Source organism: Paenibacillus dendrobii (genome assembly GCF_009807035.1).
GTDB classification, from domain to species: Bacteria; Bacillota; Bacilli; order Paenibacillales; family Paenibacillaceae; genus Paenibacillus_AQ; species Paenibacillus_AQ dendrobii.
The window spans coordinates 402,878-495,563 of the sequence record NZ_WUBI01000003.1 but is presented as its reverse complement, the minus strand read 5'-3'; the positions used below and the strand labels follow the sequence as shown (position 1 = coordinate 495,563).

The 92,686-nt window shown below is 51.5% G+C and carries 68 protein-coding genes and 1 riboswitch (1 of these 69 only partly in view); of the genes, 44 read left to right on the top strand and 24 right to left on the bottom strand.

Annotated features, from left to right (window positions below; all coding sequences use genetic code 11):
* From GRF59_RS20345 to GRF59_RS20310, 8 genes are all read left to right on the top strand, one after another.
* On the top strand, positions 1–1,170 hold a 1,170-nt coding region (locus GRF59_RS20345; protein ID WP_272915011.1), incomplete at its 5' end, for an exosporium glycoprotein BclB-related protein.
* Positions 1,171–1,338: 168 nt separating this feature from the next.
* On the top strand, positions 1,339–2,043 hold the full coding sequence (locus GRF59_RS20340) for a class I SAM-dependent methyltransferase (protein ID WP_237391932.1): 705 nt from the start codon (positions 1,339–1,341) through the stop codon (positions 2,041–2,043).
* Positions 2,044–2,083: 40 nt separating this feature from the next.
* Positions 2,084–2,935, top strand: coding sequence for a glycosyltransferase family 2 protein (locus tag GRF59_RS20335; protein WP_160499541.1), 852 nt, complete (start codon positions 2,084–2,086; stop codon positions 2,933–2,935).
* Positions 2,936–3,104: 169 nt separating this feature from the next.
* Positions 3,105–6,551, top strand: coding sequence for a copper amine oxidase N-terminal domain-containing protein (locus tag GRF59_RS20330; RefSeq protein ID WP_341480116.1), 3,447 nt, complete (start codon positions 3,105–3,107; stop codon positions 6,549–6,551).
* Positions 6,552–6,689: 138 nt separating this feature from the next.
* A complete protein-coding gene (locus tag GRF59_RS20325) occupies positions 6,690–7,103 on the top strand; it encodes a YugN family protein (protein WP_160499540.1) in 414 nt (137 codons plus the stop codon).
* Positions 7,104–7,276: 173 nt separating this feature from the next.
* On the top strand, positions 7,277–7,738 hold the full coding sequence (locus tag GRF59_RS20320; RefSeq protein ID WP_160499738.1) for a PNPOx family protein: 462 nt from the start codon (positions 7,277–7,279) through the stop codon (positions 7,736–7,738).
* A gap of 30 nt (positions 7,739–7,768) precedes the next feature.
* A complete protein-coding gene (locus GRF59_RS20315) occupies positions 7,769–9,046 on the top strand; it encodes a multidrug effflux MFS transporter (RefSeq protein ID WP_160499539.1) in 1,278 nt (425 codons plus the stop codon).
* A 132-nt stretch (positions 9,047–9,178) separates the two neighbouring features.
* Positions 9,179–10,555, top strand: a complete 1,377-nt coding sequence (locus tag GRF59_RS20310; RefSeq protein WP_160499538.1) for an FAD-dependent oxidoreductase — start codon at positions 9,179–9,181, stop codon at positions 10,553–10,555.
* 107 nt (positions 10,556–10,662) lie between these two features.
* On the opposite strand, the gene GRF59_RS20305 is transcribed toward GRF59_RS20310, so the two are convergent.
* The 6 genes from GRF59_RS20305 to GRF59_RS20280 all read right to left on the bottom strand — a co-directional run bounded on the left by GRF59_RS20305 (position 10,663) and on the right by GRF59_RS20280 (position 17,496).
* Positions 10,663–11,985 carry a 6-phospho-beta-glucosidase gene (locus GRF59_RS20305; protein ID WP_160499537.1) on the bottom strand — a complete coding sequence of 441 codons (1,323 nt, stop codon included), beginning with the start codon at positions 11,983–11,985 and terminating at the stop codon, positions 10,663–10,665.
* Positions 11,986–12,031: 46 nt separating this feature from the next.
* Positions 12,032–13,024, bottom strand: a complete 993-nt coding sequence (locus GRF59_RS20300) for an N-acetylglucosamine kinase (RefSeq protein ID WP_160499536.1) — start codon at positions 13,022–13,024, stop codon at positions 12,032–12,034.
* Between the two features lie 142 nt (positions 13,025–13,166).
* The gene (locus tag GRF59_RS20295; RefSeq protein ID WP_160499535.1) at positions 13,167–14,177 is read right to left on the bottom strand and encodes a LacI family DNA-binding transcriptional regulator; all 1,011 of its coding nucleotides are present in this window, start codon (positions 14,175–14,177) and stop codon (positions 13,167–13,169) included.
* Between the two features lie 133 nt (positions 14,178–14,310).
* Positions 14,311–15,702: an ABC transporter substrate-binding protein gene (locus tag GRF59_RS20290; RefSeq protein WP_160499534.1), complete on the bottom strand. Its 1,392-nt coding sequence runs from the start codon at positions 15,700–15,702 to the stop codon at positions 14,311–14,313.
* Between the two features lie 53 nt (positions 15,703–15,755).
* Positions 15,756–16,640 carry a carbohydrate ABC transporter permease gene (locus GRF59_RS20285; RefSeq protein WP_160499533.1) on the bottom strand — a complete coding sequence of 295 codons (885 nt, stop codon included), beginning with the start codon at positions 16,638–16,640 and terminating at the stop codon, positions 15,756–15,758.
* Between the two features lies 1 nt (position 16,641).
* Positions 16,642–17,496: a carbohydrate ABC transporter permease gene (locus GRF59_RS20280; protein ID WP_202128773.1), complete on the bottom strand. Its 855-nt coding sequence runs from the start codon at positions 17,494–17,496 to the stop codon at positions 16,642–16,644.
* 441 nt (positions 17,497–17,937) lie between these two features.
* Here GRF59_RS20280 and GRF59_RS20275 point away from each other — a divergent pair, with 441 nt between their 5' ends.
* Complete coding sequence (locus tag GRF59_RS20275) at positions 17,938–19,347, top strand: MATE family efflux transporter (RefSeq protein WP_160499531.1); 1,410 nt, start codon at positions 17,938–17,940, stop codon at positions 19,345–19,347.
* Positions 19,348–19,550: 203 nt separating this feature from the next.
* Positions 19,551–20,261 (top strand): DsbA family oxidoreductase, encoded by a 711-nt coding sequence (locus GRF59_RS20270; RefSeq protein WP_160499530.1) that lies wholly within the window; start codon positions 19,551–19,553, stop codon positions 20,259–20,261.
* 171 nt (positions 20,262–20,432) lie between these two features.
* On the opposite strand, the gene GRF59_RS20265 is transcribed toward GRF59_RS20270, so the two are convergent.
* Positions 20,433–21,158: a hypothetical protein gene (locus GRF59_RS20265; RefSeq protein WP_160499529.1), complete on the bottom strand. Its 726-nt coding sequence runs from the start codon at positions 21,156–21,158 to the stop codon at positions 20,433–20,435.
* A 108-nt stretch (positions 21,159–21,266) separates the two neighbouring features.
* A complete protein-coding gene (locus tag GRF59_RS20260; protein ID WP_160499528.1) occupies positions 21,267–22,322 on the bottom strand; it encodes a serine hydrolase domain-containing protein in 1,056 nt (351 codons plus the stop codon).
* 234 nt (positions 22,323–22,556) lie between these two features.
* On the opposite strand from GRF59_RS20260, the gene GRF59_RS20255 reads away from it, so the two are divergent.
* On the top strand, positions 22,557–24,941 hold the full coding sequence (locus GRF59_RS20255) for an Ig-like domain-containing protein (RefSeq protein ID WP_237391931.1): 2,385 nt from the start codon (positions 22,557–22,559) through the stop codon (positions 24,939–24,941).
* A 72-nt stretch (positions 24,942–25,013) separates the two neighbouring features.
* Here the strand turns inward: GRF59_RS20255 and GRF59_RS20250 are convergent, their stop codons facing one another.
* Positions 25,014–26,786 (bottom strand): hypothetical protein, encoded by a 1,773-nt coding sequence (locus tag GRF59_RS20250; protein ID WP_160499527.1) that lies wholly within the window; start codon positions 26,784–26,786, stop codon positions 25,014–25,016.
* 195 nt (positions 26,787–26,981) lie between these two features.
* On the opposite strand from GRF59_RS20250, the gene GRF59_RS20245 reads away from it, so the two are divergent.
* Together GRF59_RS20245 and GRF59_RS20240 are read left to right on the top strand one after the other, a co-directional pair.
* The gene (locus tag GRF59_RS20245) at positions 26,982–27,677 is read left to right on the top strand and encodes a hypothetical protein (RefSeq protein ID WP_160499526.1); all 696 of its coding nucleotides are present in this window, start codon (positions 26,982–26,984) and stop codon (positions 27,675–27,677) included.
* A 37-nt stretch (positions 27,678–27,714) separates the two neighbouring features.
* Positions 27,715–29,004: a polysaccharide deacetylase family protein gene (locus tag GRF59_RS20240; protein ID WP_160499525.1), complete on the top strand. Its 1,290-nt coding sequence runs from the start codon at positions 27,715–27,717 to the stop codon at positions 29,002–29,004.
* A 28-nt stretch (positions 29,005–29,032) separates the two neighbouring features.
* Here the strand turns inward: GRF59_RS20240 and GRF59_RS20235 are convergent, their stop codons facing one another.
* Both GRF59_RS20235 and GRF59_RS20230 read right to left on the bottom strand, forming a co-directional pair.
* Entirely contained in the window at positions 29,033–29,173 is a 141-nt protein-coding gene (locus tag GRF59_RS20235) for a hypothetical protein (protein WP_160499524.1), read from the bottom strand.
* Between the two features lie 37 nt (positions 29,174–29,210).
* A complete protein-coding gene (locus GRF59_RS20230) occupies positions 29,211–30,146 on the bottom strand; it encodes a hypothetical protein (RefSeq protein WP_160499523.1) in 936 nt (311 codons plus the stop codon).
* 470 nt (positions 30,147–30,616) lie between these two features.
* Between GRF59_RS20230 and GRF59_RS20225 the strand changes: the two genes are divergently transcribed.
* From GRF59_RS20225 to GRF59_RS20195, 7 genes are all read left to right on the top strand, one after another.
* Positions 30,617–32,389 (top strand): vWA domain-containing protein, encoded by a 1,773-nt coding sequence (locus GRF59_RS20225; protein ID WP_160499522.1) that lies wholly within the window; start codon positions 30,617–30,619, stop codon positions 32,387–32,389.
* 125 nt (positions 32,390–32,514) lie between these two features.
* On the top strand, positions 32,515–35,904 hold the full coding sequence (locus tag GRF59_RS20220; protein ID WP_160499521.1) for a tubulin-like doman-containing protein: 3,390 nt from the start codon (positions 32,515–32,517) through the stop codon (positions 35,902–35,904).
* Between the two features lie 2 nt (positions 35,905–35,906).
* Positions 35,907–38,348 carry a transcription initiation factor TFIID gene (locus tag GRF59_RS20215; RefSeq protein ID WP_160499520.1) on the top strand — a complete coding sequence of 814 codons (2,442 nt, stop codon included), beginning with the start codon at positions 35,907–35,909 and terminating at the stop codon, positions 38,346–38,348.
* Between the two features lie 43 nt (positions 38,349–38,391).
* Entirely contained in the window at positions 38,392–39,672 is a 1,281-nt protein-coding gene (locus tag GRF59_RS20210) for a vWA domain-containing protein (RefSeq protein WP_160499519.1), read from the top strand.
* Between the two features lie 20 nt (positions 39,673–39,692).
* On the top strand, positions 39,693–40,337 hold the full coding sequence (locus GRF59_RS20205) for a beta-mannanase (RefSeq protein WP_160499518.1): 645 nt from the start codon (positions 39,693–39,695) through the stop codon (positions 40,335–40,337).
* A gap of 649 nt (positions 40,338–40,986) precedes the next feature.
* The gene (locus GRF59_RS20200) at positions 40,987–42,249 is read left to right on the top strand and encodes a hypothetical protein (RefSeq protein WP_160499517.1); all 1,263 of its coding nucleotides are present in this window, start codon (positions 40,987–40,989) and stop codon (positions 42,247–42,249) included.
* Positions 42,249–45,395, top strand: a complete 3,147-nt coding sequence (locus GRF59_RS20195) for a GAP1-N2 domain-containing protein (RefSeq protein ID WP_237391957.1) — start codon at positions 42,249–42,251, stop codon at positions 45,393–45,395. The genes GRF59_RS20200 and GRF59_RS20195 overlap by 1 nt, the downstream gene beginning before the upstream one ends.
* Before the next feature lie 73 nt (positions 45,396–45,468).
* Here the strand turns inward: GRF59_RS20195 and GRF59_RS20190 are convergent, their stop codons facing one another.
* Positions 45,469–45,876 carry a VOC family protein gene (locus GRF59_RS20190; RefSeq protein WP_160499515.1) on the bottom strand — a complete coding sequence of 136 codons (408 nt, stop codon included), beginning with the start codon at positions 45,874–45,876 and terminating at the stop codon, positions 45,469–45,471.
* Positions 45,877–46,154: 278 nt separating this feature from the next.
* Positions 46,155–46,254: riboswitch (purine riboswitch) on the top strand.
* 62 nt (positions 46,255–46,316) lie between these two features.
* On the opposite strand from GRF59_RS20190, the gene GRF59_RS20185 reads away from it, so the two are divergent.
* The 6 genes from GRF59_RS20185 to GRF59_RS20160 all read left to right on the top strand — a co-directional run bounded on the left by GRF59_RS20185 (position 46,317) and on the right by GRF59_RS20160 (position 55,223).
* On the top strand, positions 46,317–47,747 hold the full coding sequence (locus tag GRF59_RS20185) for an NAD(P)/FAD-dependent oxidoreductase (protein ID WP_160499514.1): 1,431 nt from the start codon (positions 46,317–46,319) through the stop codon (positions 47,745–47,747).
* Between the two features lie 273 nt (positions 47,748–48,020).
* On the top strand, positions 48,021–49,550 hold the full coding sequence (locus GRF59_RS20180) for a stalk domain-containing protein (protein ID WP_160499513.1): 1,530 nt from the start codon (positions 48,021–48,023) through the stop codon (positions 49,548–49,550).
* Between the two features lie 19 nt (positions 49,551–49,569).
* Positions 49,570–51,735 carry a FecR domain-containing protein gene (locus tag GRF59_RS20175; RefSeq protein ID WP_160499512.1) on the top strand — a complete coding sequence of 722 codons (2,166 nt, stop codon included), beginning with the start codon at positions 49,570–49,572 and terminating at the stop codon, positions 51,733–51,735.
* A gap of 326 nt (positions 51,736–52,061) precedes the next feature.
* The gene (locus tag GRF59_RS20170; RefSeq protein WP_202128796.1) at positions 52,062–53,426 is read left to right on the top strand and encodes an MATE family efflux transporter; all 1,365 of its coding nucleotides are present in this window, start codon (positions 52,062–52,064) and stop codon (positions 53,424–53,426) included.
* Positions 53,427–53,599: 173 nt separating this feature from the next.
* The gene (locus GRF59_RS20165) at positions 53,600–54,190 is read left to right on the top strand and encodes a TetR/AcrR family transcriptional regulator (RefSeq protein WP_160499511.1); all 591 of its coding nucleotides are present in this window, start codon (positions 53,600–53,602) and stop codon (positions 54,188–54,190) included.
* Positions 54,191–54,311: 121 nt separating this feature from the next.
* Entirely contained in the window at positions 54,312–55,223 is a 912-nt protein-coding gene (locus tag GRF59_RS20160) for an SDR family NAD(P)-dependent oxidoreductase (protein ID WP_160499510.1), read from the top strand.
* A gap of 96 nt (positions 55,224–55,319) precedes the next feature.
* On the opposite strand, the gene GRF59_RS20155 is transcribed toward GRF59_RS20160, so the two are convergent.
* A complete protein-coding gene (locus GRF59_RS20155; protein ID WP_160499509.1) occupies positions 55,320–56,705 on the bottom strand; it encodes an ATP-binding protein in 1,386 nt (461 codons plus the stop codon).
* Positions 56,702–57,379 (bottom strand): response regulator transcription factor, encoded by a 678-nt coding sequence (locus GRF59_RS20150; RefSeq protein WP_160499508.1) that lies wholly within the window; start codon positions 57,377–57,379, stop codon positions 56,702–56,704. Before GRF59_RS20150 ends, GRF59_RS20155 begins: the two co-directional genes overlap by 4 nt.
* A gap of 214 nt (positions 57,380–57,593) precedes the next feature.
* On the opposite strand from GRF59_RS20150, the gene GRF59_RS20145 reads away from it, so the two are divergent.
* The 7 genes from GRF59_RS20145 to GRF59_RS20115 all read left to right on the top strand — a co-directional run bounded on the left by GRF59_RS20145 (position 57,594) and on the right by GRF59_RS20115 (position 70,350).
* Positions 57,594–58,331 carry a phytanoyl-CoA dioxygenase family protein gene (locus tag GRF59_RS20145; RefSeq protein WP_160499507.1) on the top strand — a complete coding sequence of 246 codons (738 nt, stop codon included), beginning with the start codon at positions 57,594–57,596 and terminating at the stop codon, positions 58,329–58,331.
* A 33-nt stretch (positions 58,332–58,364) separates the two neighbouring features.
* Positions 58,365–59,237, top strand: a complete 873-nt coding sequence (locus GRF59_RS20140; RefSeq protein WP_160499506.1) for a helix-turn-helix transcriptional regulator — start codon at positions 58,365–58,367, stop codon at positions 59,235–59,237.
* 94 nt (positions 59,238–59,331) lie between these two features.
* On the top strand, positions 59,332–60,465 hold the full coding sequence (locus tag GRF59_RS20135; RefSeq protein ID WP_160499505.1) for a GntR family transcriptional regulator: 1,134 nt from the start codon (positions 59,332–59,334) through the stop codon (positions 60,463–60,465).
* A gap of 114 nt (positions 60,466–60,579) precedes the next feature.
* Positions 60,580–61,251, top strand: a complete 672-nt coding sequence (locus GRF59_RS20130; protein ID WP_160499504.1) for a Crp/Fnr family transcriptional regulator — start codon at positions 60,580–60,582, stop codon at positions 61,249–61,251.
* Between the two features lie 84 nt (positions 61,252–61,335).
* Positions 61,336–61,893, top strand: coding sequence for a peroxiredoxin family protein (locus tag GRF59_RS20125; RefSeq protein WP_160499503.1), 558 nt, complete (start codon positions 61,336–61,338; stop codon positions 61,891–61,893).
* A gap of 258 nt (positions 61,894–62,151) precedes the next feature.
* Complete coding sequence (locus GRF59_RS20120) at positions 62,152–65,373, top strand: alpha-mannosidase (RefSeq protein WP_160499502.1); 3,222 nt, start codon at positions 62,152–62,154, stop codon at positions 65,371–65,373.
* Positions 65,374–65,697: 324 nt separating this feature from the next.
* Positions 65,698–70,350 carry an immunoglobulin-like domain-containing protein gene (locus tag GRF59_RS20115; RefSeq protein ID WP_160499501.1) on the top strand — a complete coding sequence of 1,551 codons (4,653 nt, stop codon included), beginning with the start codon at positions 65,698–65,700 and terminating at the stop codon, positions 70,348–70,350.
* 190 nt (positions 70,351–70,540) lie between these two features.
* Here the strand turns inward: GRF59_RS20115 and GRF59_RS20110 are convergent, their stop codons facing one another.
* Positions 70,541–71,713, bottom strand: a complete 1,173-nt coding sequence (locus tag GRF59_RS20110; RefSeq protein ID WP_341480115.1) for an MFS transporter — start codon at positions 71,711–71,713, stop codon at positions 70,541–70,543.
* A 132-nt stretch (positions 71,714–71,845) separates the two neighbouring features.
* Between GRF59_RS20110 and GRF59_RS20105 the strand changes: the two genes are divergently transcribed.
* The 6 genes from GRF59_RS20105 (at position 71,846) to GRF59_RS20080 (ending at position 77,447) form a co-directional block, all read left to right on the top strand.
* Positions 71,846–72,208 (top strand): winged helix-turn-helix transcriptional regulator, encoded by a 363-nt coding sequence (locus GRF59_RS20105; RefSeq protein ID WP_160499499.1) that lies wholly within the window; start codon positions 71,846–71,848, stop codon positions 72,206–72,208.
* Positions 72,209–72,435: 227 nt separating this feature from the next.
* Positions 72,436–73,485: a Gfo/Idh/MocA family protein gene (locus GRF59_RS20100; protein ID WP_160499498.1), complete on the top strand. Its 1,050-nt coding sequence runs from the start codon at positions 72,436–72,438 to the stop codon at positions 73,483–73,485.
* Positions 73,482–74,417 carry a Gfo/Idh/MocA family protein gene (locus tag GRF59_RS20095; protein WP_160499497.1) on the top strand — a complete coding sequence of 312 codons (936 nt, stop codon included), beginning with the start codon at positions 73,482–73,484 and terminating at the stop codon, positions 74,415–74,417. The genes GRF59_RS20100 and GRF59_RS20095 overlap by 4 nt, the downstream gene beginning before the upstream one ends.
* Before the next feature lie 63 nt (positions 74,418–74,480).
* A complete protein-coding gene (locus tag GRF59_RS20090) occupies positions 74,481–75,362 on the top strand; it encodes a sugar phosphate isomerase/epimerase family protein (RefSeq protein ID WP_160499496.1) in 882 nt (293 codons plus the stop codon).
* A gap of 54 nt (positions 75,363–75,416) precedes the next feature.
* A complete protein-coding gene (locus tag GRF59_RS20085; RefSeq protein WP_160499495.1) occupies positions 75,417–76,199 on the top strand; it encodes a glucosamine-6-phosphate deaminase in 783 nt (260 codons plus the stop codon).
* Between the two features lie 24 nt (positions 76,200–76,223).
* Positions 76,224–77,447: an N-acetylglucosamine-6-phosphate deacetylase gene (locus tag GRF59_RS20080; RefSeq protein ID WP_160499494.1), complete on the top strand. Its 1,224-nt coding sequence runs from the start codon at positions 76,224–76,226 to the stop codon at positions 77,445–77,447.
* 149 nt (positions 77,448–77,596) lie between these two features.
* Here GRF59_RS20080 and GRF59_RS20075 read toward each other — a convergent pair whose 3' ends face one another.
* The gene (locus tag GRF59_RS20075; protein ID WP_160499493.1) at positions 77,597–79,867 is read right to left on the bottom strand and encodes a helix-turn-helix domain-containing protein; all 2,271 of its coding nucleotides are present in this window, start codon (positions 79,865–79,867) and stop codon (positions 77,597–77,599) included.
* A gap of 338 nt (positions 79,868–80,205) precedes the next feature.
* On the opposite strand from GRF59_RS20075, the gene GRF59_RS20070 reads away from it, so the two are divergent.
* The 4 genes from GRF59_RS20070 to GRF59_RS30045 all read left to right on the top strand — a co-directional run bounded on the left by GRF59_RS20070 (position 80,206) and on the right by GRF59_RS30045 (position 84,030).
* Positions 80,206–81,102, top strand: a complete 897-nt coding sequence (locus GRF59_RS20070; protein ID WP_160499735.1) for an ABC transporter permease — start codon at positions 80,206–80,208, stop codon at positions 81,100–81,102.
* On the top strand, positions 81,096–81,980 hold the full coding sequence (locus tag GRF59_RS20065; protein ID WP_160499492.1) for a carbohydrate ABC transporter permease: 885 nt from the start codon (positions 81,096–81,098) through the stop codon (positions 81,978–81,980). The genes GRF59_RS20070 and GRF59_RS20065 overlap by 7 nt, the downstream gene beginning before the upstream one ends.
* Positions 81,981–82,213: 233 nt before the next feature.
* A complete protein-coding gene (locus GRF59_RS20060; protein ID WP_160499491.1) occupies positions 82,214–83,779 on the top strand; it encodes an extracellular solute-binding protein in 1,566 nt (521 codons plus the stop codon).
* 125 nt (positions 83,780–83,904) lie between these two features.
* A complete protein-coding gene (locus GRF59_RS30045) occupies positions 83,905–84,030 on the top strand; it encodes a hypothetical protein (protein WP_272915010.1) in 126 nt (41 codons plus the stop codon).
* Between the two features lie 53 nt (positions 84,031–84,083).
* Here the strand turns inward: GRF59_RS30045 and GRF59_RS20055 are convergent, their stop codons facing one another.
* The gene (locus tag GRF59_RS20055) at positions 84,084–85,337 is read right to left on the bottom strand and encodes a peptidase (protein ID WP_160499490.1); all 1,254 of its coding nucleotides are present in this window, start codon (positions 85,335–85,337) and stop codon (positions 84,084–84,086) included.
* A gap of 268 nt (positions 85,338–85,605) precedes the next feature.
* Here GRF59_RS20055 and GRF59_RS20050 point away from each other — a divergent pair, with 268 nt between their 5' ends.
* On the top strand, positions 85,606–86,067 hold the full coding sequence (locus GRF59_RS20050; RefSeq protein WP_160499489.1) for a heme-binding protein: 462 nt from the start codon (positions 85,606–85,608) through the stop codon (positions 86,065–86,067).
* A gap of 71 nt (positions 86,068–86,138) precedes the next feature.
* Here GRF59_RS20050 and GRF59_RS20045 read toward each other — a convergent pair whose 3' ends face one another.
* The 7 genes from GRF59_RS20045 to GRF59_RS20015 form a co-directional block, all read right to left on the bottom strand.
* Positions 86,139–87,368, bottom strand: coding sequence for an aminopeptidase (locus GRF59_RS20045; RefSeq protein ID WP_160499488.1), 1,230 nt, complete (start codon positions 87,366–87,368; stop codon positions 86,139–86,141).
* A gap of 186 nt (positions 87,369–87,554) precedes the next feature.
* On the bottom strand, positions 87,555–88,205 hold the full coding sequence (locus GRF59_RS20040) for an amino acid ABC transporter permease (protein ID WP_160499487.1): 651 nt from the start codon (positions 88,203–88,205) through the stop codon (positions 87,555–87,557).
* A 32-nt stretch (positions 88,206–88,237) separates the two neighbouring features.
* On the bottom strand, positions 88,238–88,903 hold the full coding sequence (locus GRF59_RS20035) for an amino acid ABC transporter permease (RefSeq protein WP_160499486.1): 666 nt from the start codon (positions 88,901–88,903) through the stop codon (positions 88,238–88,240).
* A gap of 85 nt (positions 88,904–88,988) precedes the next feature.
* Complete coding sequence (locus GRF59_RS20030) at positions 88,989–89,795, bottom strand: ABC transporter substrate-binding protein (RefSeq protein ID WP_160499485.1); 807 nt, start codon at positions 89,793–89,795, stop codon at positions 88,989–88,991.
* Between the two features lie 37 nt (positions 89,796–89,832).
* Positions 89,833–90,561 (bottom strand): amino acid ABC transporter ATP-binding protein, encoded by a 729-nt coding sequence (locus GRF59_RS20025; RefSeq protein ID WP_160499484.1) that lies wholly within the window; start codon positions 90,559–90,561, stop codon positions 89,833–89,835.
* A gap of 205 nt (positions 90,562–90,766) precedes the next feature.
* On the bottom strand, positions 90,767–91,450 hold the full coding sequence (locus GRF59_RS20020) for a YcnI family copper-binding membrane protein (RefSeq protein WP_160499483.1): 684 nt from the start codon (positions 91,448–91,450) through the stop codon (positions 90,767–90,769).
* Positions 91,451–91,541: 91 nt separating this feature from the next.
* On the bottom strand, positions 91,542–92,686 hold the 3' portion of the coding sequence (locus GRF59_RS20015) for a copper resistance protein CopC (RefSeq protein ID WP_160499482.1). Its footprint extends 532 nt past the window's final position; the window shows 1,145 of its 1,677 coding nt (coding positions 533–1,677); its start codon lies beyond the right edge, outside the window — the gene reads right to left on this strand; its stop codon occupies positions 91,542–91,544.

Sequence of the window (92,686 nt, the reverse complement as noted above, 5' to 3'; positions counted from 1 at the left end):
GGAGCGACGGGCGCAACGGGAGACACCGGAGCCACAGGAGCCACGGGAGCGACGGGAGCGACGGGCGATACAGGAGCAACCGGAGCAACGGGAGTCACAGGTGCGACAGGAGCTACAGGAGCTACAGGAGCCACGGGCGATACCGGAGCAACGGGAGCCACAGGTGCGACAGGTGCGACAGGAGATACAGGAGCAACCGGCGCAACAGGTGCAACAGGTGCAACAGGAGCGACGGGCGCAACGGGAGACACCGGAGCCACAGGAGCCACGGGAGCGACGGGAGCGACGGGCGATACAGGAGCAACCGGAGCAACGGGAGTCACAGGTGCGACAGGAGCTACAGGAGCTACAGGAGCAACAGGAGCCACGGGCGATACCGGAGCAACGGGAGCAACCGGAGCAACGGGAGCCACAGGTGCGACAGGAGATACAGGAGCAACCGGCGCGACAGGAGCTACCGGAGCAACGGGAGTCACAGGAGCGACAGGAGATACAGGAGCCACAGGAGCAACCGGAGATACGGGAGCAACGGGAGCCACAGGAGTCACGGGAGCCACGGGAGTCACGGGAGCCACAGGAGCAACGGGAGTCACGGGAGCCACAGGAGCAACGGGAGCCACAGGGGCAACAGGCGATACGGGAGCGACGGGGTCGGGAGCGGTTATTCCGTTTGCTTCCGGACTACCGGTAGCTTTAACGACAATCGCAGGCGGACTGGTAGGTACCATAGGGCTTGTAGGCTTTGGCAACTCCGGAACTACAGCGCTGGCGGTCGGTAATACCATTGATTTGACGGGTGCTGCCGGAACGCTTCTGAACTTTTCCTTCTCCATGCCGCGTTCAGGAACGATTACTTCCATCTCGGCCTTCTTCAGCATAACGGCTGCACTCAGTCTTGTAGGTACAACAGTCACGCTTACCGCCCAGCTGTACAGTTCGCCGACGCCTAACAATACGTTCACGCCGGTCGCAGGAGCGACGGTAACGCTGTCACCTGCCTTGACTGGAGTCATTTCGCTGGGAGCCATTTCTTCAGGTTCGACGACCGGTCTGAGTATTCCGGTTACAACATCCACTAGACTTCTGTTGGTGTTCGAGGCGACCGCGACCGGACTATCACTGCTTAATACGGTAGCCGGATATGCAAGCGCGGGCTTGACGATTACCTGATAGCAGACTTTCAAAACTTAAAAACACCTCTCCGAGACAGCGCAATCAGTCGCGGTAGAGGTGTTTTCTATTCATGCATAAAAACCTGCTCTAGAATGGCCGGACAGCGTATGAAAGGAGTGTAACCGACATAAATTGGGGGATGAAGCATGTTTTAAGGATAGGAGGATGAGTATGCATCGCTTTTGGGATAAAGTCATTAAACCAATGATCATCGCCGTACAGCCGGTAAACATCGTTGAAATTGGCTCATTGACGGGCCTAAATACCTTTAAACTACTGGATTATTGCCAGCATGCGGATGCACGATGCACGGTAATCGATCCTGCCCCGCAGTTTGACGTGGAATTGCTGAAGGACTATTACGGAGAGGCTTTTTGCATGCTGCGGGAGCTGAGTCTGCAGGCGATGCCCAAGCTTGAGCCCTATGACATGATCCTCATTGACGGAGACCACAACTGGTATACCGTTTATCATGAATTGAAGCAGGTGGAGGAAATGGCCCAATCGGCTGGAGCTTTTCCGGTTGTTCTGCTACATGACATCGACTGGCCATACGGAAGGCGGGATATGTACTATTTCCCTGAAAGCATACCCGCGGATTATCGTCAACCTAACGCCAAGCAGGGGCTGGAACCGGGGAATCCAAATCTTGTACCTAACGGCGGCTTCAACCATGTCGTCAGCAACGCGGTACTTGAACATGGAGAACGCAATGGCGTCCTGGCGGCCATTGAGGATTTTTTGCGGGAGACGGAATTCGATCTAACCTGGCATCAACTGCATTCGAATAACGGTCTCGGGATTATTATGCCTACTGCGGCTCCGGTTTCCAGGGTGCTGCCATATATTTTGAACACGTCGGGGCTGTAACTCCCATACGCGTAATACTCTATTAAAGGAGGATGTACATATGCCATTGACTTCAGTGGTCATGCTGACCCGTAACGGCCTGGATATGACGCGGCGGTGCGTGGAAAGCGTGCTGCGCCATACCGCGGAACCTCTGGAATGGGTAGTGGTGGATAACGGGTCTTCGGACGGTACGCTCGAATTCTGGAGGTCCATGCCGGGTGTGAAGCTGATTGCGAACGAGGACAATAAGGGATTCGCTGCCGGAACCAATCAGGGGATGTTGGTGGCGTCGGGAGAGTATATCTTGCTTCTGAATAATGATACGGTGGTAACGCCAAGATGGCTCACTGTCTTGCATGCGGCGCTAAGCCGGGATCCGAACATTGGTATTGCAGGGCCGGTTTCCAATCATGTGGCTCCTATTCAAAGAATACCCGTGAGTGAATGGCCCGCAATCGAAAATCTGGATGCTTTTGCGATTCAGCGTCAGAAGGAACTGGCCGGCGCAGGATTCTACGCGCATAAGCTTGTCGGGTTCTGCATGCTTTTCCACCGCAGCTTATTGGATCGGATTGGGGGGTTAGATGAGAGGTTTTTTCCGGGGAACTATGAGGACGATGATTTCTCCATACGCGCCCGGATTGGTGGCAAACGGCTGTGGGCAGCTCAGGATGTTTTTATACACCATGAAGGCCAGGGCACATTTTCATCCAACCGCATCGACTACAAACGTTCGTCACTGGCCAACGCAGAGCGGTTCAGGGCGAAATGGAGTACCGGCCTTTCCGCATGCGAGATGGATTGCCGGGGGTATAATCCGTCAGATATCGTAAATCGGGAGCCCTTTTTCATTCCGGAAAAGCATTTTGTACCGTTTAAAGCGAGCCCAGTCCCAACAGGCAGTTACTAGATAAAAATTTAAATTTAATAAAAAAGAGCACTGCCTATGGGCTGTGCTTTTTTTTGAATTGCAAATGGGAGAAATCCCATTTATTTTTTTTGAAATGGAAAACATTTCCCCATCTTCTCTCGTCAAATAGATAAGGCCATTTATTAACGAAAAATCGAGGAGGAGAACCGTGAAAAAGCTTTGGGTTATGCTTGTGGCGGTGCTGATGGTAGTTTCATTTTCTCTGCAGCCTGTAGAGGGGGCCGCAGCCGCCAAAAAGATCAGCGTGTATGTAGATGGAGTCAAACTGAATCCGCTGCAGGCGCCCACGATGGTAAAAGGCAGGACCATGCTGCCGATGAGAGCCATTTTTGAGGCGTTCGACGCTGAGGTTCTGTGGAACCAAAAAACCAGTACAGTGACGGCAATCCGTGATGACATTACCATTGTACTCAAGATCGGTGCCCAGACAGCTACTGTCAATAATCAAAAGGTAGCGCTGGATGTGCCTGCGCAAAACTTGTATGGAACCACGATGGTACCGGTCCGCTTTGTGAGCGAAACGCTCGGTGCGGAGGTACTATGGAATCAATCGACACAAACGGTTAGCATCTTGACTTCCAATCCCAATACCAACGTCAATGCCGTTTCGTACGTGTCTGCACGCCTTGTAGGCAAAAACGGCGACGGTCGCGACTTGGAAGTGAGCTTTCCTAAGGTACAACGCGAATCGGAAGTCAGTGAATACCGCGTCTTGGTCGTCAAGTCTTCCAATGCCTATGGATTTACATTGTCTCAGGCGCTTTCCACCGGGAATTATACCACGGTAAGGCCATCCGGGGATGATCAGGTCATCACGTTGTCAACGCAGTCCAAAGACGTGAACGGCGATATATTGAAGGCTAACCAGTCTTATAGCGCATACGTATTGACGGTCGGCAAAAAAGGCTCAAATGCCCTTTCCGGCGTGTCCCCATCCGTTACGCTCAGCACCGCATCGCCGGTGAGTTCCGTTTCCAGCGTAAAAGCGAGCGATGTCAACGATTACGGCGATGGCCGCGATATTTCGGTCAGTTTCAATCAGCCGCAAAATACAAGCAATATCCAGAATTACCGCGTCATGGTCGTTAAGACCAAGGATGCCGGCAATTTTAATCTCAATACAGCCAATGCATTGGCAAGTTCCAACTACTCGACAGTAAGCAAAACCAACAGCACAACAGTTACGACGACGTTAAGTTCTGCAGCAAGGGACACATCTGGCGAATATATTAAAAACGGCGTCTCCTATACCGTCTTTGTGCTTTCCGTTGCCAGCGGCAGCAATGCGACAAACCAACTTTCTGCTGCGTCCTCTTCCTTCACGCTGACCGCCAGCGCGATTGGAGCACCTGTCATTACCAAAGTAGAGGATGTAAGCAACTATGGCGACGGCCGCGATTTGATGGTGCGCTTCAATAAATCGTCCGATGAGTCGCGTGTGGGTTCCTACCGCATCTTTGTCGTGAAGGATAGTAAAGCGGGGAGCTTCAATTTATCTACAGCAAATGGCGTTTCCAGTGCTTATTATTCTGTTGTTAGCAAAACCGGATACAACATCAATCAGACGTTGTCTTCGGGAGCGAGAGATGTGGATGGATCGCTAATCAGCCCTGGAGTGGTCTACCGCGTGTTTGTCATGGCTGTCGGCACAGGCAGCTACTCCGGCAGCTATGCGCTCTCGTCATCTTCGTCATCCATTGTCCTGTACGGAAATACGGACGTGAATGCAGCTACAAACGTTAGCGTCAGTGATGTCTCCGATTATGGCGACGGCCGCGATCTGCGCGTATCCTTCACGCGGGCAGCGGACGAAAGCAGCCTGTACAACTACCGGATCATGGTCGTGAAGGCCTCGGACGCCAACTATTTCAGCTTGTCATCGGCTAATGCCGTATCCAGCTCGAACTATACGAACGTCAGCAAAACCGGATATAACATCACCCAGACGCTCTCTTCGGGCGCAAGGGACGTGGATGGGCAATCGATCCGCAACGGCGTCAGCTACCGGGTATTTGTACTTTCGGTGGGAGCATACAATACCACTGCGTTGTCTTCTTATTCTCCGGCGATTACGCTTTCGGCGAATTCCAAGGTATATCCGGCAACGAATGTAGCTGCTGCCGATGTCGCTGATTATGGGGATGGCCGCGATTTGCGCGTTACCTTTACCCGAGCGAATGAAGAATACAACATCAGTGAATATCGAATCATGGTCGTGCGGGATTCCGATGCCTACTACTTTGATCTGTCCGCTGCCAATGCGGTATCCAGCAGCTATTATACCCGGGTAAGTAAGACGGGAAATAATACGCTCACCCAGACGCTCTCAGCAACTTCAAGGGACGTGGACGGCAGATTGATTCAAAGCGGTACCAAATATCGCGTATTTGTCCTCTCCGTAGGTGCAGGCGGTTATTATACCAGCAATGCGTTGTCTTCTTATTCTTCGGCGATTACATTATCTGAAAGCTATGCCGTAGGGGCGGCGAAAAATGTGAGTGCCAAAGATGTCGGGGACAGCAATAATGGCAGCGACCTGCAGGTCACATTTACCCGTGCAGACAATGACACAGATATCAGCCAATACCGCGTCATGGTCGTCAAAGCTTCGAAAGCGGGCAATTTTAACGACGCGGCAGCGATCAATTTGAATAGTTACTATTATACGGCTGTCCGGAATAACGGAAACGGCAGCTACAATGTGATCCTGAACACGGATGCCAGGGATACCGACGGTGAATTTATCGTAAACGGCGTTTCATACAAAGTATTCGTCCTGTCCGTAGGCAATCATGGGACAAACGCTCTTTCGGGAGCTTCGGGGGCGATTACGCTCGATACGGTTGTTTCAACCCAGCCGGTAGGCGATCTGAGAGCAAGCGATGACGGCGATCAACATAATGGCCGTGACTTGAAGGTGTCTTTTATCAAGGCAAGCGATGAGAAAAATATCTTGGAGTACCGGATATTCGTTGTGAACGCGAACCGGAATTTTAATATTCAGGATGCATTGGCATCAGGACGCTATACGCCGACGTCCGTCGGCAGCAATTTCAATCAAGTCATGACCCAGAGCACGACTGATACGGACAATAAGCCTCTGGTTGAGAATGTTCCGTATAATGTCTATGTACTTTCCTACGCCAAAACGGGTAGTGCTCTCGCGGGTCCGGCATCGGTCACGTTGACCGATACCACTCCGCAGAACCCCGTGACTGCACCTTCGGATGTCGCGGCCGCATGGAGTAATGGAGCAATTGATGTAACTTTCTCCAAGTTAGCGGACGAATCCCAAGTACAGGATTACTTTGTTGTGATCTCCCAAGTAGATCTTACAAGCGAGGAAGTCATGAGCAAAAAGAATACAGGTAAAAACATCAAAAAAGGAGCACCGCCAACATCAAAGGTTTCTTTTAATACAAATGAAATCGATGCGAACGGCAATCCGATCGACAACAAGAAAGCTTACTTGATTTACGTACTAACCGTTGGAAGTAAAAACAACGCTTTGTCAAAACCAATCCCAGTCGCACCCGTCCAGCCCGATGCAGGAGCTGCTGCGGGAGCTGATCCGGCAAACGGCGGCTCGCAATAATGATCCAAAATGTTAAAAGCAAAGCAAGCACGGGACCGGAGGGTCCCGTGCTTTTTTCTGCCTCCCCAGCATTCTCCGTATAAAGTTACGAGTTCAGGCCCATCCTTAACTTAAAAACAGCGAGGTGGGCGAATTCGAATGATTAACCTGGAATCGAGACTTGAGAATATCGAAGATCGTTTTGTGAACATTGACAGTTATTTGTGCAAACATGATTTTACGCTCGCCGGCAACTGGGATTACAAGCATGGCTACTTGGACAAACGCTTGGATCAGGAGCGCATGGTCTGGCTGAGGATTCCCTTCCGTGTCACCAAGGGCAGTCTGGATGGGGAGTGCGGCGGATGTCATGCTACCGTCAAGCTTGGCCGCCCGTTCGTGTTCAAATACATTTACAATACGGGCACTGACAAGCATGCTGCCCCTCACCTGCTGGGTGCGGTATTTGATCAATTTCAACCGCCGATTGACGATGATGCTCCACTGGATGATATGTGGGTGGATCATGCCCGAAGAGTGCTAAATGAAGTGGAAACGGGTTATTTGCATTAGAGGTAAACGGGATGATGCAGCCTGGCCGGAATTTCCGGTTGGGCTTTTTTCTCGTTTCCCGCTATCCAGCAAAGCCCGCCATATGAAAATATTAAGGGTTCTTTTTCAAAGGTGAAATAGGCTACAATAGAGTGAAACAAACGGAGGAGGAGGGATTCCATCCTATGGAGCGGATGCAAAGACATGAGCTTTCCGATGCATTGTACGAGCTGTTGAACGGAAAGGAGCTTGTGACTAAGCAGCATGAAGCCATGATGCTGATGACCGTCACTGAAGAAGGTTGGCCTCATACGGCCATGATCAGTGTAGGTGAAGTGATCGCGTTGGGCTCCAAGCGGGTGAGATTGGCCATGTGGTCCGGTACGACGACGACGCGCAATCTCATTCGAACCGAAAAAGCCACCTTGGCATTCATCTACGCGGGGGCTGCGCATTATATCAAGCTGTCGTTGAAGCGGCTGCCGGTCCTGCCTGCCGCCAAGCATCCACGTGAACGGTTCGAGGCTGATATTGTGGCGGTCAGATCAGATGTTGCAGCTTACGCCGATATTACCACGGGGATACAGATCGATCTGAAGGAAGAGGAGTCCGTCCTCCGGCGATGGCATGAAACGCTCGCAGAGCTCGTGCTGTAAAGGATATAAGGGGGAACTAAGACAATCGTTATGAATAAACAATCACAGACCGTCCGAAGAAGCCAAGAGGAACTGCCCGCGCGTCCCAGCACAAGCCGGCTTTGGATGATTATCGTGCTGGGGGCGTTATCTGCCTTCGGACCCTTTTCGCTGGATATGTATTTACCTGCGCTGCCAAGCCTGGCGAATACGATGCATACAACAACATCGCTTACGCAACTCAGCCTGACTTCATGCCTGATCGGGCTTTCGGTGGGTCAACTGCTTGCCGGGCCTTTGAGTGATGTGCGTGGACGGCGCATTCCGCTGCTGATCGGTATGGTCGTATACGGGATTTCATCTTTATTATGCGCATTCAGCACTTCAATTGAGATGCTGATCGTTCTCCGCTTCATTCAAGGAATTGCCGGTTCCGCCGGCATCGTCATTTCGCGTGCGATCGTCAGGGATATGTATTCCGGATCAGAGCTGACTAAGTTCTTTTCCATGCTGATGCTGGTTAACGGCGCGGCACCGATTCTATCCCCCATTGTCGGAGGTCAGCTGCTGCAGGTGACTTCATGGAGGGGAGTTTTTATCGTATTGGCGGCTATTGGCATTGTGATGCTGCTAGCGGTGCTTTTTGGCTTGCCGGAGACGCTCGCAGCTGGAAAACGCTCGAGCGGCGGCACGAAAAATACGTTGAAAACCTTTGGCGTACTGTTCAAAGACCGTAAATTCATGGGACTTGCCTTAAGCTCGGGATTTATTTCGGCAGCCATGTTCGCATATATTTCGGGATCGCCGTTTGTGCTTCAGAACATTTACGGGGTAAGCCCGCAAATGTTCAGTCTAATTTTCGCTATGAACGGACTTGGCATCATTATCGCAGGACAAATTACAGGGCGCCTTGCCGGGCGGGTTAGCGAGAAGAAGCTGCTTGTAACGGGCATTACACTGGCAACCATCGGGGGGATGTCGCTTTTGGTTCTGTTGGCTGCGAAAGCTCCGCTCGCCGCGATTTTGCCGCCGCTCTTCATTGTGGTTTCCTGTGTCGGGATTGTAGGTACCGCAGGCTCCTCGCTTGCATTGCAGGATTACGGACATGCGGCAGGAAGCGCATCGGCCCTGCTCGGACTTTTATCTTATATTTTCGGCGGGATTGTCAGTCCTTTGGTGGGCATTGGCGGCAGTACCTCGGCGGTTCCCATGGGGATCGTGATCGCTTTCGCAGATGTCTGTTCCGTGCTTTGTTATTTGCTTCTGGTTCGCGGAGCGGGAAGACGGATGCTTCCAACAGAAGTATCCGGGATAAATAAGAACATATAAATATAGACTAAGTTTCGGGATGGAGTGTAACTTTCATAGTTACACTTCTTTTTTATTGGGGTAATCGTAGGGATGGGCATCTTAATGGAATAGTGTAAATTTGGCAAAGCTACGAAGAAAGGAGAGAATTCGATGAATAAGTATGACGCTATTATTATCGGTTTTGGCAAAGGCGGAAAAACGCTCGCAGGTGCGATGGAGGGGCAAGGATGGAAGGTTGCGATGATCGAACAGTCGGCTAACATGTATGGTGGGACCTGCATTAATATCGCTTGTATTCCATCCAAATCGCTGGCGTACCAATCCGAGCATGCCGAGAGCTTCCATCGTGAGTCTTTTCAGAATCAGAAGGCGTATTACCACAAAGCCATTTCAAGCAAGGACGAGCTGGTGTCCTCTTTACGCTCTAAAAATTATCACAAACTTAGCGATAAAGGGGGAATGACCGTTTTTACGGGCAAAGCAAGCTTTGAGTCCTCCCGTGAAGTGAAAGTGGAAATGCAGGATGAAACCATTATTCTCACGGCCGAGCGGATTTTTATTAATACAGGCGCTGTTCCAATCGTTCCGAATATCGAGGGAATAGGCGAATGCCATCGCGTATACGATAGCACCACGCTCATGGAACAAACGGAGCTTCCAAAACGTCTGGTGATCGTTGGCGGCGGGTATATCGGCCTGGAATTCGCATCGATGTATGCCAATTTCGGATCAGAAGTGACGGTTCTTGATGGTGCCAAGGAATTTTTGGGACGTGAGGATCGCGATATTGCCGAAGAGATATTAAAAACGCTTGAAGATAAAGGGATTCAGTATCAGTCAAACGCGAAAGTCCAGTCCGTCAAGGACATGGAAGGAGGGGCGCAGGTCATCTATTTGCTTGATGGAGAGCACCCTGAAACCGTTCAAACGGATGCAATTCTCTTGGCTACCGGCAGAAAGCCTAATACAGAGGGTTTGCATTTGGATAAAGCAGGCGTGACGCTGGATGAGAAGGGCGCCATTCAGGTGGATAAGCATCTTCAAACCAGCGTTCCGCGGATTTGGGCGATGGGAGACGTGAAGGGTGGACCGCAGTTTACCTATATTTCGCTGGATGATTACCGGATCGTTAAAGACCAGCTGTTTGGTGATGGAACGAGGAATACGGAGGACCGGGTGAATATTCCATATTCCGTGTTCATTGATCCTCCCTTATCGCGGGTTGGGTTGACGGAGGAGGAAGCCCGGAAGCAGGGTTTCCAGATCAAAATTGCCAAGATGCCTGTCGCTGCCAGCCCGCGTGCTCAATTGATGAAAGAAACGGAAGGGATCTTAAAGGCAGTCGTGGACGCGGAGACGGAACAAATTCTAGGATGTGCGCTTTTTTGCACGGAATCCAGCGAAATCATTAATATCGCTCAAATCGCCATGCAGACAGGGCAGAAGTACACATTCCTCAGAGATCATATTTTTACGCATCCGACAATGAGCGAGATTTTTAACGATTTGTTTGAGCAAGTGAAATAAATTGAAGCATGCCCGCAAACGAAAACCGCCCTGCTCCAGGAATTCTTGGGCAGGGCGGTTTTGTTTCATGTAAGAGCACGGTATGAATAATGACCGTATCAGGCGTTCTATAAAGCAGCCGATTCTTTATAGAATTGAGGCAGATATTCCTTATTGGCTTCGAGCATCTCATCCAGCATTTGAATGGCCACTTCAACGGACGGCACCAAAGGGTGATGGGCAAGTGCCTGGATGGCAAGGCCGCGATCGCCAGTTATGGCAGCATCAATAGCGAGGCGCTCATAGGTTTTGACCGCATGGATAAGTCCAACAGCCATTGGAGGAACTTTGGTCAGCGGCAGCGGCAGCGGGCCGTTCTTGGTGACCACACAGTTCACTTCAATGCTGGCATCGTCCGGAAGGAAATCAATGATGCCCTGATTAGCCACGTTCAACGTCTGAATATCATTTGTTCCGTTATAGAGCGAACGCATCAGGTTAACGGCTGCCTCGGAATAGAAGGCACCGCCGCGTTGTTCCAGCTGCTTCGGTTTATCCTTCAGCTCCGGATCATTGTACAACTCGAACAGTTCCTCTTCTACACGTTTAACGACTTCTGCACGGTTGCCGCCTTTTTTGAAGGATTCCAGCTGCTCTTCGAGCATGGCATCGGTCATATAGAAGTATTTCAAATAGTACGAAGGCAGGGCATGCAGAGATTGCAGGAATTCCGGATTCCACTCCCGTGCGGGCACGTTCTTCGCGCTGTAGCCTGCCGTATCGGCCAGCATTTCATCCAGTTTGTCTTCCCCGTTCACGTCGATACGAGTAATCCAGTGAAGATGGTTCAGGCCGACAAACTCGGCATATATGCGATCAGCCTCTACGCCGTATTTGGCAGAGGTTTGCTTGATCAAGCCAATCGGAGCATTACAGAGGCCGATGCTCTTGACGTTGGAATACTTCAGAATGGCTTCCGTGACCATGCCCGCAGGATTCGTAAAGTTCAACAGCCAGGCATTGGGAGCCAGTTCTTCGATATCGCGGCAGATGTCGAGCAGGACCGGGATCGTCCGAAGCGCCTTCATCATGCCTCCGGGGCCGGTGGTTTCCTGGCCGATGACGCCGTATTTCAAAGGGATAGACTCATCGCGGCCGCGGGCGTCGAGCATGCCGACGCGCATTTGAGTGCTGACGAAGTCTGCACCTTTAATCGCTTCGCGGCGGTCCAGAGTAAGATGAACCTCGATCGGAAGACCGGATTTCTCAACCATGCGTTTGGCCAAGTTGCCGACAATATTCAGCTTGCGCTGTCCGGGCTCGATGTCCACCAGCCATAGTTCCCGTACCGGGAGCTCCGCATGGTGGAGGATGAATCCCTCAACGAGCTCCGGAGTATAGGAAGATCCACCGCCGATTACCGCTATTTTCAGTCCTTGTTCATTTGCCATTTTTGCACACTCCAGTCTTGTCAGAATTGGATTTATATTTGGGGGTCTATTTTATCGTTTGTTTAATATGTTCAAAATCGCGGAAGGTCCGCATTTTGTCATACACTTCCTGGGTTACCGCATGTCCGTCCGCCTCCATGGCAGACCACAATGCTCCGACAACAGGTTCCGTGGACAGCGTCACAACGGAAGCTTTCGGTGCTGCAGCCGCTACGGCCAGCTCAACCTTTTCGCGGATCCAGCCGCGGTCTCCGCGTGTTAGCAGACTTCCCGCCAGAACAACGTCAAACGTATCCTTTTCCATGCCTAATTTATGGATGACGGCAGCCGCTGATTTACCGAGCTCGACGCCTTGGCGGTGCAGAATTTCCAGAGCTACATCGTCATTCTCCGCAGCAGCTTCAAAGAGCAGCTTCGCCGTATGCACAGGTACATGTTTGCCATGATCCTGGAAATCATCAAACATATCGCCGACGCTGTCATATCCAAGGAAATTCAGCAGCAGCGGCGTCAATAGCGTCTCTTGTTCACGGCCATCCCAAGAACGGATAACGGAACGGAAAACCTCAATATTGAGGGAACCGCCGCCGCCGAAATCACCGTACATATAATCGAAGCCACCGACTTGAATATGTTCTCCTTTCGGGTTCCGGCCTGCTGAGTTGGTGCCTGTGCCGCAGATCAGAGCGACTCCGTAAGGACGATTCGTACCAGCGCGCAGGCCAATCATTGTGTCGCAATTGATCGTGTAATTCCGGTTGAACCCGATTTCCTGAACCAAAGGATGCAGGATCCGATAATCCACTTCCCGATCTGCGCCAGCGAGTCCGAAATAGGCATGCGAGATTTCATGAATCCGCAGTCCAGCCTCGCTCAGGGCGCCTTCCGCGGCTTCTTGTATGCTTTGCGCGGCCAGGGCACGGTCAATCTGGTGATTGCCGTTGCCGCTTACGCCTTTACCAAGCACATTGCCGCGGTCATCGGTCAGCAGAGCGTATGTTTTTGTTCCTCCCCCATCGATTCCCAAGTAGTAAGTCAATGGTCGTCACTCCTATATATAAGGATGTATTCTAAGATATCAGAAAGTATAAAGTTCGAAGCAAGACCATCCTGATATCGCAAGAAAAACAACATCTTGATGCGGTCTGTCTCCTTTGAGAGTACGTCGATAGACGTTTTCCTTATGATCCGGACGTACCTTCTGCAGGGGTACCTGTAGATTCTCTCACGATAAGTTCAGGGTCGATCCGCACATTGGCCCCGCGTTTCATCGTTCCGTCCATGCGTTTAAGCAGCATATCCGCTGCGGCAACCCCAATCCGGTCAGCGGGCTGACGAACCGTTGTCAGATGAGGATGCAGCTTGGATGAGATATGCTGATCGTCATAACCTACGATAGCTACCTGTTCAGGCACCTTGATGCCTTCTTCCAGAAGGGCGTTCACAACCCCGAGTGCGATATTGTCATCGCCTGCGAATACGGCGGAAGGAAGTCGTCCTTCCCGCAGCCATTTACGGCAGATATCGTAACCAAAGTCAATTTCGAACTCGCCTGTGATCATGTCGAACGGAGCCAAGTTCTTTTCCTCAAGAGCCTGCAGGAAGCCGCTGCGGCGTTCCCTCGTACTGCGGAACATATTATGCCCGCTTAAATGCGCAATGGAAGTATGGCCCTGGTCGAGCAGGTGCTTCGTTGCGGCGTAGCCGCCTTTGTAGTTGTCTATCGTCACGGAAAAGGCGTCATTCTCCGGCTTTTGGTTGTCAATCAGGACATAAGGAATATTGCGCCGTTTTAATTCCACGATATAGTTGTCCTCTTCCATAGGAGAGAGGAGGATGAGACCGTCTACCCGGTCTTCCTGGATCAGGTAATGGGCTTCATCGGAACCGATGCCGGTGGAGACCGAAACGGCGAGGAAATAGCCGTGAAGCGCAAGAACCTCATTCAGCTCCTTTACGACAGCGTCGAAGAAGGAATCCTGGAGTGTCGTCACGATCAAACCAACGATTCCTGTTTTGCCGCGGGCCAGACTCCGGGCTGCGGCGTTAGGGCGGTAATCGAGCTCCTTAATGGCTTCCAGAACCCTTTGCCTGTTTTTCTCACGGACGGATTCGGCTCCGTTTAAGACCCGCGAGACCGTCACAACGGACAGTCCTGATTTTTTGGCAACATCAAATATACTAACCTTCATTGTTTATTCTCCTTGCGGCAGATTTTCCGTACGTTAACATTGACTTAACACTAGTATACATGTACGGGGGCCTGGCCGCGAAGCTAATTTAACAGATGCACCGCCCCTTTCGGGACGGTACAAAAGTCTAGCTTTAACGTTTGATAATTTCCATGACCTTCTTCTGAATGGTCGGCATCACTTCTTCAACGGTTTTGTGACCTGTATCGATCGGCTGCATTTCGTTGATGAACATGTCGTTGATTTGCGAATAGTTGGTGATCAGGTGGTTATAGGATTCGAAGCCGTATTTCACAGCCCCTTCATAAACCTTTTTCACATCTTCCGGATCGATGCCGTCAAAATGTTTGTAGTAAGCTTCGGCTGCCTTCGTATTTACAGGAGGGTTACCGCCGCTCAGGTCAATGGACTTCTCCTGAACTTCCTCGCTGACCAAATATTTGATCCATTCAAAAGCTTCCTTCGGATGCTTGGAGCCCTTCAGAATCAAGAGTGGATCCACGAAAAGCACGCTGCGGATCTTGTCGTTGCCGCCTGCAGGAACTGCAGCCACGCCAACCTTGAATGGGAAGTCGTTGGAGCCGGCAAGGCTCCAAGAGCCGCTGACGGTCATGCCAAGCTTGCCGGTTACGAATGCATCGCCATTTTGTCCTGCCACGCTCTTGCTCCATTCCGTTGTTGGGGAAACCTTATCTTTTAAAATCAGGTTAAACAGTTTGTTATAAGTTGCGATGACTTCGGGAGAATCAAAATGTGTCTCTGAAGGCACACCGCCGTTGGTCCAGGTATCCTGGGAGTAAGGCTCAACGCCGAAATACAGCGGACGCATATCGCGTTCGGACCATGTGAAGTCGACGCCATACTGCGTTTTGGCAATATCATCGGACACATGGGTTAATTTTTTGGCGTCTTCAACCATTTTGTCAAACGTCCAGCTCTTATCTTCATAATCGCTTGGAGGATAAGGAACATTGGCAGCATCGAACATGTCTTTGTTGTAGAGCATCAGGGTCACGTACATATTGACCGGAATACCGTATACATGGTCTTTGACGGTATAAATTTTCATCAGGTCTTCCGGAATGTTGTAATCGGCTGCTTTAAATCCGTCTTCCTTGATAATGTCGTTCATGTCGAGCAGCATGTCTTTGTTGAAATATTCCGCAAAACCGCCGTAGCCGTAGTGGCTGGTTACGTCAGGCGATTTACCCCCGGCGATCAGCGTTTGCAGCTTGCTGTCAAACTGCTCGTATGGAGCCTTTTCTATTCTGACCTTGATGTTCGGATGTTTCGCTTCAAAGTCCGGAACCAGCTTTTCAATAAAAGTGCGGTCTTCCGAGTCCATGGTGTAATGCGTAATCGTTACTTGCTCGCCCGAAGAGCCGGATTTGGTGCTATCGCTGTCGTTACCGGGTGCCACATCTCCCGCTGATTTGCCGCCGCTGCAGCCTGACAGTGCCAATACGACGAGCATGCTGGACGCAAGCAGAAGTGCAAAGGTCTTTTTGATCCTTCTCTTTTTCATGAATGACAGTCCCCCATATATTCAAGTTTATTGCCGCCGCTGCGGCGGGGTCTTTACTTGATGCCTGTAAGTACAATTCCTTCAACGAACCGTTTCTGGGCTATCGCAAACAAGGTGACGATTGGCAGCATGGCCAGCACGGAGGCAACCATGAGCAGATGCCACGGCGGAATGCGGAACCGCGACGAGGTGAAGGAAGACATACCGACCGGAAGCGTGAATTTATCCGATGAGCTTAGGTAGAGCACGGGTGTCAGAAGGTCGTTCCAGCTGTAAATGAAAGCAAAGATGGCAACGGTCGCAAGCGCCGGGCCTGACAGAGGCAGTGCAATCTGCCGCCACATCCTCAGCTCGCTGCAGCCATCGATGCGCCCGGCGTCAAACAGTTCATCCGGCAGCGTGGAAAAGAACTGGCGCAGCAAAAAGATGTTATATGCCGAGCCGAAAAATGCAGGCACGATCAGCGGCAGGAACGTATCGATCCAGTTCAGCTTGGAAAAGAGAATGAACTGCGGGATCATAATTGCCGGATAAGGAAGCATCATGGTGCTGAGCATCAGCATGAACCACAGGTTGCTGCCCTTGCCCCGGTATCTGGCGAAGCCGTAGCCCGCGAGCGCCGACGACAGCAGAGTGCCGACAACGGTCAAAATGCCGATAATGAGACTGTTCATATACATTTGGCCGAAGTTCAGCGTGTCGAAAATTTCTTTGTAGTTGCTCCATTGCCAAGACTCCGGCAAAAAGGTCGGCGGAAACTTCAAAAGTTCCTTTTTCGATTTTAACGAGGTCGAGACCATGAAAAACAATGGCAGGAGCATGAGAAAGGTGGTGACCACCAGAGCAATGAAGCTGGCAATGCTTACGGCATCGATTTTGCGCCGGCGTTTATTCGAAGAAGGTGATGCCGCTGGGCCGGCAGCCGGGATCGTACTCATTCTAGCGTCGCCCTCCTTCATAGTGAACGTAACGGTTCGAGAATTTCATGATGAGCGCCGTAAACAGCATGACGACGATCAGCAGCACCCACGCGAGAGCGGAGGAGTAGCCTGCCCGGTATTCCTTGAAAGCGCTGGTGTAGAGGTTGTAAACATAGAACCAGGTCGAGTAGTTTGGACCGCCTTGGGTCATGACATACGCTTGAGTAAATACCTGGAAGGAGTCGATAACACCCATAATCAGCTGGAATAACAGCACTGGCGAAATCATCGGAAGCGTCACATTCAGGAAAATCCGGAATCGACCGGCACCATCTAGCTTGGCGGCCTCTACGAGACTTGCAGGCACGCCCTGGAGCCCGGCAAGGAACAGGATCATGCCTGAGCCTGCTGTCCAGAAGGACATAATCATCAAAGCGTAAAGAGCGTAATCAGGACTCATGAGCCAAGATGGTCCTGGGACGCCGAACCAGGAAAGCACGTAGTTGAACAGACCGATCGATGGATTGAAAATCCAGTACCACAACAGTGACATCGCCACGCCGGAGACCATGCTCGGAAAATACATCGCTGTCCGGAAAAATCCGCGGAACGGTATTTTCGTATTGAGCAGGAGTGCGAATCCGAGTGCCAGCAGCAGCTGAATCGGTACACTGATAAACGTATACCGCACCGTTACGACGACGGATTTCCAAAACAGATCATTGTGAAACATTTCGCTGTAATTCGCGAGTCCGACATATTTTGGCGGGTGGATAATGTCATAGTCCGTGAAGCTGTAATACAGGGATGACAGAATCGGATACAAGGCAAACACCAGGAAACCGATAAGCCATGGAGAAATGAAGAGGTACATATAAAATGTCTGCCGCCGGCTTTCGCGATGGGTCACGGAAACACCAACCTTTCTATTTGTTCTAAAAATTATAACGCTTTAACTTTTAGAATAGAGTGTGCCCTTCATAAAAGGTTTCATAGGATGTAATATGTACAAAAGTTAAAGTGCTTTAATTTTCATATCCGGCCTGATGAGATTATCATAGAGGATGATTTCTCAATTATCAACTGTTTTTTTGGAAAAATGAAAGCGCTGCCTTGAATGCCATCTCTGAAGCAAATGCGGGACGTCTGTCAAAGGCTTGCGCAGAAAGGGTTGCGGCGGATGTCCAAGCCCTCTGAAATTCACGAAAATTCTTTCAAGGAATTTACGCGAAAGGACTGTATTTTCGAGCAAAGTGTGCTACCATACCTTTGTTTTAAAGATAATTTTATAAGGAAGAAGGGTGATTTCTGACTCATGACCGCACATGTTAATGATTCGTCCGAACGGTCAGAAGCGGGTCGTCTTAGCCTGGTGCGTTTGACCTGGCCGATTTTTCTGGAGCTGTTCCTGTTCATGCTGATGGGCAGCGTGGATACGTTCATGATTAGCTCGGTGTCAGATAACGCCGTATCCGGCGTGGGCGCCGCGAACCAGATTATATCGATCGCCATTCTTTTGCTTGAAGTCATCGGAAGCGGGGCTGCCATCGTCGTTGCCCAGTATCTGGGCTCCAAGAAAAAGCTTGAGGCAGCGAAGGTAACGGGAAATGCGCTGACGCTGAATTTGGCCGTCGGCCTGATCCTGAGCATTATTTTCCTCGGACTGGGCGGGTATATGCTGCAGTTGCTGAATGTGCATGGAGAGATTTTCGACTATGCGCAGTCGTATATGCGGATTGTCGGGGGCGGAATCTTCCTGCAGGCGCTCATCAATGCGCTGGCTGCAACAATCCGTACGCACGGGTTTACCAAAGAAACGATGGTTGTTTCCCTTTTTATGAATATATTGCATGTGGCCGGCAATTATTTGCTGATCTTCGGGCACTGGGGCTTTCCTGCCATGGGTGTGGAAGGTGCGGCCATCTCAACGGTATTCAGCCGTCTGGCATGCTTGCTCATCTTCTTCTGGTTGATGTACCGAGTCATGGACGTGCGGGTGGAATGGAAATACTACATCCGACTCTCGAAAGAGTATGTCCGTAAAATACTCAGTATCGGCATTCCATCGGCGTTTGAAAATATCGTATATCAGATCTGCCAGCTGACCTTCACCCTCTATGTAACCTATCTGGGCGCAGAGGCAATGGCTACACGGCAGTATGCCAGCAATATTTCCATGTACATTTATTTGTTCAGCATGGCCATCGGCATGGGCACGGCGATCATTGTCGGCCATTATGTCGGCTCGCGCCGCAACCAGGATGCTTACACGCGGGTATTTCAAAGCGTCAAATGGGCTCTGGCCGCAACGGTTGTCATCGACTTGATCATTATTGCATTCCGTGTTCCCCTGATGAGCCTGTTCACGGATAATATGGCCATCATCCGCATGGGTGCACAGGTAATCTTGCTCAGCATTCTTCTCGAAACGGGACGGACAGTGAACATTGTCATTATTAATTCGCTTCGCGCTTCCGGCGATGCCAAGTTCCCGGTATATATGGGGCTGATTTCGATGGTATGCATGTCGCTGCCGCTCGGATATTTTCTTATATTCCGCCTTCATTTGGGTCTGGCCGGGGTCTGGCTTGCGATTGCGGCAGATGAATGGACGCGCGCCGTCATCATGTATTTCCGCTGGAAGAGCAGGAAATGGGAAAGACATGCGCTCGTTGAACCAGTGGAGCCTGAGCCGATCCCTGCAGCGGCGCCTACCGTAGGATAATAAGCAGGTAGGGTAAATCTTGGGGGCTTCACTTGCGTTGCAGCGGCTTTTCAAGTTGCAGAACGCAGGCACTCATTATATAATGTATATATAGAAGTTACAGTTAGTTGGCGGGATACCCTGCCTTTCTTTTTGCTCTATTCTGTGCATAAAAAAGTATCAGTTAGCACATCATACATTCTAAACCTTTAGGAGGATTTCAAATGAAAATTGAAGTATGGTCCGACTTTGCCTGCCCATTCTGCTACATCGGCAAGCGGCGGTTTGAGGCGGCTTTGGAACGATTCGAGCATAAAAATGAAGTCGAGGTCGTGTTCCGCAGCTTCGAGCTGGATCCGAATGCACCCCGCGAGAACGAGCATGATATGCATACCCTCTTGGCTTCCAAGTACGGCATGAGTGTTGAAAAGGCAAAATCGATGAATGAAAATATGACCGAGCAGGCGAAGGCGGTAGGATTGACCTATCGATTTGATACGATGAAGGTTACGAACACCTTTGATGCCCATCGTTTGACGCATTGGGCAGGGGAATCAGGCAAGCGTTATGAAATGACTGAGCGTCTGTTTAAAGCATACTTTACCGATTCGGAGCACCTGGGCGACCGCGCCACGCTGGCGCGTCTTGCCGGAGAAATCGGACTCGATACCAAGGCTGCCGCAGACATGCTCGAAAGCGATGCTTATGAGGCGGATGTGCGCGAGGATGAAAGCCAGGCGACCAAGCTTGGCATTTCGGGCGTACCGTTCTTCGTGGTGAACCAGAAATACGGTATTTCCGGTGCTCAGCCAGAGGACGTCTTCGCGGAAGCGCTGGAGAAGATCTGGAAGGAAGACCATCCGCTGACCATGGTAGGCGGCTCGGATGATCTGGCTTGCCAGGACGGATCATGTGCTCTGCCTGATAAGGAATAATCATTTACTTGCGAGATAAGGATGTTAAGCCTCTGACGTATATATTTCTTGTCTCTAAAAAAAGAGACTGTTACCAAAAGGTTTGAAGTTAAACCTGGCGGTTGACAGTCTCTTTTTTTTTCTATAGTAGGAAATCGGTATTCTCATATTGGCAAATCAAACAGTTCGATGTTATTCGAGCGGCTGGATTGGCGTGTTGAAATAGGGCTTGGCCTCTTTCAAGGGAACATGAACCTGCGTGTATTCCAAGGCTGCATCATTTTTCAGAAAATAAAAGACGACATCGTTGTCCGTAAAATAAACACCCATACCATCACCGAATGCCTCTGCATTGTTGCCAGCGTAAGCCGAGAACAATTTGCCGAAGGCGGACATCGATTCTTTGTCGTGCTTCACGAGGTTTTCAACGGTGACCTTGATTTTTGTCCCGGCATCGTAATTCAATGCTTCAAGCAGAGGGAAAGATTCACCTCCCGTCCCGTTTTGCATGCCTTGAGTCAATGTACCATGGAAGACAAACGAATAAAACTCTCCGCTGCTTCGGGTGACTTCATAAGTCACTTTTAGCGTATCGTCTGCAGTCATGTCCTCGCTGTATTTTCGGATGATATTCTCCAGATCCTGATTGATCATTTCTTCGGGAAATCCGCTTGTCAATCCTTTGAGCTGCGGGTAGGCAGCGGAAAAGTGCGTTCGGTGCACTGTTTTGCTTCCCACTTCAAAGTCGGTTTCGGCTGTTTTCCTGGAATTCGGCAATTCTCCGTCCGCACAGGATGATTGGAGAACATGTTCGGCAGGAGCATGAAGGGGCTGCGTTTGCTGCATCTTAGCACACACGGCGCCTGCACCTCCAAGTAACAAAATTCCGAATATTCCGATTGCGATCCATTTCTGCATGATGGTCCTCCTTATTTCCAGAGAATGAGTACCTTATCGTTAACCATACATGCAAAATAGAAGTGGAAGAAAGCGTGTTTCGGTAACAGAAAAGTGAAAATTTACTCACTAATCTATCGTTTTGGTCATGGACCGGAGCAGTTCCAGGCCGATTTCGTCGACATGTCTCTTCTGTGCGCGAAGCAGTGAAAAGGGGCCTACCGTGAAACTGCCATTATTCGAAAGAACAATGACGGCCATATTTTTCTCCCTATGAAAGCCGATGAAGCTGCTGGAGCCATAGGTTCCGCCATTATGCCAGTGCATCCGGTCATGATATACGCCGGACCGGATCATCCAGCCCATGCCGACTTCGGCGTTTCGGCGAATACGGTGCACCGGCCTCTGAGTCTCCTTCATGGCCGTCGTCACGGCAGAAGCTCCCATGCCGATATTGGCCTTGGCAAACTGCAGCAAATCTCTGGCTGTGGTGCGAAGGCCCCCGGCTCCTGCCAGTACGCCTAAGTCCCAATGGGGGACTTCTTTTCCATTCGCCGTGTACACCGGAAGCAGTCTGTCCTGCTGAGCCGGGTTTAGCCCGAACACGGTATCCTCCATGAAAAGAGGTCCGCAAATCTCGTCTTTCACGAGCTCCCCCAGGCTACGGCCAGTGCAGCGCGTTAGAATATACCCGAGCAGTCCTGCGCCCAGATTCGAGTACTCGAATCTCCCGGCAGAAGCCGGCCTGCATTTCTGCAAATCCTTCAGCAGATGTTCTTCCGAATAATGCTCATAGGGGTTAAGTTTGTTCGTCATGACAGATTTCAATCCCGCGGGAAGGCGGGGAAGCCCGGATGTATGGGCAGAGAGCTGTTCGAGGGTGATTGCGCTGATTTTGCGATGACCAGCACATTCAGGTATGTATTTGCCGATGGTGTCGGTCCGCTTCAGCTTGCCCTGCCGCTCCAGTATGCACAGCAGTGTTGCCATAAAAACCTTGGTTATCGATGCCGCTTCATAAATGGCCGACGAATAATCGAAGTCCTGCGGCTGACCATGGCCCCAGTAATACTGGTTGCCATTTTCCAGAATGCCGATCGTGACGGTGAGCGGGGACTGACTGCCGAAATGCTCCCGTGTTAATGCTTCGGCTCTGCCCATTAAAGGATGGTCGGATATGATCATGGGTAGGCACCTCCATATGTATAATAGACGTGCAATCGGAAGGATAGTTGTTCTAGGTTGGAACTTTTCAACTAATGTATTACCCCGTAGAACGATTGTTGAAGCATTCGACAAAATCCCTCGTTTTCGCGAAAAAACCCGAAAAACACACAAAAAAGCTAACATTCGGCCCCCGCATGACCGATATGTGAGGTATGATGTGTTTATAAAAACAGGAATTGGAGGGAATTAACATTGCATAAGAAGCTTCAAAAGATGCTTGTCATATCGCTGGTGATGGTGCTGTGCATGGCATATTCCGGAGTCACTTGGGCGGCTACCTCGGCCGATTTGTCCAAGCTGGTTCTCTCAAAATCCCAGGTCACCATGGAGATTGGCGATACGGCATCTGTGACGGCGACGGGCGTTTATAAAGACAACTCAACTGAAAACGTGACGATAAAAGCAACCTGGACCAGCGAAAACAACGCGGTAGCCACGGTATATAACGGTACGATCACTGCAGTCGGGGAAGGCAACTCGACCATTTTGGTCAAGTATGGCAGTGAAACCGAATCGGTATCTGTGAACGTGACGAAGAAGGTCAAAGCTCTTACCAAGGATGTGCAGAAGCTGGATCTGAAAATGAGCGACAGCCCGACCATCCATCTGACCGCAACCTATACCGACAACACGACGGATACAGATGCATCGAATAAAGCCGAGTGGACCGTGGATGACAGCAGTATCGTCTCCGTTGTCAACGGCAAGGTGAAGCCGAATGGTCCCGGTACGGCAACCATTACGGCAACCTATGGCAAGCAAACGGTATCCATTCCGGTGAGCGTGGAGCTGGTGAAACGCCTGGATCCAAGCGTGACGCAGGTGTCCATGCTTGCCAGCGAGAACAAACCGGTGCAAATTTCCCTGAAAGCAACTTATCCTGACGGGGATGTCAAAAATGATGTCGCTGCGCAAGCTGAATGGTCCACAAGCAGTGCGGATGTGGCCGATGTTATCAAAGGCGAGATCACCGCATACGGCCCGGGTTCGGCAACAATTACGGCCAAATACGGTACCAAGACAGCAACGATTCAGGTTGATGTAGACAAGACAATTCGGTTGCAGGCAAGCGAACAGGATATTTTCCTGCATGCCAATGAGACACTGAAGAACCCGATCAAGCTGGAAGCTGTTTATCCGGATAAAGATCCGGTAGATATTACGAAGGACGCTGTCTGGACATCCAGCAATGAGAAGGTAGCCTTCGTTAAGCAAGGATCTGTGACGGCCAACGCACCCGGTGCGGCAGTCATTACAGCCAAATACGGCGAAAAAACCGTAACCATCAATGTGGACGTAGATGTTCCGCGCCATCTTGATATGCTGGAGAAGGTAGCCCTCAGTCTGACCGGTACGAAAACGAAACAGCTCGAACTGACTGCAACCTATGCGAACGGCGAAGTCGAGAAGGTGCAAAGCAAGGCTGAGTGGAAATCCAGCAAAGAAGATATTGTTTATGTATCAAACGGAATGCTGACAGCCTATAAAAAAGGTGAAGCGGACATTAGCGCAACCTACGGCGGCGTAACGGTAACAACTCATGTTGCGGTCGACATGCCGTTGAAAGTGGAGATCTCCTCCAAGAAGGTTTCCTTGAAAGTAGGAGGAACGTATGAGGCAAGCATCATCCTTGACTACGGCACGGACAAGCCTGCGGAGAAGGTGACGGATAAAGTCGAATGGAGCTCCAGCAAGGATGAAGTAGCCAAGGTAGATGACAAAGGCATCGTTACCGGCGTCAGCGCAGGTACAGCCACGATTACAGGCAAGTACGACGGCAAATCCTACACGATGACAGTCGAGGTGGGATTGGTCAGTGAGCTGACTTCTCCTCAAAGCCTGATCATCATGTCGACGGGGGATAAAAAGACAATCGATTTGTCCGCCGTGAACGATCCTGAAGCCGCAGAAGGCCTGAACAAAAGAGCAACCTGGAAGTCAAGCAACCCTTCGGTGGCCAGCGTGGACGGCGAGGGTGTCGTTACCGGCATGAAGAGCGGTAAAGCCAACATCACTGCGGAATACGGCGGCAAGAAGGTTACCGTTGCGATTGAAGTCGATGTGATCTCGAAGATTGACGCAGATGTGGATTTCATCTCGTTGAAAACCGCAGGCACAGCCAAAGAGAAAGCGAAGAACGTAACGGTGACCGTAACGTTCAGCGACGGTTCCACCAAGGATGTCAGTGACAAAGCGGACTGGAGTTCTTCCAACTACAAGATCGCAACCGTAACGGGCGGTAAGGTTACGGCGCAATCCAGCGGAAAAACAACCATTCTGGCCAAGTATGGAAGTAAAACCCTTCGCATTCCGGTGGAAGTGGACAACCTGAAGTACCTGCAAACCAACGAAGTCAGCGTGAATATGAGCGTAGGCCAGACATTTAACCTGATCGCAACCGCCACCTACAGTGATGGAAGCGAAACGGATGTATCGAAGCCGGCGCTATGGAAGTCTTCCCGTATTCTGAGCGCGACGGTAAAAGACGGCGTGGTCAAGGCGACAGGCAAAGGTAAAGCAACGATTACGGTTACTTTCGGCGGCAAATCCACCAAGGTAGTTGTAACGGTGAAATAGAGCTTCAAAAGCAGCATGTTGGAACAAGCAGAAAGGGCAATCCGAGAGTGATTCTCGGATTGCCCTTTTGTATTACTCCATATTCTCCACATCGAACACCGGAACGGTGAGCATTTCGCCCGTCTGATCGCCGCCAGGGTATACATCCTCGAATTGGCTGAAGAGGCCGGTTACGGTCACTTTCATGCCGTCATAGAAGGTATAGCTGCCATGCAGCTTGAGGTAAGAATCGCCCATTTGAGCAAGAGCATCGCCTTCGCCTCCATAAACGACATAGCAGGTGAAGCGGACTTTTTCGTTGGAGTAGCTCAGCAGGTTATTGACATCAATATCCGTATAATCCTTTTGGAAGCCCATGAATTGATAGCTGTTGTCCTGGCGCGCATAGATGGCAGCCTGGGATGCTCCCGCGGTCTCCGATCCTTCAACGCCGTCCGGGCGGGTAACGAGCAGCGACTTGTCTGGCTGCACCTCGTAACCGTCCGCGTTGAACATGAAGAGCTGGGTTATATTGCTGTCATGCACTTCAAAAGCAGCATAAAGTGCCTGTCTTGAAGAGGATTCCCCTTCAACGAGGATAACCGGTACGCTCTTGGTGCTGAGCGACTTCTCAATAGAAATTTGGCGGATATTCACGTTGGAAGGGAAGTCATGGGTACTCAGCAATTGGACTGACTCATCCTCATTCATTTTTGCGAAATATACCGTATTGCTGTCATCCGAGCCGATCGCATAAGCATTGCCTCCGAAGCGGTCGCCGCCGCCGCTGACATGGCTGTAGTTCTTCGTCTGATCGGTCTGCTGCAAGAGCCGCAGCGGATCGTGCACCGTCCAGGCGAGCATTGCCTTCTTCACGTCTGCGGTCGTGTCCTGATAGGAGGAGAGCGCCTGATAGATGGTAATGGCTCCTTCGTAGTCGTTATTTTTTATTTTCCGCTGCGCAGCGGTTAGCCATTTCCGGATTTGCCGGTCGATTTCGCTCAGCAAACTCGATTTGATTCCCGTATTTTTGGCATAGGTCTCATAGGTTTTGGCATGGAGGGCATAATTCGCCATCTGGTCGCCGTCGACATCCTTTTTCAGAATGATCCGTGCGAGCTCTTCCGCTTTGGTCTTAACCCATGGTGCCTTCAGCTCGCGTCCTTGGTACTGGCTCATGAGCGACTGCGAGACATCCAGGAGATCTTGGAACTTGCCGTCTCCGGCCAGTTTGGACATCAGCCTTTCATCAAAATCCTTGAATTTGGCGGTCAACTGTTTGTTTTTCTCGGTTGTCCCACCAAAAAAAGCGTCCGGAATGGCCTGCAAATTCCACTTCGGTGAGGCTTCGTCCGTTTCGCCCTGGTTCAGACGGTCATCGAGCTGGCTGTAGAACAATGCCTTAAACTGTTGGAAGTAGCGTGTGATATCATCCGAGATCCCAAAACTTGCAGAAATCTCCGGATAGTAGGCAGAGAATGAATCCCCTGTATTCATGTATTTGTTCTGCGTGCTCTGCAGATCATGATACACCTGCAGGAAGCCGGTAAAATCCTGCCCGGAGCCCGTGCGTTCCGCACGCTGGTCCAGCTGGGAGAGTGTCTGCTTCATCAGAGTGATCGGCTCAAGCTCTCGCAAACGCTTCGCAATCAAAGTCTCTTTATAATGAATGGATGTATTGCCGTCCGCCTTTTGATACCATTCCTCCGCGCGTATGAGGTCTTTTTGCTGATAATATCGTTCTGCCTCGGCGACCCAGGCCATCTTGCGGTTGATATCGATTCCCTTCAGGCCGATCAGGACCAGCATGGCGATACAGAACAAAATGAGAAGATTACGCAAAGTCAGCGCATGTTTCATCGTCATATATTTATGGCCTCTTTAATAGGATTTGGACGCTGGGTCCAGACATAGATCTTGCTCTTGATCATGGTTTACCTCATTAATTCACTAAATTTCGCTCCGTTTATTCCGATAATAATAGAATGCAGTATTTTTCGCCGAGGCGTCAAATGCTAAACGATTCGACTTGATAAATTGATCAATGAGGAGACATGCATCATGAATGGCAAATCGATCCCCACGTATAAAACTAGAGGATGGCTTAAAAATATATTAAATACTCGCACGGGAACTGTACCTGAACCGCTCGAAGTCCAAGAAGATACGGATTCGGATGCCGTCAGCCTCGAAGCCTCTGCGGAAACGGACTATTCGTTGCTAGAGCAAGACAAAGCGGCGATGGACCTCATTGCCGCTGTCGAGAATATGCTCAATGACCGTCAGCTTGCTTCCTTGAAAAACAAGGATAACGAACAGCAGCTTCAAGGCGCCTTCGAATCGATGAACCGTCTTAAAAACGAGCTGAGTAAAAAGGAGCACTTTATCCTTGAGAAGGAAAAAGAATTCAGAAGCCTTGAAGACAAGCTGACGCATAAGCAGATGAGTTATGACCAGCTTCTCGAAGACTATAAAGAATATCAGAACTCTTCCAATTCCGGCATCGAGAACCTGAAGTATCAGTTAGAGAAAGAGCGGAATAAATACGTCAAGATTAACGAAGAGTTCTCGAACTATCAATATGAAAGCATGAAAAAGACCAAGGAACTGGAAGAAAAGATTCGAGATTTGGAAAGCGAGAACCAGCAGGTCGAGAGCCAACATCAAAAGGTTTTGGAAGAAAAGAACCATCTGCTGCAAACGATTGCGGATTTCACTGCGCGCATGAATTTCTCATTCACTCCTCCTTCGGAATAAAAGGCACACTTTTAAACGGAAAGGAGAGGTTGGTATCATGCTGCAATCCTATCTGACAAAATGGATCGAAATCCGGTCTATCGAAAAAAACGAATCCGGTGCTTGCTTGATGAACGTGGATTTCGTCAATGGACAATCGGCTGCTTTGATATGGAAAGTCGATTCCTTCACGGCGGATCATATCGATCATATATTGACAGAAGCAATAAGCCCGGATGTGAAATTCAGGCTCTCTTTTCTAAGCGAATGCAATCCCGTGGATAAGCAGTATTATGCTCAAATCACCGAGTATAGCAGACGCTCGAGCAGGGCGGTCAAGTTTGGTTGTTCCGAATCGTTCGCGAAGCAGCTTGGAGCCCTTAAGAAAATTAGCGATTTCAGTGAATTGAGAAATGTATCTTCTTTTATACATGAAGCGTCTGGCCCGAAGAAGAGCCAAGAGTTACAGGAGCCGGCTCAGGCGGCGGAACCCGCCGGGACGAGACGCAAACCCGGGACTTGGATTCAACTTGCTGCCGCTCTTCTTGCGGTTCCTCTATTGTTTTATCTTGCTTTTACAGGTTTCTCCCATATGAATGAGAAGGTGCTGGCTAATAAGGAACCAGCAAGTTCCTCTCCCTCATTGGAAGATCGGCAAGTCACTTTGATGGAGCAAGCGGAAAAGCGAATTCAGCCGATTGCCGCGGTAGTGCCGGCAGTGCCGCAGCCTACTCCTCTCAAGGAGGAAACACCCTTACCTGCGGCCGTCAATATGGATAAGAAGGTCAATTACAGTGTCCCGAAAAACTCGGTCGCGATCACCTTTGATGACGGACCGTCCAAATATACCAAAGGTATCGTTGATGTGTTAAGGGATTATCATGTTGGGGGAACGTTTTTTTTCGTCGGAACACAGGTGAGGAAATTCCCCGAATCGGTAAAATATGTGGACGACAACGGGTTTTCCATCGGCAATCATTCCATGACGCATCCCAATCTCCAGAAGCTGTCAGTGGACAAGCAAAAAGCGGAAATCGTCAACACCAGCACACTTATCGAGAAGATCACTTCAAAGCCTGTGGTTCTGCTTAGGCCGCCCTATGGTTCGATGAATGCTCATACCAAAGAAATTGCCGAATCCGCTCACATGAAAATCATGCTCTGGAACCGTGACCCGGAGGACTGGAAGTCCAAGAATGATGCGCAAAAGGTGCTCGGCTATCTCGAGCAAGCCCAAGCCGGCGGATCGGTGATCCTCTTACATGAATCCAAGGAAACGCTGGGGTTGCTGCCGACCCTTATCGAATATCTGCTGCAGCAGCAGGTGCAGATCGTCAATCTGATGTAGATCAAGCAGGCATGTTCATGTCTTGCGCTCAAACCGGATGCAATTCCTTATTTGTAAAAGAGACCTGGCCGCTGGCCAGGTCTCTTGCCATTCCCCGCCGCTTCCTTCCATCCATTTCAACAGACTTCATAAGAAAATTACGCAGGGTTTGCGCATGAATAATCGTCATATATTTATGGCCTCTTTAATAGAATTTGGACACATGCCTAATCCCAGTTTTGAAATTCGGGATCCCAGCGGTACTTTTCATTATAAATGGCCGAGACTTCGTCGCGCAGACCGTTCCAGGATTGATTCGGACTACGCCGTACCAGCTGGTACAACCGGAGATAGCGGTCTTTCGGAAGCTGACGGACATAACGGAGAATGAAATCGGGATAGGAATCCACGTATTTCTTCATCCGCACCGCAGCTCCCGCTACAGCCGCCAGAATACCGGCGCCGCCCTTCATTTGGAGTATTTGCCTTTCATGTAAGAGCACGTACCTGAGGGCAGTGCTCTTGATCAGCTCGCGTTTGACCTTGGCGAGTTCGCCGATATATTCCGCGAGGGCAGGCTCAAAGCCGTCCAGCATCAGTGATTCAAGCTCCAGCTCCATATCTTTGCGGAGCACGAACGTCTGAAGCAGCATGATCTGCTGCAGGCGAATCCGGTCATTGTGCACGATCGTGGCAATTTCCCGTAAAATTTCGTACCCAAGCTGCTCATCTTCCTTGATGGCGGCAGAAGCGGTGGTGAGATTCATATAGATTCCTTCGATGATCCGGCGGTCGCTGCTTCGCAGCAGCTTATCGAGCTGACGTCGTGTTTCGGATTCGATGACCCGCCGCTGAAACCACCATAGCAGCGCCGTCAGCGCAAAACCGCCAACGAGACAGAGGACGATCTGTAGAAAGGTTTGGCTGAACAACACGGCAGCAAGCGTGATCAGAAGGGCGATGAGCCGTTCGTTTTGCATGGACCGTTTGGCATTGAAGCGGGCCTGATCCATGACAGGAATCAGCGTATGCCTGCCGCAATTCGCGCATTTATCTTCCCAAAGCACGGTAAAAGAGCGGCAATGTTTGCAAACTCTTAACTTTTCATAGGCATGTTTCGTCTTATAATAGGGGCGCAGGCGCACCGGTTTCTTCTTATTCATGATGAATGTTCACCCCGCGGATTGGAAATGGCCAGAAGGGTCTCATCAAGATCCTCGGGTGTAGGAGCTTTCTTCTGCCTATTAAAGTAGATGGCGATTTTTATAACAACAAAGAGAAACAAAATGCCGAGGCATCCGTATGCAATGATCATCCGCAAGTTCCTTTCTGGTGGCAAAATGGCGGGTAAAAAGGGGCCGTAGGCCTTATTGACTAGAAGCGGTGCTTAAAGCGTGTCCGGGCCATCCTCATTGAACTTTGCCAGCTTTAATTATATCATAATATAAAAGTATTGGGAGTTTTTAGTCGGCTATGAGGAAGCGCGGCTAATCCATCTGGAAAAAGTTAAACATGCCTCTTACATGTAAATTTATCGTTTCTTAAGAATTTCTTAAGACCTTTTTCCTAGAATATAATGAAAGCTTATGAAAAAAATCAGTTCAATTCAATAGAGAAGGAGTTTCGAAAGCTTATGCTTCATAAAAATAAAATAGCACTCTGTCTTCTGATGGTTGTTTTGTTGCTTCTGCCCCTAGGCGGTCGGGGAGCCGCGGCCGCGCAGCAGTCTTCCCATATCGATGCCGTGTTGGTCATGGACGCAAGTAACTCCATGAAGGCCAGTGATCCGAACCAAATCAGCGGCGAAGCGATGAAAATGTTCATTGATATGCTGTCGACGCAAGGAGATAAGGTTGGTATCGTCTCCTACACCGATAAGATTCAACGGGAGAAGGCGTTGCTGGAAATCCAGTCCGATGCGGACAAAACCGATCTGAAACAATTTATCGACCAACTTGACCGCGGAGCGTACACGGATATATCCGTAGGCGTGAAGGAAGCAGTCAAGGTGCTGAAGCAGGGCGCCGAACAAGGGCATGAGCCGATGATCGTCGTTCTCGCGGACGGCAACAACGCGCTTGATCCGAAATCCGGCAGAACCCAGGCGCAGTCCGATCAGGAGCTAAGCCAATCGGTGCAGGAGGCGAAGGCCGCAGGCATTCCGATTTACACGATCGGTCTGAATTACGACGGCAAGCTGAACAAGAACGCATTGGCTCAACTGTCAGATAAGACCTCGGGCAAGTCTTTTTCGACCAGCTCGGCTGATGAGCTGCCGCAAATTCTGAGTGAAATTTTCGCAAGCCACCAGAAGCTGAAGATCGTGCCTGTGAGCGCGATCACGGCGAACGGAAGCTACCAGGAAGTCACGATTAATGTGCCAAATGCGAACGTGCTGGAAGCCAATATCTCGCTGATGTCCAGCAAGCCGGTGGATGTGAAGTTAATAGACCCGTCGGGCAAAAGCCAGCAAATCCCATCAGCGGACGTGCTGCTCTCCAAGTCAAAAACCTATTCTCTGATCAAGCTCCTGAAGCCGGATCAGGGCGACTGGAAGCTCCAGGTCAAGGGCGTTCCGAAGGATAAAATCGACATTAATCTGATCTTTAACTACGATCTTGAACTGGACATGGCTCCGCTGAAGTCGACCACCGTCAAGAAGGGCGACACGATCGACATCAATGCCTATCTCGTCAGCAATGGGCAGAAGCTGCAGAGTAATGGGCTTTACAATAACATGAACGCAAAGCTGATCGTCAAGGATCTGGATTCCGGCGACACGAAAGAAGTGAATCTCACCAACAAAGGAGATCATTTCGAAGGCTCCTACACCGTAGAAGCGAAGCATCAGTACGAGCTGAAGGCGCGCGCCGAGGACAAGAGCTTCTACCGGGAAACGAAGCCGGTGACCATCAATGCGAAAGCTGGGGCAGCAGGAAGCGCGCAAACCCCTGCGGCTGGAAAGGATGAAAAGAAACCTTTTCCAGTATGGCCCGTAGTGATTGGTGTCATTGCCTTGGCCGCAATAGCTGCCGCAGCCTACTTTATTCTGGGGGCGGTACGAAAAGCGAATAAAGGATTCGTTGGACAGATGGTCGTGGAAATCCGCGATGAGAATACCGGTGAGAAAACGTATCCGCAGTACAAGAAGTTGACGGCCTTCAAAGGCAAGTTCAACCTGCATCAGCTGCTCCAGCTGGCACCAGAGCTGAAGGAAACGGATAAAGTGATCTTTATGCCGGGCAAAAACGACCGGCTGCTGCTGAAGAACGGATCGGCCTGCATGATCGAAAAATCGGGCCGTGCGGTGGATGCATCCCGCGGAGCCGAGATCAAAAGCGGCGATCGTCTCAGCGTTTCGCTGCCGCAGGTGGATAAGACGATTTTGATTGAGTATTTGGTATAAATGTATGACAAAAAGCGAGAGTAGCGAAGAGGGCGGAATCGACCTGAAGTAGCGTCAGCGGCCACCCCGCTCACTGTCGAGACATTGGATATAAGAACCTAAAGATACTTTCAGGAGGGGAAACTATGAAACCGGTAGTAAGAGAACATATACAGCAGTTGGATGTATCGCTGGGCGGAGGCATCGTCAGCGAGAAGATCCGCGTCGACACGATCGACAATCCGATTCTGATCATTGGCCTTGGAGGTACGGGGATTGACGCGCTGCTGCGCCTGAAATATCAGATCAACCGCCGTTTCAAGCTGCCGGAGGACCCACTTTCCAAGAAGAAAATGGAGAAGCCGGCCAACGTGGAGTTTCTGGCCTTCGAAACGAACGAGCAGGACAAAAACAAACGTTATAAAGGTGTTGGACTGGACTCCATCAACGAGTTTGTGCTTCTCTCGAACGCCGAAATCGGCGGCTTGCTGCAGAATCGCAGCATTCTGGAGCCTTACATTACAGACTGGCTGTCACCGGAACTGAGCATCACCGACGGGATGAACGGCGCGGCTGGCGTGCGTCAGGCGGGACGCCTGCTGCTGTTCACGAAGATCAATCAGGTCGTGCAGGCCATCGATAAAAAGATCAAAACATTGTCCGTAGGCACCAACAAAAAGCTGATGGTGTTCCTGCTGACCGGCCTCTCCGGAGGTACGGGCAGCGGCTGTTTCTTGGACATCGCCTATATCGTGCGCGGCATTATCGAACGCGACCACGGCTCGGCAGGGATTGACCGCGTCAATACGCTCGGCTACTTGTTTACGCCGGACGTGAACTTGTCGAACAAGAGTCTGAGCGAGCATACGCGCGAATACATTAAGAAAAACGGCTATGCCGCGCTCAAAGAACTTGACTATTGGATGAACGTCGACGCCCGTAGTGAGCGCTTCAAGCAGCAGTACGGCAACATCCTGTCGGTGAACTCACCGCTTCCACCGTTTAATCTGTGCCATTTGATTTCGGCAACGAACACAGAAGGCAAGCTGCTGGAAAATGCGTACGACTACTGCATGAACGTGACCGCAGAGAATATTACGAACTTTATGGCCAGCGAGGAAAAACAGTCGGGCGAAGAATTCGCCATCCACGATTATATCAGCAACATCCGGACGAATATCGCGCAGATGAATAAGGCGTATCCGGCCAACTATGATTACAACATTATCGGTGCATCCTCCGCGGTGCTGCCGATTGAGGAAATGACGACCTTTCTGGCGTTCCGCCTGTTCGGCAAAATGGAAACCATGTTCGAGAAGGCGCCAAACCAGGAGGACGTCGAGAAATTTGCCCGCAAGCTGGGCATCGATCTGGACACGATGATGAAAACCTTCGAGTCCCGCGTGCCTGAACCACTGCCGGGGTATCAGAACAGCGAGCGTTTGAGCTATACCAACGTGGTGAAAAACCAGGTCATCAACATGGACACGGAGCTGGAACAGAACTTCCTTGCGCGTGCTCGTGAAGAATACATCAAGGCGAAGAAGCAGCTGCCGGGCGAAATCGTGGAGCAGTTCAGCGACCAGATTCGCCGGATCTTCCTGCATCCGGAGCAAGGCCCGTTTTACGTATCGCGCCTCTTGTATACGGAGAAGGGCTTCTGCCTCCTGAAAATGCTGCTGTCCTACATCGAGACGCTGCGCGAGAATTTGACCCGCATCCCGCGTGATATCGAAGCGGCCAGGGAGCAGGCGAACGACCGTCTTGGCGACGCGAAAAGCGCTTTTGTATCAAAGGACAAAAAGAAGAATGTCTACATTGAGGCTAAAATCAATGAATACTGGCTGATGGCGGACGTGGAACGCACTGAGCAAATGATCGAGTTTTACGAGGATCTGTACGATCTGTTGAATCAGGAAAACAACCGCATTTATAACGTATATACCGAAATACTGAATGCACTGAACGCGATCTTCGCCAAAAACGGGGACATCCTCCTTAGCGGTGAAGAGCAGCAGGATCATAAGGGCAACAAAACGTATTACTGGAATATCGTCAGCGTACCGGACATCTCCAAGGTTATTAACAAAATGATGGAGCAAAAGGACGTAGAGGATCTGATCCGTGATTTTGCCCAGGAACTGCTCCGGCATTCCAATCAGTGGATTAAGGAACAGGAAATTGACATCGTCAGCTCGATTTCCGACTTCCTGACCGAGAAATTCGGCGATTTGATCACCAAGTCGATGGAGGATTTCTTGATCATGAAATTTGGACAGGAGGAATCCATCGAGAAGTTCGTGGAACGGAATATCGCGAGCAAGCTGGATGAGGAAGCGGTGCCGGTATTCCATTTAAGCAACAGCGCGGGTAATCTGTACTTTCCTTCATGGGGCTTTGTATCTGTACCGGTTCAAGCTCCAAGCATCCTGAAGGGGATCCGGAACTACCAGAACAATTCGGTGGGTAAGTCGCATTTTACGGTGAAGGAAAGCGAAGTGAAGAACCGCATATTCTGGCTCAATACGAAAAACGGGGTACCGCTCTTCGTGTATACGCCGCTAAAGGTTTTTGAAGAAAGCTATGAACGCACGATTCTGGACAAGGAAGGCATCGGACGCCACTTGGTGCAAACCGACCGTGCCAACTGGACCTATCTGCCTTCGCCGATTCCGGAAAAATCCTGGGGTGAAACCTACCTCAACCCGCGGGTTCAAAGCTACAATGCCCGTGTTCGTGCGGAATTCGAACAGGCACTGGCGTACAAGGTCATCGTACAGAAGGATATCGACCAAAATACGAGCAACCGCTACGCGGTCATCCATACCAAACCGTTTGACTTGAACGATGTTTTGCGTGCTTACGATATGCAGCTTACCGCAGCCAAACCGAATCTGGGAGAGGTGAAGCGTGCAGCAACCGAGCTGAAGCGTCTGCTGGAAGGCGGTCTGGAAAAAGAGAGTACGAAAGATATTTTTGGAAGTATCAACGAAGATCTGGCGAAGGAGAATCTGATTCGTTCACCGGAACAAATTACGCGCGTGCGCGCCGAGCTGGCGAAATATCAGGTCATTGCTTCCAAGCTGCAGGAGCTTGAGCAGATTATCAGCCAAAATCAGGACGAAGAGAAGTGGCTGGACCATTTCATCGAAGCGATGTACACAGGCACGATTACGAAGAAAGGTGCGTTGTATGTCTACGACCGCGATCCGGAAGAAGATTCATGGGAGCCGTTCGCCAATCTCATGAAGAGCGTCAACTACGTCGAGTACGAAGTCTACAAGCACTTCCGCGTACTGGATGAGAAGAGCCGGAGCACGCTGCTGCGCAAGGCTTCCCGCCGCGATAACGAGCTGACGGCGACCGAGGATATTTCTTCGCTGCTAGCCAAGCTGGAGGAGCTGGCTGAGACGTTCCTTGATGCGCGTGACCGCTTGGAGTACGAGAAGGTGGAGCTGGCAGATGGGGAAGAACGCCATCAGTTCTACAAGCAGGTGTCTTCCAAGTTAAATGACATTCGCAGAAGGTTGAAATAATCATGGATCAATTATTGGAACGGTTCGCCGCAAACTATGCCGCCGATCAGGATCAGCTGTCGGGTAAGGGAGATGACCAGAGCAGCATCCATTACCCGGCCGTGTTTCTCTTCATCGGCGACAAGTCGGCGGGTGCGATCGAACCCATGATGAGCATTAACCATAAAAAATGGGATAACAGCGCCGGCGTCATGTATTTTCATGTCGGGACCGGTGCGCCAGACCGGAATGTTTCTGGAATAGGAGCATCCGAGCAGCCGCGCTCGAAGGTCGGGGCAGCGCAGTCCGGTCCGGGAACTCCTGATACGGAGCAGCGGCTCAGCCGTTTCGTGATGAGATCAGCACCGGCTGAGAGTGATGTCAAAACGCTGCGTAAGGAGCTGTATCAATCCTTCTATCGGGATGAGGAACAGCTCTATGGCCTTAACCGGGCGCTGCGGCAGCTTAGTTACGATATAGCGGATTACGGTAGACTGTATTCATCGTTTGATCGTATTCATCTTTCTGTCATTACGCGGGTCGACGACCCGCTTAATGTGTTCATACCGGAAGTTTCGCTCTTGGCGCAGTCCATTTTCAGCCAGTCCTTCAAATCCGTGCAGATGGATTTGTATGTGCTGATCAGCGAACGGGACCAAATGGAGGCTTTCGGCTATGGAAGCTCGGCAGGGGTTGCCTTTTTAAGAGAGGTGGAGCTGATGCAAAGCCCCGACTACAGCTTTTCTGCAAAGCTGCATGTCACAGAGGACGGATTATCCATTCCCGTGACGCATCAGCCAGCCCCTTTGTTTGATTTGGCATACGTGCTTTCCGACAAAAATGAGCGTGGTATTTCCGCGCAAGGCGGCATGCAAGGCAATTACGAGATTATCTGTCATCTTAGCCTGCTCAAGAACCGCAAGCAGAAGGACAGCCATTACGACATGAACACCGGAGGCTATAACAACACCTCCTTCAAAAATAACATCATGACCGAATCCGGTCGGCAGGGTTATGTTTCCGCCGGATTCTCGCGCGTGAAGCGGCCGAATGAATCGATTGCCCTTGCGGTGCTGTATCACTTTTACAGCGGACTGCTGCAGCGTATGAAAAGACTGCCGGACTGGGGCATGAAGGAGAAGGTGTCTTTCTTCGGCCTTGATCCGGCTTCCGTGTCGGAGCGGGCAGCGAAGCTTGTTCCGGATAGCGGCAAAATCGCCGAAATGACCGGAATGATGACGCATCCGGTAAGTTATGGCTCATTGAAACGCATGACGCTGCATGAGGCGGAAGAAGCGCTGTTCGCTGGAGGCTGCGAGGCATATTTTCAGAGCAATTACGTACAGGAATCGATGCATAAACTGCAGCGGCTGGAAGCCGGTGATGAACTGCGGGCATGGATCCGGGGCCGTATCGGTGAGCCGTCCGGCGTAGGCATTTTTGCAGTTGCGGATTGGACGGATGAGAAAAGCGGCACAGGCAGTATCATTGAAGCCGTTCAAAGTCGTATACGGGATCTCGCGGGACATCTGGATTCTGAAAGATCGCAGCTTGCGGTTTATTATGAGGAACGAGTAGAAGAGCAGCCCTTTACGAAACGCCCACTGATGGAAAAACATAACGTCCGCAGCTTTATCCGCTATTTCTTCGAAACGGTGTATCAGCGCAAGCTCGAGATCCTTCTGATCGAAACGGAGCTTAAGCTGTATCGCCGTTACGAGGCGGAGCTTGTGCGTATTCACGAGGAGTATAAACATCAGGCATCGGAGCTTATCAATCTGCAGGACACGCTGCTCGGCGCAGCTCGTGCGAGCATTTGTACCGCTGATGATTACATCGGCCAGAACATCATGGAGTACTACGGAGTGGTCACGGAGGAATGGATGCGTGAGCTCGAATCCCGGCGCGGTGAGGGTGTCTTTTTCGAAGAACGGTTTATGGGCAACTTCACAGAGCTTCTGGATCATGGCCGGACACGCATATTGGAGCGGCTCGTCGAGGTGTGCCGGAAAGAACTGCTGGAAGCGGAAGCTTTGGATCAGACCTTTGAAGAAGAACTGTTAAACCGTGCCAATGTCACAACGGATTACAACAACAGGCAGGTCTTGTCGAAGGAAGAACTGTTCAAGAAGCTGTACCGGACCCTTGAAGACCATGCGGTCATCAATGTACGCCTTCTGGAATATACGCAGGAGCACCGCTATGAAGAGAAGTATTTCTTCGGCGACGCGGAAAGTGAATTTATCCGGTATGCATCGTCTGCAGACGAAACCTCCCGCATATACAAGCTGGGTGTCGTCCATGAGAAACGCAGCAGCGGGGTCGAGAAGCTGAACATCATGGGCGGGTTTCATCTGGAGGATTTGATGTATTACCGAAATGGCAGAGTCTACTACGAGACGTACGTCCAGAACGGCTATGAATTTCACGGCATTGAGGCAGGACGGCTGCCGGAGCTAAGGTAGAAAAAAATAGCTCCAATCCCATTTTGGAAAGGAAGCATGTTATATGCAGCGAAAATTGAATTTGCTCCTGCTGCTCTTCAGTCTGATCGGGGGTGCCGTCGGCTTTGCCATCGGGGAGGTCATTCTGGACAAGTGGGGCGGCGATTGGCCCTGGATCATCGTGATCGGTTTGTATTTTGGCCTGCTGGCCTTGTTTATCGGGCTAGGTTGCCTGGTGGCGGAGATTGTGTCACCGCGTCTGAATGGTCCATCCTGGAGACAACGTTATACGGGGACCTCGTGGAAGCTGCTGGTTCCTGCCACGCTGGTGATGGTGTTTGTTGCTGGTCTGGCGCTGGAGTTTGTGTACGAAATCAATGCCGGCGGATCGAAGCCGATTAAGGATATTGCGCTTGTCATTGATAACTCCGGCAGCATGCAGGAGACCGATCCGGACGACGGACGCTACGCTGCTGCCAAGGATATGATCAATCGGATGGATAACGATAATCGGGTGGCTGTTATGGTCTTCAATGATCAAACGAATCTGTTGCAGCCTTTTATGAAGGTTCAAAACCAGGCGGCAAAGGATAAAGTAACGGGCGAGATTGACGCGCTCGAAGCCACAGATGGCGGTACCGATATCAGCCTAGCATTGTCGGATACGATGAAGCATATTCAGGACGAAGGCGATGCGGGACGCGGAACCATGGTCGTACTGCTATCGGACGGCTTCAGTGATGTTGACCTGAATTCGGCGCTTGCGCTGTATAAGCAAAAGAATGTTCAGGTGAACACGATCGGACTCAGCCTTGTGCAGTCGGACGGTTCGACCTTGCTGAAGTCCATCGCGCAGGAAACGGGCGGTCAGTATTACGATGTGCAGAATGCCGGCGATTTGTCGGTGATATTTCAGAAAATCTACAAGGATGCAGGCGAGCGTACGCTTGTGACTGAGCGGACGGGGCCACAGCAAAACAGCATCGTCTATCTGATCCTTCGTGTGGCGTCTTTGGCTTTGATCGGCGCAGCCATCGGCCTGGCACTGGGGCTTATCTTTGATAACCGCTATCTGGCCCGCAGTTTTGGGGTAGGCGGCGCTGTTTCCGGTTTGCTTGCGGGATTGTTGCTGGAGTTCGGATTATCCGGCGGTAGCACGCGCGATGCGGTCATCCGCCTTTTGTCCTGCCTGGTGCTTGCCGGTGTGCTGGCGCTGTTCACGGCTGTCATACCGGTTAAAGAGAACGGCAAGCTTGAGAGCGGACTGCAGCGCCCCGGTTCAGCCGGCCGCTCGCAGACTGGAATATCAGGACGCTCCAAGGATAACAGCAGCAGAGGATTTTAACATGGGAGGCGAATGAAGGAATGCGGTTTATTGATGCGGATATCAGCTCACTGCTCATTCGCGGTTTGACCCATCAGCTGGATGGTGACCGCTGTACGCTCCGCTGGCGTTGGCCGGAGGATATTACGGCGGTTTACATTGAGCGAAGCATGGCTGGGGAAGAGCCGATGCCGGATACGAAAAGGCCCGACATGAGCCGGTTGAAGCTGTACACCCGTAATGAATATAAAGCTGCCAATGGCTATCATGACCGTATCGACGGTGTCGGCAGGGTTATCTATACCATATATGCGTCCACCGAAACGGAGGACGGCCCGGCGCTGATCCGCCAGCATGACGGGCAGAACCGGAAGGAATTCAGCACTGGCAAAGCCAAGGTGTGGTTCTCCATTCGGCAGAAGAGCGGCTTGTTCCAGAAGTACAAATCGGTACAGATCAAAGTCACGACGGAAATTCCCATTCCGAAAGAAGCATTGTGCTACGTGAAGAAGGAAGGCAGCTATCCGGCGAATAAGGATGACGGTACGATGTATCCTTTTGTGACGGATTTTGAAGCGGGACGGAACGTACTGCCTGTCATTGAGGTGGGCAAAAACGATTATGTGCGGCTGTTCTTTACCGACGGGAAAAGGTATGGGCAGGTGTATGAGCTGGTGCCGGAGTGAGCGTTGCTTCTGTTGAAATCGTGTTATCGGAATGAATTGGAAGGTAATAACACGATTTCAAAGGAAGCGCGTAAACTCTTCGGGAATTTACATTCCACTTGGTATGATGAAAGAGAACTAGGCTGATCCAGAGTTAGTTTTTGGGATGTGCGGGGTGGACAACATTGGAAGCTTCATCTGTAAGTCTTAGATTTGCAGAAGGCTCTGAGAGCGGTTTTAGTAGAGAATACGAGCAGCTTTGCGAGAGATTTTTCTTTTTCGGAAGTATAACTAGCTGGAAAGAGTCCTTAGAAAGGGACGTTAAATCTAACGGATGAGCCCATAAATACACATAGTTGTGTGTTCGTAGAAATCATCCTTGTGTCCACTCAACTATTGTCTAACGAGCCGGTTAACAAAACTCGTTCCAGAATGAATACAACAAATGCATAGTATAGCGGAGGGGACGGAATCGTTCTGAAGAAGCGTTAGCGTTCGCCTAAAAGCAGGAAAGCTTGCTTCGGAAGCATAAGCTTTGTCTCCGGGATTCTGGAGTCTACCTTTAGGAAATAGTCCAAGGAACCCGGAGACAACAGCGATCGGAAGAACGATCCTTCACCGCAGCGGCTTTCTATGCCATAACCCGAAGCAAAGGGGGAAGAAAGAAACCATGGGCATTTTTAATATGTTTAAAAAGAAACCAATCGACGAGCCAAGGCCGCCTTTTTACGATATTGTGTGTCCGTACTGCTTCAGCAAATTCGCTCCGTACGAGGTTGTGTTCCGCGCGGCGCACAGCCGTGAAGATGACGAGGATTACGCGCTTCAGGAAGATGAACCGCTGAATCGCTACCGCGAGCGCTTTGGCCTCGACTCGGTGTATGATATGGAAGCTATTTTGCGTCCAACCGACATTCCTGAGGAGCATCATATTTATTCCGATCAAGTATTAGTTGGATTGAATGACCGTTACGGCGTGGTAACACGGCATCGATTATGTCCAAGATGCCATAATGAGCTGCCGGTCACGTCCGGCAAGGTGCCAAGCAATATCATTTCCATCATCGGCGCCTCGCAAGTGGGGAAATCCGTGTATATGACCTCGCTGATCCATACGCTGCAGCATTCGACGGCAGATCATTTCAACGCAGCTTGCATGCCACTGAACGCGGAGATCAGCCGTAAATTCCGCTCGATGTACGAAGAGCCGCTGTTTGAGCGCGGAGATCTGCTCGCTTCGACGCAGAAGGAACGGATGCAGGAGCCTTTCATTTTCCAATTCGTCTTCAAGGACGAGACGAAGCCGCCGCTTACGCTGGTCTTCTTCGATGTTGCCGGCGAGGGCATGGTTGACGAGGATTATCTTGGCCTGCACGGACAGCATATCAAGAACTCCGCAGGGATTCTGTTTATGGTTGATCCGCTGCAAATCCGCTCTATCCGCGATAAAATCCGCATTCAAATGGGCGATGAACCGGGTGAATGGGTATCGCAGTATGACGAACCGCGCGACGTGGTGCTGACAATGTTCGGTGACTTTATCGCCTATGAGGATAAGGGGAAAACGGATATTCCTACCGCAATTGTTCTGACCAAAAGCGATATGCTCCACTCTCTGAAGGATGAGGACGGCGAATACATCAAGTCGAACAGCAACGTGTTTAACAATATGGTGCACCGAAAAGCGATGGATTTGACTGAGTTTGAAAATATCGACGGCGAAATCCGCCGCTTCATCGAAAAGGTGGACCGTCCGTTTAAAGGTACGATGGATGTGTACTTCTCCGATACGGCTTACTTTGCGGTATCCGCGCTCGGCAGCAATCCGGTGAACCAGAAAATGCAGTCCGTCGTTAGCCCGATCCGCGTCGACGAGCCGTTTATCTGGCTGATGTACAAGCTGAAGTATATTGAGGGGAGAGACGAAGCGTGATGTTGACCCCATACAAAGTCCAGCAGCAGATGTATACGCGTGAGCGGCACGGTATCTTCCGTTCGACGGAAGGTTTTGACACGATTGCGCGCTCACCGGGACTGGATCCTGCTTACATCAAAAAAGTGCTGCACCCCTATTGCCAGTATGATGCACCGGCAGAACTTATGGCACGTACAGAAAAAGAAGGATTGGAGTACCCGGATGCGCTGCATGTGATCCACACGGAATCCGGCGAAACCATCGTGGGCAGGAGCGTGTACCAGCCGGCGGATTTTACCGGGCTGCGAAGCGCCTTTTTTACCCATAACTATGTCATTCCAGCAGACTACAAAGACTCCCCGGAAACGGATTACCGTGCTTGGCTGAATGCCGCCTTTGCCGAAAAGTATGATCTTGAGCAGGGGATGGAGATTCCGGAGTTGACTTCGATTCCATCGAAGGACCGGGGCGGCAGTCTCGATCGTGAGCAGGCGCTGGGCCTGTTGCAGGAGCTGAAGATCGATGAACAGGTGTTCAAGCAGCTGCTGTTTGCAGCCATGGCCTCCGTAGCCGGCAAGAAAAAAGTATATATTGTACTTGATGTAGAAATTGAGCAGCTGTCCGACAAGGCCAAGGAGCTGCTTGCACTGCTTTTTGCCAGTCTTCCTTACGGTATCCGCCGCCAGCTGGGATTTCTGACCTACGCGAAGGAGCCGCAGAGCAAGAAGGGTATTCAGATCATGTTCGTCGAGAAGGGGAGCCTTCGTCTGAATGACCGCAGCATCGAGAAGGACTTTCTGTTCGAGCTGGCGGCAGGCCGGGTGTTTAATGCGGAGCTGGATTGGGACGATCAGCCGTATCTCGATTTTGCCTGGGATGCCTTGGGCAATCCGGAGCGGGCCGAACGATTTTACCAGTTTGCAGTTCAAATGCTTAAAGACATGGAGCCAATCCGTCAAATTGCAATTGCCAGCTACCACGAGCTTGCGGTGTTGTTCCAGCTTGAAGAGGGCAATATGAAGCTGTATGAGCCGAATAAACAGGTTGTGCTGCGCAGCATGCTCGATTACTTGGCGCCAGCCGGGGCGCTTTCAACCAAAATGCGTATGAATGATCTCTTTTTGGCGGGCTTTGATCTGGAATTTGACCGCGTTAAGCAAGGGGAGATCCCGGAGCCTGAGGTCATGGAAAGCATCAAGGACTATTACCAGATCGATAAGAAGCATAGCGAACGTAAGATCGTCGAGTATTTCATCCGGACGTTAAACAATGCGATCTCCAAGAACCGCAGGGATCTGCTCTCGTCCATTTATGCGATGATTGATAGCGAGCCGGAACTCAGCCGGGCTTTTTTCGGCAAAGTGCTCGCAAGTCCGGGACTACCGCAACTGTTGTTTGATCCATACATCGAGAATCGGCTGAAAAAAGCACCGAAGGCGCGAGATATCGTCGATTTGCTGAACCGCTGGGTCGTTTCCCATCCGGTCGTGCTGGAAAGTGAATTTTTCACCAAGGTCGCGGAAGCGCAGCTGGCAGACAAGCTCCGCAAAGAGGCGGAACCGGTCAAGGCAGTCAATCAGGTGCTGGACCAGCTGGATGAACTGGATCGGGATCGGCATCATGGCTTCGCTCTGGTAGAGGGAGGCTCGCTGTTCGTGGACAGGCTGATGTATGCCGCGAACCTGTTCCTGTTGAAGGATATCCAGGTGGACAAACTAACCAAAGAACAGCTGCTTCAGATCGGCTTCCTCAACACGCCGAAGGAGTTCCGCTCATGGGTATCCCGGTTTGATGCACGCACGCGATCCAAAGGGGAAGTCATGCTCGCAGCGCACAAGTGGTTCTCCAGTCCGCATCCTGATCTATCCATGCTGAAGGGACTCTCACCTGCTGAACGGGACGAGGTGCAGCAGCTTGGACAAAAATGGCTTCGCACGGAAATCGGTCCGTCCCGTTTCGAGAGCATTACGCTGGCCTTCTGCTATGACGTGGATACGGAGGCCGTAGATTACAACGGTCTGATGGACTTCCTGCACAGGCATTCTCCACATCAGGAAACGATATACGAGTTTATCCAGTGGTCGGCGTCGCAGCCTGCATTCGTACGGCCGCGCGGTCTTGTGCCTGCATATGCGACAGCCATCGTAAACTATTTTAAAAATAATGATCCTAGCGCATTTAAAAATAAAGATCATGTCCGGAAATACTTCGATACGGCCGCTCCGGCACTGAAGCCGGTTTATGCCCAAGTGCGAAGCGAACTGTCATCGCCGTTGGTCAAATTTCTTAGGGGGAACCCGAGGGTGTTCAGACTCAGTTCCGTCCTGATGCTGGCGATCGTGGTTATCGGAGGCATGCTTCTCGTCATCAAAGCTAATGGCGGATTCGTCAAAGAAACGCCAAAACCGCCAGTGGAGGCGACGAATCCACCGATGACTACTGCGCCGCCGACAGAGCCGGAAGTTGTAAAAGAAGTGCCGGTGCTGACGTCAAAGACGCTGAAAAATGCCGACAAAACCCGGGTTACGCAGTTGGTGTTCCACTTCAAGCAGCCTGCATACTGTCGTGACTTCAAGGCAGATGAAGTGACGATTATGGGGAAAGACGGCAATATTATATTGGAAATTCCTACGCCTCAGTTTGCTCATCAATGCGCAGCTGATCCGGTTCAGGACCAGGATGCAAATACGGGTAACGATGCAGCAGCGGGAACCAATGGCAGCGGAGCTGCTGATGGTTCGACTGGCAGCGCCGGAACGGAGGATAGCCCGGATAAAAACGGTACAGCGGGAGCCGGGACCACAGATGGTACAGCATCTGAAGGAGCCTCTACAGGAAATGGAACTGCGGGTACCGATACAAACGGGACTACAGGCAGCAGCGGCACCCAAGACGACACAGCAGCTGGTGACGTTGATGGAGCGGAGGCCTATACCAGTACGGTAACTCTCAAGCTTATCAAGAAGCTTGATTTGACCAAGGTGGATAAGGTGCTCGTGGATAATATACCGTACACGATTATACCGGAAGATCAGCTTGGGAAGACGCCGCCACCGGCAGACGCGCAGAATAATACGCAGAGCGACGCCGATGGCGGCAGCGGAATCCAGGACAATACGCAAGGCAGTGACACAAACGGCAACCAGGATACCGGAAAAAAATAATGCGATATTTCCCGAATACAAAGAGTGTCCCTCATCCGGAAAACGGAGAGGGACACTCTTTTTTGGGTCTATCTTAAGCTTTCATCTGAGGCGAATGGGGATGCAGCTCCATGAACTCAATCCGGTTGCCGTCGGGGTCCTTGGCCCAGCACTGCCAGTTATGATCTTTGCCCTGCATAGGCTCGACGTCCAGCACCACGCCCGATGCTCTCAGATGATCAGCGATTTTCTCGATGCTGTCAACTTCTAGGCACAGGTGGGAGAAGCCAATCGGATGTTCAACGCGTCCTGGTTTATTTTGGGCGCCGTAAAAGAGTTCGATAAACTGGCCCTCGGTGACTTTGATGTACTCAATCCAGGGATTGCCTTGATCACTTTCGATAGAAAATGCATGTTTAAAGCCGAGTATGCCGCAGTAGAAATGTAAGGACTGCTCCATGTCGGCCACGTCAAATGCCAGATGCCCGATTCGTTTGATCACTGGGATTACCTCCTATGGATTTCCGCGTTAGACAGCGGTGTAGTTAATGATAACGCCTTCATCGTAATCAGGGATGGAATAACTTTCAATATAAATCAGCGTTTGGGAGGAGGATCAGAGGCTATAGGAAAGTCATGGTGTGATTATAACATTCGGATTTAGGTACATTTATATCATAATTATTAAAAATAAATGCTGATATATATTGAAAAAGCGAATTATTTTTATATAATATGTTGACACATTCGTGTTCGTCCGATAAAATTACCTGTGTTGTTAGTCATATAAAGATCATTGTTCGTATATCCTCATTGATATGGTTTGAGGGTTTCTACAAGAGACCGTAAATCTCTGGCTACGAATAGGCTGCTTTTGGCATACCTATTCTACGGGTCAGGGATTTTTTTGTGCAAACTACTCAATTTTTCAGGAGGGTCACGATGAACAAATATGATGTCATTGTCGTTGGAGCCGGTCCGGCCGGCATTTTCGCCTGTTATGAATTTGCGCTGAAGGCACCTCATCTCAAAGTGCTGCTGGTGGACAAAGGGCATGATATTTACCGCCGCAGTTGTCCGATATTGGAGGACAAAATCAAGTTGTGTCCGCCTGCAGGAGGCCGGAAGGAGTTTGCCGGGTGCATGCCCGCATGCTCGATTACGGCCGGTTTTGGCGGTGCAGGTGCATACAGTGACGGCAAATTCAACATTACGACCGAATTCGGCGGTTGGCTGACGGATTATTTATCGCCATCTATGGTTATCGACCTCATCCGTTATGTGGATGCGCTAAATTTGGAGCATGGGGCAACAACAAACATTACCGACCCGACAACGGATGTCATCCGCAATATAGAGCAGCGCGGTTATGCTGCCGGACTGAAGCTGTTGCGGGCACAAGTGCGGCATCTTGGAACAGAGCAGAATCTGGAGATCCTGAAATCCATCTATGAATATTTGAAAACGCGCATCGATATGATGTTTAAGGCCGAAGTCGAAGATATGATCACGACCAAAGACGGCAGCACGCATACGGTTCACGGCATTGTCCTGAAGAACGGGGAGACCTACGAAGCGGACCGCGTGATGATCGCGCCGGGAAGGGACGGTTCCGGCTGGCTCACCTCGATTCTCAAGAAGCGCCGCCTGAAAATGTATAACAACCAGGTGGATGTGGGCGTTCGGGTGGAAACGTCGGATGTGGTCATGCGTGAAATCAACGAGCATCTATACGAAGGAAAGTTTATTTTCAACACGTCGGTGGGAACGCGGGTTAGAACCTTTTGCAGCAATCCATCCGGTCATGTCGTGGTGGAGAACCATACCGGCGCGATGGCGGCCAACGGCCACTCCTTCAAGGACCCGGCGCTGGGCTCCTCCAATACGAACTTTGCCCTGCTGGTGTCGCATAAGTTCACGGAGCCCTTCGACAAACCGAATGAATATGCGCGCGAAATATGCAAAAGAGCCAATGACTTGTCGAATGGCGGCATCATCGTGCAGAAGTACGGGGATATCCTGCGCGGCAGACGTTCCACGGAATCTCGCATCCGCGAGGGATTCTTGGAGCCGACGCTGAAGGAGGCGGTGCCGGGGGATCTGGGACTGGTGCTGCCTTACAACACGATGAAGAGCCTGGTTGAAATGATGCAGGCGCTGGATCAGGTGACGCCGGGAATTGCTTCGGAACATACATTGTTTTATGGCGTAGAGGCAAAATTCTATTCGGCTCGTCCGAAGCTGTCGGAGACGCTGGAGACGGAAATCCGCGGACTTTACTGCGGCGGCGACGGAGCGGGAATTACGCGCGGGCTGGCGCAGGCGGGTGCAGCGGGTGTCTGGATTGCCCGCGGGATCATAGATTCGCTTTAATCAATATAAATAACATGAAGAATCATAAACGGAAAGTCCGCTTGGAGCCAAGCGGGCTTTTTATCATGAACTGAAACGATCGTTTTTTGTCGTTAAACGCAGCATTCTGGACCCGGTTGGCGGAAGAAACAAACTTTAGTTGGTTTATAATCCCGATCTCCTTGTATTAAAATTTATTTATGTCGAAATGCCGCCATTTATGAAATTTTACGTTAGAACGACTGGCTGCAGTATAACAACAAACATCAAACGTGATGAAACGGAGGAATATTCTTGCAAAGTTATAAAAAAGCCTGGCCCGCAGTCTTGCCGCTGTTTATGGCGCTGATGATGGGGCTTAGCGTGCCGGCCTTTGCTTTTGGAGAAGGAAGCCGCCCCGAGGGTCTCTTGGCCGAGGTTAAGACGCTGCCGGATCTTCAGACGGCACCGGGAACAGGCAGCGGACTGGATTTGATCCCCCATGAATGGCGGATCACGGAGCGTTCCTTGATGAGACCCGATGGCAGCGTGCTGCTGACGGATGCGGTCCATCATGTCATCTGGAAAGTCAAAGACGGGATGAAATCCGTATTCGCCGGGCTGGAGCTCCCGCTGGGGTATGATGGAGCCGACCGGCCGCTGGGCGCCTACCTTGATGGAGCAGCCGATAAATCTTTTTTCGATAAGCCTGTCGGCATCGCTGCTGATGAGGCAGGCAATGTGTACGTTGCCGATTCAGGCAATCATGCTATCCGCAAAATCGATACGCAGGGGCAGGTGACGACGGTAGCGGGCAATGGAGTACTGGGCTTTGCGGACGGCAAAGGCGCTGAGGCGCAGTTTGATGCACCGGAGGATGTGGCGGTAGCCAAGGATGGCACGATCTATGTCGCGGATACCATGAATCATGCCGTTCGAAAAGTGGATCCGGACGGGGAAGTCAGCACGCTTAGCGCTGTTTCCGAGCGGGCAGTAGAAGTGTATCCAGGAGTTATCTCCGCTGCGGGGAGCTATAAGGATGGTCCTATTGCGGAAGCCCTGTTCAATGAACCGTCGGGCCTGGCGCTGGATGACAAGGGGAATCTGTATGTCAGCGATTCCGGCAATCAGGTCATCCGTTATATCGATTTTGGCGCAGGCAAGGTCTCGACGGTCGCCGGCAAAATGAATTCGGAGTATACGCAAAGCACCAAAGCGCTGTATGCTGACGGCGGTTATCGGGATGGTTCGGCGCAGCAGGCCGAATTCAGTTTTCCCAAGGGAATCGCCTGGTCCTCGGGGCAGCAGCAGCTATATGTGGCGGATTCCCAGAATGGTGCTATACGTGTCATAAAAAATAATACGGTATATACGCTGCTTGGATCACTTAAGGGCGAAACGGGAAAAGGGGACGGCACGGAAAAAAGCGCAGCGCTGGATCATCCGGAAGGAGTCAGCGTCGATCCGGACGGTTCCGGTGGATGGATCACAGGCAATGGGACGCGTACCTGGGAGCTGATTCAGCTGCCAGCAGGACGTCCGGATCGGGCAATCGCTGCGGCATATGGAACGAGCTGGTTATCCATCCAGCCGGAGATGAAACAGGGGCAGATCATGGTGCCTCTTCGTGATACGGCAGGGGGATTGGGTGTTTCGGTCATGTCTGTTTCGAAAAGCACGGTAGCATTGCAGCAGGATGGACGGCAAGTCCAATTCAAACTGCCTGAAAACATATACACTCGCGAAGACCGGCTGTATGTCCCGCTGCGCCTGTTGGCAGAGAGCCTTGGCAAGGATGTGCAGTGGCTGCGGGAGCAGCAGGACGTTGTCATTCGCGATAAGTAAACGGAAAAGGAGGACCGGAATGAAAAACAATCGTTTAACCTTTAAAATTGCCGGCCCCATGGCAGCGTTGCTGCTGGGGCTGTCGGCGGCGGTCGGAGGTACGGCATCCGCTGCGGATACGGCCAACCGCTCTATCGTAATCAGCGAAATCAAGGGCACGGCTTATATCAGTCATGGCGGTGCGAAGCAAATCCACGCATACAAAGGCATGGAGCTTAGAGCGGGCGACCGGATCATCAGCGGCACCGGGGGCATGACGTTATCCATACCGGATGCAGGGGATCAAATTACGCTTGGAGATAACAGCGAGCTGAACGTTTTGCTGCTGAATACCGCCAATGGCCACACGGCGACCAAGCTTCAGCTGCTGCGCGGTACGGCCTATGCGGATGTGCATGATCTTAGGAAATCTCAGGATTCCTTCGAGCTGAGTCCTTCAGACCGGAGGCTCGAAGTCAAAGGAACGCATTTTTATGTGGGCGTCGATCCTGTAACCGGCCAATCCACGATATTCGTTGCGGCCGGAACTGTTAATGCATCTCCGCAAGGCAATACGGTCAGCGGCGGGGATTCTTCCACGCTCCTGTATCCTGGTCAGCAGCTTGTATCGGATTTCGGTTCGGAGCCTGGTAACCCGGGTTTTTCCGCGATAGATATCCAGCAATTCATTGAGAATTCATCTCCGGAAATCATTGAGGCTTTCATTCATAATTTAGCGGAAATCCAAAATGAAAATAATGAATTCTTAGAACAAATCCAAAACCAGGAAGAATTAGAGAAGATACAGAAAAACCTGAATACGCTCATTTCTGATATCGTCAATCAGGCATTAGACAACAATAAAATCTCTCAATCGGCTGTGGAGAAGGCCATCGAAGAAGCAAACCGCAAAATTTCGAATCCTAATCAGCAGATAGATTTGAATCATACCTCTACATTGGACCCTACCAAAAATCCACTCGACGAAGCCAGTAAAAAGCAGCAGGAGGCGGAGAGGAAAAGAAAAGAGCAAGAGGAGCTCATCAAACGCCAGCAGCAGGAAGAGCTAAATAAAAAGATGCAAGAGCTCGAGAAACTCAATGAGATGAAGAAGAAGCTGGAAGAGGCGAATCAAAAAGCTCAGGAAGAAAAGGAACGTAAGGCTAAAGAAGACTACGAAAAGCAGCTGTCGGAAGCCCAGAAAGAACAGTTCAAGAAGGATCAGGATCAGCGTCAACAGGACCGGGAGCAGATGGGGTCATCCAAACCGGCAAGTACACAGCCCCCGACCTCCCCCGGATCTGGTTCTTCCACAGGAGGATCGGTATCGAGTACGAATCCGCCGGTAACTCCCCCGGTAGATCCTCCTGTCGATCCACCGGTTAAACCACCGACGGACCCAACGGAGTTCAATCTTGACTTTCTGGAGAATCCAACCGGAGACAGGCTGATCGGTGAGAACCACCTGCTTGATTTTAAAGTCCGTTCCGAAAAGCTCGATCCCAAGATGCCTATCAAAATAAAGGTGACGTATACACCCGATCGGGAGGTCAGCTTTGACGGAATCGCGTATTACTATAGTTATAAGGATTATTTATCCATGGGGAATTTCCTGAATCGCGGTGTCACGCTCGATGCCGGAGGAGGAACTCCGTTTACGCTTGAGGAACTTTCCGAAAATCCCGTTTCTCTGCGCACAATTTGGGGGGAACCGGCAACATACAGCATCACCGTGGAACTCATTCAGACGGGAGAGACGGAGAAGTCCCTGGGGACTTATACACGCTCATTCAACGTCGTATCCGGCTATCCCCTCATTAACGGAATTGATGGAAGTGATGTAGAGCAGCTGCTGCAGCCCCCTACGGGGGTTGACCCGGCAAATCTGCGTCTGCAGTTAAGCCTCAGGAAGCATGAGGATGGCGGCATCGCGGCTGCACCCGGACAGCATTTCAAGCTCTTCTACCACGGGCGGCAAGTGGGAAATAGCGAGACAAATTCGGATGGAACATTAAATTTGGATTATCCTGCGGATGATGAAGAGCAGACGCAAGAAGGATATAAGCTAGTGTGGCTAGGAGCAGCGTTCGGGGAATATGAACTCACCGGACAATGGTATGTGGTTAACGGAGTAGAAGGTAGTGAGGAGAAAACGGAAGTGGAAGATCCATTCCGCTTTCATTATTCCATCAAGGCGCCCCTGTAAAGGTCTCCCAATAGGGGCAGACCATTTGATGCGTATCCTGAAAGGTCCGAAAAGAGACATCTCTTTTCGGGCCTTTTTCACATTTCTATTGAATTTTTATAAACGTTACAATATAATGTCTAAGTAATTAACAAACAAAAAGTATTTTGTCTATATAAATTGAAACGAAGGATAGTGTCGCCTACTCCGACCCTGCGATGATCCCAAAGTGCGTTGTTCTTTCCGTCGCTTTCGTTTAGTAGATCAAAGGAGATGTTACCATGAACTCGTCACAGCAAACCGCCGGCCATGCGGCGGAAAACCGAAGGCCTGAGGTGGAGCCTCAGATGACTCCTCAAATCCAGCCCGGCGTCTACCGGGCGATGATCGCCTTTTTGATTCCCCTGCTGCTGAGCAATATTCTGCAATCCGTCGGCCAGCTCGCTGGCACGATTGTCGTCGGTCGCTGGATCGGAGTGGATGCACTCGCGGCGTTATCCGCCTTTTTCCCTCTCTTTTTCCTGCTTGTATCGTTTGTAATCGGAATCGGATCAGGCAGCGCCATTCTGATCGGCCAGGCGTATGGGGCCGGAAATATGGAAAAGCTAAAAACCATTGTGGGGACGACGCTCACCTTCACCTTCCTGCTCGGCATCGTGCTCGCTGTCGTGGGCGGTATTTTCACGGAGGACATTCTGCGCATGGTTGGTACACCGGCCAATATTATGGAGGTCACGGTGCACTATGCGCGCATTATGTTCTGGAGCTTGCCGATTATGTTTCTATATATGGTATATACCACTTTCATGCGGGGAACGGGCGATTCCAAGACGCCATTCTATTCGCTGATCGTCAGCACGGTCTTGAACCTGATTTTCCTTCCGGTTCTCATTTTCGGTTGGCTGGGACTGCCGGAATGCGGCATTTACGGAGCGGCGTATGCCAATCTGATCTCTACCGTAATTACGTTTGTTCTGCTGCTGATGTACATGTATTGGAAAAAAAGCCCCCTTCGATTGGATGCTTCGGTCCGCAGGCATTTGCGAATGAACAAGGATATGCTGAAGCTGCTTCTCCGGCTCGGAATCCCGTCCAGTGTCAGCATGATTCTCGTATCGCTGTCCGAAATTGCGGTCATAGTGTTCGTGAACCGGTATGGCTCCAACGCTACCGCTGCGTATGGATCGGTGAATCAGGTCGTGAGTTACGTTCAGATGCCGGCGATCAGCCTCGGTATGACGGTTTCCGTCCTCGCCGCACAATCTATCGGAGCCAAGCAAAACGGCCGTTTGAAGGAAGTCATTCGAGCGGGCATCGTTTTGAACTATATCATTGGAGTCGTGTTAATGATTCCGATCTATATTTTTTCGAAAAATATTTTGTCCTGGTTTATTACCAGCCCGCAGACGCTGGATATCGCCCATCAGCTCTTGGTTATTACCCTTTGGAGCTATTTGATTTTCGGTCATGTGCAGATTATCGCGGCGACGATGCGTGCAAGCGGCGTGGTGCTGTGGCCGATGATATTCAGCGTCATTTCCATCTGGTGCGTTGAAGTGCCTGTAGCTTACTTTCTCTCCTATCATACGAGTCTTGGCATTCGAGGTATCTGGCTGGGTTACCCGGCGGCATTTATCGTAAGCATGATTCTAGTCTATTCGTATTACTGGCTTTCTTGGAAAAACAAACAGATTACGAGTTTGGTGCAGTAAATGGATGATGAAGCCGGGCTGAGCCCGGCTTTTTTTGAATGAGATCATGGCGTCAAGCGACACAGAATGGCAACACTTTTGGATTGCGAATGGATAAAATTTGAAATATACTCAAAATAGAACAATCGTTCAAATAAGGAGCTTCAAGGCTTAAAAAGTTAGAAGGTATTCGCTTGAATAAACGTCATTACAACAGCGAGGAAACGCGCCAGATCATTGCTGAGAAGGCAGCGCAGCTGTTCGCCAAGAAGGGCTTTGCCGGAACGTCGGTCGCGGACATTTCTCGGGAAACGGGATTCAGCAAGGGGCATATCTATTACCATTTCGAAAATAAAGAGAAGCTCTTTGTGCACCTATCGCTGGAAACAATGCGGCATTGGGGCGATAGGTGGAATGCGGTTGCAGGATCATACAGCACGGCGACGGAGAAGTTGTACGGCATGGCCTACTTTGTCATGAACAACTACAAGACGCCATTGCTGCCGGTCGGGCAGGAGCTTGCGATGAATCCGAACACGTCGCCCGAGACGCTGCAGGCGCTGCAGGGGCTGGCCGTCACACCGATGGCAGCCTATGCAGCCATCTTTCACGAAGGGGTGACGAGCGGAGAATTCGACATCGAGAACGTGGAGGAGACGACGCTCCTGTTCGGCAGCTGGATGGGTACGCTGTGCCAGTTTACGCTTACGATGGAAGGGGAACCGCTGCAGCGTTTGTTTCAGCAATCGGTGACCATATTTGTGGGAGGCATCCGGAAAAGGTAATCCTTGATCCGGCGTGCTTTTCGCCAGCCACATTAGAACGATTGTTCTAAAGGTTCTAATTACACGCAACATAACTAACGTACAACCAACTCGATCACGAACAGAAGGGGAGAACATGGCTATGGAAAATCAACGGACGACAGCGGATTGGACAGCAGAGACGACACTTCAAGTAAGCGATCGGAAAATAGCAATGATTACGGGAGGAGCATCAGGCATTGGACGCGCGCTCTGCAAGGAGGCGGCGGCCCATGGCATGATCGTTATCGTAACAGATATCAATGAAGAGGGCGGGAGAGAAACGGTTCGGCAAATCCATGAAGCCGGGCAGGTCGAAGCCTATTTTGAAAAATTGGATGTTAGCAGCGCCGAGGACGTTCAGGATCTAGTGAACCGGGTATTCCGCACATACGGAAGGCTCGATTACATGTTCAACAACGCTGGCATCGCCATGTACGGGGAGCTGTGCGACATGTCGCTGGAACTCTGGCATAAGATTGTGAACATCAACCTGTGGGGCGCGATTCACGGAACACACGCGGTGTATCCGTTGATGAAACGGCAGGGCTTCGGATATATCGTGAACACGTCCTCCGCTACGGGACTCGGACCAGCGCCGATGACTTCGGCTTATGCGACCACCAAGCACGCCGTTGTCGGGCTAACCACCTCACTGCATTATGAAGCCGAGGCATACGGCGTTCATGTCAGTGCGTTATGCCCGGCTTTCGTGGATACTCCGATTTATGCCGCCGCCGATGCCGTCGGCATGGACAAGGCGAAGATCAACGAGCAGGTGAGCAAGCAGAAGTCGATGAGCCCGGAGCAGTTCGCAAAGATTGCTTTTGCCAAAATTCACCGCAACGAGGCTGTCATCTGCCCGATGCCGATGCGCCGCACCATGGATATTTTCTTCATCCTGTTTCCGGCGCTGCACCGCAAGCTGATGCGACTGGTGTGCCGAATCTCCAGGGAGGCTAGCCTGAAGGGGAAGACGGGATCTCCGGCGGCTGAAACGCCGAGCACAACGTAAGCTGACAAAGGGTGGCTCCGCATGAAACGGAGCTCACCCTTAATTGGTTCTGTGAGCGACCCGAAACCATCTGACGGATCAGCGAAGCGGTTCGCATCATTGTATGGGCAGCGTGATATGAAATATCGTACCCTCGCCTTCCTGGCTTTCCACGGTGATCGTCCCGCCGTGCATACGAATGATTTTATGCGTTATTGCCAGCCCCAGCCCGCTGCCTGTCTCGCCTTCGCGGCGGCTGCGGGCTTTGTCGGCTTTGTAGAAGCGGTTGAAGATATGCGGCAGATTTTCTCCCGATATGCCAATACCGGTATCCGTGAAGTCCACATAACAGTTCTGCTCATCCTGATGCAGCCGGATTGAAATGGTGCCGCCTTCCGGCGTGAATTTAACGCTATTGGTCATCAGATTGACCCATACCTGATGCAGCAGCTTCTGGTCCGCGGTAATCATCACTTCGGGAAGCTGCAAGTTCAAAGCCAGCTCCTTTTCACGCCAGCTCCATTCCGTCGTCATCAGCACTTCCTTGATCTGGTCGGCCACGTTGAAGCTGGTCTTCTCGAGCGCCTCCCCTTCCTTGTCCAGCGACGCCAGCATCAGCAGTTGCCGGCTCATCTGGGACATGCGTCTGGCCTCGCTTTCAATGACGGATAGGTAATGCTTTCTTTCTTCCTCGCTGACTTCCCCGGACTGCAGCGTTTGGGAGAAGCCTTGAATGGACGAGAGCGGTGATTGGATTTCATGCGATACGTTGGACACGAACTCCTGGCGCATCGCTTCGAGCTGTTCGAGTCCTTTCGCCATCTGGGAAAAGTGACTTGCGAGCCGTCCGATCTCATCCTTCCGGTTCACATTGAGCTTCAAATAATAAGTTCCCTGCGAGATCAGACGCGTCGCTTCGGTTAGCTTCGTAATCGGTTTGACGATATAGCGGGTGCTGACCACGACCAGCACAATGCTGAGCAGAACGATCAGGACGACAATGACCGCCAGAAAAATATGAAGCTCGCCAAACAGCATATCGACATTAGGCCGTACGAACAAGGCATACGTTTCCGTTCCGTCTTGAAGAGGCACGCCTATCGTATTAACCAGCGTATTATCAAAAAATCCTGTGATGAAAGCTTTAGAAGGGAAATGCTTAATGCCATGATACACTTCTCCTTGCTGCACCTGCCGGATGATCGAAGGGGAAAGCTCTTGGCTCCGGAACTCACCGCCGTAAAAGGTACCGCTGCCGCGTGGATCCACGACATAGATTTGATAGCCCAAGGTACCGATGTTTTGAAGATAAGACTCGCGTTCCTGGGCAGGGTTATTCTCGTAGAAATGCTTGATATTTTCCGCCACATGCGTGACTTTGCTGTCATTGACGGGCTTAAGCTCGTATTGGTAAAAAATATTGGCCGCCACGAATGCGAGTACGCTGCTCAGCATCATGACGGCGATGGTGGTCAGGACGATCCGCATATACAACGACTTCACTTTTTGACCGCCTCCAGTTTATAGCCGACGCCGCGAACGGTACGGATGCTGAAGTCTTCCGTCATATCCGCAAAACGTTCCCTTAGTCTTTTGATATGGACATCCACCGTTCGGTCATCCCCTTCGAAATCCGCGCCCCAGATCAGCTGGATCAGCTCTTCACGAGTAAAAGTCCGATCCGGAAAGCTGGCCAGTTGCGTTAGCAGCTCGAATTCCTTCATGGGCAGCATGAACATATGATCACCGCAGTGCACCATATAATTTTTGGCGTCAATCACGGTATCATTCAGCTTGATGACCTGCGAATTGACCATTTGATAGCGGCGCAGCAGCGCCTTAATCCGGAACACCAGCTCTTGGGGCTCAAAGGGCTTGGTCACGTAATCGTCGGTGCCTGCCGTATAACCTTTCTCTTTGTCGGGCAGCTGATCCTTTGCCGTCAGCAAAATCACGGGAAAACCATAATCCTGCCGAATCTCGCTGCATAGCTGAAGGCCGTCCTTGCCTGGCATCATGACATCGATGACCGCCAGGTGGATCTGCTCCCGGGACAGCACGCTTGAAGCCTCGTTTCCGTCGGCTGCCTCGAATACCGCGTATCCTTCATGCTGCAGGACATGCCTGAGCAGCTCGCGAATATGTATATCATCATCTGCGACTAATATATGAATCATGAGGTCAACTCCCTGCCTATCCGTTGTTATTATCAATATGCCTATATTATACCTGCAAACAGGGCATGTTCACACGTGGGTGGAAGTAAGGTTCATGACAACAATCCGAAAATATGCACACTTTTCCCGGCAATAAACGAAGCGTTCCCTTCGGCGCTTTCGTACCATTAGTGGTGTAACCAATATCACATCCCGCCGGGAGGTTGAACCGCTTATGAATCAGGCAACGTTGACAATGGAAGAAGTTCAGGATTACCGTAAAGACGGATATGCAATATATAAAAAACAGCTGTTCAGTCCGCAAAAATTCAGCGAGTTGAAGCAAATTTTCGAGGAGCAGCTGGCTGAAAAGGGAAATAAACTGTCCGACGAGCTCGACACCCCGCATTTCCGGGACGAGCGCCTGCTTGATTTTCTGATGAGCGACGAGGTACTGGATCTGGTCGAGCCCATTATCGGTCCGAATATCGGGTTATGGTCGAGCCATTTTATATGCAAAGATCCATACACGGGACGCGCGACGCCATGGCATGAGGATTCCGCCTATTGGCAAGGCCGTCTCAACCGTTTTGATAAAATCGTGACCGTGTGGCTGGCGATCGACCGCAGCTGGAAGGAAAACGGCTGCATGCGCGTCATTCCGGGTACGCACGACAACGGATTTTCCGATTATGAAGATGTGGATGGCAAGGCAAATACCTTTTCTACTCAGATTAAAGGCGTCGATGAGTCCAAAGCTGTGTATTTTGAGCTGGAGCCCGGAGAATGCTCATTGCATGATTCGCGCATCATTCACGGCGCACAGCCGAATACGAGCCCATACCGGCGCTGCGGATACACGATGCGTTATTTTTCGACGGAAGCCAAGGTCATACCGGAAAATAATCCGGGTTTCCGAATTTGGCTCGCCCGCGGCAAGGATGTTGCCGGCAATCCGTTTGTTAATGTATAAGGCCTGCTAGAGATCAGGAAAGGGAGAGACGTTATGGATGACATTCAGCCCAAACGGCTGCAGAGTGAGCATTATTTGTCCGAGTCCGATCCCTTTCGCATTTTTAGGCACCAGATCGACGGAGCGATTGAGGTGCACTGGCATGAATTTTTTGAAATGGCACTGGTGCTTGAGGGCTCGGGTGTGCATGTTCTGAATGGTAAAAGCATACGGCTTGCGCCGGGAAGCTTGTTTCTCGTTACGCCTGCCGATTTTCATGAGATCATTCCAGATCCGGGCAGCGTTATTGTCCTGTATGATGTGGTGTTTACCCAGCATGTGCTCCGGCAGGAGCTGTTCCAGTGGCTTTTTCAAAGCTCTGGTGAACGGGTGTATGAGTTGGAAGGAAAGCGCTTGGCGTCCTTGGGCGCAGAGTTTGACCGACTGTGGGAAGAGAGCGAGCAGGGACAGCCCGGTAGTGAATGGGTTGCCCAAGGGGCACTGGAGAGGGTTCTTATCGATTTGGCGCGCATGGGAGAGGGAACCGCGAACGGGAGGGAGTATCCGGGAGCAGGACGATTGCACCCCTCCATTCGGGCGGCGGTCACTTATCTGCAGCATCATTTTCGGGAGCCGCTTACACTGCATCATGTGGCAAGACACGCCGGGCTCTCCGACAGTTATTTCAGTGAATGCTTTCGGCGGCAGCTTGGTGTGCCTTTTCAGATCTTCCTGCAGGAGCAGCGGCTTCAGTTCGCCTGTTCGCTGCTAAGATTGACCGAACTGCCAGTGACCGAGGTGTGTTTCGCGTCAGGATTTCGAACATTAAATCATTTTGAACGTGCTTTCAAAAAGAAATATGATCAAACACCCCGGGAGCTGCGAGGCAGAAAACGTTTCCAATCCGTTGACTTGCCTCATAGTTAAGATGATATAATGCTAACATATACATGCCAAGAAAGCAGAGAACAAGAGAAGCGGCATAGAGGCGAAGGAATAAACATCACTGGGGGATTAGCTAATGAGTCAGGAACGGGAACCGCTGTACATCCAGATTCAGAACCATTTCAAACAATTGATTTCAACGAGACAACTGGCTCCGGATGACAGGATTCCAACCGAAAAAGAATTGATCGACCAGTTTCAGGTCAGCCGCATTACGGTAGCGAACGCGCTCGCAGACCTCGCTAATGAGGGCTGGATATACCGTATACCGGGCCGGGGCAGTTACGTCAAAGGCATTCCGGAAAGCTACATCAAAAATGCCCGCGGCGGCGCCGTTATTTCGGAGGTACATGCCGGAAACGCACCCAAAATCGGACTCATCTTTCCGTCGATTGAGGATTTTTTCGCCATCCAAATGGTGCGTGGAATCCGCAATGCGCTGAAGGACAGCAAATATTCACTGATCGTGATGTTTACCTACAATTCCAAGGAGCTGGAGAAGGAAGCGATCCGCGAGCTGCGCTCAAGCGTGGATGGTCTTATCATCTTCCCGGTGGATGCCGAGGTATACAATGAGGAAATTATAGCGCTTAAAATGGAAAACTATCCGTTCGTACTTCTGGACCGTCATTTGCCGGGCGTGGAGACAAACGTGGTATTGTCCGATCCGCTGCAGGGCTCCATCCTCGCGGTGGAACACTTGTGGAATCAGGGACATCGCAGCATTGCGATCTGCTCGGATACGCCGATGCCGACCGTGACGGTCGAGGAGCGGATTCAAGGATACAACGAGGCGCTGAAGCAGAAGGGGGCACTCATCAATCCGGCGCTCATTCTGACCGATTTCAGCATTCTAGACGCGCCGTATAAGGATGATTATGCGCTCTACCGTTTTATTAAAAGTAAAATGGCTACCGCTTACATTGCCCTGAACTGCAAGCTTGGCGTTCATATTTGGTCTGTGGCGCGGAAGGCAGGGCTCCGTGTGCCGGAGGATGTCTCGATTATCACCTTTGATAATCCGAGTCCGATGCTGGAGGAGCTCAGCGCATTCACGTTTATCGATCAGAATGAGGAGCGGATGGGCTTCGAGGCAGCCAGCAGGCTGCTTGACATCCTGGAGGATCCGGAAAGCACTCCGAAATACAGCAAGACGGTACTGCAGCCGGAGCTTGTCGTGAATTTAACGACAGGAGCTGTGCTTTCCTGATTGCATTCATGCCTATAGAGCAACAAACCGGTCATTCCCGTGGGGATGCCGGTTTGTTTTTTTGAGGAACTGTGATATTGATGAATGGAGCGGTTTGGAAGGACGGGTGAAAAAATGGCTTTTGATCCTGAAGACAAGCAGTTATTGAATGTATTTCCCTGTTTAGGGGCGGTACAGCCTAATGAATGGGCGGAAGCCCATCCGTTCATGCGGCGTTTCCCGGCTAAATCCAGCATATTTCAACGGGAAGATGCAGCAATTTATGGCATGTTCTTGCTCAGCGGGACGGTTAGGATCACCCTTATTAACGAGCAGGGGAGCGAATCGGTGCTCAATATGCTTACGGCGGGCGAGGTCTGTTCATTGATGGTGCTCAGCGGGCTGAGCGGACGCGATTATCCGGGCTCGCTGATCGCCGAGACCGATGTAGACGTGCTGTTTGTACTCAAAAGCAGCTTTTTGCGCTGGGTTCAGGAATATGAGCCGATCCGCACCGCTATTTTTGGCGGGCTTTTTGAAGGTATGCTTCGCATGGTCGATATGTTGCAGGAGAAGCAGCGCATGCCGCTAGAGAAAAGACTGGTCAAGGCACTGCTGCGTGCGACTGCAGAGGGACAGCCGCTTATTCATGCAACCCACCAGGAGTTGGCCGATGAAATCGGCACTGCGCGCGAGGTCGTTTCCCGTTCGCTGCAGAGATTTAAACAGTACGGATGGATTGAGACAGGTAGGGGATGGGTGAGGATCGATCAGAGAAGACGGCTGGAGGATCAGCTTGGTGACTAAGTCACAGAGGGGAAGGTTTTTCCCTGCTAGATTAGGTGGCAGGCGCATATATGCCAATGACTAATTATCAGGAGGAATCCCATAATGACTGATCAGTTTCAATCCGGAGATATAGCCCCTTTTTTCCAAGTGGAGGACCAGAAAGACCAATCTGTTTCACTTGAAACCTATCGCGGCCGTAAAGTCTTGCTCGCCTTTTTCCGCAATTCGGCCTGCGCTTTATGCAATTTGCGGGTGCATCAATTCATCCAGCGTTACGCTTCGTGGCAGCAGCAGGGGATGGACGTCATTGCCTTTTTCGAATCGCCGGAAGCCAATCTTCACAAGTATGTAGGGCAGCAAGATGCCCCGTTCCCGCTTATCGCCGATCCCGAAGCCCGAATCTATGAATTATACGGTGTGGAGACATCGGAAGCCAAGGTGCAGGCTACTTTGTCACAGCCAGGAATCCACGAGGAGATCGCTGCCCGGGTGGAGGCGGCCGGTTTCAAGCTTATGCCGGAGGCAGGCTCCAATTTCAACCGGATTCCGGCCGAATTTCTGATCGATGAGAACGGCATGATCCGGGTCGCCTATTATGGGGAATTCATTACCGACCATCTTCCGTTTGAAACGATCGATCAATTTGTCGCAGATCATTAGAAACGGACGGGCATTTAACTGCGGTTGTAACTCTTTCGTCTTTTGTTGATGCCCATGGATGTTAAAATGCACCACCCACAGGCTGTCTGCTATAAAAATAGCAGGCAGCCTTTTTGTTAAGAAATCAGAAAGTACAGCCTTCCGGGAAAATCATCCTGATATCGCAAGAAGTTGTTTTTCTTATTTCACATTATACATAAATGATATATTATATATACTAAAAATGAAGAAGCGTGGGGAAGGGAGCACATAACAGTTATGAGATTCGTTCTGCAGAAGTTGGAAAACCGTATTCGGGAACTGGGTGGACTGAGATACCGGGAAGGACGCGCGTTAGATCGCGTCCATATCGTTCCGGATGTAAAGGATCTCGATGAGGCGCGTCAGCAGTCCGCATCGGGTGCTGTCGTTCGCATTGGTGATCATTGGGGCGGCAGAGACCGCTATGCCTGGTTTATGACTGAAATCGAATTCCCGCAAAGCTGGAAGGGGCAAGACGTGATCGGCCTCATTAAGCTTGGGGAGACCGGCGGGGGAAACTGCACGGGATACGAAGCGCAGGTCTTTCTGAATGGAGAAGCGCTGCAGGCGCTGGACCGCAATCATGCCGAGCTTTTCTTTCCGGAAGAGACGGTGGCATCCGGCCGCGCGGAACTGGCCATCTATGCCTGGAGCGGCCTGTCCGCGCCGGATGGACGTTCGCCGTTTGATCACCGCATTGATTCGCTGAGCGTAGCGATTCTGGACGAAGATGTGGACGACTTGTATTATACGTCGCTGCACATGCTGCAAACCGTGAAGCAGCTGGACGAACGCCAGTTGGAAAGACATGGGCTGACGGATGCGCTGGAAGCGGCATTTAATCAGCTGGATTGGAGCCAGCCGGGCTCGGAGGCGTTTTATGCTTCCGCCGTGCAGGCCCGCCGTACGCTGAGGGAACGGCTGGAGGCCATTCCACGCGGACCGCGTCCGCAGATTACGGCGGTGGGACATTGCCACATCGACGTGGCGTGGCTGTGGAGACTACAGCATACCCGCGAAAAATCGGGACGCTCGTTCTCGACGGTGCTTACGCTGATGGATCGTTTTCCTGAGTACGTGTTCCTGCAATCGCAACCGCAGTTGTATGCATATTTGAAGAAAGATTTCCCGGAGCTGTATGCGAAGATCAAAGACCGCGTGCAAAGCGGAAATTGGGAAGCAACCGGAGCGATGTGGCTGGAATCGGACTGCAACATACCTTCCGGCGAATCGCTGGTGCGTCAGCTTTTGACAGGCAAGCGGTTTTTCAAGGAGGAATTCGGCGTGGACAACCGCGTATTGTGGTTGCCGGACGTCTTCGGTTACAGCTGGGCGCTTCCGCAAATTCTGAAGAAGAGCGGCATCGACTATTTCATGACGACCAAAATCAGCTGGAGCCAGTACAACCGCTTCCCTTACGATACATTTACATGGAGAGGCATCGACGGAACGGAAATACTGACGCATTACATTACGACGCCGGATAATGACGGCAGTTGGTTCTATACGTATAACGGCAATGTGACGGGTGCCTCCGTGCAGGGCCTGTGGAACAATTACCGTCAGAAGGACATCAACGATCAACTTCTGCTGGCTTATGGCTGGGGCGACGGAGGCGGCGGGCCGACGCGAGATATGCTGGAGGCCGTCCGGCGTTACGAGGATATGCCAGGGGCGCCTCAGGTCAAAGCCGGAGGAGCGGAGGACTTCTTCGTGCGGCTTGAGGAGCAGGTCCAAGATCAGCCGCAGCTGCACTTATGGGACGGGGAATTGTATCTCGAATACCACCGCGGAACCTATACCTCACAGGCGTATAATAAGCGAATGAACCGCCGGATGGAGCTGTTGCTGCATAACGCGGAATTCTTGAACGCTTTTGCGCTCGTGTTGAATCCGGAGCATGCGTATCCTTCCGCCCAACTGGCGGAGAGCTGGGAGATCGTGCTGCGCAACCAGTTCCACGACATCATTCCAGGTTCTTCCATACATGAAGTGTATGAGGACAGCAAGCTGGAATACGAGGAGTCGGAAAAGCTGGCGCTTGCAGCTATCGATACCGGACTCAGTGGTCTGGTGCAGCAAAATGGGGAGATCGCCGGAGCGGAGGCGCCGCAAGGCAAGGCTATCCGCATCTTTAATTCACTTGGCCATCCGCGTTCTTTCCTCGCGGAGGTGGAGCTGGACGGCGCCGCTGAGATGAACTGGTATAGCCCAGACGGTGTGAAGCTAGAAGCCCAAAAGGCCTCGGACAACACTTCAGATTCGGGTAAAGTGCTCGTGTCGGTTCATGATGTGCCTGCTTATGGATACGTGACGATTTATGGGCGGGGCAACGTGGAGAGTGCGCAGGCTGGATCTACGGTCGACGCAGTGCAGAACGGTGAAGTAGCCTCCGAGACGTGGAGCATCGGGACCGATCGTCTGGAGACGCCATACTACAGCATTCGCCTGAATGAAGCGGGTCAGATGGCCTCGCTCTATGACAAGCGGGCCGGACGCGAAGTGCTGAAGCCGGGTGAGCCGGCCAACGTGCTCCAGGTATTCGAGGATAAGCCGATGGCACATGACGCTTGGGACATCGATATTTATTATCAGGATAAAATGACCGTCGTGGACACGCTGCAGGAACTGACGGTGCTCGAAGCTGGTCCGCTGCGCGGCGTGTTGAAACTGGTCTATGGTTATCAAAATTCCACGATCGAGCAGCATATGACGGTGTATCGCGACAGCCCGCGCATTGATTTCCGAACTTGCGTGGATTGGAACGAGCATCAGCAGCTGCTGAAAACGGCCTTCCCTGTGGAGATCCGCTCGACGAAAGCGACGTACGAGATCCAGTTCGGCAATGTGGAACGTCCGACACACTGGAATACGAGTTGGGACTATGCGCGCTTCGAATCGGTGGCCCAGCGCTGGGTGGATTTGTCCGAAGGCGGTTACGGCGTCAGCCTGTTGAACGATTGCAAATATGGCCACGACATCCGCAATCACGTCATTCGTTTGAGCTTGATCAAGTCGGCCGTTTACCCGGACGGCAATGCGGATCAAGGACGGCATGATTTCACGTATTCCTTGTATCCACATAGCGGCGGATGGTACGAGGCCGGAACCCATCAAGCGGCTTGCGAGCTGAATTCGCCATTGCTGACGGCTGCTGTTGCTGACGGCAACGCTCTTCCGGATGTGCTTGGCATGCTGAAGACGGACGCCCGCAATGTCATGATCGATACGGTCAAAAAATCCGAAGACGGCCAAACGCTGATCGTGCGCCTGTACGAATTCGGAGGCATTCGGACGAAAGCGGCCGTAACGGTTGATCCGTATCTCAGAGCAATCCGTTCTGCGGAGGAAACGGACCTGATGGAAGAACATCCATCCGCGCTGCCATTCGCTGGACAGAACATCGAGGTAGCCATCGCGCCATATGAAATCAAAACATTGAATATTGCCATTTCCTGATCTGAAGGAAAGGAAAGCGAAAAGAGAGCGCTTATGGCGTTCTCTTTTTTCTGGGTATAAGCAGGGAATGCTGGCGGCTGCAATTGCCCAAGTGGCGTGTCCTTCCTCAAAAATTCAACTTTACCCTCCTCTAATTGTGTCTAAATTTGTAGAATGATGTAAAAAAATGTTCAGAATCGGTTCAGTGACATCTGTTATATTCCGATTGTGGATACGTTCCATGCCACAGCAAGGAGAATGATGCGCTCTGAAAAAAATTCATTATTGATCGGATGGCCGCATCTTCGCCGGGTAATTTTTTTAGATAAAGAGGGGGATCGAAATATGTTTAAGAGAAAGTGGACTTCCTGCTTGTTGGTCATTGCGCTTCTATGCTTGCAGGCAAGTCATTTGTTCATCTCTGTCGGTTATGCACAAACCAACAAGCAGAATTATTTGACGTTCAAATACGATCAATTCACCCGCGACGGGAGATTGAAGTTGAATGGCAACTCGGCCATCGTGAACAATGGGCTGAGACTTACACCAAGCCAGTCCGGTCAATGGGGGACCGTGTTTAACAATGACCGAATTTCCTTATCCAATAATAAGTCTTTCAGTACCTATTTCGAATTCGATATGACCAAGGGCAGCGGCCTCGTCGTGAACGGCACGCCGTGGACTTGGGCGGACGGTCTCGTCTTTACCGTTCAGACCACTTCCAATGGTGCCGGCGGAGCGGGTCTTGGCCTTGGTTATTCCGGAATCGGGCGTAGCGTTGGCGTCGAGTTCGATACATTCCGAAACGGACCTGACATTGGAGATCTAGGAGACCCTCTTGGAAAAGGAGCCAATGCTTCAGATGCACTGTATACCAACCATACGGCTATTGATATCAATGGCGCAGTAAGCCATAAGGGGCAAAAGGAAGCCACCGATGTGAACGGCTATGTTGGCGACTACCGCAATCTGGATACCACGCCGGACATTCGTATGCGCAAAAACACGAACACTCAGCATGTCTGGATTGACTATGACGGATCGGATAAGTCCATCGAAGTGCGGATGAGCACGACCGATAGACGGCCGGCAGATTTTGTGCTGCGTAAAACCGGACTGGATTTGACTAACATTTTACAGTCAGACGATGTGTATGTCGGGTTTACGGCATCCACCGGATCAGCTTGGCAGGAGCACAACATAACCAAATGGTACTTCTCCAATACCTACAGTCCGATTGACCTCCATTCGCAGACGTACCTGGAAGCTCCGAAGAGCGTGTCGTTTACGCCAGTGGTTGAAGCTAATCAGGGAGTGAGGCTGAACATTTCAGCGCTTAATGTGAACGGAACACCTGCTAGCAACGTACCGCTTACCATTCGTGTTGCCAATCCTGACGTTCACGTTTCGCAGGCTCAAGTGACGGCGGATGCGAACGGCACGGCATTCGTTTATTTGACTGCAGATTATCCGGCGACGACACTCGTTCGCGTGGAGGGACCGGGAGGCATTTACTCCGAGAAAACCGTCGTAATCCCGGTGGATACGAAGCTCAGTCTGGACACGCCGAAACTCGTGGAATCCGAGGAGAACGATGGCTCCATAATCGACAAACAGGTCATCAGAATCACTGGGGGAATGTTTAAGGACAGCTTTAACTCCAGCAGCCTGAAGGTGAATAATCTGCCGGTCGGACTCATCCCTCAAGCTGTCCGGAGCGCAGATGGAAAAAGCATTGAGTTGTCTTTTACTGGACAAGCGACATACCACAGCAAGGAATTCTCGACGGATCGTGTCTCCTTTACCATCAATAAGGAAGCCATATTAGGAGAAACGAAGGATTTAACGACTCCAACGTTTTCGATGAGCTTCATGGATCCGGCCCGGATCCACGTGGAGGAAGGAGAGGTAGCGGAGGTACCTGATTTTAATCGCGGTTGGGTTAAAGGATCGCTGAATGTCAGCATCCAGGATGGCGCCTTTAAACCGGAGATTGAGAACGACGGCATTCATCTTGATCCTTTGCCGGATGGAATGAATAATCCACAGGTTACTTTCGTGGACCCTTCCCATATCACGGTGACATTCGATACGTACGCCAATCAACATGACAATGAAGACGACCTGATGTCGTCCCTTGTGGTTCAAGCAAATAAAGTCACCGGCAGCAACAATCAAGACTTAACCAGCAACACCTTCAAGATCAACTACAATGAACCGGAGCCTTATTTGCTCGTGCAAACACCTGTGCTCCGCGAATCGGATCAAAATGATGGAGCACTGAGTGGGTCTGCGAATACCGTTCAAGCAGTGGTGTATCACGGATCATTAAACCGTCAGTTGACAGCTCAGGACATTAAGATAGACAAGCTTCCAGCAGGCATTGAAATTGGCGCCGTAAGCAACTCGGATCATGAGCTGACCATTACGCTGACCGGCAAAGCATTGGACCATTCGGCGGCCAATAGTATTTCGGACATCATTCTGTCTGTTGCTAAGGAATGTATTGTGCCTAACGAAGATCAAATAGATTTTCCGGGCGAAAAGATCATGTTGACCAAGGATGTGGAGTCAAACTCGTTCAGTATTGTGTTCCAGGATCCGCCACCAACCATTCAGGTTTCGCCGGATCGGATTCTGGATCAGCCGGACGGAACGATCGCTCCTAAGCTTACGGTTACGCTAAGCAACGGGAAATTTACTTCCGAAGCAGCAGCAGGCTTGATCGTGAATAATTTGCCTGAAGGCATTCAGGCCCAAGCGGTAAAAGTAGACGATTATACCATTGAAGTTACGTTTACTGGGCAAACAAGTGTTAAGACCAATGTTTCCAAGTATGCGTCGGTTACGATTAAGCCGAACGGTGTGGAAGGAACGACAAATAGCTTAACTTCAAATAACTTCTATTTGGATGTTCCTAGTAAAAACACGGTCGTACAATTGGATAAGAACCTATTGGAAGTGATATATCAACCTGGAGACTCGAGCAACAGTGTTACCGGCAATGTTGGATTGACAACAAAGGGAACAAACGATTCGGACATTACCTGGACTTCCAGTGATCCCGATGTGATCAGCTCGTCCGGGGATGTTAAGCGTCCGAGCTTTACGTCAGGAGACAAGACAGTCATCCTAACAGCAACGATTACCAATGGGGATGCAACGGATACAAAGACCTTTACGCTGATCGTCAAAGCAGCACCGATGACTGATGAAGAAGCCGTAGAGTTGGACAAAACCGCTTTGAACATCGACTATCGCGAAGGCGAAGATGAGAATCACGTACTGCATGACGTTGAGCTTCCGACGAGCGGAGAACATGGAACCGAAATCACATGGACCAGCGAGCCGGAAGGTTACGTAGATCCTGTCACGGGAAAAGTTACGCGACCAGCTAGCGGTCAAGGGGATCAGACCGTGACATTAAAAGCGACCATCCAAAAAGGCGATGCCACGGTTACGAAGGAATTTACGCTCGTGATCAAGGCCGAGACGTCCTCAGAGGGCAATGGGCAGGGCGGTAACACGGGTGGAAACTCAGGAGGCGGATCGGGTTCCACGCCATCACCAGTTCCGCAGCCCGAGACCGAGACGATTACAGTGAATGTCCAGGTAGGCAAAGGCACGCAATTCGAAAATGCAGCTCAAACGGTCATTACTCGAACCACGCTGCCGGACAAAACGAAAAAAGATACCGTCAATTATACGCAGAGCCAGGCCGAGGAAACGGTGAACATGGCTCAAGCGAACGGTTCGACGACGGCACGCTTGTTCATTCCGGACGCGAAGGACGAAGTGTCAGCCGTGGATGTCAATATCTCCAGACTTGCGATCGAAAAATTGGTAGGCGCTGGCCTGAATGTAGAGATTTATACGGAGAACGGCAAGATCAGTATACCTGCTGAATCTTTAACAGGATTAAATAAAGATCTTTATTTCCGTATCGTACCGATTAAAAAGGAAGATGAGCGAAAGCAAGTAGAGATGCGTGCCAAGCAGGAAAAAGTGGTTCGTGAAGTGCTCGGCGACGGTAACATTTACGTCGTTGGACGTCCGATGACGATCGAAACCAACATGAGCAGCCGCGCCGTTACGATTACGCTGCCTCTTGATCCATCCTCCATTCCTTCGGGAGCGGAGCGGGATGCATTTTTGTCCAATCTGGCAGTTTTCATCGAACACAGTGATGGCGAGCGTGTTCTCGTGAAGCCTGAAATCGGCACATATGATGAAAACAGAATAGGGCTTTCTTTTAACATTACGAAGTTCAGCACGTTTACCATCGTGAATATCGACAATCTTGCCCAATATCTGAAGGATCACGGACAAAGCCTGGGACAGGCGGGAAATATAGGCTCCGGTGCTTCGGCAGGGGATGCCGAGGGAAGCCACCTGGCTTATATCAAAGGATATCCGGACGGCACATTTAAACCGGAGAAAAGCCTCACGCGGGCAGAAATGGCAACCATGCTGTCGCGGATAGGTACCGGTAAAGCCGGCATCCTGGAACCGGTGGATTATCCGGATATGACTGCCACCCATTGGGCGAAGGATGCCGTGACGGAAATGACCAAGACGGGATTGATGAAGGGCTTTCCGGATGGACGTTTCGGACCGGAACAATCGATCACCCGGGCGGAGATGGCCGCGATCGTCACCCGCTGGCTTGGCCTGAAGGAAGCAGCCGGAACAACCGCTGCAAGTGATATCAAGGACATCCAGGGACATTGGGCCGAAAAGGACCTGAAACTGGTGATTCAAGCGGGTATCATGAAGGGTATGCCGGACGGCACGTTCCGTCCGGACAAGCCGCTGACGCGCGCCGAAGCCGTGACGGTGCTGAACCGCATTCTGAAGCGCGGTCCGCTGGAAGGCGTTATCGTACCGACATGGAAGGATGTTCCGTCCAAGCACTGGGCTTATGGAGATATTGAAGAAGCTTCGTTGGACCATGGTTTTACGCGGACAGCCACAGGCAGCGAGCGTATTACAGAATAGTCCGTACCGCTGCGAAATGATGGGTTGTAGAAAGAAAGAAGATGCCGAGAGCATCTTCTTTTTTTGTTGCCCTCATAGAGATCTGAACAAAGCGGAAAACGGGTATTACACCTGTATGAAATCGGAGGCATATGAACGAAGACGGCCGTATAGGCGAATTTTTGCTGAGGGGAGTGTGCCCCCCTGTCATTTACGCGCTTTGAGCAGTGCGCCGTTTGCTAAGCGTGAAGCTGAGGAGCGCGGTCCCAAGCCCCAGCATTACGACGATTCCCGCCAGCCATGGATTGTACAGGACGGTCGACGTGCGTTCGATCAGCATGCCGCCCGAACCGGCTCCAGCGGCGAGGCCCAAATGAATCATCGACGTGTTGAGGCTGAGGACGAGGCTGGAAGACTCGGGAGCCTGCTTGATCACATGGGTTTGCAGAGCAGGTCCGCCCATGAACATCGAAAACATGATGAATCCGATCAGCATGATTTCTGCAGCGAGCGAGCCCGTGAATAGCGGGAGCAGGAGCAGTGCTGACACATGGATGATTAAACTGGCGAGAATGATGCGCCGGGTTCCAAAACGATCGGCGCCGGAGCCGCCCAGGCGGGCTGCCAGCGCGCCGATGAGTCCAAGCACGAGCATCAGTAGGCTGATCGTCCCCGCGTTCAAATGAAGCAGTTCGTTCAAGAAGGTCGTCAAATATGTCAGCAGGACGGAATTTCCGGACTCGCGGAAAAAGCTGAGCAGGAGCAGGCTGGCGATGACGCTGGAGCCCAGTACTTTGAACTGCTGGCGTAATGAAGCCGGCTCATCGCCGGACATGCGTGGAAGAAACCGGAGGATGATGAGGGCCATCAACAGGCTCAGCACGCCGAGAATGACAAAGATGGATTGCCAATTGAGCCATTTGGCGATGGCGATGCCGATCGGAACTCCCAAAATCATGGCCGAGCTAAAGCCGAGCACGATCGTGCCGATGGCGGCGCCGACTTTGTCGGGTGGGGAGATTTTGGCCGCGGCTGCGAAAGCCGTCACCAGGTATACGCCCGAGCTTACGCCCAGAAGGACCCTGGAAACCAGAAGGACACCGAAATGAGGGACAATGGAAGCCGCGCTTCCCAGCATGAAGAGAACGAGCGACAGGATCAGCACCCTTTTGCGTTCCCAGCGGGACGTAAAAAATACGATCACGGGCGTTAAGGAGGCAAAAGCAAGCGAGTAAACCGTAACCAGCTGCCCCGCGAGCGCAACCGAAATACGGAGATCGGAAGCGATGACGTATAAAATGCCTGAGACGATAAGTTCGGAGGTGGCGGTGAGAAAAACGCCCAGCGTCAGAATATATATGAACAAACGGTTCATCAAAATCATTCCTTTCGGGGGTGTTGGAGAGCTCTCCATTGCATTATAATGATGTTGCATTCCTTTAGTAAGAACGCAAAACATTTGGATGTTATCCAAATACATGGAGTTACTTACAAATGGTAAGGAGGTGTTTGGCATATGGAACAGCCTCAGCCAGGCAATAAGGAAGACCTTTCGAATATTTGCTCGGTATTGCAGATTTTGGGGGCCAAGTGGGCTTTTCTAGTGATCGCGGAGCTGTCGAAGGGGCCGAGAAGGTTCAATCAGCTCAGTCGGGACTTGGCCATCGTCAAGACGCAGTCCTTGTCCAACGCGCTCCGCCATTTGGAGCATAGCGGCATCGTCTATCGGCAGGTGTTCCCGACGGTGCCTGTGACGGTGGAGTATTCGCTGACGGAGAAGGGCATGGATTTTAAGACGGCCCTTCTGGAAATGGAGCGCTGGGCGGCCAGATGGAACCTCGAGGAGCAGCCCCGAGAGCAAGACAGAAAACAAGCATAAGGCGAGTGAAGCAGGGAAGATGCGGAATGCATCTTCTTTTTTTTTGCGATAATCGGGCTGGCAAGCCTCATATACATCTGAATATGCATCTTTACAGATTCATCTCCCATTCTGCGGATGCAGGCAAAGGTGTAGGCAAAGCCCTATAACGGAGGATTGGCAGCTAAGATACACCCTTCTAGAATGAGGATGTAAACCATGGTGCACTCACCGATAAGGAGGTTGCAATGACGAAGAAAATGCGTTTTGCCATTGTCGGCGCGGGTGTCATTTCCCCGCTCCATGCACGTGCGATTCTGGGCCATCCGGAAGCGGAGCTGACGGCCATCGTTGATGAGATACCGGAGAAGGCCAATGCCTTGGCTAAAGAGTTCGGATCTCCTCCTACGTTTGCCACGCTGGAACAGATGCTGAACGAGGGAGAAGTGGATGCGGTTTGCGTATGCGTGCCGAGCGGGCTGCACCGGGATGTTACGGTGGCTTCGGCTAGAGCAGGCAAGCATGTGCTCTGCGAAAAGCCGCTGGGCATTACGGCAAAAGATATGGATGAGATGATCGAAACGTGCCATACGAACGGGGTGAAGCTGGCCACCGTCTTTCAGAAGAGGACGACGGAAGCGGCGCTCCTTACCAAAAAGGTGGTGGATGAAGGCAAGCTCGGACGCCTGGTGATGGGCGACGCGTATTTGAAATATTTCCGCAGCCGTGAATATTACAAGAGTGCCGGATGGCGCGGAACCTGGGCGCTCGACGGCGGCGGGGCGCTGATGAACCAGGGGGTTCACGGCGTGGATATTATCCGGTGGCTGATGGGCGACGTGGAGAGCGTATTTGCCTATGCGTCCCCGCTGATTCATGACATTGAGGTGGAGGACACCGCCGTTGCAGTCATCAAGTATGTAAGCGGAGCGTACGGCGTGATTCAGGGTGCGACGACCGTTAACCCGGGCCAGGAAGCTCGCTTTGAGATCCATGGCGAGCATGGGTCCATCATCTACGGGGACAGCGGATTCAAAGTATGGAAGACGCTGGATGGAGATACAGTCCCGGGCAGCGAACCGGGGGGAACAGCCGAAGGTACCGATGATCCGCATGCCATTTCGGCAGACGGCCATTATATTCTGGTGGATGACCTGATCCGGGCGGTAAGGGATAACCGTGAGCCGCTGATTTCGGGCGAAGAGGCACGTAAATCGGTTGATCTGATATTGGCCATTTATGAATCTGCCCGGACGGGAAGGGAAGTACGGTTGAATGCGGGAGGGGTCAAGCCATGAACAAGGAAGCCCTGAATATTGGCATGATTGGCCTGGATACCTCCCACGCCCCCCTGTTTGCGGAGATGCTGAATAGCCCTGCTCACCCATTTCATGTCCCGGGAGGAAGAGTCACTACCGCTTTTCCGGGAGGATCACCGGATTTTCCGCTTAGTATCAGCAGGGTAGAGGGTTATACAACCCAGATCCGCGATGAATACGGCGTGCGGATGGTCGATCACGCGGAGGCCGTTGCGGAAGCAGCGGATGCAATCATGCTCCTGACCGTGGACGGCAGGCTGCATGTAGAGCAGTTCGAAGCGGTGGCTCCATACGGAAAACCGGTATTCATCGATAAACCGTTTGCGCTCAGCAGCCGGGACGCCCAGACCATCGCACGCCTCGCGGAAGAGCACCATGTACCGCTCATGAGCTGTTCGTCGGTTCGTTGGGCGGCAAATTTGGCAGCCGCAGCCGAGCAGGGATTGCTTGGAGAACTTATTGGCGTGGATTGCAGCGGCCCGATGGAGCTGCAATCCACGCAGCCGGGGTTCTTCTGGTATGGCATTCATATGGCGGATATGCTGTACCGCTGCATGGGGCCAGGCTGCGTGGAAGTAAGGGCGACAAGCAGCGAGGAGCATGATCTGGCAGTCGGCCTTTGGTCCGATGGGCGGATCGGCACCATCCGCGGAAACCGCAAAGGCAACAAGCGCTTTGGTGCCCTGCTTCACCGTGAGGGGGGAGCGGATTTCGTGGACATCTATACGAATGAAAAGCCGTATTACGCCAGCATGCTGGAAGCGGTGATGCAGATGTTTCAAACCAAGGCAGTGCCTATTCATATAACTGAAACGATAGAGGTCATCGCTTTCCTGGAAGCGGCGAATGAAAGCAGAAGTACGGGAAGCCCTGTCAAGCTTAAGCTTCCGGCGTCGGGTGAAGCCCGTTAGCGACTGTGTTAAGATCATCCAAGATGGCCGTTCAGAGCAGCGGCGAAGGAGGCAGGATTGCCCATGGCAAATTTCAAGCTGGGTGTAATCACGGATGAAATATCGCAAAACATCGAGGATTCGATCCGGATTGCGAAGCGGTATGGCCTGGATGGATTGGAACTGCGGTCGGTGGACGGGAAGCAGATGCATCGCCTTAGCGACCAAAGGGTGAAAGAGATTTCTGCCATGATTCATGATGCAGGCTTGCAAGTCTGCGGTTTGTCCACTCCGGTATTTAAATGCAATCTGAAGAACAAGGAAGAGGTTGCTGCGCATCATCGCATGCTCCGCCGCTACGCGGAGCTGGCGCGGCTTCTGGATGCCCGGATCCTTCGGGGCTTCAGCTTCTGGGCAGACCGGGATTTCGAGGTAGCCTATCCGGATATCGTGAAGGAGCTGCAGCGCACCGCGCCCGTATTGGAGGAATACGGGTTGCAATTTGCCTTGGAAGCCGACCCTTCCGTTTTCGCCACCAATGGGGCGAAGGTCGCGCGGCTGGTGCAGGCAGCGTCTTCTCCGTGGATCGGCGCATTATATGATCCCGGCAATAATATGTGGGATCCGGATGGGGAAATACCATATCCGGACGGATACGAAGCCTTGCGTGCAGATATTTGCCATATTCATGTCAAGGATGCCGTGCGGGAACAGGAGCGGACAGAGGCTGTGGCGATAGGCCAGGGTCAGGTCGGTTATGGCCCGCTGCTGGCCCGGCTGGCAGCGGAGGGGTACGACGGATGGCTTGTCCTTGAAACCCATTACCGGCTTGCCTCCACGCTGAGCGAAGAGCAGCTGAAGCGTCCGGCGGGCTACGCCTTTTCCGCCGGCGGCGAGGAAGCGACGGTAGAATGCCTGGAAAGTCTTCTCGAGCTGCTGGAACAACATGGACAGAAGATCTGCTGACATGCCTTCAAGGGCAGCAGCTTTCCGATTACCTACAAGAGGAGGAATCCTTGTATGATGAGAGCCCCATCGGCTGAGAGGGCATGGACAAAAGAACGGTTGCAGATCCGGCAGTATGCCGGCCGCGACGAGCTGGGCAGAGCGGCTGCCGAAGACGTGGCCGAGGCGATCAGAGAAAAACTGAAGGCGCAGGGAGCTGTGCGGATGGTCTTTGCCGCGGCGCCTTCCCAGAACGAATTCATTCACGATCTCGTTCAGGCGCAAGGAATCGACTGGCAGCGGGTAACGGCGTTTCATATGGATGAATATATCGGGCTCGATCCGGGCGCGCCGCAGCGCTTCAGCCATTTCCTGGCCACACGATTATTTAACCGCGTCAATCCTGGAGTCATTCACGTGATGAATGGATCGGCCGAGCCGCAGCAGGAATGCGATCGGTACGCCGCACTGCTTCGGACGGCTCCCTTGGACATCGTATGCCTGGGCATTGGCGAGAATGGACATATCGCATTCAATGATCCGCCGGTGGCTGATTTTAATGATCCATCGACCGTTAAAAGAGTTCAGCTGGATGAAGAGTGCAGACAGCAGCAGGTTAACGACGGGTGCTTCGAACGGCTGGAGCTTGTGCCGGAATATGCGCTTACCATGACGGTTCCGGCGCTGATATCTGCCGAGAAGCTATTCTGTATCGTGCCGGGAGCGGCCAAGCGAAACGCGGTGAAGGACGTGTTAAAGGGGCCGGTTTCTCCAACCTGTCCTGCTTCGATTCTGAGAACGCACGCGGATTGCCGGCTCTATCTCGACCGGGAATCATGCCCCGTTGATTTCCGGTGATTCAAGAGAGAAGGTGGCGAACACATGGTTACAGGCAGTTTTCAATCCTCCAATATAACGCTGAGAGGGAGGCATTACCGGACCGGGGAGATCATCGTTCTTGATATGGCTGGAGGGATGATTACCCATTGCCGCCGTATCGCTGCCGCATCCGGCCTGTACAAGGAAGCGGAGAAGGAAGAAGAGCTGCCTTGGATCGCTCCGGGCCTGGTCGATCTGCAGATCAACGGCTATGGCGGCATCGACATGAATGCTCCGGATCTCGCGGAAGCGGATGTCATCGCGTTTATGGACCGGATGTGGGGAGAAGGAGTCACCACGTTCTATCCTACGATCATTACAGGATCGGATGAATCCATGACGCATACGCTTGCGACGATTCATCAAGCCTGCCGCCGGGTTGAACAGGAATATGTCGCGGACGCGGCGCACGGCGTTGCGGGCATGCATGTGGAAGGCCCGTTCATCTCCCCGGAGGACGGTCCGCGCGGTGCCCATAACCGGGCGCATGTCAGAGCGCCGGATGCTGAGCAATTCGCAGCGTGGCAGCAGGCGGCGGGCGGTCGTATCCGGATCGTAACGCTGTCTCCAGAGTGGCCGGGCAGCGGAGACTTCATTGCTCGCTGCGCGGAGAGCGGACTGGTGGTGGCTGTCGGGCATACAGCCGCTACAAGTCCTCAGATTGAGCAAGCTGCCTCGTCCGGAGCATGCTTATCCACGCATTTGGGCAACGGCGCCCACCCGGTGCTGCCGCGCCATCCCCATTATATCTGGGATCAGTTGGCGGAAGACCGGCTATGGGCGAGCGTCATCGCCGACGGATTCCATCTTCCGGATGCCTTTCTGAAGGTAGCCCGCAAGGTTAAGGGCGACAGGCTGATCCTGGTAAGCGATGCCGTTAGCCTTGGCGGTATGCAGCCCGGAATCTATGATACCCCCGTCGGCGGAAATGTCACGCTTACGGAGCAGGGGCGGCTGCATCTTACCGATCAGCCGGCTCTGCTGGCCGGATCGGCCTTGCCCCTTACTTCAGGAATAGCGCATATGGTGTCGGCGGGTATTTGCAGTCTCGGTGAAGCCTGGGACATGGCATCGACCGCGCCGTCGCGGCTCATGAAGCTCCAGACCCGTGAGGGGCTACGGCCCGGGTCCCCAGCGGACATTGCCGTTTTTACGATGCAAGACGGAAAGATCCGGATTCAAGAAACGTACAAGCGCGGGAAACGGATGTTTTGCCGGCCGGCATGAGAATGAACTTGCTCTGAAACCAAACGGGACTGTCTCTGCAAGCTCGAAGCTTACTGGAGACAGTCCCGTTTCAATAGTACGAAGAAACGCCGCAAAAGAAAATAGGGAGCCGCATTTAGGACCTAAACCCGGCGTGATCCCCGAGGCTTCTAAGAAGCATACTTTTTCCGGAATTCGCCCGGAGTCATGCCGGCATGCCGTTTAAACATGCGGATGAACGAATTAACGTTTTGGTAGCCGACGCGGGCCGCGACGTCCTGGATGCGCAGGTCCAGGTTTTGCAGCATGTCTTTTGCCGTACGGATGCGGATGTCATTAAGGTAATCGCTGAAGTTATGTCCGGTTTTGTCCTTGAAATAGGTGGACAGGTAGCCTGACGTGATGTTCAGCTTATCGGCCATCATGTCCAGATTGATATCTTCCTCAAGGTGGTTGTTGATATAAGTCATGACAAAAGAGGTGATCGGATCATGATGTTCCGTCTTGCGGCGGATCAGCTGCAGGGCCGGATTCAGCAAAGCGCGGAACCAGAACTCGTATTGCTCCGCACTGTAGAAATTCCGGGTGATATCCAGCGACGGCGCAGGGGCGTCGTGGTAGGCTGCGGAGAGATTGAGGCTGCGCAGCAGCTTGTCGAGCTCATCCGCCACATCCTTGGCGAACTGGCGGTACTCAAGGGCGGAAGCCTGTTTCTTTTCAAGCGCGCTTAGACTTTTCAAGGTCCACTCTTGCATGCTGTCCTCGCTTCCGCTTAACATCCTGTTGTGAAATTCCTGCTCCCACAGCGCTTTGAAGCAGCGGGGCTCCCTGACGGTGCCGCCGCCTTCTTCCTGGCGAATCCACTGGGGTTGATCCAGCAGCTTGCGATGCTTCAGCATTCCGGTAATCTTGGCATAGGCGCCTGTGAACGGCGCTCCCGCCGGCTGAACCGGACTATCGGCCATTGTCATGAGATAGATGTCCCGATCGGCGCCGAACACCTCCATCAAGTGTTGGAGCTTGGAAATGGCAACTGTCGATTCATCTGGCAGGAACACAATCGACAGGACCTGGTTCGGCTCCGTCTGGATCGTGACCGAATCGGGATAGCCTTGCTGCCAGACCAGATCAATGTATTCCCGTACATAATAAGCGCTTTTCTCCTGTTCCAGACGATACTGCGCGTCTTTCTCCTTGAATATGATTTGATAAACGATCATGACATAGGGTCTGCTGGCATCCGCCAGTTCTCTCAGTTCGCTTAGATTCATATGAATGTTTTTCAGCCTGTTCGTGTAGGCGTAGTGGCGGAGCATGGAATTTTTGCGGGCCAGGTCGCTTGATATCCGCTGATGAGAGGACCGCATGTGCTGTACTCTTCGGCTGATCAGATCGATTTCGCGGACAGGCCCTGCATCGGGCTCGGGTTCGTCTTTCCGGAGGCTGTCGACCATGAGGCGAATCGGGCGGTGGACCCGGCGGCTGAACCAATATGTCAGGACGACCAGCAGGCCAACAACGGCCAGAAGAGACAGAAGGACGAGATTCAGATTCAGGAGCTGGGCGGAAATGCTTTGAACCGGAACCTTGCTGATATACGTGAACCCCGTTTCCGAGCCTTTTTTGTAAAAGTAGTAAAAATCGCCTGTCTGCACATACGAATGCAGGCCGTCGAGCGAGTCAAACGCAGGCAGATCACCGGCATTGGGCTCGGATTCGGGCGTATAGAGAGGATGACCTGCAGGGTCCAAAATGTAGAAGTCTCCATCCATGGCGGACTGCAGGTTGCCGGCCAAACGATCCGCGTCAAGCATGGCGATCAGGTACATATCCTTGTTAGGCATCATTTTAATGACGACAGGCAGCAGGGTTCCTTTCGACTTGGCCGATCCGGGCGTGTTTTCGGCGAATTTCGCTGCGGGAAAGACGTGAAAGGCATAGGGTTCGCCAAATTGCTCATCCCAGAATGCCAGCGGATAAGACGGACTGACGTAATACGTGCCGAACATGGATTTTGCGCTGCTTGTCCCGTCCTTCTCGACGACGTAGGCATCCTTTTGGAAATAGATCATGAGATTGTCCATGCTGAGGAAAGGGTTGGTGTACAGTCTTTTCATCTCCGCGATGACATCATTCACATAACCATAGGCCTGATTGATCTTCACCTGCCGCAGCTGGTTGACATACGTCGTCCAACGCGGATCCTGGTTCAGTCCAAGCACCATCTCCCGGGTCAGCCGAAACTGATTCTCGTAGCCCCGTGCGGCGTGATTCATGCCGAGTTCATTGTATTTGACGATTTCATTGTGGATCTGCTGCTTCAGATAGAAGAAAGAAACGAGGTTAAAGGCGGTGAGCAGCAGGATGACGGCGAGAAAACCGGACAACAGTTTGGTGAACAGGGTATGAAAACCAAGTTTTCTCTTCAAAACGATCGACATTCAATGAACACCTCCATGTTCTGTAGGTCAGTTATCTGTTGGCAGAAGCGGCGGGCCTCAGAGTGACTATATCATAAGGTTTATTTTCGAGTTCACACAATATTCACCTTTTCGAAATTCTCTACAACCTTTCCACTGATCCGGAAAAAGGGGGATGGCACCGCAAACATGCCGATTTATTTTCCAATGTGCGATCCGGTATGCTGTCGTTACAGGTAAGGCCATTCATGAACGAAAAGGGGAGGTGCGGAAGTGAAATGAAACCGGCGGAGACGGATCTGGCGGGCGCCGGCGTGATCGTGAAGACACATCGGCGGACTCGCCCCGGCAGCGGGCGGATGGCGCGAGCCTTTCGGCGAAGCAAATATTTGTGGCTGCTGTTTCTGCCCTGCCTGCTGTACTACTTGGTGTTCAAATACGCCCCGATGTTCGGTCTGGTGATCACGTTCAAAAACTATAATGTCTTCAAAGGAATTTGGGCGAGTGACTGGGTCGGTTTGAAGTACTACCGCATGTTTTTCGGCAATCCGGATTTCTGGGTGCTAATGCGCAATACGTTTTTGCTTGGGGTTTATAAGCTGCTGTTCGGCTTTCCGGCCCCGATTATTCTCGCTCTTCTCATGAATGAGGTCAGAAATGCCGTGTTCAAACGATGGGTGCAGACCTTCAGCTATTTGCCGCATTTTATTTCCAATGTGATCGTAGCCAGCATGGTGATCATGTTTCTGTCGCCGACTGGGGGCATCGTCAACCAGCTGATTACGGCGCTCGGGGGCAAGCCTGTTAATTTCATGATGGAACCCGGGTTGTTTCGGCCGATCTACGTCATTTCGGAAATCTGGCAGCATATCGGCTGGGAGACGATCATTTTCCTTGCGGCGCTGACGGCGGTTGATCCCCAGCTTTACGAAGCGGCCGGCATTGACGGGGCCGGAAGATGGAGAAAGCTGTGGCATGTGACGCTGCCCGGCATCGCGCCAACGATTATGATCATCCTGATTCTCGATATCGGGAAGGTGCTGGAGATCGGCTTTGAAAAGGTATTCCTGATGTACAATCCGGCCGTCTACAGCACGGCGGATATCATCAGCACATATGTGTACCGGGTCGGCATGGAGCAGGGCAATTTCAGCTACGCGTCCGCCATCGATCTATTTATGGGAGTTATCAGCTTTATATTTATTTTTTCGGCGAATTACCTCAGCCGGCGGCTAGGAGGAACGAGCTTATGGTAAACACCAGTCACTTGCAGCGCCGCATCAGCTTATTCACCGTCTTCAACACGCTGGTGATGCTGGCGCTTGCCGCCGTCATGCTGTATCCGTTCGTATATATGCTCGCCGTGTCCCTCAGCGGGGATGTGTATGTGATGAAGGGGGAAGTAACCTTGTGGCCGAAGGGTTTCAACCTGCGGATGTATGAACTGGTGCTTGGCGACCCCAAGATCTGGACATCGTACCGGAATACGATCATTTACACGCTGCTGGGCACGGCCATCGCCATGCTGATTACATCGATGGGAGCCTACGCGCTGTCCCGCAAAGACATGATGTTTCATAAAGGTTTTACCCTGCTCATCGTGTTCACGATGTTTTTCGGCGGGGGCATGATTCCGACGTTCCTGGTCGTCCGTTCGCTCGGACTGGTGGATACGATTTGGGGAATGGTTCTCCCGGGCGCGGTCAGTACCTGGAATCTCATCCTGATGCGTACCTTTTTCAGCGGTATCCCGAAAGAGCTGGAAGAATCGGGGCGGATGGACGGATTGAATGATGTCGGGATCTTTTTCCGAATCATCGTGCCGTTGTCAAAGCCCGTATTCGCGACGATCTCTTTATTCTACGCCGTCGGAATCTGGAACAATTTCCTCTATCCACTCCTTTATTTGCGAAGCCAGGATCTGTTTCCATTGCAGGTGCTGCTGCGCAATCTGGTGCTTGCCGGCAGCGTCAGCTCCGGACAGGTGACGCAGATCGGCGGGGATAACCTGGTTGTAGAGGATTCGCTCAAATATGCGACGATCATGGTGTCCACGCTGCCGATTCTGATCCTGTATCCTTTCGTCCAGAAATATTTCGTTAAAGGATCGATGATCGGCGCGGTGAAAGGATAGGGGAACATAGGGAAGCTGCAGCATTCGCAAATGAAAAACCTGATGTTTAGGGGAGAGGTTGCTGAAGAAGCGAAGCGTTATCCTTTGCTCCCGGATTTTCCACAATGGATTGTTGATTCATAGCAATCCGGGAGGAACTAGCGGTCGTAAGAACACTCGGCATCGTAGCGGATTCTAGAGGTCGTCACTCATTCGTTTTGATTCAATAAGGGAAATCCAAGGGGGATGTATGTATGGGGAAGAAAAGATCGTATGCAAGGCTGTTGGCCGCGCTGCTCGTCGTGTTTGCGGTAGCTGGCTGCTCGGCGGGCGCGGATAAGAATGCCGGGACACAACCACAACCCGCAGGCCAGGCAGATCCGGACGTGAAGACCGGGTCTAACGTGACCTTAACGGCGCTGCTGGACAACAATGCGACGTTTCCGTACAGCAAGGAGTGGCCGATATGGGGCTGGATCAAGGATAAGACAGGGGTGTCGCTGAATGTGGAGACGCCATCCGGCAAGCTGAGCGATACGCTCAATCTGGTCATGGCTTCCGGGAACCTGCCGGATCTCATGTATATGTCCAGCCGCCGCGATTCCAATAAATATGGCGATCAAGGGGCGCTCGAGAACATCCTGGACCATGTGGACCAGATGCCGAACTTGAAAGCCTGGATGGGTAAGTACCCGGAAGAAGCCAAAGCGGCGCTTTCCGCAGACGGCAAAATGTATATGTTCCCGAACCAGGGTTTTGGGGAAACGAACCGCATGATTTGGCTGTACCGCGAGGATGTTTTCAAGAAAAACGGACTTGCCGCGCCCACGACGTACGAGGAGCTTCACCAAGTGCTGAAAAAGCTCAAAGCATTGTATCCGGACAGCTATCCGCTCTCCATGCGCTTCGGCCAAATTCCGGATGAAATGATGGCTAACCTGACAACCAATTTCGGCAGCGGAACCGATGTCTATTATAATTTTGACGAGAAGAAATGGAAATTTGGTCCGACGGAAGACAATTACAAGGCGATGGTCAGCATGTGGCATACCTTCTATCAGGAAGGACTTATCCCGCCGGATTTCCTCTCGATTCAAACCAAGCAGTGGCAGGACGTGATGTCCACCGGGCAATCATTCATTACTATCGACTATATCAGCCGCGTCGACTTTTTCAACAATGCCATGCGCAAGGATAACCCGGAATACAGCTTGCAGTTCATGGCTCCCCCGGCAGGTTTGTCCGGCATGAAGCCGCAGAACCCGTATTTTCACTATTTGGAAGGCGGTTTGACGGTCGCTTCAACTTCCAAGCACAAGGATGACGTCATGAAGTACATGGACTTTTTCTACAGCGAAGAAGGCCGGACGCTCAGCAGCTGGGGTAAGGAAGGCGAGACGTATACCGAGGAGAATGGGCAAAAGAAGTTCAAGCCCGAATTTACGGACGTCACGGAAATGCGCAAACAAACGGGCCTACAGACGAGCGGCACGTACGCATGGATCGATTATGACGCTCATTTGTCCCTATTTTCGCCGGATTTGAAGAATGCATATGAGGAAGCGGCCAAATACGACCCGCCTGCCATGCAGCCAAAGCCTGCCTTTACGGATGCGGAGAATGAAGTGCTCTCGGTAACCGGGCAGGCCGTGAAGAAATACCGGGAAGAGAACTTCTCCAAATTTGTTCTTGGTACGAGAAACCTGAGCGAATGGGATAAATACGTGGAAGAAATCAATGGACTCGGCGTGCAAAAGCTGATCGATACCTATGAAGCGGCGCTAGAGCGAGTCGAGCAGGCGAAGCTCGAAAATAAATAACGCAGAATATAAAAATAAGGATACCGGAGTGAAGCCGGTGTCCTTATTTATTGTCTGGTGAGCTGCGGGCCGGGCCCAAGAACTGGTTACAGACTTGGATCTAGCCCCCATGGGGCGCAAGTCCATTGTTACCGGCCGGATATGTCGAGAACGTAACCGCCGCTCCAGGCGGAGTGAAGAAACTGCTTGCTGCGTACACGGTGTTTCTGATCCCGTTATCACTGACGCTGGCCAAAAGAAAGAGGGCATAAAAAAACCCAGCCGATCCTAAAAGGACGGCTGGGTTTTTCCATTTTCACCTATATTAACGGGGTTTTACAGCATTCTCATCGGAAGTCACAATGACCACTTCGGCATTGGTGATGCCAGGGAGCGACATGGTCATGACTGGAGAATGGTAAGCAACGATTTTCGTGCCTGCACGCAGAGCTGTGTCTCCGCCAATGGTAGGGATGATCTGCGTATCCTTGGAGATGTTGAGAATAACATCGTTTACCGTAGAATCGTCAGACCCTACGTTAACGTACACTTGATCTTTCGTTGTGCGGTCCGAAGGTGCCACGGTACCTTCAATCTTGACGGATTCCGCTTTCTTTACCACGATTTTGCTGGCATGCGTTTGAGCCGGGTAGATCATGGTCATGATGTCGCTGTAAGAAGCGTCCACATGAATGCCGGATTTTAGCGCATCTTTGGTCAGGGCTTTTCCGCCTTCATCGACGATTTGCGTCTTGTCATCCACGGAGAGAATGACGTAGTTTACGCCGCCTTTTTCATGTGTTTTTCCGATCACAGTGATCTTGCCGTCAGTTGTACTCGTAATGATTCCATCCGTACCTGCTGCCAGTTCATGGCCCACTTCACCTTCACCCTCACCAGTTTCGTTATTGGTGTTGACGCGAATGTAATTGGTAGTCGCTTGTGGAGGCAGACTCATCGCTACGGCAGGGCCGTAAAAGGCTTTTACGCTCATGCCTGCTTTGATGTCTTTGGCTGCAATCGTTTTTCCGTCCTGGTCGAGGATCGTGGCTTTATCTGCAAAATGCAGAATAATCGAGTCTTCGTTCGCGTTATAAATGTCGGTTCCTTTGACAAGGATGCCTCCATCCATAACCTCGGAAACCGTGCCATCAATAGCGGTAAAGCTTTGATCCTGAACGACAAGCGTCAAGGCTGTTCCGCGGGCAGGAAGACTTTTCGTGATGTTCGGTCCGTAGAAGGCCTTCACTACTTTTTTCTCATCCATAATCGTTTTCAGAGCCACGGTTTTTCCTTTGGCATCGACGATTTTCGTGTCCTTGGTGATCGACAGAATGATTTGGCTTTGATCCGTAGGAGCGAGTCCGCGGCCTGTTACGGTAATGAACTTGCCTGTTTTATCGTTTACGAAATCTGTGATTTGTCCCATGGTTGCAGGAACCACTTTCACTTGATTTTGAATGTTTCCTTGTCCGTTATGAACGGTCTGAGGCGGGACGTCTTGCGCGTTTGCCGCAACCGGCATGGCTGCCATGGCCAGAATAGAAGCAGTAGCTAACACTTTGTACATTTTGTTCATCTGTAATTCCTCCTAAATGTGGGCTTGTACGAGCGTTTGGTGATGTTTATGGCCAAACATGATCAATTGTTAAATTATGCTTGCTTTTCATAGTCCTTGACGAGGCGTACATGCAAAATGTTGCATTCATTGCTGAAGCGGTTTCGGAAATTTAAGAACAATGATTTCTGGACAGTGACATAAACAAGCTGTCTAATGTCTAATACACTAAAATGTGCGAATGACCATATATTAATGAAATAAACACAAATGGAGGGTGAATATACAAGTGAAGATCACTTTGGATATAGCCAAGTTTCTGCTTGAGGCAGCGGAAAAGAAAGCCAAGGAGATGGGCCTTGCCGAAAATATTGCCATTGTGGACGATGGAGCCAATCTGGTCGCATTTCACCGGATGGATCATGCCAAAATAGGGGGCATCGACATTTCGCAGAACAAGGCTTGGACCAGCGTGGCTTTGCAGATGCCCACGTCGAACTTAAGCGAAGCTGCCCAGCCGGGACATCCGTCGTTTGGAATCAATACCACCAATCACGGAAGAGTCGTCATTCTGGGCGGAGGGATTCCGCTCAAGGTGGGGGACACGATTATCGGAGGGATAGGCGTAAGCGGGGGCACAAGCCAGCAAGATATCGAAGTGGCGAATGCGGCCATACAAGCGCTTGAACGGTTGATCCAGCACAACCAGGCGAGGTACCTTTCATACCAGACAGGATCAAACCAGTCGTAAAAAGTCGGCGCAGCCGAACACGAACAATCCACCGACCTTGGTCAGTGGATTGTTTTGTTCGGAAGCTATGATTAAAAGGCCCAATTTCCATTCCGGAAAACGGGTTCAATCTGTCCGTCAGCCGTGATTCCATCGATATCCATTTCTGCGGACCCGATCATGAAATCAACATGGATGATGCTGTGATTAAGCCCAGCCTGGTCCAGTTCCCCGCGGGACATGGTCAGGCCGCCTTCAACACAAGTCGGGAAAGCATCGCCTAAGGCCAGGTGATTGGAAGCATTCTCGTCATAGAGGGTGTTAAAGAAAATCAGGTCGGACTCCGAAATCGGAGAATGATGCGGAACGAGTGCAGCCTCGCCGAGATACCGGGCGGATTCATCCATATTCAGCATGGACTTCAGTGATTCATAACCAGTCTCCGCTGCAAAATCGACAACCTTTCCATTCTCAAAGGTCAGGCTGAAATTCTCGATCAGATTGCCTTGGTAGCTGAGAGGTTTGGTGCTGTGAACCACACCTTGGGTACCCTCTCTGCGAGGGGAGGTGAATACTTCCTCCGTAGGCACATTCGGGTTGAACGGATTTTTGGCTTCGTTGACGGCGATACCGCCGTTCCAGATGTGATTTTCCGGAAGCTCAATCGTCAGATCCGTTCCCGGAGCGCGGTAATGCAGCTTTTTGTACTGCTTACGGTTCAGATAAGCTCTTTTGTCGTGAAGCGTGGCATTATGTTCCTGCCAGACTTGAACCGGATTGTCCTGGTCGACACGAACCGCTTTGAAGATGGCATCCCAGAGTGCTTCAACCGCCGCTTTCGCTTCCAGATCAGGAAAGACCAACTTGGCCCAGCCCTCCGAAGGTACCCCGATGATGGACCAGGTCATCTTGTAAGAGGACATATATTCTCTCCATTTGGCCAAAGCGGTTCCGGCAGCTTTGGAGTTGGCAGCAATTCGCTTGGGGTCTACACCTTTGAGCAGCTCGGGATCGGTGGACTCAATAAACAAAAATGCCCCGCCGTTCTCTGCAAACTGCTGAACAGCCTGCGCTCTCCATAATGGATATTCCTCAAAAGCTTCATCCGGCGCGAGGCGGTATTTAAGCTGAATACTTATTTCATCCTGCCACTCGATATGTACCAGCTTGGCTCCGGCTTTATACGCTTGCGCTGTTATCAAGCGGATAAATTCGGGTGTATGGATAGGGGCATTAATCCACAGCGATTGACCGGGCTGGATGTTGACTGCGACTTTGACAGCCAGCTCGGCATACTTCTCTAAACGAGTCATAAAAGACATCCTGTATCCTCCTTAGTCATGCAGAATAGGATATACAACTTCGCCTTGTTCTATGTCTTATCCTTGTGAAGCTGGGTAATAGAACAAAAAAAGTGCAGCTACGTATCCGTAAATGGACGTAAGCTGCACTTCATGTATGACGCTTAAGCCATAGAACGCTGTATGGGTTGCTCAATTTCGCAGCAGCTAGATTCTTCGGGCTTCCAATTTTCGCGCAATAATGGACAGGGTGTAGTTGACCGCGAAAAACAGCAGCGCTGCCAGAAGCAAGGCAGGGATGACATAGTTCGGACTGTGCCCTTGCAGGATCTGTACATTGTGCATGATTTCCGGCAGGGAAATGACGATGGCAAGAGAAGTGTCCTTCAGCAGCGAAATGAATTGGCTGACTAGGGGCGGCACCATGCGGCGCAGCGCCTGCGGTAAAATGATATGGCGCATGGTCTGGATGTAACCAAGGCCAGAGGAACGGGCAGCTTCAATCTGACCGCGATCCACCGAGGCGAGCCCGCCGCGGACGATTTCCGAAATCATCGCGCCTTCGAACAGCGTCAGGCCGGCGATGGTCGACCAGAAAGGAGACAGTTTGATTCCGATTTGCGGCAATACAATATATATAGAAAAGATAATGAGCAGCAGGGGCAGACCCCGAATGAGATCGATGATGACTGCGAGCACCTGGGTCAGTAGGGGAAAGCGCGTAAAACGAAGAATGCCTAGAATGGTTCCCAAGATAAAGCTGAACACGATCGAGAGGCCCGCTACGATAAGGGTAACGCCGAATCCCTGCAGAATAAAGGAGAGGTTCGGCCAGGAATACGCGCCTGCAAAATCCATGCGGCAGCCTCCTTTCACGGTAATATAGGCGGCTATCTATCCGTTGAGCTGAAACGCCGCTCCATATAATGGACCCCTATGCTGAGCGGAATGGTCAGCACCAGATAGAACAGGGCGACGAAAGTATAAACGGTCAGCGGAAGGAACGTGTCCGCGTTGATCAAATCGGCGTAATACATCAGATCCAAGCCGGCTACGACGGCAAGAATCGAAGAATTCTTGACCAGATTGATGAATTGGTTGCCGATGGACGGCAGGACGATTTTGATGGATTGGGGCAGCACGACATGCAGCATGGTCTGCATATACGTTAATCCCGTAGCGCGCGCGGCTTCTGTCTGACCGAAAGGCACGGACTGAATTCCGGCACGGACGCATTCGGCGATGAACGACGCGGTATATACCATGAGGCCAAGAGTGCCAGCGGTGAACCCGCCGATTGGAATGCCGAGAGACGGCAGGCCGAGAAAAAAGAAAAAGGTAACGAGCAGCACGGGAATGTTGCGAATAAACTCGACATAGACCGTTCCAATCCAATTTAGAGGTTTATAAGGCGATATGCGCATGACGGCGATGATGGTACCGAGAATAAAGCTGCCAATCAAGGCGATGATGCTGGATTCCACCGTGTGGATGAAGCCTTCCAAAAAGCGGTCCCAATGATTAAACAGGACATTGACATCAAATTTGCCTGTCATGCGGCAGTTCTCCTTTCCTGAAAGAGTGATTTACCGGAAGGCAGAAGGAAGGGGAGAGTCATCTCCCCGGGAACCCGAGTTCCTGCTACTCCGGTTTGACCCCCATCCATTGTTCGTAAAGTTTGTCGTATTCTCCGCTGGACTTCATTTCCTTGAGCAGGTCGTTCACTTCCTTCACGAATTCCGCATCGCCTTTTTTAATTGCAATGCCGTAAGGCTCATCGGTGAAATTGCCGCCGACCAGCACGTAATTCGGATCCTGCTGCTGCATGCCGAGCAGAATGGCATTGTCGGTCGTCAGCACTTCACCCTGTCCGGCCTTTAGTGCGGTAAAAGCATCCTGATAGTTTTCGAATTCAAGTACATTGGCATCCGGCGCCTTTTCCCGGATATTCTTGGCTGAGGTTGAGCCCTTAACAGTCAGCACCTTAACACCTTTTAGATCTTGCAGGCCTTGGATCGGACTTCCCTTCTTGACCAGGAGCGATTGACCGGCTTTGAAATAAATGTCGCTGAAATCGACCTGCTGCTTGCGTTCTTCCGTGACCGTCATCGTGGCGACAATAAGGTCGATATCTCCATTTTGCAGGAGCGGAATCCGGGTTTTCGAGGTCACTTCCTTCAGCTCGACCTTGTTTTCATCCCCGAGTATTTTCTTGGCAAGCGCCTTGGCGATATCGATGTCGAAGCCCTCGACCTTGCCCGTGGCGGGATCCTTCAGACCGAACAGTTTCGTGTCATATTTCACGCCAGCGATGACTTTACCGCGTGCTTTGATAGCTTCAAGCGTACCTCCCTTTTCGGCGGACTCCTTTTTGCTTCCGCACCCGGCAAACACAAGACATACAACCAGCAGTACCAGAAAAGCTCCAAGCCTTGAACGTTTATTCATCTCTTTTTTTACCCCTTTCCATATGTAAGATGCCTCCCTAATGCTTGATCAGGCGGCTTAAAAACAAGCGTGCGCGCTCCTCGCGCGGTTTCGCGAAGAAGGTGGAAGCAGGTGCTTCCTCAATGATCTGGCCATTGTCCATGAAAACGATCCGGTCTGCGGCTTCCCTGGCGAAACCCATTTCATGCGTCACGATGACCATCGTCATCCCTTCATGGGCCAGAGAACGCATGACATCGAGCACTTCACCGATCATTTCCGGATCCAGCGCAGAAGTCGGCTCGTCAAACAGCATGATTTTCGGCTTCATGGCGAGTCCGCGCGCGATAGCTACCCGCTGCTGCTGTCCTCCCGAAAGCTGAGAAGGATAGCTTTGCGCCTTTTCGGCAATGCCGACTCGGGTCAGGTACGAGAGAGCCCTCTCTTCTGCTTCGTGCTTGGGAAGACCGAGCACCTTCATGGGAGCGAGCGTGATATTGTCGATCACCTTTTTGTGGGGATACAGGTTGAAATGCTGGAATACGATCCCGATATCCCTCCGGAAACGATTGATGTCCACTTTCTTGCCGTGAAGGGGCGTATCATTGACGACCAGTTCCCCCGAGGATATGGTTTCGAGGCGGTTGATGCAGCGGAGCAGGGTGCTTTTTCCAGAGCCGGAGGGACCGATAATGACGACAACCTCGCCTTCTTCGATCCGGAGATTGATGTTCTGAAGAACCTGAAAACTGCCGAAGGCTTTGTGTACTCCGCGGAATTCGATCATGTTTTGACCTCCCTTCGTTATGTCGTTTCGCCTCAGGCTGCTTAGGCCTTGGACGATGCGTACATCTTTAAAATATATTGCCGGGCTCAGGCCATCATGCTTGATTTGTCATCAGATATGATTTTTTTGTCCATTATATACGGACACAAAAAGCCCGCACCTGTATCTGGTGCGGGCTGCAACACAAAAGAAATATATTGATAAATTAACGTTTTTTCTTCGCTAATGCGGCGATTAATGAAATGATCGAAAGGACGAGAGCGGCAATGGAGACCACGAGTGTAGCTGTCTGTACGCCACTGGTGGACGAGTTGTCTGTCGCAGCTGGAGCCGTCTCCGTGCTGCCGGAGCTTGCCGGTTGCTGGTCTTTGTCCGCAGATGTACTGTCGTTATGGCCGGATGATTCAGCTTCCTGGCCGGCAACGGTTGTAATCTTCGTAATGGAATGCGGAGATTCAGAGCCTTCATCGCCGGTCCATTCCACGATGCTTCCATCCTTGTAGTATTGGAACGCATCCCAGGCTACATCAGTATCCTTTTCAGGATTATGGGCCACAAAATTGAACTGTTGGAATTCTCCTGCATTAATGCCTTCGCCGGTCGCATTCCAGGTGATACTGCTGATTTTGCCTGCGCTGTCCTTCTCGGTGGTGATTTTCCAGTCTGGAATCGGCTGATACTGCATCAGCTCAACGCCTTCCGGAACCTTAAGTGTTACCTTGGTCGTCGCCATTTCCTTTTCGGAAGGAATCTTAATCGTGTAAGTCTCCCACGCTCCCGGCTGGGAGGTCGCAGGCTTGACAGTCACATGCGCGCTTGCGATGCCGGAGAATAGAAGCAGGCCCGCCGCAGCGGTAGCGATGAACGGAAGACGTTTGAAGATTTTCATTATGTTGATTCTCTCCTTTAGGGAATCCTCGCGGATTCTTTTTTTTTGTGTATATTGTGAAAATTTTAATTAAAATTCTTAGTTTATGGCATTAACGATTACCGACATGAATCACCATATCGCTATCCCAGGTTTCAAGTTGATCGGTCAGAACATGCACATGGACATTCCATTTGCCTGCCATGGTGATCAGATCCTGGGCCTTGTAACCTTCCGCTTTTCCTCCTGGCATGACGATTTCGTATTTTCCCATATCCATGTCCAAAGAGGTCAGGGTGAGCTTGATCTGCTGTATTCCTTTGACCGGTTGGCCCTTGCTATCCTCTACCTTAACCTGGAATTCATTCACTCCAGTTACATTCGGAGTAATATCAAGCTGTATCACGTTTTTGTTCTCCAGCGTCTGCTCCATATGGACCGGGCCAGGCGAAGTCGAGCCGGTTGGCATATTGGTCAGTGCTGCCGCCAAGACGAGGGCAATGACACCCGCAGCAAGTTCAAGCCATACACCGGCCTTTAAAGTGTCTTTGGCTTCTTTGCCGCGCAGCAAATTCCAGAAAGCGCAGGCGATCATAATGAGCATCATAATGCCTTTGGCATACAGAATCTTTCCGTACGACGTATGGAACAGTGAATACCAGGTCGGAACATACTGCAAACTGGCGTATATGCCGCTGATCAGAATCAGTACGACGAAGATGGTTCCCCATAAACTGAATCGCCGGATCACGGCAAAATAACTTTTTTTCCGGTCCTCGGGATCTGCGGGCAGGGAAGCCTCCTTCGGAAGCAGCACGGCAAATGCCAGCAGGCTGCCAAGCCATAGGGAAGCGGCGCCCAGATGGAGAAAGTCCATCGTGATACCGAGGGCTTTGTATTCGGAAGCGGCGGGATGGCCGATAAAGGACTTTGCCAGCAGCATGCCCATGACCAGCAGGAAGGAGACGGTACGGGCAATATAAGCACTATCCCGGTCCTTCATTTTAGGAAGAGCGGCAGCCAGGCCCGTAATCAGAACCAGCAGAATGAGCTGTACCATCCAGACCTCACCGAAACTGGTGATTCGCAGCATCTTGAGGAGCAGAGACGGATCAGACCAGACTCCGCTCCAGCCCACGCCGGCATCGATCCCGGTCTGCAGCGGTAAACTGAGCAGAAAGCTTGCGGCAAGAACGGCGATATTGATCCACATCAGCCGGATGCTTCTACCGGACCATGCCGACCGGTTCCCGGCAC

Excerpts from the sequence above, each read along its gene's own strand:
- GRF59_RS20095 (WP_160499497.1), top strand. The coding sequence starts at position 73,482 with ATGAACAAGGAAGCCCTGAATATTGGCATGATTGGCCTGGATACCTCC.
- GRF59_RS20085 (WP_160499495.1), top strand. The coding sequence starts at position 75,417 with ATGATGAGAGCCCCATCGGCTGAGAGGGCATGGACAAAAGAACGGTTG.
- GRF59_RS20080 (WP_160499494.1), top strand. The coding sequence starts at position 76,224 with ATGGTTACAGGCAGTTTTCAATCCTCCAATATAACGCTGAGAGGGAGG.
- GRF59_RS20240 (WP_160499525.1), top strand. The coding sequence starts at position 27,715 with ATGCTGCAATCCTATCTGACAAAATGGATCGAAATCCGGTCTATCGAA.
- GRF59_RS20245 (WP_160499526.1), top strand. The coding sequence starts at position 26,982 with ATGAATGGCAAATCGATCCCCACGTATAAAACTAGAGGATGGCTTAAA.
- GRF59_RS20295 (WP_160499535.1), bottom strand. The coding sequence starts at position 14,177 with ATGAAGGTTAGTATATTTGATGTTGCCAAAAAATCAGGACTGTCCGTT.
- GRF59_RS20145 (WP_160499507.1), top strand. The coding sequence starts at position 57,594 with ATGAATCAGGCAACGTTGACAATGGAAGAAGTTCAGGATTACCGTAAA.
- GRF59_RS20130 (WP_160499504.1), top strand. The coding sequence starts at position 60,580 with ATGGCTTTTGATCCTGAAGACAAGCAGTTATTGAATGTATTTCCCTGT.
- GRF59_RS20320 (WP_160499738.1), top strand. The coding sequence starts at position 7,277 with ATGCAAAGACATGAGCTTTCCGATGCATTGTACGAGCTGTTGAACGGA.
- GRF59_RS20060 (WP_160499491.1), top strand. The coding sequence starts at position 82,214 with ATGGGGAAGAAAAGATCGTATGCAAGGCTGTTGGCCGCGCTGCTCGTC.
- GRF59_RS20270 (WP_160499530.1), top strand. The coding sequence starts at position 19,551 with ATGAAAATTGAAGTATGGTCCGACTTTGCCTGCCCATTCTGCTACATC.
- GRF59_RS20325 (WP_160499540.1), top strand. The coding sequence starts at position 6,690 with ATGATTAACCTGGAATCGAGACTTGAGAATATCGAAGATCGTTTTGTG.
- GRF59_RS20210 (WP_160499519.1), top strand. The coding sequence starts at position 38,392 with ATGCAGCGAAAATTGAATTTGCTCCTGCTGCTCTTCAGTCTGATCGGG.
- GRF59_RS20215 (WP_160499520.1), top strand. The coding sequence starts at position 35,907 with ATGGATCAATTATTGGAACGGTTCGCCGCAAACTATGCCGCCGATCAG.
- GRF59_RS20305 (WP_160499537.1), bottom strand. The coding sequence starts at position 11,985 with ATGGCAAATGAACAAGGACTGAAAATAGCGGTAATCGGCGGTGGATCT.
- GRF59_RS20275 (WP_160499531.1), top strand. The coding sequence starts at position 17,938 with ATGACCGCACATGTTAATGATTCGTCCGAACGGTCAGAAGCGGGTCGT.
- GRF59_RS20110 (WP_341480115.1), bottom strand. The coding sequence starts at position 71,713 with ATGATTTTGATGAACCGTTTGTTCATATATATTCTGACGCTGGGCGTT.
- GRF59_RS20340 (WP_237391932.1), top strand. The coding sequence starts at position 1,339 with ATGAGTATGCATCGCTTTTGGGATAAAGTCATTAAACCAATGATCATC.
- GRF59_RS20125 (WP_160499503.1), top strand. The coding sequence starts at position 61,336 with ATGACTGATCAGTTTCAATCCGGAGATATAGCCCCTTTTTTCCAAGTG.
- GRF59_RS20090 (WP_160499496.1), top strand. The coding sequence starts at position 74,481 with ATGGCAAATTTCAAGCTGGGTGTAATCACGGATGAAATATCGCAAAAC.
- GRF59_RS20285 (WP_160499533.1), bottom strand. The coding sequence starts at position 16,640 with ATGAGTACGATCCCGGCTGCCGGCCCAGCGGCATCACCTTCTTCGAAT.
- GRF59_RS20135 (WP_160499505.1), top strand. The coding sequence starts at position 59,332 with ATGAGTCAGGAACGGGAACCGCTGTACATCCAGATTCAGAACCATTTC.
- GRF59_RS20115 (WP_160499501.1), top strand. The coding sequence starts at position 65,698 with ATGTTTAAGAGAAAGTGGACTTCCTGCTTGTTGGTCATTGCGCTTCTA.
- GRF59_RS20220 (WP_160499521.1), top strand. The coding sequence starts at position 32,515 with ATGAAACCGGTAGTAAGAGAACATATACAGCAGTTGGATGTATCGCTG.
- GRF59_RS20195 (WP_237391957.1), top strand. The coding sequence starts at position 42,249 with ATGTTGACCCCATACAAAGTCCAGCAGCAGATGTATACGCGTGAGCGG.
- GRF59_RS20065 (WP_160499492.1), top strand. The coding sequence starts at position 81,096 with ATGGTAAACACCAGTCACTTGCAGCGCCGCATCAGCTTATTCACCGTC.
- GRF59_RS20055 (WP_160499490.1), bottom strand. The coding sequence starts at position 85,337 with ATGAACAAAATGTACAAAGTGTTAGCTACTGCTTCTATTCTGGCCATG.
- GRF59_RS20185 (WP_160499514.1), top strand. The coding sequence starts at position 46,317 with ATGAACAAATATGATGTCATTGTCGTTGGAGCCGGTCCGGCCGGCATT.
- GRF59_RS20235 (WP_160499524.1), bottom strand. The coding sequence starts at position 29,173 with ATGACGATTATTCATGCGCAAACCCTGCGTAATTTTCTTATGAAGTCT.
- GRF59_RS20310 (WP_160499538.1), top strand. The coding sequence starts at position 9,179 with ATGAATAAGTATGACGCTATTATTATCGGTTTTGGCAAAGGCGGAAAA.
- GRF59_RS20140 (WP_160499506.1), top strand. The coding sequence starts at position 58,365 with ATGGATGACATTCAGCCCAAACGGCTGCAGAGTGAGCATTATTTGTCC.
- GRF59_RS20070 (WP_160499735.1), top strand. The coding sequence starts at position 80,206 with ATGGCGCGAGCCTTTCGGCGAAGCAAATATTTGTGGCTGCTGTTTCTG.
- GRF59_RS20150 (WP_160499508.1), bottom strand. The coding sequence starts at position 57,379 with ATGATTCATATATTAGTCGCAGATGATGATATACATATTCGCGAGCTG.
- GRF59_RS20205 (WP_160499518.1), top strand. The coding sequence starts at position 39,693 with ATGCGGTTTATTGATGCGGATATCAGCTCACTGCTCATTCGCGGTTTG.
- GRF59_RS20100 (WP_160499498.1), top strand. The coding sequence starts at position 72,436 with ATGACGAAGAAAATGCGTTTTGCCATTGTCGGCGCGGGTGTCATTTCC.
- GRF59_RS20335 (WP_160499541.1), top strand. The coding sequence starts at position 2,084 with ATGCCATTGACTTCAGTGGTCATGCTGACCCGTAACGGCCTGGATATG.
- GRF59_RS20280 (WP_202128773.1), bottom strand. The coding sequence starts at position 17,496 with ATGTACCTCTTCATTTCTCCATGGCTTATCGGTTTCCTGGTGTTTGCC.
- GRF59_RS20025 (WP_160499484.1), bottom strand. The coding sequence starts at position 90,561 with ATGATCGAATTCCGCGGAGTACACAAAGCCTTCGGCAGTTTTCAGGTT.
- GRF59_RS20175 (WP_160499512.1), top strand. The coding sequence starts at position 49,570 with ATGAAAAACAATCGTTTAACCTTTAAAATTGCCGGCCCCATGGCAGCG.
- GRF59_RS20170 (WP_202128796.1), top strand. The coding sequence starts at position 52,062 with ATGACTCCTCAAATCCAGCCCGGCGTCTACCGGGCGATGATCGCCTTT.
- GRF59_RS20160 (WP_160499510.1), top strand. The coding sequence starts at position 54,312 with ATGGAAAATCAACGGACGACAGCGGATTGGACAGCAGAGACGACACTT.
- GRF59_RS20230 (WP_160499523.1), bottom strand. The coding sequence starts at position 30,146 with ATGAATAAGAAGAAACCGGTGCGCCTGCGCCCCTATTATAAGACGAAA.
- GRF59_RS20035 (WP_160499486.1), bottom strand. The coding sequence starts at position 88,903 with ATGACAGGCAAATTTGATGTCAATGTCCTGTTTAATCATTGGGACCGC.
- GRF59_RS20045 (WP_160499488.1), bottom strand. The coding sequence starts at position 87,368 with ATGTCTTTTATGACTCGTTTAGAGAAGTATGCCGAGCTGGCTGTCAAA.
- GRF59_RS20120 (WP_160499502.1), top strand. The coding sequence starts at position 62,152 with ATGAGATTCGTTCTGCAGAAGTTGGAAAACCGTATTCGGGAACTGGGT.
- GRF59_RS20075 (WP_160499493.1), bottom strand. The coding sequence starts at position 79,867 with ATGTCGATCGTTTTGAAGAGAAAACTTGGTTTTCATACCCTGTTCACC.
- GRF59_RS20315 (WP_160499539.1), top strand. The coding sequence starts at position 7,769 with ATGAATAAACAATCACAGACCGTCCGAAGAAGCCAAGAGGAACTGCCC.
- GRF59_RS20225 (WP_160499522.1), top strand. The coding sequence starts at position 30,617 with ATGCTTCATAAAAATAAAATAGCACTCTGTCTTCTGATGGTTGTTTTG.
- GRF59_RS20040 (WP_160499487.1), bottom strand. The coding sequence starts at position 88,205 with ATGGATTTTGCAGGCGCGTATTCCTGGCCGAACCTCTCCTTTATTCTG.
- GRF59_RS20020 (WP_160499483.1), bottom strand. The coding sequence starts at position 91,450 with ATGAAAATCTTCAAACGTCTTCCGTTCATCGCTACCGCTGCGGCGGGC.
- GRF59_RS20265 (WP_160499529.1), bottom strand. The coding sequence starts at position 21,158 with ATGCAGAAATGGATCGCAATCGGAATATTCGGAATTTTGTTACTTGGA.
- GRF59_RS20105 (WP_160499499.1), top strand. The coding sequence starts at position 71,846 with ATGGAACAGCCTCAGCCAGGCAATAAGGAAGACCTTTCGAATATTTGC.
- GRF59_RS20250 (WP_160499527.1), bottom strand. The coding sequence starts at position 26,786 with ATGACGATGAAACATGCGCTGACTTTGCGTAATCTTCTCATTTTGTTC.
- GRF59_RS20260 (WP_160499528.1), bottom strand. The coding sequence starts at position 22,322 with ATGATCATATCCGACCATCCTTTAATGGGCAGAGCCGAAGCATTAACA.
- GRF59_RS20030 (WP_160499485.1), bottom strand. The coding sequence starts at position 89,795 with ATGAATAAACGTTCAAGGCTTGGAGCTTTTCTGGTACTGCTGGTTGTA.
- GRF59_RS20290 (WP_160499534.1), bottom strand. The coding sequence starts at position 15,702 with ATGAAAAAGAGAAGGATCAAAAAGACCTTTGCACTTCTGCTTGCGTCC.
- GRF59_RS20200 (WP_160499517.1), top strand. The coding sequence starts at position 40,987 with ATGGGCATTTTTAATATGTTTAAAAAGAAACCAATCGACGAGCCAAGG.